Below are 113,535 nucleotides of genomic sequence, written 5' to 3' on the forward strand. Positions count from 1 at the left end.
TTCCTTGCGGGCATTCTCCTGGATTTCCATCAGCTTCATGATGTCCTGCTTGGTCACCTGCGTCGCCGCAAATTCGGCAATGTTGCTTTCAATCAGCTGGCGAGCCTGGAGCAGCTCAAACGGACCGTAGCTGGCGAATTCCAGACTTTCGTCCGCGACGGGAGAGTGTTTCGGCAGATTGGAAATGACGTGAATGCCGGAGCCTTTGCGTACCTCAACGTAGCCTTCGACTTCCAGCATGATGATCGCTTCACGCACCACGGTGCGGCTGACGCTTTTTTCATCCGCGATAAAGCGCTCGGCGGGCAGTTTATCACCGACAAGATAGACACCTTGCTCGATGCGATCTTTCAGCTCCGCAGCAAGTTGTTGATATAAACGACGTGGTTCGGTGATTTCCATATGCGCTCCAGACAGGGTACGGCAGATGATTTGTTATACCACTTTTACGTGCCACTCTCCAGATTTTGCCATTAAAAAAGCCACTACTGAGTGGCCTTTAAATGCCCGGCGGCGCTTCGCTTGCACGGGCCTACGGGTTTTGTAGGCCGGGTAAGCGTAGCGCCACCCGGCACAGCAATGCTAACTCTGCGTGGCCGGTTTCCCGAGTGACTCTTTTGCCAGCTCCTCTGCCGATTTGCTTTTCAGCACCGTCCAGATCACCACCGCGCCCAGCAGGTCGAAGACCGCCAGTACCGCAAACAGCGGGCTGAAGCCGATGGTATCCGCCAGCGCGCCGACGACCAGCGCGAACATCGTACTCGCGGTCCAGGCGGCCATCCCGGTCAGGCCGTTGGCGGTGGCCACTTCGTTGCGACCGAAGACGTCAGACGAGAGCGTAATCAGCGCGCCGGACAGGGACTGGTGCGCAAAACCACCGATGCACAGCAGGGCGATGGCCACGTACGGGCTGGTGAACAGGCCGATCATGCCCGGGCCAATCATCAGCAGTGCGCCCATGGTGACCACCATCTTACGGGAAACGATCAGGTTCACGCCAAACCAGCGCTGGAACAGCGGTGGCAGGTAGCCGCCCACGATACAGCCCAGGTCAGCGAACAGCATCGGCATCCAGGCGAACATCGCGATCTCTTTCAGGTTAAAGCCGTAGACTTTAAACATGAACAGTGGGATCCACGCGTTGAAGGTCCCCCAGGCCGGTTCCGCCAGGAAACGCGGCAGGGCGATACCCCAGAACTGACGGGTGCCCAGGATCTGCCAGACGGTCATTTTTTTGCCGTTATTGGTCTGATGCTGCGCTTCCTGACCACCAATGATGTACTCGCGTTCTTCTTCGGAGAGTTTTTTCTGATCGCGCGGGTGCTTATAGAAAACCAGCCACGCGATTGCCCAGGCGAAGCTCAGCACGCCGGAAATGATGAAAGCCATCTGCCAGCTGTGCATCACGATAGCCCACACCACCAGCGGCGGCGCAATCATCGCCCCGATGGACGAACCCACGTTGAAGTAGCCGACAGCAATAGAGCGCTCTTTTGCCGGGAACCACTCGGAACTGGCCTTCAGTCCCGCCGGGATCATCGCGGCTTCTGCCGCACCGACCGCACCGCGCGCCAGCGCCAGGCCGCCCCAGCTGCCCGCCAGCGCGGTGGCTCCGCAGAACACCGCCCAGGCGATGGCGAAGAAGGCATAGCCGATTTTGGTACCGAGGATATCCAGCACGTAGCCTGCAACAGGCTGCATGATGGTGTACGCCGCGGAATAGGCAGCAATGATGTAGGAGTATTGCTGCGTGGAGATATGCAGCTCTTCCATTAACGTCGGCGCTGCGGCTGCGACGGTGTTACGCGTCAGGTAGCCCAGCACGGTGCCTAACGTCACCAGTGCGATCATGTACCAACGTAACCCTTTAATTTTACGCATGTAAAACCTCATCGTTATAGTATTGCCGTGCCGGGACACGGTAACCGCTCGACCGTTGCCGGGAGCCGTTCAGTAACGGGAGGGGCGTAACCGGGAAATGTCCCGGAACGGCCCGAACCTTGCCAAAAGTCATCTGCATAAGTCGGTTTCCGTACCGTTAAATCTGGTGTAACTGACACCAGGAATGCATTCCGTCGGCTTATAGTTTGCGACGGCGAAAAGATAACTTGTCATACAGCTTTAAAAGGTGAGTGACATCACAAATGTATGATTCTTTGTGGGGACATTATTCGTGTCGCTTCAAGCCAGTACTGGCGCGGCTTGTAGAAGGATTTACCCCAATTTGGGTAATGTATTTGTCTGCGTTTATTGATCTCACTCACGAAAAAAACGTCGGATGGTGGAAATTGGTGTGATAACTTTGCAGCATATGAACATACGCTTTCTGACGCTCCCGTAATGAGGAAGACGATAATGACGCCGTTTATGACCGACGATTTTCTGTTAGATACCGAATTTGCTCGCCGCCTGTACCACGACTATGCAAAAGATCAGCCGATTTTCGACTACCACTGCCATTTGCCGCCGCAGCAGGTTGCCGAAAATTACCGTTTCAAAAACCTGTATGACATCTGGCTGAAGGGTGACCATTACAAATGGCGTGCGATGCGCACCAACGGCGTGGCTGAGCGCCTTTGCACCGGCGATGCGACCGATCGCGAGAAGTTTGACGCTTGGGCGGCGACCGTCCCGCACACCATCGGTAACCCGCTCTATCACTGGACGCACCTTGAGCTGCGTCGCCCGTTTGGCATCACCGGCAAACTGCTCTCTCCAACGACCGCCGATGAAATCTGGGACCAGTGCAATGCGCTCCTGGCGCAGGAGAACTTCTCCGCGCGCGGCATCATGAAGCAGATGAACGTGAAGATGGTCGGCACCACCGACGATCCGATTGACTCCCTGGAGCATCATGCCGTTGTCGCCAAAGACACCTCTTTTGATATCAAAGTGCTGCCAAGCTGGCGCCCGGACAAAGCCTTCAACATTGAGCAGGCCACGTTCAACGACTACATGGCGAAGCTGGCGGAAGTGTCCGATACCGACATCCGTCGTTTCGCCGATCTGCAAACCGCGCTGACCAAACGTCTGGATCACTTCGCGGCGCACGGCTGTAAAGTCTCTGACCACGCGCTGGACGTGGTGCTGTTTGCGGAATCAAACGAGGCCGAGCTGGACGGTATTCTGGCGCGTCGCCTCTCCGGTGAATCGCTTAGCGAGCACGAAGTGGCGCAGTTCAAAACGGCGGTACTGGTGTTCCTCGGTGCCGAATACGCGCGTCGCGGCTGGGTACAGCAGTACCACATCGGTGCGCTGCGCAATAACAACCAGCGCCAGTTTAAACTGCTGGGTGCGGACGTGGGCTTTGACTCCATCAACGACCGTCCGCTGGCGGAAGAGCTGTCAAAACTGCTGAGCAAACAGAACGAACAAAACCTGCTGCCGAAAACCATTCTCTACTGCCTGAACCCGCGCGATAACGAAGTGCTGGGCACGATGATCGGCAACTTCCAGGGCGAAGGGATGCCGGGCAAGATGCAGTTCGGCTCCGGCTGGTGGTTCAACGATCAGAAAGACGGCATGGAGCGTCAGATGACGCAGCTGGCGCAGCTTGGCCTGCTGAGCCGCTTTGTCGGCATGCTGACCGACAGCCGCAGCTTCCTGTCCTATACCCGTCATGAATACTTCCGCCGCATTCTGTGCCAGATGATTGGCCGCTGGGTGCACGCAGGCGAAGCGCCGGCGGATATCCAGCTGCTGGGCGACATGGTGAAAAACATCTGCTTTAACAATGCGCGTGACTACTTCGCCATTGAACTGAACTAGGGCCGTTTGAGGTTGATATGCAATACATCAAAATCCATTCGCTGGATAACGTGGCCGTCGCGCTGGCAGATTTAACCGAAGGGACGGAAGTCACCTTCGACAACCAGTCGGTGACGTTACGCCAGTCCGTTGGACGTGGACATAAGTTTGCCCTGCTCCCCATTGCCAAAGGGGAAAACGTGGTGAAGTACGGTCTGCCCATCGGTCATGCGCTGGCGGATATCGCGCCGGGTGAATACATCCATTCCCACAACGCCCGCACAAATCTGAGCGATCTGGACGAGTACAGCTATCAACCTGATTTACCTGCGGCACAAGAGCAGGCGGCGGATCGTGAGGTGCAGATCTACCGCCGCGCAAACGGCGACGTGGGGATCCGCAACGAGCTGTGGATCCTCCCGACCGTCGGCTGCGTGAACGGGATTGCGCGTCAGATCCAGACGCGCTTCCTGAAAGAGACCAACGATGCCGAAGGCACTGACGGCGTGCATCTGTTCAGCCACACCTACGGCTGCTCCCAGCTGGGTGACGACCACATCAACACCCGAACCATGCTGCAAAACATGGTGCGCCACCCGAACGCGGGCGCGGTGCTGGTGATTGGCCTGGGCTGCGAGAACAATCAGGTGGACGCCTTCCGCGAGACGCTCGGTGAGTTTGACCCTGAGCGCGTGCACTTTATGGTGTGCCAGCATCAGGACGACGAAGTGGAAGCGGGCGTCGAACAGCTTCATCAGCTGTATGAGGTGATGCGCCACGACAGGCGCGAGCCGGGCAAGCTGAGCGAGCTGAAGTTTGGTCTGGAGTGCGGCGGGTCTGATGGCCTGTCCGGTATCACCGCCAACCCGATGCTGGGCCGCTTCTCGGACTATGTGATCGCCAACGGCGGCACGACGGTATTGACCGAGGTGCCGGAGATGTTCGGTGCGGAACGTATTCTGATGAGCCACTGCCGCGACGAAGAGACGTTTGAGAAGACCGTCACCATGGTGAACGACTTCAAGCAGTACTTCATTGCCCACAATCAGCCCATTTACGAGAACCCGTCGCCGGGTAACAAAGCGGGGGGGATCACCACGCTGGAAGAGAAATCCCTCGGCTGCACCCAGAAAGCAGGCGCGAGCCAGGTGGTTGACGTTCTGCGCTACGGCGAGCGCCTGAAAATGCACGGTCTGAACCTGCTGAGCGCGCCCGGTAACGATGCGGTCGCCACCAGCGCGCTGGCGGGAGCCGGCTGCCATATGGTGCTGTTCAGCACCGGTCGCGGCACGCCGTACGGCGGTTTTGTGCCGACGGTGAAAATCGCCACCAACAGCGAGCTGGCGGCGAAGAAAAAACACTGGATTGACTTTGATGCCGGGCAGCTTATCCACGGCAAGGCGATGCCGCAGCTGCTGACGGAATTCGTGGACGCGATTGTGGAAATTGCCAGCGGCAAGCAGACCTGCAACGAGAAGAACGATTTCCGCGAGCTGGCAATCTTTAAGAGCGGTGTGACGCTGTAAGTACTTTGTCGGGTGGCGCTAGCGCTTACCCGACTTACTAAACCCTGTAGGCCCGGTAAGGCGTAGCCGCCACCGGGCTTTTCTTTTTAACTGCGGAGGGCGTTCTTCGCTAAACGCGCGTCTTCCGCCTGACAGGCCGCCGCGGTAAACAGCACGTCGGTAGAGGAGTTCAGCGCGGTTTCGCAGGAGTCCTGCAGCACGCCGATGATAAAGCCGACGGCAACCACCTGCATGGCGATTTCGTTCGGGATACCGAACATATTACACGCCAGCGGGATCAGCAGCAGCGAACCGCCCGCCACGCCGGATGCGCCGCAGGCGCACAGCGATGCCACCACGCTCAGCAGCAGCGCGGTTGGCAGATCCACCGGAATACCCAGCGTATGCACCGCCGCCAGGGTCAGTACAGTGATCGTAATCGCCGCGCCCGCCATGTTCACGGTCGCACCCAGTGGGATCGACACGGAATAGGTATCGCGATCCAGGTTCAGCTTCTCCGCCAGCGCCATGTTCACCGGTATGTTCGCCGCAGAGCTGCGGGTGAAGAAGGCATACACGCCGCTCTCGCGCAGGCAGGTCAGCACCAGCGGATACGGGTTGCGGCGGATCTGCCAGAACACCAGCAGCGGGTTGATCACCAGCGCCACCAGCAGCATACAGCCGACCAGCACAACCAGCAGTTGCGCGTAGCCCCACAGCGCGTCAAAACCGGTGGTTGCCAGCGTGGAGGAGACCAGGCCGAAAATACCGATTGGCGCAAAGCGAATCACCAGCTTCACCATAAAGGTGACAGCGTTGGACAAATCGTTGACCAGGTTTTTCGTGGTCTCGTTGCCGTGACGCAGCGCGAAGCCCAGACCAATCGCCCAGACCAGGATGCCAATGTAGTTTCCGCTCATCAGCGCGGTGATGGGGTTAGAGACCATGCTCATCAGCAGACCGCGAAGGACTTCCACAATCCCGGACGGCGGCGTGATATCACCGGCCGCGCTGGTCAGGTGCAGCGTGGACGGGAACAGGAAGCTAAACACCACGGCCGTTAAGGCTGCAGAGAAGGTTCCCAGAAGATACAGGAACAGAATAGGGCGAATGTTGGTTTTTTGTCCGTGCTGGTGGTTGGCAATCGATGCCATGACCAGCATCAGAACCAGTACCGGCGCGACGGCTTTCAGGGCGCCCACAAACAGCGTCCCGAGCAGCCCCGTGGCCTCCGCAGCAGGTTTTGACACCATGGCCAGCAGAATACCCAGCACCAGTCCTACCAGAATTTGTTTAACCAGACTTCCCTGCGCCAGGCGCGCAAAAAGACCCGTCGATTGTGTGCTCATACATTATTCCTGAGTGAAATTGCGTTCCATTCCGAATGTGCTCTTAGTCACATTTATGTCCGGATGTAAGTAAATGTTTGCCTGGTCGAGTATAGGGAATGCGCGAAAGGAGGGAAGCGTAAAATGCTGGATTTTACGTGTTGCGTCATGTTTTTTAACTATTGATTAACGAAAGTGCCGGGTGGCGCTGCGCTTACCCGGCCTACGGGGTGACGTTGTAGGCCCGGTAAGCGCAGCGCCACCGGGCAAAACGCATTAAGCCTGCTGCTTCTTATCGTGCTGGCGGTTAACCCAGGTATTGATAATCAGCGTCACGATCAGAATGCCAAACACCACGCCGAGCGAAATGGCGATCGGGATATGGTAGAAATCGACGATCAGCATCTTGATACCGATAAACACCAGGATCACCGACAGGCCGTACTTCAGCATGGAGAAGCGCTCCGCCGCGCCCGCCAGCAGGAAGTACATCGCGCGCAGGCCGAGGATGGCGAACAGGTTAGAGGTCAGCACGATGAACGGGTCGGTGGTCACCGCGAAAATGGCCGGAATGCTGTCCACGGCGAAAATCACGTCGCTCAGCTCAACCAGAATCAGCACCAGCAGCAGCGGGGTGGCAAACAGCAGGCCGTTCTTGCGCACGAAGAAGTGCTCGCTCTCGATCTTGTCGGTCATGCGCAGATGGCCGCGGATCCACTTCACCAGCGGACGATCGCCAATCGCGGAGCCGTCCTCTTTTGCCAGCGCCATTTTGACCCCGGTGAACAGCAGGAACGCGCCGAAGACGTACAGCAGCCACTCGAACTGGGTAATCAGCCAGCTGCCAGCGAAGATCATGATGGTACGCAGGATAATTGCGCCCAGCACGCCGTACACCAGCACGCGACGCTGCAGAGCCGCAGGCACGGCGAAGTAGCTGAACAGCATCAGCCAGACGAAGACGTTATCAACCGCCAGGGCTTTTTCAATCAGATATCCGGTGAGGAAGGCGAGCGCCTGAGGATCGGCCACCGCGCGGCCTTCGGTCGAGGCCAGATACCACCAGAAGGCGGCGCAGAAGAGCAGGGAGAGAGTAACCCAGACCAGCGACCAGGCGGCGGCCTGTTTCATGGTCATGCCGTGCGCGCCGCGACGGCCCTGCAAAAAGAGGTCGATCGCCAGCATGATGAGCACGACAACCGCGAATCCGCCCCACAACATTGGAGTGCCGACAGAATGCATACTATTTTCCTTACACATAAAAAACAAAAACGGCCATGGTCAGAAGACGATAGCCGTTAGCTTTTTATGCATAGACCTCGCCTTCCGGCAAGGTCTCACTTACAACCACGAGGGTTGCCCGGCGACCGGATGCGGTATTGCACGCATCGTAATGACGATCCACCGGCGAAGAAGTTACTCCCCTTTGCAGGTAACAAAATATGTCAGACCATCGGTTTCGTCAATGGTCTGCGCCGTTTCATTACACAGCTTTACGCGATAACTTCCGCGCTCACGCCGTCTGCCGGGAATACCACGCCGGTCTGACGGCGGATCTCCGTTTGCAGCTTCGCCGTGGTGCGGCTCACCGCAAGGCCTGGGTGATTCACTTCGTTGTCTTCCACCAGAAGGGCGAAGACCTCTGCCTCATAGAGCATAGTGTTAATATGCTGAGGCTGCGTCAGCTCCTGCGCTTTGCCGCCGCGCGGGACAAAGCTCACCTTCTGGCACTCGGAGATCTTCTCGATAACCAGCGAGCCCGCTTCGCCCTGAATTTCGCTCGGCAGGACAGAATCGCTCACCTTGGAGTGCTGCAGCGTCACGCTGAAATCACCGTAATCCAGCACCGCGACACCGTGCGCATCCACGCCGCTCTCCAGCAGGCTGGCGGTGGCCGTGACGCCGTGCGGCTCGCCCCACAGGGCCACGGCAGAGGCCAGGCAGTAGAAACCGATATCCATAATCGAGCCGTTCGAGAAGGCCGGGTTAAAGGTGTTCGGGTTCTCGCCATCGAGATAGCGCTGGTAGCGCGACGAGTACTGGCAGTAGTTGATAAACGCTTTGCGCACTTTGCCCACCTTCGGCAGGGACTGCTGCAGCAGCAGGAAGTTCGGCAGGCTGGCGGTTTTGAACGCTTCGAACAGCACCACCTGGTTTTCGCGGGCAAGCGCGATGGCGGCTTCCACTTCTTCGATGTTCGACGCCAGCGGCTTCTCGCAAATCACATGCTTTTTATGGCTGAGGAACAGCTTCGTTTGCGGGAAGTGCAGGGCGTTCGGGCTGGCGATATAGACCGCGTCAATGGCGTCGCTTTGCGCCATGTCATCAAGCGAGGTGAAGAGATGCTCGACCAGGTAATCGTTGGCAAAACTCTGCGCCTGCTCAAGGCTGCGGGAATAGACTGCGGTAAGTTTCAGTTTGCCGGTTTCGTGGGCGGCGTCGACGAACTGGCGCGTGATCCAGTTCGTTCCAATGACTGCGAAACGTATCATAAACGTTTACGTACTCCGTAGCGGGGAACTTTTAGCCACTGTAGCACGTCATCATGACAATTCGCGTGCGCTATTCCGCATTACCTTTTAACGATAAATGCGTAAGCCACAGCCGGGTATCAAACTCCAGCTGGTGGTACTGCGGCTCCATATGGCAGCACAGAGAATAGAACGCTTTGTCGTGCTCTTTCTCTTTCAGGTGTGCGAGCTCGTGCACCACAATCATCCGCAGAAAGGCTTCCGGCGCGTTGCGAAAAACCGTCGCGACGCGGATCTCCGCCTTGGCCTTCAGCTTGCCGCCCTGCACGCGGGAGACGGCGGTGTGCAGGCCGAGCGCGTTTTTCAGCACGTGGATCTTGTTGTCGTACATCACCTTGTTGATCGGCGGCGCGCTCTTCAGATACCGGTTTTTCAGATCCTGCGTATACTGCCAGAGGGCTTTATCGGTCGCGAAATCGTGGGTGCCGGGGTAGCGTTTTTCCAGCACCGCGCCGAGCTTCTGCTCGGCAATCAGGCTGCGAACCTGAGAAAGTAAATGCTCCGGGTAGCCCTGGAGATAAGTAAGTTGGTTCATCAACGCCCCAAATCGACAATAAAACGGGTATACTCACGCACCCTTTTCAGGGATACGCCAAATTTTACCATTCAGGAGGGCCGATGAGCCACTTAGACAACGGTTTCCGTTCACTCAACCTTAAACGTTTCCCGGAAACGGACGACGTTAACCCGCTTCAGGCGTGGGAAGCGGCGGATGAATATCTGCTGCAGCAGTTGGATGAGACTGAAATCCGCGGCCCGGTTTTGATCCTGAATGACGCCTTCGGCGCGCTGGGCTGCGCCCTGGCGGAGCACACGCCGTACAGCATCGGCGATTCCTACTTAAGCGAGCTGGCGACGCGTGAAAACCTGCGCCATAACGACATCGACGAATCCAGCGTGAAATTCCTCGACAGCACCGCGGACTACCCGCAGGCGCCGGGCGTGGTGCTCATCAAAGTGCCAAAAACCATGGCGCTGCTGGAGCAGCAGCTGCGCGCGCTGCGTAAGGTCGTCACGCCAGAAACCCGCATCATCGCGGGTGCCAAAGCGCGCGATATTCATACTTCGACGCTGGAGCTGTTCGAGAAAGTCCTTGGCCCGACCACCACCACGCTGGCCTGGAAAAAAGCGCGCCTGATCAACTGTACGTTCGCCGCACCCGAGCTGGCCGACGCGCCGGACACGCTGAGCTGGAAGCTGGAAGGGACAGACTGGACCATCCATAACCACGCGAACGTCTTCTCCCGCACCGGTCTGGATATCGGCGCGCGCTTCTTTATGGAACACCTGCCGGAAAATCTGGAAGGGGAAATTGTCGATCTGGGCTGCGGCAACGGCGTGATTGGCCTGACGCTGCTGGCGAAGAACCCGGAGGCCAGCGTGGTGTTCAGCGACGAATCGCCGATGGCGGTGGCCTCCAGCCGTCTGAACGTGGAAACCAATATGCCGGACGCGCTGGACCGCTGCGAGTTTATGATCAACAACGCGCTGTCGGGCGTAGAGCCGTTCCGCTTCAACGCCGTGTTCTGTAACCCGCCGTTCCACCAGAAGCACGCCCTGACGGATAACGTCGCCTGGGAGATGTTCCACCACGCGCGCCGCTGCCTGAAGATTAACGGCGAGCTGTACATCGTGGCGAACCGCCACCTGGACTACTTCCACAAGCTGAAGAAGATTTTCGGTAACTGCGTCACCATTGCGACGAACAATAAGTTTGTGGTGCTGAAGTCGGTGAAGCTGGGACGTCGTCGGTAAGATTGTTTTGCCCGGTGGCGCTGCGCTTACCGGGCCTACAATGGCCTCGAACCCGTAGGCCGGGCAAGCGAAGCGCCGCCCGGCTATGCCCTAGATCGCCAGAGCTAACTTCGTCCCCTGCGCAATTGCCCGCCGCGCATCCAGCTCCATCGCCACGTCGCACCCGCCGATCAGATGCACCGTTTTACCGGCCTCGCGCAGCGGATCCGCCAGATCCCGCTTCGGCTCCTGCCCGGCACACAAAATCACATGATCCACGCGCAGCAGCTGCGGCTCGCCGCCGATCGTGACGTGCAGCCCGTCGTCGTCGATCTTCTGGTAGCTCACCGCCGGGATCATCTTCACCCCGCGCGAGAGCAGGGTGGCGCGGTGGATCCAGCCGGTGGTTTTCCCCAGCCCTTCGCCCGGTTTGCTGGCTTTACGCTGCAGCATCACGATCTGGCGCGGGCTTTTCGGCAGTTGTGGCCCTTCGGGTCGCAGGCCGCCGGACTGGCTGAGGCTGGTGTCGATACCCCATTCCACGCAGAATTCGGCAATGTTCTGGCTGGTGGCTTCGCCCGGCTGGCTTAAATACATCGCGGTGTCAAAACCGATCCCGCCGCAGCCGATAATCGCCACCTTCTCGCCAACCGGCGCTTTGTCACGCAGCACGTCGAGATAGCTCAGCACTTTTGGATGATCGATACCCTCGATCGCAGGCGTGCGCGGTACGATCCCGCTCGCCAGGATCACCTCATCAAAATCAGTCAGATCCGCCGCGTGGACAAACTGGTTAAGCCGCAGCTCGACGCCCGTCAGCTCGATCATCCGGCGGTAGTAGCGCAGCGTTTCGTAGAACTCCTCTTTGCCGGGGATCTGTTTGGCGATATTAAACTGCCCGCCAATCTCTCCCAACGCATCAAACAGCGTCACGCCGTGCCCGCGCGAGGCGGCATTGACCGCAAACGCCAGGCCTGCCGGGCCAGCACCCACGACGGCCAGGCGTTTTTTATTGACCGCCGAAACGATCGGCATTTTGGTTTCATGGCAGGCGCGTGGGTTAACCAGGCAGGAGGTGACCTTCCCGACGAAGATCTGATCCAGACAGGCCTGATTACAGCCGATGCAAGTGTTGATCTCATCCGCGCGTCCGCTTTGCGCTTTCGACAGCAGCTCGGCATCGGCCAGGAACGGGCGCGCCATCGAGACCATGTCGGCATCGCCGCGTGAAATCACATCGTCCGCCACCTGCGGATCGTTAATGCGGTTGGTGGTGACCAGAGGAACGGACACTTTGCCTTTCAGCCTGCGCGTCACCCAGCTGAACGCCGCGCGCGGCACCGGCGTGGCGATGGTCGGGATGCGCGCCTCGTGCCAGCCGATGCCGGTGTTGATAATGGTGGCCCCCGCGGCTTCAATCGCCTGCGCCAGCTGCAAGGTTTCGTCAAACGTGCCTCCGCCCTCCACCAGATCGAGCATCGACAGGCGGAAGATGATGATAAAGTCCGCGCCCGCACGTTCGCGCACGGCGCGCACGACTTCTACAGCAAAGCGCATCCGGCGGGCATAGTCGCCGCCCCATTCGTCGTCGCGCTGGTTGGTGCGGGCGGCGAGGAACTCGTTAATCAGGTAGCCTTCGGAGCCCATCACCTCAACGCCGTCATAGCCCGCTTCACGCGCCAGCGCGGCGCAGCGGGCGAAGTCGTCAATCAGCGCCAGGATCTCGTCGTGGCTCAGAGCATGCGGAGTGAAGCGGTTAATCGGCGCCTGAATGGCCGATGGCGCAACCAGATTCGGCTGATAGCTGTAGCGTCCGGTGTGCAGAATTTGCAGGGCGATTTTACCGCCCTCGTTGTGTACCGCGTCGGTCACAATGCGGTGATGCGGGAGCTGTGCTGCATCGTTCAGCACCGCACCGCCCTCCATGCCGACGCCGGAAGGGGAAGGGGCCACGCCGCCGGTGACAATCAGCGCCACCCCGTGGCGCGCGCGCGCGGCATAGAAAGCCGCCAGACGCTCGGCCCCGTCCGGATGCTCCTCGAGCCCGGTGTGCATCGAGCCCATCAACACGCGGTTTTTGAGTGTGGTGAACCCCAGATCGAGAGGGGCGAATAACGACGGGTAGCGGCTCATAGTCTCTTCCAGTGTAAAATTATTGTTATGTGGTCGGATGAGTTACTAATTTAGCCAGCGGCAGCGGAAAGGTAAAAGCGGGATCGAATGATTGTGATAGATCTCAAAGAACTTCCCCGGTGGCGCTGCGCTTACCGGGGCTACAAATCCCCAGGACAGATAAGCGTAGCGCCATCCGGCGTTATTTACGGCGCCGCTGCCCGCACCAGCCCCGGCGCCTGCCACATCGACGTGGTCAGTCCGCTGTCCACCAGCCCGAGCTGGTCCGCGTATACCGCCTGCCATTTCTGCATCATGCCGTCGTACAGCTCGCGGTGCGCCGGGTTTGGCGTGAACTCGCGGCTCCATTTCACCAGCCGCTCGCCCGTCGAGGCCATATCCGCAAACAGCCCCGCGCCCGTACCCGCGGCAATCGCGCAGCCCAGCGCCGTGGCTTCTTTCACTTCCGGCACGCGCACCGGCAGGCCCGTGACGTCGCTTAAAATCTGGCTCCACAGGGCACCTTTTGACCCGCCGCCCGCAAACACCAGGCTCTCAAACGTCACGCCGGAAAAGCGTGAAATCTGCGCCAGGTTGCAGGCCGAAACAATCGCCGCGTTCTCTTCCAGGGCGCGGAACAGCGTCGCTTTATTGCATTTTTCCGGGTCAATGGAGAGGTTAATAAACGACGGCGCGGCGTGGTACCACTGCTTGAAATGCATCGCGTCGGAGAAGATCGGCATTACCCCGTGGGAGCCCGCCGGCACCCGGCTGGCCATCTCTTCCAGCAGGGAATAGGTGTCCATCCCCATCCGCTCGGCAATCAGCTTTTCCTCCGCGCAGAAGGCGTCGCGGAACCAGCGCATGGTCAGCCCGGTAAAGAAGCTGATCGACTCCGCCTGCACCATGCCGGGGATAACGTGCGGATTCACGCGGATGTTCATGTCGGGGTCGGTGCGTACCTGCGGCAGATTGACCACCTGCTGCCAGAAGGTGCCGCCCAGCACCGCCGTTTGTCCGGCGCGAACCACGCCCAGCCCCAGACAGCCCAGCTGCACGTCGCCGCCGCCCATCACTACCGGCGTGCCTTCGCGCAGGCCGCTCTGCTGCGCGGCCTCCCGGGTTATAGCACCCAGTACGGTGCCGGTCTCTTTTACCGGAGAGAGAATATCGGCGCGCAGCCCGGCCATGTCGAGAAGCGCCGGACGCCAGTCGCGGGAGAAGAGATCCAGCATGCCGGTGGTGCCCGCGTTCGACGGGTCGACCGCCAGCTCGCCGGAGAGCTTCGCCGCCAGCCAGTCGCTGATCATGGTGATAGTCGCGGCCCTGCGGTAAATATCCGGACGGTGGTGCGCCAGCCACAGCAGGCGCGGCATGGCGCTCAGCGCCAGCGTCTGGCCGGAGACCTCATACACTTCGGATTCAAAACGGTCATCGTGGATCTCTTTGAGTTCGGCCACCTCGCGGCTGGCGCGGGCGTCGACGTTGGCGCAGGCCCAGATGGCCTCGCCGTTACGGTCGTACAGCACGATCCCTTCGCGCATCGAACAGCAGGCGACGGACTGGATATCTGCCGCGCTCAGGCGCGCACGCTCAAGCGCCTGATGAATGCACCGGCAGGCCAGCTGCCAGTTGGTCTCGAGGTCAAACTCCATCGACCCCGGCACGTTCTCCACGCTCAGGTGCTTCCACTCGGCCTGGCCGACGGCAATCTGGTTGCCCTGCAAATCGAAAATCACGGCGCGAACGCTGCCGGTCCCTGCATCTAACGCTAAAAGGTAACTCATGAGCTTGCCTCGCTGTTAGCGCAGGGCGGGCTCTTATTTGGCCAGAGCCAGCACCGCGCGGGCTGTCGTCTCTTCCGTCACCAGGCCATTGATACGGCGACCCTTCAGTGCGGCATAAATCGCATCGGCTTTCTCTTCCCCGCCGGCCACGCCAACGATGGTGGGCAGCTGCGCCAGCTCATCAAGCGAGACGCCGAGTAATTCTTTGTGGATCTCCAGCTCCTCAACGCACTCCCCTTCGGCATTGAGGAAATAGCCGAGAATGTCGCCGACCGCGCCTTTGCGGGCGTACATCAGCTGCTCGCCTTCGCTGATATAGCCGGAGCGCAGGATCGTGGCGTCACGGCGCTGGTTTACTGAACCAATACCAACTACCGCCACGTCGGCTGCGGTGGCGGCGAGGATCACGTCCCGCACGCTGGTCTCGCGTTTTAAGATCCCGGCCACTTCGGCGGAAGACACGCGAAGCGGGGCGGGGATCATGCTGACGCTGCAGGCCGCATCCAGCTGGCCGATACCAGTCATGTACGGCCCGACGCCGCCGGAGAGCGTCACGAGGCGGATCTGCTGCGAGCTGATAAAGCCGCTCAGGTGCTGCAGGCTGCTCATGGTGGTTTCACCGAACCCCACCGCCAGCAGCTGGCCGGGCTCCAGCACGCCCATCAGCGACTGCGCCGCGCCAATGCCTAACCGCACGTTCATCGGCGGCGTATTTAGGGCAGGCATCACGCGCACCAGCTTCAGGCCAAAGCGCTGCTGTAGCTCGGTTTCAAGCGACAGGCAGCCCTCGTAGCGGGAGTTAATCTGCACGCGGATCACCCCGGACTGGCGGCCTTTCTCCAGCAGGCGGGAGATTTTTAATCGCGGCAGCCCGAGGCGTTCGCCGATATCGTTCTGGGTCAGCCCGTCGTGGTAGTAGCACCAGGCCACGCGCGCCACCAGCTCCTCTTCCGCCAGCGCCAGCCCGGCAAACCGTCCTTCTTCCGCAGTGCGTTTATCGCTCATAGTTGAACTCTTATAAAAATTTAGATCATATGTTCGTGATGACGCGGAGGGAAAGTGTGAGCCACGCGACAAAACGGATCATTTCGATCGTTTCTGGTTTATCTGAATCTCAATCGATAAAACTGTGATCCCTGCACGGTTGTAAATATAGTTCACCGTCTACGCTTTTGAACATTATTAAATCTAAAAATCATTTGTTCAATAGCGGAGCGATGATGACCCCACTTCTCGACGCGCGAAGTATCAGCAAGCAGTTCTCAGGCGTGCCGGTTCTAAAAGGCATTGATTTCACGCTGCTTGCGGGCCAGGTGCACGCGCTGATGGGTGGGAACGGCGCGGGAAAATCGACGCTGATGAAGATCATCGCCGGAGTCGAGACGCCGGATGAGGGTGAACTTTCCGTCGAGGGGCAGTCATATGCGCGGCTGACGCCCGTGCAGGCGCACGGGCTCGGCATTTACCTCGTGCCGCAGGAGCCGCTGCTGTTCCCCAACCTGACGGTGCGGGAAAACATCCTGTTCCGCCTGCCGCGCGAGCGCGGTCTGGAAAAGCGGCTGGCGGAGAAACTTGAGCAGCTGCAATGCCGGCTGAACCTCGACGCCGCCGCCAGCACCCTGGAAGTGGCGGATCAGCAGATGGTGGAGATTCTGCGCGGATTAATGCGCAACGCCAGGATCCTGATCCTCGACGAGCCCACGGCCTCCCTCACGCCGGGCGAAACCGAACGGCTGTTTCGTCAGATCCGCGCCCTGCAGGCGCTCGGCGTCGGGATCGTGTTTATCTCGCATAAGCTGCCGGAAATTCGCATGCTGTCGAGCCACGTCTCGGTGATGCGCGACGGCGCGGTGGTGCTCAGCGGTGAAACCGCGCAGTTCGACGATAGCGCCCTGATCGCCGCCATGACGCCGGTAAGCCGCGAGAAATCCCTCAGCGATACGCAAAAGCTGTGGCTGGCGCTGCCGGGCAACCGCCGCACCCAGCCGCAGGACTTTCCGGTGCTCCGGGTGGAGGATCTTACCGGGGAAGGGTTTATCGATCTGAGCCTTGAGATCTACGCCGGGGAGATCGTCGGCCTGGCCGGGTTGGTAGGCTCCGGGCGCACCGAGTTTGCCGAAACGCTCTATGGCCTGCGGCCTGTGCGCGGGGGGCGCGTCTGGCTGGAGAACCAGGACATCACCGCCGCACCGGTAAGTTCACGTCTGGACAAAGGCCTGGTCTACCTGCCGGAAGACAGGCAGGTGTCGGGCCTGTTCCTCGACGCGCCGATCCGCTGGAACACCGTGGCGCTGAACGAGCCGTCGCTCTGGCAGCAGCGGAAAAGAGAGTCCGCGGTGGTGGAGCGCTATCACCGGGCGCTGGGGATCAAGCTCAACCATGCGGATCAAACCCTGCGCACGCTCTCCGGCGGCAACCAGCAGAAGGTGCTGCTGGCACGCTGTCTGGAGGCCAACCCGTTATTGCTGATCGTCGATGAACCGACGCGTGGCGTGGACGTCTCGGCGCGCGCCGATATCTACCAGCTTATCAAAAGCGTGGCGGCGCAGAACGTGGCGGTGCTGATGATCTCAAGCGATCTCGATGAGTTTCCCGGCCTTGCCGATCGCGTGCTGGTGATGCATCAGGGCGTACTCAGCGGCGAACTGCCGCGCCATGCCGTCAGCCTCGATCGCATGATGGCGCTGGCGTTTGGAGGGCAATCATGAAGATCTTACTGAAAAACCGCGAGCTGAGCGCGTTTCTCGCCATTCTGGCGCTGTTCGCCGTGCTGGTGGCGCTGAACCCGTCCTACTTCAGCTTGCAGACACTGGGGATGATCTTCGCCAGCTCGCAGATCCTGATCCTGCTGGCGATCGGCGCGGCGCTGGTGATGCTGACCCGCAATATCGACGTCTCCGTGGGGTCGACCGTTGGGCTGTCCGCCATCGCCGTCGGCGTGGCGCTGAACAGTGGCTACAGCCTGCCCGTTTCCATTCTCTTCGCGCTGTCAGTTGGCGCGCTGGCGGGGGCATTCAACGGTTTTCTGGTGGTGGGATTACGCATCCCGGCGATTGTCGCCACCCTCGGCACGCTGGGGCTGTACCGTGGAGCGATGCTGCTCTGGACGGGCGGAAAGTGGATTGAAGGGCTGCCGCCGGGGTTGAAATCCCTCTCTGAGCCTGCGGCCATCGGCGTGTCGCCCCTTGGCATGGTGGTGTTGATTATCGTGGTCACCGGCGCGTGGACGCTGTCGCGCACCGCGTTCGGGCGTGATTTCTACGCGGTGGGGGATAACCTCGCCGCCGCGCGCCAGCTGGGCGTGGCGGTGAATCGCACCCGCATGATCGCTTTTACCCTCAACGGCATGCTGGCGGCCTGCGCCGGGATTGTCTTTGCCGCACAGATTGGCTTCGTGCCCAACCAGACCGGCAGCGGGCTGGAGATGAAGGCCATCGCCGCCTGCGTACTGGGGGGCATTTCACTGCTGGGCGGCACGGGCACGCTGATCGGCGCGCTGCTCGGTGCGTTCTTCCTCACCCAAATCGACACCGTGCTGGTGCTGTTCAGGCTTCCGGCCTGGTGGAACGACTTTATCGCCGGGCTGGTGCTGCTGGGCGTGCTGGTGCTCGACGGGCGTCTGCGTCAGGCGCTGGCGCGGCATCAGCGGGCGCTGAAGTACGGTCGTTTCCAGGCGGGCAACAGAGGGGGAAAGCACGTCACCCCCTTTCCCAAACGTAAAAAAGAGGTGGCGTAAATGAGGCTTAACTGGGAAAGCGCGCTGCTCATTTTGCTGGTGCTGGAGATCCTGCTTTTCGGGGCCATCAACCCGCGGATGCTCGATATCAACATGCTGCTGTTCAGCACCAGCGACTTCATCTGCATCGGTATTGTGGCGCTGCCGCTGACGCTGGTGATCGTCAGCGGCGGGATCGACATCTCCCTCGGCTCGACCATCGGCCTGTGCGCCATTGCGCTGGGGGTGATGATGCAGGCGGGGTGGCCGATGGCGGTCGCCGTTCCGCTTACACTGCTGCTGGGTCTGCTGTGCGGGCTGGTGAATGCGGCGCTGATCCACTACACCGGCATCAGCCCGCTGGTCATTACCCTCGGCACGCTCTACCTCTACGGCGGCGGCGCGCTGCTGCTCTCCGGCATAGCGGGCGCGACGGGCTACGAGGGCATCGGCGGCTTCCCGGACAGCTTCACGGCGTTCGCTAACCTCACGGTGTTGGGTCTGCCGATCCCATTGGTCTTGTTCGCGGTAATCACCGTCTTCTTCTGGCTCATTACCCACCGCGGGCGCTTTGGCCGTCATCTGTTCCTTATTGGGCAGAACCCGCGCGCGGCGCGCTATGCGGCGCTGCCGGTGAACGGCATGCCCTACGTGCTGTACGGCCTGGTGGGCGTGGCCTCGGCGATTGCCGCGCTGGTGATGGTCTCCTATTTCGGCTCCGCGCGTTCGGATCTGGGGCGCGATCTTTTAATGCCTGCGCTCACCGCCGCCGTGCTCGGCGGAGCCAATATCTACGGCGGGTCAGGTTCGGTTGTCGGTACGGCGCTGGCGGCGCTGCTGGTGGGGTACCTGCAACAGGGTTTACAGATGGTCGGCATCCCCAACCAGGTGTCGAGCGCGCTGTCGGGGGCGCTGCTGGTTGTGGTGGTGATGGGGCGTTCGCTGAGTCTGCACCGCGAATGGGTGCGATCTCTCTTTAGAAAACTATCCGGAGCGTAAGATGAAAACAAAACTGCTCGTCCTGGCAATGGCCCTCAGCTTCGCTTCGGCGCAGGCGGCGGACCGCATTGCCTTTATCCCGAAGCTGGTGGGCGTCGGCTTCTTCACCAGCGGCGGCAACGGTGCGAAAGAGGCGGGGAAAGATCTTGGCGTGGACGTGACCTACGACGGCCCAACCGAGCCGAGCGTCTCCGGCCAGGTGCAGCTCATCAATAACTTCGTCAACCAGGGCTATAACGCCATTATCGTCTCCGCCGTGTCGCCGGATGGGTTGTGTCCGGCGCTGAAGCGCGCGATGCAGCGCGGCGTCAAGGTCCTGACCTGGGATTCCGACACCAAACCGGAGTGCCGCAGCATCTACATCAACCAGGGCACGCCGGAACAGCTGGGCGGCCTGCTGGTGGAGATGGCGGGCAAGCAGGTCACCAAACCGAACGCGAAAGTGGCGTTCTTCTACTCCAGCCCGACCGTTACCGATCAGAACCAGTGGGTGAAAGAGGCGAAGGCCAAAATCGAGAAAGACCATCCCCAGTGGCAGATCGTCACCACCCAGTTTGGCTATAACGACGCCACCAAATCGTTGCAGACCGCCGAAGGGATCTTAAAAGCCTATCCGGATCTGGATGCGGTCATCGCCCCGGACGCCAACGCGCTTCCTGCTGCCGCGCAGGCGGCAGAAAACCTGAAGCGGGAAGGGGTGGCGATTGTCGGGTTCAGCACGCCGAACGTGATGCGCCCGTACGTTGAGCGCGGCACGGTGAAGGCCTTCGGCCTGTGGGACGTGGTGCAACAGGGCAAAATTGCGGTCAATGTCGCCGATCGTTTGCTGAAAAAAGGCGATCTTAACGTTGGCGACAGCGTGGACGTGAAAAATATCGGGACGCTGAAGGTCGAGCCGAACAGCGTGCAGGGCTACCAGTATGAGGCGAAGGGCAACGGCATCGTGCTGCTGCCGGAACGCGTGGTGTTCACCAAAGAGAACATCAGCAAATACGATTTCTGACGGGGGAGCAAATGGCTGATTTAGACGACATCAAAGACGGCAAGGATTTTGGCATCGGCACGCCGCAGCAAAATGTGCCGTTCACCCTGAAGGGCTGCGGCTCGCTGGACTGGGGCATGCAGTCGCGGCTGGCGCGCATCTTCAACCCAAACAGCAACCGCACGGTGATGCTGGCCTTTGACCACGGCTACTTTCAGGGGCCGACTACCGGCCTTGAGCGTATCGACCTCTCTATCGCGCCGCTGTTTGGTGAAACCGACGTGCTGATGTGTACCCGCGGCATCCTCAGGAGCCAGGTGCCCGCCGCGACGAACAAACCGGTGGTGCTGCGCGCCTCCGGCGGTAACTCGATTCTGGGCGAACTTTCCAACGAGTGCGTGGCGGTGGCGATGGAAGACGCCCTGCGCCTGAACGTCTGCGCGGTGGCGGCGCAGGTGTACATCGGAAGCGAGTTTGAGCATCAGTCGATCAACAACATCATCAAGCTTGTCGATGCAGGGGCGCGCTACGGCATGCCGACGCTGGCGGTGACGGGCGTGGGGAAAGAGATGGCGCGTGACGCTCGGTATTTCTCGCTGGCAAGCCGCATTGCCGCCGAAATGGGGGCGCAGTTCGTCAAAACCTACTACGTGGATGAGGGTTTTGAAAAAGTCACCGCCAGCTGCCCGGTGCCGATCGTTATCGCGGGGGGCAAAAAGCTGCCGGAGCACGAGGCGCTGGAGATGTGCTGGCGCGCGATAGACCAGGGCGCGTCCGGCGTGGACATGGGGCGCAACATCTTCCAGTCCAGCGCGCCGCTCGCCATGCTGAAGGCGGTGAAGAAAGTGGTGCACGATAACTGGAATGCCCGTGATGCGTTCCAATTCTGGCAGGAAGAGAAACAGGGAGAAGCACAATGAACGTGACGCTGGTAGAGATCAACATTAAGCCCGAGCGGGTGGACGAGTTTCTGGAGGTGTTTCGCGCCAACCACGAGGGCGCAATCCAGGAGCCGGGGAACCTGCGTTTTGACGTATTGCAGGACCCGAGGGTGAAAACCCGGTTCTTTATCTACGAAGCCTATAAAGACGAAGAGGCGGTGCTGGCGCATAAGCAAACCCCGCACTATCTCGCGTGCGTGGATAAGCTGGAGGAGCTGATGTCGGAGCCGCGCAAAAAACGCAGCTTTGTCGGGTTATTGCCGGAGTAATGGTCTTGCCCGGTGGCGCTGCGCTTACCGGGCTTTTGGGGAAAAGGTGGAATGGTTTTCTAGGCCGGATGAGCGTAGTCCGCCCGGCTTTAGATTTTGCTTTACTGCGCTTTTTTGGCTGCGTCCTGCATCTCTTTCATTTTTTGCGCGGCCGCTTGCTGGCTTTGGCGTAGGTTTTCGCTCGCGGCAACCAGAAACTCAGGATGATTAGCCAGGTAGATAGATATCGCTTCACCCATTTTTTCCGGATGGGCGGTAAAGTAATCCTCGGCGATTTTGCCGATTTCCGTCTTCTGCTCAGCGGTAAACTCAGCGGCCTGGCTCAGCGCCGGTGCGGTCAGTGTGACGAAAACGGTCAGAACGAGGAGGGGGTGCTTTATGAAAAACATGATGGGGACTCATTTCAGATTAAGGATGTTAACCACGGGCGGCATAACCCGGCCATAGTCGTTTATGGTTTGCCAGCGTATTTCGCAGCGAGGCGCCTTCTGGCACTCGTCCATTGTTCGCTGGCTAAAAGGGGCAATGATGCCCGCGTTATCAATGGATTTGTTGTTAATACGCGTCTGGAAGAGCGTCACGTAGTAGGGGGTCGGGTTCTTCACCACGAGCTGGTTTGCTGAATATGACCAGAGGATTTCCCGATACGCGTTTTCTGGATTGCCGTTTAATCCCTCAGGGCGATAGAACACTTTGAAGCTTGAACGTACGGCCATTTGCACGTTGTCGCTGCTGGTCTTACTGGCTGGAATGGTTGAGATGCTGAGGGTGAAAAGCGTTTCACGGTCAGCAGGCAACCCCTCATCGGCACGAAAAATCCTGATGCTATTTTCGCGTCCGCCCTGTAGTGCAAAAAGCGCGGGCGTTGCAACAAGCGCCGAGGTCGCCTGGGGGGCAGAGGTTGCCCCTGGCCAGTTTCCGCCAGCATAAATTTTTGCGCTGACCAGCCAGGGAAGCGTGGATTTATTGCGCACTGAAACGGTAATGGAGTGCTGTTTTTCAGGATAGACGAAGCGTGTCCCCCCTATCACGACGCCTGCATGCGCAAAAGAGATGAACGTTAAGAAGGCTAAAACAGGGATCAGGATGCGCAGTTTCATCACGGTGTTATCAGGCATAAGTCAAAATAAAGGTTGCTGCAGCATTGGCTGTTCCGGGCGATACAGCGCCTCCGTCAGCAAGATAACGGGCATAAAAATCAAGGGTGGCAGTAAGCTGGTTATTTGACAGCGTAAACAGCTGGCTTTCATCGCCCAGCGGTATAAGCGTTTTGTCCGGATTATAAATACCGATAGCCACGCCGCTGGCATAACCCGGACCGCCTGTCAGCGAAAGCAAATCTGCGTTGCCCTGATTGGGCGTGCCTTCAAAATGGGTACTGATGTTATTCAACCCTGCGCCGCAGTTTTCAAGATTGATAGCAAAATGTTCCCATGGCGTATTATTTTTCTGGTTCGTAAATTGCCCTGTGGCGACGTCGCTCATACGAACGATAAGATTTTCCGAATCAGGCGATATGATGCAGGTTTTGCTTTTTACGGTGCCTACAATATAAACGGTCCCGTCGTGCGCCATTGTACTCGCACTGCCCAGGTGCATCAGAATAATGCAGAAGAAAAATAACCGGAGAAACGGTTTCATTCATATTCCTTACTGATAAAGCAGGTCAAAATACATAACGGCAGTCGCATTTCCTGACGTCACAACGGGCAGCGTGGATTTATAGTGCAAATAAAACGTGAGCGTGTTATCCCCCGGCAGCAGCGGATAAAGCGAGGACTCCGTATTATTGATCGGTATTGGGGTGCGATTGGAATCCAGTAGCTCAACGCCGAGGCCCGTTGCCATCCTGCCAGGCGTTCCCTTTCCGTTATCTGAAAGTGCCAGCAATGTCGGGTTGTTCGCATCCACATTCCCGGTAAACCAAACTTTGGTGCCGGTAATGGCGCGGGTGCAACCTTTCAACGTGATATCAAACTTTGTATCCGGCGTTGTGGTGCCAACCGACGGGAAATCATCCGCGGTAAAGTCACCGAGTTCGACCGTCTGCTCAACGCTGCCTGTGTCGACGTTGCAGGACTCCCCCACGATGGTGCCGATAAACTGAACATTGAAACTGTCATTATCTGCTCTGGCGGTCTGTAAGGACAACGCCAGATTTGCCAGCAGAAACAGGAGAAAATTGCGCTTTTTCATCACCCAATCCTTATGCGAAATCAACGCGTAACAAGGCCAGAGCGGTGAACACGCCCAGTTCCGGGGAATTGCCCGTTGTGCTGATAGGATATGCTTTCAGCGTCACGTTGGCCTTGCCCGCCTCATCAGTCGTAAAAGGTGCGCTACTTGAAAAGACATTCGGTTTCAATATGTTGTCTTGCTCACTGGTAACCACGACGGCAACATCAGGATTATCCGATGCCAGCGCTTCCGGGTAGCGAGGGTCCGATGTGCCCATAACGCGCAAGGTTAATTGTGCCGGCGAGTTCACATCAGCATTACATTCAATGGGCACATTGAAGGTTTTGGGTTGAGCGTTGTCCGGCATCTGCCCGGCGCGCGTAAAATCACCGTGATAAAGAGAACCCAGATCCACCGTTACGGTTTGCCCGGCATTAATGACGCAGTTTTGCGGCACGGTAATGACGCCACTGTAGGTAATCTGGTAGACAATATTGGTCAGGCGATCGTTATTCGTCGTGGTGACGTACACATTGAACATCAATTTTGGCGGGATAACCACGGTGCCGATAAAAGGCCTGACAATTTGTAATTTAAAGATCAGGTCATTATCGTTGACCGGGAAAACGCCGCCGGTATCCACTTCATCGTGGCCGCCCATGTGAACGTACTCAATGGGGGGATAAAATTCACCAATGGTTGCGTCATTTATTTTCATGGCGCCAATAATATAATCCGGGTCAAGCTGGAGATATTTCCATTCACCATCCGTTTTGACGACCGGAAAAGGGCTCAAATAGGAGCGATAGGTGCGTTTTTCCCACTCACCCGGTGGACAGGTGGCGTTAACCTGCACATCCTGATTTTTTTCCAGCTCTGTGGAGCCACCTTTAATGTTCTGATTGGTGTTCAGCGTGGTGGTCAAATCATAGTTAACAATCGAGATGCCACCGTTAGCATTTTTACAAATATCGGCTATTCCATAAGGTGAGAATGCCAGCCCGACCACATAAAATAAAATCATCCATAATTTCATTTATATACACTCCGTTTTCAACCGCAGCAGCGGCTGTTTACTTTCAGGTAATTGATACTTCACGCTACATTGCTTGTCTGACCCTTCACCCCACTGAATTTTCAGCGTTCCCGCCGGGCTCAGGCCAGAGAGATAGACCTCTCCGTCTTCACCCACAATCGTATCGCTGCCATTGTCATCACGTGACACCATGGCACCGAAAGGAACGGGTTTGCCCCGATGGGTTAAGGTCATTAACGCACGCGTACCAGGCCGGGCTTTGAAGGTTGCACGCACAACCGCGCCACGGGTTGGGACCACATTGGTTACGGCATCATCGATATCCATATCGTCAGCCAGTGAGTTGATGTCCAGTGCCATGCGGTTGAGATGATACGAGGACGCGTAGGGAACCACGGCATAGCCTCTCCAGTCGGTATGAATACCTGGCTCGTTCTCGACCTTGACGTTACTCGCGCCCGGAGCGGCAATCAGCACGTTGGTATCACCCAGCGGCTGGCTAAGGGTGATGCCATTCCGGTGAGCAATGACGCCGCCGCTCAAACCGTAGTTCACCTGCTGGTAGTCGCCGTTTCCGCTGTAGTTATAGCCCACGTTCGCATTGCCATAGGCGCTATCGTATTCAAGGCTGCTGGAGCCTTGTGATTTGGTCCCCTGGCTTGAATACCCTTCCTGAACGCTGTAGCTCAGGTTGTTATCCTCAAGCAATGTGCCGTTGATCCCGGCATTTTGCGAGGTTTCACCCTTTTTGTCGGTGCTGATGTTGTAGGTGGCATAAGCATAGTTATGCTTCTGGCTGACATCGTTTTGTGGACGCAGCCACAGGCTCAATGGCAGCGACAAATTCAGCGCGTAAATCTCGTCGCTTTTCGACATGCCCGGTGATTTGTTGTAGTTGTAGGACAGGCTGTAGGACACATCTTTAATGGTTCCGCTAAAGCCTACCTGGAGTAGCGTATTTTTTTCATCGGTATGCCAGTAGGTCTGTTGGCTGCCCGTGACAAAGAGCGAACCTGCATGACCAAGCTGCTGAGAGATGTTGAACTGAACCTTTCCTCGCTTGGTGTAGTACAGATTGTAATAATCCATCCAGGGATTTTGCTGTTCGGTATCGTTGTCCTCGTGGTCACCTGTGTAGCCGCGCATTTGCTTATAGGCTGTTTCATCCAGGGAATAGAATCCCGAGGTCGAGTACCGGTAGCCCAGCAGCTGAAAGTTAGTGCCGAGGCCGTTAAGGGATTTTGCATACAGAAAACGGATCGATTGCCCTGAATGCGTGCTGTCATCCGCCAGCGTGCTCTTCGCGTGAGTCACATCCGCAGAGATAGCGCCCAGTTCACCCATATTCAGGCCGGTGCCGAATGCCAGCGAGTGGTAATTGTTGGTTATCTGCGATCCGCTATACAGCGTGAAGCCATGCGAAAGCCCCCAGATTAGAGACCCCTGAACGAAATTAACCTCGTCCTGTTGATCGCTGCTGCTGCGGTATTCGGCCGCTGTTAATGCGTACTTTACGCGGCCTTCACGCTGGAGTACGGGAACGGTGGAATAAGGCACGGAATAGCTGTTGATGCTACCGTCAGATTCTTTTACCTCAACACTGAGGTCACCGCTTGAGGACGTGGGAAACAGGTCGCTAATCGCAAATGCACCCGGTGGAACATAGCTTTGATAAATGGTGTAGCCATTTTGCTTAATGGTTACCTGAGCATTGCTTTTTGCGATACCACGGATCGTGGGCGCGAAACCCTTCAGGCTATCGGGCAGCATATTGTCATCAGAGGCGATTTGCGCACCGCGAAAAGGGAGGCTGTCAAATACGTCTGATGGGGTGTAGCTGTCACCCAGCGTCAGTCTTCCTTTCAGCGGAATGACCGCGCGTTCAACATAGGTATTAATGTGCTGCCAGTTGTCGCTGCGTGAGTCATCGCTGTTGTGATAATTCCAGCTTGAGTAATCCCTTAACCGCCACGGGCCAAGGTTCAACCCGCTGTTAAGCCCGAGGAAATAGCTTTTACTGGTTGAGTTGCTCTCCCCCCGATCGCGGCTACGAGAGCCGGTGAAGTTATAATTCAGCAGGAGGGCATTAATGCCTTCATCCCATTGTTCAGGCGGAATATATCCGCGTGCGCTATTCCTCAGGGCGGCTTGCGGGATACTGATATCCAGCCGCTGATGCTCAAAATCAAAGGTGGTTGATGAGGCGGGAATGATTGACGCAATATCAATACAGCTGTCCGTTTTTTCCGCCGTCAGCGCAGGAAACGCCTGAAGGTTAACGCCCAGGTTTTCCAGCGCTTTTGCTGATAAACAGGCGGTCAGACCGGTATCATCCGCCTGCGGTTGTGCCGTCGACGCCGTATTTCTTGCCGTAAAGGTGATATCGCGAGTCGCCACAAACGCCCCGTTAAGCCAGAGATCGACACGATAAACGCCTGGTGCCTGGCCATTGGTGGAAAACCGCGACAGGTCAGCAACGGCAGAGGGATCGCTAGACAAAAATGCCGGGTTGAAAAAATATTCTGCACTTGCATCTGATGGCGATAGCAATCCTGCTATCGCCATCGCCACTGGCGTAAGGGATGTTAAAGAAAATGTGCTAAAAATCAGTGAAGTATTACGTTTCATCTCTTTTCCCTGCAGTAAATGCTAAGTACTTCCTTCCTTGAAGACAAAATGCAGGTCTGCTATTTCATTTCAGGTTGTTAATGGGAACAAATCTGCGTAGGGGTATTTGCGCCGAAATCATTCACTGTCTGGAATTTCACACTACCGGAACCGCCGCCGGGGATATCCACCGTCAACGTGTTTTTAGGTGCGACCATTGAATTGGGAAGACGGGTTCCCCCAACAAAGAACTGCACCAACGATACGTAATACGGTGATGGATTCGTTATGATGACTTTTCCATTTTCTGTCCGACACGTCAGCGTTTTGGGCGCATCCACGGAAAGGGATGTTAATTTCTTAGGGCGAATGAATAACTTAATCACACTCTGTGTTGCTATTTGCAGCGTATTGCCCTGAAGCTTATTTTTATCGACAGACGGAATAGCCTTGCTGTTCAGATAGAAAACAGTTTCGCGATCGGCAGGAAGGTCGGGGCCGATATACATAATACGCAGCGTGTTCTCTTTCTTAGGGTGGATAACAAACAACGGTGGCGTAAGGATAAAGTCTGGTGACTTGATACCCTCAACGTTGGCTACCCATGATTGTATTAAGAACGTATTGTCTGCCGACGAATTGATCACCGGTAATGAAACCTGTTTATCCCCCTGCGGATAAATGACGCGGGTAGCCCCTAAAGCAATTCCACCTGCAGAGGCATTCGTTGCCAGACCCATTGTCAGCAGTAACGTACCAGCCATCATCAGGCGAGACAAAGACGTAGGTGATGTGTTCATTTGCATTGTTCCCTCAATTCTCATGACGAGGCACTCGGGCCTCTGAGTGTTTTACTGGTAGACGACGTTAAACCATACCTGGGCGTCGGCCGTACCAGCCTGAACGTGCGGTTGTGTGGAGCGGTATTTCGCCATAAAACGCAGAACATTGGCGCCGTTCTGCAAGGGGGCGTACCAGGGCGGGGCTGTATCCGGAATAAGTAGATGGCCGGTTGCGTCAAATATTCCCACACCAATCCCCTGCGCTGCGCCTGCGCCATAACCTGCGCGAAAAATTTGCGGGTCTTTTGCATCGGACTCGCCGCTGAACAGTACGCCCGCACGTTGACTGACGCTGGTATCGCAGTCTTCTAGCGTTATCTGAAAGGCTGTCGGTGCTGCCCAATCGCCCGTTGCGGCAAATTCGTTATTGCGTATTTGGCCCATACGCACAATCTGGTCCTGACTTTCTGCACTGACGGAACAGCCGGTGTTGACGACTTGCCCCTGAAAATGCACGCTTCCGTCGTCAATTGCCGAGGCGGGCAGTGCAACGCACAGCAATACGCTGAAAAACAGCACTGATTGCCTGGTGACCTGTCGCATAGTGACTCCGTTTCGATGGATCGGCAAAACACCCCCGAATCAGATTCCGGGGGTGTTACTGCAGCTAACGAATCAGGAGTAAACCATCTGGAATGTTGCAGTCGAGGATACGTTACCCGGCGTGGCCGCACCGGTAGCGATGTAGTCAACGCTCAGCGGGATGGTGTTCTCGCCATTGATCAGCTTCACGTTGGAGGAGGTATCACCGATATTGAGTACGTTACCATCCGGTCCGAACAGTTGCAGTGCGACGTTAGTTGCTGAGCCAGCTCCCGCTGTGTTAGCCAGTGAACCTGCCAGTGCTGCGTCTTGCTGACCGTTGAAAATCACAGCGGCGTTCTGGCTTACCGTGGTGTCGCAATCTTCCAGAACGATTTTGAAATCTTCTTTCTGGTTCGCCTGCATTCCTTTTGTCGTCAATTTCACAGTACGAACCTGGCTCAGCGTTACAGTCTGATCTACGGAGTCAGCTGCGACCGAACATGCAGCATTAACAACCTGGCCAACGAAGTTAACCGTACCGCCAGAAACCGTGACGGTGTCTGCCTGTGCGTTCATCGCTACGCCACTTACCATTGCCGTTGCAATGACCATTGCTAAAACGTGCTTTTTCATACAAATCCTTTTAAATAAACATCTTTCTGTCAAATTGAAATTGAGTAAAAGCTATATGCTTTCACAGCGTGAACTTGAATAACGTTTAACAAGTTCCGTTATTTAGAATATGCATTTCGCATAATGGACGGGCTTATTGAAAAGCTCTTTTCATCATGTTTATGATGTTCCGCGGCAGGTATTCTAGGAGCCGTGAAATATTATTTCAATGTATGGTGGTATAATATGCCGTTAGTTTTTTTTAGGTATAATATTAGAATTAATTAATATTTTTAAATGATGTAAGCAGTGGTGTTTTTACCGGATTTTAACAATGGGCGCCCTGTTTGCGGTCAAATAGATAAAGGTGGTGTATGGATATCGGTTTGGTTGCAAAAAAAATCATGTAAGAGAAAAGGAACTTTATAATTTTAAAAGTATAAATGTATGTCTGAAATATAATGCTATTATTTCAATTTGTAATATTTATACCAGAAAAATGAAATCCCCCTCGTTTAAGAGGGGGGATTGATCAGATCTCTTCTACGCGCACTCTGAGTGCTGCCAGCGCTTTACGTGCCGCTTTTAGCACCTGCTCACACTGCTCAATGGTCAGCGTAAGCGGCGGTTCAATACGAATGGTTTTTGCGTTATTAAGCGTTCCGGCCACCAGCACTCGCTGCCTGAACATCTCGCTCGCGAAGCTGTAGCCGATTTCGTTATCAACGAACTCAATCGCCATCAGCATCCCTTTGCCGCGCGCCTCCTGCACAAGGTCAGGGTATTCCCGGCCCAGCTGGCGGAAGCCGTCCAGCAGCATGTCGCCTTTTTGCTCCGCCTGCGCAGGCAGGTTTTGCTCCAGCAGCACGTTGATGGTCGCCAGCGCCGCCGCACAGGCCAGCGGGTTACCGCCAAAGGTGGTGGTATGCAGGAACGGATTGTCGAACAGCACCGAGAAAACTTCTTCGGTGGCGACCGTCGCGCCAATCGGCATCACGCCGCCGCCGAGCGCTTTCGCCAGGCACAGAATGTCCGGCTGCACGTTTTCGTGCTCGCAGGCGAACATCTTGCCGGTACGCCCCATGCCGGTCTGGACTTCGTCGAGGATCAGCAGCGCGCCAAACTCGTCGCACAGCTGACGCACGGCAGGCAGATAGCCCTGCGGAGGGAGGATGACGCCGCCTTCACCCTGAATGGGCTCCAGGATCACCGCCGCCACGTCATCGCCGGTTTTACGGCATTCGCTCAGCACGGTGCGCATGGCGTTAATGTCGCCGAACGGCACGTGGCGGAAGCCCGGCAGCAGCGGCATAAACGGTTTACGGAAAGTGGATTTCGCGGTCGCCGACAGTGCGCCGAGGGATTTACCGTGGAACGCGCCGCTGGTGGCGATAAAGGTGAATTTCCCGCGCGGCGACTGGTACGCTTTGGCGAGCTTAATCGCCGCTTCGACCGATTCTGTGCCGCTGTTGCTGAAGAAGCTGTATTTCAGTTTGCCGGGCGTTAAGGCCGCCAGCGTTTTCGCGAGCATGGCGCGAAGCGGGTCGAGCAGTTCCTGGCTATGGAGAGGTTGTTTCGCAAGTTGATTCTGTACGGCGGAAACCACAACTGGATTACGGTGCCCCACGTTGAAAATTCCAAAACCTCCCAGGCAATCGATAAACTCCTGTCCCTGGGTGTCGACAAGCGTGTTGAGACTTCCCGCTTGCCACTCTACGGCTCCGTAATCCCCGCCGGCGGTAACAGATTTGCGATACTCCAGAAACCCTGGATTGACGTGCTCTTTAAAGTAATCGATGACCTCACGGTTAAGTTGTTTCATCTCCTCATGATCAAGCGTTCGCTTCTCAATGAGATTCAGTGCGTGCGCGGTACAGGCAAGAGCCGAGGCGCTGGAAGGTAACCTGTTCAAAATGTGCTCCCGGGGATCGCGTATCACATGATACTGGTTTAAGTATTGCAGGGATTACGCCACTTCAGAGGCCTTAACGAAAATCGGGATAAACGCCAGGTTAAAATAATGTTGCACAATATTTAATCATGCCGAAAGAAGCCAAACGGGATTTAGCGGTACGGGGCAGCAAGTATAAAGAAAGGGGGGAAGAGCGTCGCTGCACTAAAGAGGTGCATACGCTGCAACTTAAGCGGGCATTAACAGGTCATACTTTGTCGGTAATTTCTTTGCGAAAGTATTTGAAATCAATGAATTAAAATATCGTACAAAAAGTATGGTTTAAGTCAAATCTGCGATCTTCATCAAGTTTAACAACTAAAGATAAATTGTTTACCGCCGAAAAAACATTGACCCACAAAATTAACATTCAAATAACCTGCAAGGGATGCTCACGATGTCCTCTCCAACCTATGTCACCCAGAATGAATATCCTCTGGACGATGACACCACCTTAATGTCTACCACAGACGTCCACAGTTACATCACCCACGCCAACGACACCTTTGTGCAGGTGAGCGGCTATCAGCTCGATGAGCTGACGGGCCAGCCGCACAATATGGTGCGCCATCCCGATATGCCAAAAGCTGCGTTTGCCGATATGTGGTACACGCTGCAGCAGGGCGAGCCGTGGAGCGGGATTGTCAAAAACCGGCGCAAAAACGGTGACCACTACTGGGTGCGTGCTAACGCGGTGCCGATGGTGCGCCGCGGGCAGGTGACGGGCTATATGTCGATTCGCACCAGAGCCACAGCGGAAGAGATCGCCGCCGTGGAGCCGCTCTACCGGGCGCTGAACGACGGGCGCTGTAAAAAACGTATTCACAAAGGGCTGGTGGTGGGAAAGGGCTGGCTGGGTAAACTCCCGGCCATGCCGCTGCGCTGGCGCGTGCGCAGCGTGATGGCGGTGCTCTTTGCCGGACTCGCCGCCACGCTGGCCGCCACCTCCGCAGGCTGGTTACCGCTTGCCGCCGCTGCGGTGGTGATGCTGATGGGAACGCTGCTCTTTGAGCAACAGATTGTCCGCCCGATAGAGAATGTGGCGCGACAGGCGCTGAAGGTCGCCACCGGCGAGCGCAACAGCGTGCAGCATCTTAACCGCAGCGATGAGCTGGGCCTGACGCTGCGCGCGGTAGGACAACTTGGCCTGATGTGCCGCTGGTTGATCAATGACGTGTCGAGCCAGGTGGTGAGCGTCCGTGACGGGAGCGACAGGCTGGCGCAGGGAAATGAAGATCTGAACGATCGGACCCGTCAGACCGTGGCGAACGTGCAGCAGACCGTCGCGACAATGAATCAGATGGCCGCGTCCGTTCAGAGTAACTCCGAAACCGCCGCCGAGGTGGACAAACTCTCCGTGGCCGCCAGCAGCGCGGCGACGAAAGGGGGCAACGCGATGCAAACCGTCGTTAAAACGATGGATGACATTGCCGACAGCACGCAGCGCATTGGCTCGATCACCTCCCTGATTAACGATATCGCGTTCCAGACCAATATTCTGGCGCTGAACGCGGCAGTTGAAGCGGCAAGGGCAGGGGAGCAGGGTAAAGGGTTTGCCGTGGTCGCGGGCGAAGTCCGTCATCTCGCCAGCCGCAGCGCCAGTGCCGCTAACGATATTCGTAAACTCATTGATGCCAGCGCCAGCAAGGTGCAGTCCGGCTCTGAGCAGGTTCACGCCGCGGGCCGTACGATGGATGATATCGTTGTGCAGGTGAAAAACGTGACCCAGCTTATCGCCCAGATCAGCCACGCGACCTCCGAGCAGGCAACCGGCTTATCAGAGCTAACCCGCGCGGTAGCTGAACTCGACAGCATCACGCAGAAAAACGCCGATCTGGTCGAGGAGAGCGCGCACATTTCTGCCATGGTGAAGCACCGCGCCGGACGCCTTAAGGATGCGGTGACCGTGCTCCATTGAGTCAGTCATGTTCCAAAAAAGCCGTTTATACCGTAGGGAATAAACGGCTTTTTATTTTTCTGATTGTGACTATTAATGGGGTTTGTTGTTAATTTAATATTAAATAACTAAAGAAAGTGCGTCAGTTATTTATTCCTGCCTAAGTCAGTTCTTCAGAATGCTATTTCGAAAATACCCCGTTTGGCGGTCTGGTAACGATCGATGAGGCCATATTAATAGCCTGCACCTATGTATTGTGAGGATTATGAAATAAAAAAACGATCAAACTCATAAAGTTAGCGAAATCGTTACCGATAACAGCGATCGTCTGAGAAATAATCACATCGATGGAGAAAATATGTTCTTTCATGACGTAAAGATCGGCACGAAATTATTTCTGGCGTTTGGGTTCTTTATTGTCCTGATGGCGATCAGCGCAAGTGTGTCTTTGCTGAGCCTGAACCGGGCAAATAATGGGATGCAGTCCATTGTTACCCATGACTATCCGACCACGGTAAAAGCGAACCAGTTAATTGATAACTTCCAGGAATTTATTAGCACTCAACAGCTGATGCTGCTGGACGAGCAGGGTACCTACACGGGGCAATCTCAGCAGCGCCTGAAAGAGATCAGCGAGCATATCACGGTGATCCTGGGCGAGCTGAACACCGCGTTGCAGGATCAACAGTCTCAGCAGGTGCTGGCGGAGATCCGCAGCGTGCGCCAGCAGTACCTGGATTCACGCTACCGCATTCTGCAGGCGGTGCAGAACAACAACCGTGCGGGCGCCATACAGGAAATGATGACCACCACCCTCGCCGTGCAGCAGGCTTACAAAGCGAAGGTGAAGGAGCTGATCGCCATTCAGAACAGCGAAATGCAGCGTGCGGGCACGCAGGTGGAAGGAGATTTCAGGTCTAACCGTCTGCTGCTGATCCTCCTCACCCTCTTTAGCGTTGGGGCAGGCAGCCTGATTGGCTGGTTTATCGTGCGCGCCATCACCCGCCCGCTCGGTGAGGCGGTGAATTTTGCAAAAGCGATTTCAGAGGGCGATCTCACGGGCAGCATTACGCCACACGGCAAAGACGAAACGGGCCTGCTGCTGCATGCCCTGATGGAGATGAAGACGCGACTGCTGGACATTGTGCAGCAGGTGCAGACCGGCTCGGAGAATATCTCCAGCGCTGCCGCGCAGATTGTCGCCGGGAACCAGGATCTGGCCGCACGCACGGAAGAGCAGGCCAGCTCCGTTGAACAGACTGCCGCCTCGATGGAGCAGATCACCGCCACGGTGAAAAATACCGCCTCGCATACCGGTGAAGCGACCAACCTTTCTGCCGATGCCGCCACGGTGGTCAAAAACAACGGTGAGATGATGAAGCAGGTGACCAGCAAAATGCGCCTGATTAACGAGACCTCCAACCGGATGTCCGACATTATCGACCTGATCGATGCTATTGCGTTCCAGACCAATATTCTGGCGCTGAACGCGGCGGTGGAAGCGGCGCGCGCCGGTGAGCACGGCCGCGGCTTTGCGGTAGTGGCCGGAGAGGTGCGCCAGCTTGCCCAGAAGAGCGCGTCGTCTGCCAGCGAAATCCGCGAGCTGATTGAGAGCTCCACCAGCCAGACCCAGGACGGGATGAACCTGGTCGAAAAAGCGAGTGGGCTGATTAACGGCATGGTTGGCAACGTGGAGGAGATGGATGCGATCCTGCGCGAGATCCGTCAGGCCAGCCATGAGCAGACGGAGGGGATCTCGCAGATCAACAGCGCGATTGGCCTGATTGATGCCACTACCCAGCAAAACTCCGCGCTGGTGGAGGAATCCGTCGCGGCGGCGGCATCGCTTAACGAACAGGCGATGCACCTGAAAGAGCTGGTACGCGTCTTCCGCGTGAGCGAGCACGCACCGGCTTAATCCAGCTGGGAGATCTCCAGCGCCGCGCGGTCGATTACGCCGATAATCTGCTTAAGCTGCGCGTCGCTGAGCTCTCCCTGATTCACCTTCAGGTCTAATACCGCCTTGAAGTTATCCAGCGCCCGCTTCATCTGCGGGTTTTTGCGCAGCTGAAAGCCGACGCTGCGCGCTTTGATACGCACCTGGATCTGTTCCAGCTGTTCCCGATTTTCGTCCAGCCAGTGTTGTCCTTCAGCGGTAATCGCAATGCGCTTACGCCCGTTCTCTTCTTCTGTAATGGTGATAAACGCCTGATCCTGCAAATAATCCAGGGTTGGATAGATGACGCCCGGGCTCGGGGTGTAGTTCCCCTGGGTCAGGTTCTCGATCTCTTTAATCAGCTCATAGCCGTGGCTCGCGTTGCGGGTCAGGATATCCAGAATCACCAGCCGCAAATCGCCGTGGCCGAAAAAACGCGGCCGACGTCCGCCGCCCTCGTGTTCGTGTCGCATAGTATTCCCTTTTTTTTGATATATCTAAACTATATCTAAGATATATTCAGATGCAATCTAAAAGATCTTGCATTTTTCCTTATTAGTAATCATTATCATTTGAAAATTGATTTAGATATATCGTATTCACCAGAAAAGGGTCTAAAAATGGCATCTACTCGTTATCCACAGCGTGTTCGTAATGACCTGCGTTTTCGCGAGCTGACGGTGCTCCGCGTTGAGCGCGCCAGCGCGGGTTTTCAGCGCATTGTGCTAGGCGGCGAGGCGCTGGAGGGCTTTAGCTCCCGCGGTTTCGACGACCATACCAAAGTCTTTTTCCCGGCACCCGGGACAACGTTTACGCCGCCGGTGGTCACCGATGAAGGCATCGACTGGGGCGACGGCGTGCGTCCGCAGGCGCGCGACTATACGCCGCTTTACGATGAAGCCCGTCATGAGCTGATGCTCGATTTCTTCATTCATGACGGCGGCATTGCCAGCAGCTGGGCGGTTGAGGCGAAAGCGGGAGACAAGCTGATCATCGGCGGCCCGCGCGGTTCGCTGGTGGTGCCGGAGGATTACGCCTGGCAGCTTTACGTGTGCGATGAATCCGGCATGCCCGCGCTGCGCCGACGCTTAGAGAGCATTGCTCAACTGCCGGTTCGCCCGGACATACACGCGGTCGTGACGGTTGGGGATGAATCGTACCAGGACTATCTGGCGGACCTGAGCGCGTTCAATATCACGTGGGTGGTGGGCCACAGCGAGCAGGCAGTCGCTGACCATCTGGCGGCGCTGACTGTTCCGGAGGACGATTACTTTATCTGGCTGACCGGGGAAGGGAAGGTGGTGAAACGCCTGAGCCGTCAGTTTGAAACCGACGCGATTGACCCACAGCTGGTGCGTGCCAGCGCATACTGGCACGCCAAATAATCAGGCTGCCGAATCCAGCTGCGCTTCGCTCACCTGATGTTCGAGCGAGGCGCGGACCTCGTGCAGCGCTTTCTCCTGCTGAGCAAAGTACGCTTCCATATTGCTCAACGACGAGACCAGCAGCCAGGACTCCTCTTTCTCCAGCTCCGCCAGCTCGTTCACTAAAATGTCGATTTGCTCGCGAACCTGCGCCATTTTTTTGCGGATACGTTCCAGATCGTTCAGCCTGTCGCTGGCCATCAATGGCTCGAAGCCCTGCTGCAGGCGGGCCACCAGCGAACGAATGGCTTTCACATCGCCGCGCTGCTTCGCCTGGTTAAGCTGTACCATCATGTTGTTGGCTTCTTCTTTCAGATCGTCCGCCACCAGATCCGGGTGGCAGAGCTTGCTCGCCTGCCGCCAGAGACGCTTGAGTTCGTTCTGGTCCTCTTGTGAAAGATGTTTACCTTTGCGCAGCCGCACTTCGGCATCGTGATGCTGTTCGCGATACTTCTCGTACTCTTCGTTGGCCTCGTCGCGAGCCTGACGCGCAGGCTCCTCCTCGCGCGTTAAGCCGCTCTCCAGCTCCAGCGCTTCGGCCAGCAGGTTGGCAATCAGATTGCTTTGCTGCTCCAGATGCTTACGCGCCTCGGCGGCCTGCACGGAGTCCGCCGGGAGATCGCGCCAGCGCTGGGTGAGCGTCGCCAGCACCTCTACCGCCTGTGCCATATAGTGCTGACAGCGACGGTAATCTTCCTCGCGACGACGCGCTTCCGCCTGCTGACGACGCAGGTTCAGCTCCGCCAGCGTTTTACGCAGGGCGAGGATCTGCTGCATCAGCGGCCCGAGGCGGGAGAAATAGAGATCGTTGAACTCATCAAGCTGCTGCACCCGCGCGTTGCGGCGGTCAATCAGATCGCGCAGACGCTCTTCCAGCGCCTTCAGCTCCAGCTTGCTGGCCGCCACCTGCGGATCGCGCCACGGCGTCACGGCGCGCTGGCCCTGCAGCCAGGCGGTTATGGCCGCCATGGCCGCGGTGTAGTTCTTCTCCTCAAGCGCCACGACGATTGCCTGTAGATCATCGTCAAACGCTTCATTTTTCAGGCGTGTCAGCTGGCTCTGGATGATGTCGTCATCTTCCAGTTCAATGGCATTTTTAATGATTTCTAGCCGTTTGATCGGTGTGCTCATGATGCCTTTCGCTTTGGCGCTTAAGTATTTGAGTTAAGGTTAGTTGTTGTAAAAGCTACAGGAAATAATACACACGGATGATGATCGGCGCGATGGGGGATTTCTTTAGTTTTTAGGGTTTGTGAGGGTGAGCGGCAGGCCGGGCTATGTGTGATTGATTCCGTATGTGCTTGCATAGGGTGCAGCAAAAATCAGAGGAGGGATACAGCCTGGCGAATGCTTGGGGGAAAACTCAGGGGACAACGAGGGGGCACCCGTTATTTAGCCAACAAAAAAGCCATTCAATCGAGTGGCTTAATCATATGATTCTACAGCTTAAATTTGGTGTCCCCTGCTGGACTAGAACCCGCGACCTGGCGATTCTGAGCTCCATTTTGAAGATTTATAAAACAATAAGTTAGTTTGTTTTTTTATGGGTTTTTGCATCGAATAATGTCAAATATGAAAGCATAGTGAATAGGTCTGCTGCCATTTTGCTGCCAACGATGCCTATAAAAAATGATAATCGCCATTCAATAGGTAAAGGGCTAAACCAATCATAAAGGAGCCGAACAGCGAAAACACAGTGTTATACCAGTAGAAGTAGATAGGTGTTTCGGATCGGTAGATATAATAGTTTTCATATGTGCCTTTATACCAACCGACGAAGACCCCACTTCTAAGAGCTTTTGCTGAATGAAAAATCATCCACAATCCGCAAAGAAGTACACAGATCAATACTAATAATGTATCCCATTCCATATATTGTCTTCTAAAAACAATGGTTTATAAAATTGTTGGTGGGTTGGGCAATGTCGCTTCGTTCAGGTGGTCAGGTGCAAAGTAAGCGTAGCGCATCGTTACCTTAATATCAGTGTGTCCAGGAATGCGCTGGAGTACAAGGATGTTGCCCCCGCGCATCATAACCACTGCATCCGAAGGGGTTGCATCAACAACTTTCGTACTGGCCCGCTGCTGGCGGGTTTTTTTATGGAACTCCTGCTGCCATTTCGCTGCCAACGGGATTTAAATAAACAAAAAGGCCACTCGCGTGAGTGGCCTAAGTATATGTATGTACTACTAAAATTTGGTGGCCCCTGCTGGACTTGAACCAGCGACCAAGCGATTATGAGAACGATGCACCACTCTTAAAAAACAATAACTTACTGTTAAAACAGAAAGTTACCGCGCGAATGCTGTTGGATGCTGCCGAGCCTTTGAGTCTTAAGGGGACAAAAAGGGGGCATCAAACATATCCTTTTGGAATACGAAGAGTTCTTGTGTTGCGAATAAGAATGTCAGAATATTTATTGTCATAACTATACATAAAGCAAAATAACCAGTAGAGGCGACGTGTTGAAGCATTCGCTTCCATATATGCAAGGAAGAAGCGCTTGTCATCTTCAGGAGACTGATCAAGTATACTCAGAATTTCTCCAGTAATTAAAACCACATCATAATATGGCCTGTTTGTTATAAACCACTCATCTTGTACAAGATTGGTGCTCAAATCAATAACATCACCTGCATCATATTCATCCTGTTTATGTTTCTTTATACTTTCCAAATCGTTGAATAATTGGCGCTCACAGTAGTAAAAATAGGACTCTTCATTTTGCAGCCCCATGTCATAGTAATTAATATCGTTCATCTTTTGTGTTAGCTTATCAAATAGGGAGCAAAAAGTTTCTCTCCTTTGTGCAGTGAGCAGTATTTGAAGTTGTTGATTGTTATATTTCTTTGTTAGAGTTAATGTTATTGATAGGATTATTACGCTTGCAAAGGAAAATATAGCGCTATAAATCCCGCCAAAAAATGAGCCTGCATTTGCCCAGTCTTGATTCTTATTTGAAAAACCATTCTCATGGAATGTTATGTAAAATTTGTATGCTGGATATAGAGATATCACTGTTAATATTATAAAAAAAATAACAAGTAAGACTGTTTTTATTTTCATTTTTTTGCCTCTAATGGGTTTAGTCTTATTGCATCTTCAAGATGGTTAGGTGAGAAATGAGCATAGCGCATAGTCATTTTAATATCTGTATGTCCTAAGATTTCTTTAAGAACCAAAATGTTTCCTCCGTTCATCATAAAATGACTGGCAAAAGTATGGCGTAAAACATGCGAAAGCTGGCCGTCAGGCAGGTTAAGTTCAGCTCGTTCGACTGCTTTGCGAAATGCCGAATAACACGATTTGAAGTAACGCCCTGGCTTTTCCGGTTTTGGTAGTGCGTCATAGAATTCCTGACTGATAGGCACAGTCCTGTTTCTGTTCCCTTTCGTTTTGAAAAAGCTGACTTTCAGATTTTTTATTTGCTTCGTTGTTACAGATTCAGCTTCATCCCACCGTGCGCCAGTTACCAGGCAAAGGCAGGCTACCCAGTATGTGCTGTCATTACGGCTTTTCATGCACTCTTCTAACAGCCGCGTAATTTCTTCATCTTCAAGGTAAGCCAGTTCGGCTTCCTCTGATTTGAAAGCACGGACATTTATTTGCGGATTATCAAGCTTCCAGTGCCCCAGGCGCTTCAACTCATTAAACACCGCGCGGAAGTAGGCCAGCTCAAGATTCATCGTTCTGGGGGAAACTTGTTTGACGCGAGATGTCCGGGATATTTCACCAGAAAGGCGCTTTTTCCGATACAGGGAAAACATGGTTGCGTCGAATTCATGAGCGAGTGGATCACCCATGCTGTCACAGGCAAATTCCATTGTTGATTTACGCTTTTCGCCATCGTCCAGCGTAACGCCGTGTTCATCAAACCACTGGTTTACAAGGTCGCGCAATTTACGACGTTCCTCTTTTCCGTACAGCCAGGGTTTAACGTGGATGTTTTCCATGATGTGGTTTTGCTAGGCAAGAGTCTCACCTTTAGTGGAGTATGTCCTGCGGATGCGTTTGCTGGCTTTACCTCGTGGTTTTCCTTTCGGGTAAAAGCCCAGCAACCATTTCCCATTGACTTGTTTTCGAATACACATATCAACTACTACTCTTTGTCATCATCTTCCTTAGATAGTGTAACTTTTGGCATGTGGACAAATAATCGTTGGTTTTCATCATCCCGAATTAATTCATTAAGGGATGCGCGCGCAGCGATATTTTCAAGAATGGCGTCATTTAAACTTTCATTATTGGAATTATAAAAAGAACGCCAGCTTGTTTTTGATTTTTGCATCCTCTCCATTCTTGACATTTTTTCATCAAGTTGTTTTATCATGCTAAATATCAATGAATCCTGTTGATTTAGCTGAACTTTGTCAATCTGAGCAGGCTGGATTTTTAGCAATTTAACTATGGAATTGACATCATCATCAGGGGCTTTATCTGTTTCATCAAGCATGGCTGAAATTTCATCAATATCACTCTTAACACTATCAACACGTAAAGAATGATCATATTTTACATATCTAAAACCAGCTATATCGAATGGCGTGTTGGTTTTGCCATCTGTAATAAGTATTGTTTTCTTATTAAATGCCTGTCGAAGTCCTAATTCATAAAAGACATTTGCATTCTTAGAACTTAAGTCACAAATAGCCATGTCGCATTCAACGATGTTTTTCAGAATGTCAAACATGATCATATGTGATGCTTTGGCATCATCAGCCCTGACCACTTTAAAACCCGCTCTTTCACATGCGGGTTTGATTAGATGCTCATACACCCGACCAAAATGGCCATTATCATAATCTGGATGATCGGCGATAGGCATAATGGCAAAGCATTTTTTTTCTTTAATAGATTCTTCTTCACTAGCTGCTGAGTTTACTTCAGTGGTGTTTTGCTTTGTGGCACTCATTTCAATTTCCTTCCGAGATAATCAAAACTACACGGCCTAATACATTAATATCTTCTAGATCACAATCAAATGCCATGCCTACTCCGCTTACTCGAACCTTTTTTACCGGGATGCGTGTCAGCGTTCTTATGCTGGATTTTCCTTCGACATTTACCAACCATTCGCCATCAAATACTTCTGCGAATTTCTGATCGAGGATGTATTGAGCCTTTTCATCCTGCACACAGATGGGGTCTGAGGGGAGTGGGTTTCCAGCTTTAAAGAAAACCTTGTCAAACATGACAAAGCCGGAATTATAAAGCTGACCATCTACAAGTTTCTTTTTTGTAAACTTCATGATGTCTAACTGCTCGTCATCGAACTTTTTATCCTGCCCAGTGGCCAGCCATTCGAGTGATACGCCAGTTTCAGCACAGCACTGGACAAGCATATCCGCAGGGAAGTTGTCACGGCGGTACCTTCCAGAAAGGCTGCTGGATGCCATTTTGAAATGGTCTGCTAACGCTAGTTTGGAGCCGAACCCGTAAGCATCAATTATGAGATCCAGTACCTCAGCACTGCTTCCGGATTGTGTAAAAGGAAACTTTGACATGATTTAGTCTCTCGCTTTTTGCGACTTTTGTATTGTGAAGTTCTTTTTTGCGAGGTGACATTCATCTCAATGTGGCTTTTAACGAATGTTGTTGAATGTTGCCGCATTCAACCGAAAACGGGAGTTTGCCTTATGCGTCCTAACATTACAATCACCATCCCCACACCATACCTGCCATTAGATGAGTATTGCCGCCTAACTGGAACAGCCACGAGTATAGCACGGGATATGATCCGTGATGGTCGTCTTCCTATTCGTGGTAAAGGAGATAAGCCACGGGGTCGTGTTGAAATCAACATGGCGGCTCTCACCGTAAAAGCCTTAACCGAATGCAGTATTTCGCTTAATGCGTAATCCCTCCTGCGGATTAGGGGAGAGCTAACAATGTTTGATTATAAGACTTCTAAACATGCTCATTTTGATGCAGCTTCCGCAGTAGCCGCAGTAGCCGCAGTAGCCGCAGTAGCCGCAGTAGCCGCAGTAGCCGCAGTTGTCGAATGGCTGGCGGGTAATGAAATTTGTTTCTGTGTGTAGTTCGCAAAGTATGAACTACACACAGAGATAGGCGTTAAGTAAGATTCTATAGATTCGTTGTTGTCTTGTGGTGATTGATAGGGTATAAGAGCAAGCGTAAGGTTAATATAATAGAGAGGTATCAGATGAATAGTGGTTTCTTTATATCTCGCTCCGACTTCCAAAAAATGTCGGAACGAACCCAAGATGAAATTTTGAGTGCAGTAACAGGCGAGGATAGCTCTCAACAACCAACCCCTGACTATAGCGGTCTGGCTGCTGATCTTTCTTCTTTACAGGCAACCCAATTTGTTAAAGGGTTAAGTGGTAAATCCAGAAGTGTTTTGAAAGCGATACTTGAAATTAAAGGTGTTGAATCAGGGTTTTGGATGTCCACACTCACCGTATCCTTAATGGTTAGCGCTGACTCCTTAACAGGTGTTTGGTCGGGGCTGACTCGCAGAAGCAGGACTGTGACTGGAGATGAAAACGCCTATCTGATTGATTGGGTGTGGCATGAGGCTGAAAGTGATTACTTTGGCACCCTTAACACGGTGACGATCAAGAACCTTAAAAAAGCGATGAATATTCGATGAATATAAATGGTGAAGCCCCGGCTGTTCGAGCAGTCAGGGCTTCGGTTTTGCCAAATCCCCAGCAAGGAATTCAGACATGCACAATGTATCAAAGAAGGAACTGACTTTCCACGAACCCCCCTTGCCGCTATTAATCGGAACGGTCAATTCTGGTTTACATCCTCTGATATAGCAAAAGCATTGGGATACAGCAGCGCTGATTCGGTGAGTCGGATTTACCGGAGGAACATAGACGAATTTTCAGCGGTTATGTCTCAGACGGTCAAATTGACCGCCTCAGGAAATTACCAGAAGACGGCGCGAATATTTACCTTGCACGGCGCATATCTGCTGGCTATGTTAGCCAGAACGCTAGTTGCGAAAGGGTTCCGCCGTTGGGTGCTGGATATTCTTGATCGTGAATGCCATCCGCGAAGACTGCTTATACCGGAAAAATTGACTGCTATTTTTCCGTGCTGTGGAAGGTCAGCAACCATTATTGACAGCAGATACATTACCCGGCATCGCACAGAAATTACTGCGCGGTGTGATCAACCGGATTGTCCAGACCAGCAATTTAAATCTGAGGTTACTTTCTCACATTACATTGAGGAAATGGGTAACGACCAGACTCTGAGGGGCATGATTCATTCGTTATCAATGCATCACAAGCAGACCCTAATCCGAATGCTGTCTGAAACTGCCTGATCCTTGAGGGAACAAAAAGGGGACACTGGCAAATCTGCCAACAAAAAGGCCACTCGCGTGAGTGGCCTAAGTATATGTATGTACTGCTAAAATTTGGTGGCCCCTGCTGGACTTGAACCAGCGACCAAGCGATTATGAGTCGCCTGCTCTAACCACTGAGCTAAGGGGCCGTGGCGGTGAATTATAAAGTAACTCCCCGCAGCAATCCAGCCATTCACACCTGCCTGCTGTTTTTATAAACAACGCATTATCAATCCTTTATACTTCCATAACGATGTATCAGCGGGAGTAAAGATGATCAACGATATTCTGGCCCCTGGCCTGCGGGTGGTGTTCTGCGGAATCAACCCGGGCAAGTCCTCGGCGCACACCGGTTTTCACTTTGCCCATCCGGGCAATCGCTTCTGGAAGGTGATCTACCAGGCCGGGTTTACCGACAGGTTACTCAAGCCCGAAGAGGAGCAGCATCTGCTGGACACGCGCTGCGGAATTACCATGCTGGTCGAGCGGCCGACGGTGCAGGCAAGCGAGGTCAACCTGCATGAGCTGCGCAGCGGCGGGCGGGAGCTGGTGAAGAAGATTGAAGACTACCAGCCGGCCGCACTGGCGATCCTCGGCAAGCAGGCCTACGAGCAGGCATTCAGCCAGCGCGGGGCTAAGTGGGGTAAGCAGAGCATCATGATTGGCGTTACGCAGGTGTGGGTGTTGCCGAACCCGAGCGGGCTCAACAGGGCGACGCTGGATAAGCTGGTGGAGGCCTACAGGGAACTTGATGAGGCGCTGATGGTGCGGGGGCTTTAGCTCCTTTGCGGTCTGATGCCCTCACCCACAGGTCGAGGGAATAAACAAAAAAAAGCTCCCGATTGGGAGCTTTTTCACTGTCAGAACAGATTAGTCGTCCAGGAAGCTACGCAGCACTTCAGAGCGGCTTGGGTGACGCAGCTTACGCAGCGCCTTCGCTTCGATCTGACGGATACGTTCGCGGGTAACGTCGAACTGTTTACCCACTTCTTCCAGCGTGTGGTCGGTGTTCATATCGATACCGAAACGCATACGCAGTACTTTCGCTTCACGGGCGGTCAGGCCAGCCAGAACATCGTGCGTTGCGGCACGCAGGCTCTCGGTGGTGGCAGAGTCAAGCGGCAGCTCGAGGGTGGTATCCTCGATGAAATCACCCAGATGCGAATCTTCATCATCACCAATTGGTGTTTCCATGGAGATTGGCTCTTTGGCGATCTTCAGCACTTTACGGATCTTGTCTTCCGGCATCAGCATGCGCTCGGCCAGCTCTTCCGGCGTCGGCTCGCGACCCATCTCCTGCAGCATCTGGCGGGAAATACGGTTGAGCTTGTTGATGGTCTCAATCATATGCACCGGAATACGGATGGTGCGCGCCTGATCCGCGATAGAGCGGGTGATAGCCTGACGGATCCACCAGGTTGCGTAGGTGGAGAACTTGTAACCACGACGGTATTCAAACTTATCTACCGCTTTCATCAGACCGATGTTGCCTTCCTGAATCAGATCCAGGAACTGCAGACCGCGGTTGGTGTATTTCTTGGCGATAGAGATAACCAGACGCAGGTTCGCTTCAACCATCTCTTTCTTCGCACGGCGGGCTTTCGCTTCACCGATGGACATGCGACGGTTGATATCTTTAACCTGCTCGATGGTCAGGCCGGTCTCTTCTTCAATCTGCTGCAGCTTCTGCAGGCCGCGATACACGTCTTCTTTCACGTCGTGCAGTTTTTCAGACCACGGCTTGTTCATCGCGATAGCCGCGTTGAACCAGGTTTCGCTGGTTTCGTTGCCGGTGAAGAGGGTGATGAAGTTCTTCTTCGGCATTTTGCACTGCTCAACGCACAGCTTCATGATGATGCGTTCCTGGGTACGTACGCGATCCATCATCACGCGCATGCTGTTCACCAGGTAGTCGAACTGTTTTGGCACCAGGCGGAACTGTTTGAACACTTCAGACAGTTTCAGGATCTCTTCCTGAGCGGCTGCGTGGCTGCGGCCTTTCGCTTTGATGGTGTCACGCGTCACTTCGTACTGGGTACGCAGCTCGGCAAACTTCTCGCGCGCCAGTTCCGGGTCGATGCTGTTGTCATCATCGGCGCTGTCGTCGTCGCTCTCTTCCTCATCTTCGTCTTCGTCATCATCCATCTCTTCCTGAGACAGTTCAGAACCGACGTGAGTGGCGGTAGGTGCCATATCTTCTTCAGCGTTCGGGTCGACAAAACCGGTGATCAGGTCAGACAGGCGCGCTTCTTCCGCTTCAACGCGATCGTACTGCTCCAGCAGATAGGTGATCGCTTCCGGGTACTCGGCAACAGAGCACTGAACCTGGTTGATCCCATCTTCGATGCGTTTTGCGATGTCAATTTCGCCTTCGCGGGTCAACAGTTCAACGGTACCCATTTCGCGCATGTACATGCGGACCGGGTCAGTGGTACGCCCGATTTCAGATTCCACGCTGGACAGTACCTGTGCAGCAGCTTCTTCCGCATCTTCGTCAGTGTTGTTGGAGGTTTCAGCCAGCAACAGATCATCGGCATCCGGTGCTTCTTCCATCACCTGAATGCCCATGTCATTGATCATTTGGATGATGTCTTCGATTTGATCTGAATCGACGATATCTTCCGGCAGATGGTCATTGACCTCGGCATAGGTCAGATAGCCTTGCTCCTTACCACGTTGGACAAGAAGTTTCAGCTGTGACTGCGGGTTTTGCTCCATAAGACGGTATCCACACTTAATTCGTTTGATTGGTGTCGGCGATGGGGCTGCCAACCTTTAAAGCGAGGGCGTACTTATATTTTTGCCGCTGCCTCTCAGTGCGGCTGCCGGGGGCTTCCCGATCGATATTCGGCACTTAAGCCGTTAAATTTATTTATTTCTTCGCCAGTTCCTGGTTAATCATCCAGAGCTCCCGGCGTTCTTCGCTGCTCAAACCGTGTGTGCGCTCGCGAGCTATCAACTCTTCCTGGCGCAGCTCAAGCATCGAATCAAACATATGGTTGAGTGAGTCGGTGAACGTTTTTTCTGCAATGTCCTTATCTGCTATATCGTCCCACATCGACAATTTTTCAAGGGTAGCGGCCTCTTTTGTGCCGCGATAATGCTCTAAAAGTTGTCCGGTGGTCAGACCTGGCTGAGACAAACAGGTGTTGACCAGTTCTGAAAATAAGCCAAGCCCGGGCAATTTTTCGTGGTTCAAACCCGCCAGCGACGGCACCTGTGGCGCCAGCTCGGGGTTTTGTACCAGTAACCCTATCAGTATACGCATGGTTGTGCGTTTTAGCTGAGGCGCGGGGCGAACCGCACCGTTTTCAGCCTGTTTAGGCATTAAACGTTCAAGCTGGCTGTCATCCAGAATGCCGAGCTTGTTGCCTAACTCCTGACGTAGGTAGATGCGCAGCGTTTCGCCGGGCACCTGACTGATTAACGGCAGCGCCAGCGTGCTGAGCTGCGCGCGCCCGTCAGGAGTACTCAAATCGACCTGCGGCATCAGGCTGTTAAACAAAAACGTGGAGAGCGGCTGTGCCTGCTCCATCCGCGCTTCAAACGCCGCTTTGCCCTCTTTACGCACCAGCGTATCCGGGTCTTCACCGTCGGGCAGGAACATAAAGCGCAACTGACGCCCGTCGGTCATATAGGGTAGCGCGGTTTCCAGCGCGCGCCAGGCGGCATCGCGTCCGGCGCGGTCTCCGTCGTAACAACAAATCACGTTGTTGGTCACGCGGAACAGCAGCTGGATGTGATCCGCCGTCGTGGACGTTCCTAACGACGCAACCGCGTAGTTAATGTCGTACTGCGCCAGCGCAACGACGTCCATATAGCCTTCGACGACCAGAAGACGCGGAGGTTCCGCGTTATCCTGCTGCGCCTCATAAAGGCCGTAAAGCTGGCGGCCCTTATGGAAAATATCGGTTTCCGGGGAGTTGAGGTACTTCGGCAGGGCATCACCCAGCACGCGACCACCAAAACCAATTACCCGGCCTCGCTTGTCGCGGATTGGGAACATTACCCGTTCGCGGAAGCGGTCGTAGCTTCGTCCCTGGTCGTTGGTGACCAGCATGCCTGCATCGATGAGAGACTTACGATCTTCGCTATTGCCGCCAAAACGCTTTAACACGTTGTCCCAGCCGGGCGGGGCGTAGCCAATAGCGAAACGCGCAATGACATCGTCGCTCAGTCCGCGCTTGTTCAGATACTGACGCGCAGGCTCAGCCGCAGAGTGCTTAAGAGACTGTTGGTAAAACGAATTCAGGCCATCCATCAGTTGATACAGCGTTTGCCGTTGATGGCGCTCGATCTGACTTGGCCCACTGCCAGCTTCATATGGCACTTCAAGGTTATGCATTGCCGCCAGCTCTTCGACGGTTTCAACGAACTCGAGCTTGTCGTAGTTCATTAAAAAATCGACGGCATTACCGTGAGCACCACAGCCGAAGCAATGGTAAAACTGCTTTTCACCGTTTACGGTGAAGGAGGGGGTTTTTTCGTTATGGAACGGACAGCACGCATGGTAATTCTTGCCCTGCTTCTTCAGCTTTACCCGCGCGTCGATGAGATCGACGATGTCGGTTCTGGCGAGCAGGTCATTGATGAAAACGCGTGGGATTCTTCCGGCCATATGCCCCAAAATTTAAGCGACTTATAAACGAAAACAAGCCGCGCATTCCTTCCGGAAGCACGGCCTTACGACTACTACTCTGTCTGTCAATTGAGGGCTGAGGCCCTCAACCAATTAGTACAGACGAGTACGGCGTGCGTTTTCGCGAGCCAGTTTCTTCGCGTGACGTTTCACAGCGGAAGCTTTAGCGCGCTTACGTTCGGTCGTTGGTTTTTCATAAAACTCACGACGACGAACTTCAGCCAGAACACCTGCTTTTTCGCATGAACGTTTGAAGCGACGCAGTGCTACGTCGAACGGCTCGTTTTCACGTACTTTAATTACCGGCATGTAACTCTCACCTTTAATAAATTCGGTTTGCCGCTGGCATCAACGCCAGCTTATTTCAAAATGGTGCGGAATTTTACTGCAAATGCTGCTGCTTTGTAAAGCACCGATGCGATTTTGAAAGGGACTTTAATAAGGGTGAGGAGTATACACGAGCCTTCTTCCTGGGGCGAACAAAGTTTTACATCAACCCGCCCAGGCTCTACACTGCGCGGTATTGAAACGAGGTAAAACAAGTCATGCGTGTACTGGGTATTGAAACATCCTGCGATGAAACCGGCATCGCCATTTACGACGACGAAAAAGGGCTTCTGGCCAACCAACTGTATAGTCAGGTGAAATTGCACGCTGACTACGGCGGCGTCGTGCCTGAACTGGCCTCTCGTGACCACGTGCGTAAAACGGTTCCCCTGATTCAGGCGGCGCTGAAAGAGGCCGGGTTAAGTTCAACCGATATTGATGCCGTAGCCTACACTGCGGGGCCGGGTCTGGTCGGCGCGCTGCTGGTCGGTGCGACCGTTGGTCGTTCGCTGGCCTTCGCGTGGGATGTGCCGGCCATCCCGGTTCACCATATGGAAGGGCACCTTCTGGCGCCGATGCTGGAAGAGAATCCGCCTGAATTCCCGTTTGTGGCGCTGCTGGTCTCCGGCGGCCATACGCAGCTGATTAGCGTCACGGGCATTGGCAAGTACGAGCTGCTGGGCGAGTCAATCGACGACGCTGCCGGTGAAGCGTTCGACAAAACCGCCAAGCTGCTGGGGCTGGATTACCCAGGCGGCCCGATGCTGTCCAAAATGGCGGCGCAGGGAACGGAAGGGCGCTTTGTCTTCCCGCGTCCGATGACCGACCGTCCGGGGCTGGACTTCAGCTTCTCCGGGCTGAAAACCTTCGCGGCCAACACGATCCGCAATAACGACGACAGCGAGCAGACCCGCGCCGATATCGCCCGCGCGTTTGAAGATGCGGTGGTGGATACGCTGATGATCAAGTGCAAGCGCGCGCTGGATCAGACCGGCTTCAAGCGTCTGGTGATGGCGGGCGGCGTCAGCGCCAACCGCACGCTGCGCGCGAAGCTCGCCGAGATGATGCAAAAGCGTCGTGGGGAAGTGTTCTACGCCCGTCCCGAATTCTGTACCGATAACGGGGCGATGATTGCCTACGCCGGTATGGTGCGCCTGAACGCTGGCGCAACGTCTGACCTGAGCGTGTCCGTGCGTCCGCGCTGGCCGCTGGCGGAACTGCCTGAGGCGTGAGTTTTTTTGCCCGGTGGCGCTGCGCTTACCGGGCCTACAAAACCGTAGGCCGGGTCAGGCGAAGCCGCCACCCGGCAATAACCCGCACTACACCCGCAGCATCCCTTTCTCTTCCAGAAACGCAATAATCGTCCCCAGACCGTCTCCCGCTTTCAGATTGGTAAAGGTCCATGGACGCTCGCCACGCATGCGGTTGGTGTCGCGCTCCATCACCTCCAGCGACGCCCCCACGTACGGCGCGAGATCGGTTTTGTTAATCACCAAAAAATCGGACTTGGTGATCCCCGGCCCGCCCTTGCGCGGGATTTTTTCCCCTTCGGCCACGTCGATCACGTAAATGGTCAGATCCGCCAGCTCCGGGCTGAAGGTCGCGCTCAGGTTGTCCCCGCCGCTTTCCACGAAGATCAGATCCAGATTGCCAAACTTCTCGCTGAGCGCTTCCACCGCCGCCAGGTTCATCGAGGCGTCCTCGCGGATGGCGGTATGCGGGCAGCCGCCGGTCTCCACGCCCACGATGCGCTCCGGCGCCAGCGCGCCCGCCTCGGTCAGGATGCGCTGATCCTCTTTGGTGTAGATGTCGTTGGTCACCACTGCCAGGTGATATGTGTCGCGCATTGCCTTGCAGAGCGCTTCCAGCAGCGCGGTTTTGCCCGACCCTACCGGGCCACCCACGCCCACGCGCAGGGGATGTTTGTAATCAGCCATGTTGACTCCTCAGGAACGGAATAGTCGTGAATATTGGGTTTCGTGGCGCGCGGAGGCGATGGCGGACAGCGGCGTAGCGGCCCCCAGCGCGTCGTCGCGACGTAAAAAGGCCTGTTCAAGCCCGGCGGCAAAATGGTCGCTCAGTTCGATAATCAGCTGCTGCGCGGCCTGCTGCCCAAACGGCACCAGCTTAACGCCCGCCATGACCGCGCTCTCAATCCAGCTGTAGCCGAGGCTCAGCGCCAGCTCGCGCACGTCAATGCCCCATCGCACGCCGAGCCACGCCATGCCGCAGAGCTGGCTTTGCCTGCACAGCGCCAGCCATTCTGTCGGGCAGTCCGGCTCCCAGCTTTTGATGAGACGCGTAAAGGCCGCTCCGCGGTTGCGTTCTTCTTCGCGCAGCTCGCGCGTTTCCCGACAGGCGAGCAGGTATGCCGTCCAGCGTCTGGCCGTCGCCAGGTCGTTCCGATTGCAGGCCTGGCAGAGACGGTGAAACAGCGGCAGATCGACGCAGAAAAAACTCTGCTCCATCTGCTGGATCTGCCAGCGTTTAAAGGCGTCGGCGTCCGTGACCCAGCCCGCCTCCACGGCCCACTCCAGCCCCTGCGACCAGGTAAACGACCCGACCGGCAGGCTGCTGCTGGAGAGCTGCATCAGGCGCAGCCACTGGCGGGCGTGCTCCATCAGCTCATCAGCGCCAGCAGGGCGGAGACGATCAGCCCGCCGCCGAAGGTTTTACGCAGCCCGTCGTGACGGCGCAGCAGCAAGCCTGCGGCGAAACTGGCGCACAGCACCGTGGCGCTGGCGAACATAAACCCGCTGGTGAACAGCCAGAAGCTATGGCCGGACATCTCCACGCCGTGCGCCCAGCCGTGGAACATCGCCAGGGCAGGCACCGCGAGCAGCAGACGGTTTTCAGTCTTAAACATCATCACGCCGCTGACCGCCAGCGAGGCGATAATCAGCATCTCCATGCCGCTAAAGCCGCCGAGCAGGCTGCCTGCGATGGCGCCGACAAGCATCATCCCGAGGGTGGCAAACGGCAGCAGGAGCTTGCGGCCGCTCAGCGCCGAGAGCACGCCTGCGCCCGCTAGCATCAGCAGGTGATCGAGCCCGGTCAGCGGATGGAAAAAACCAGCCTGAAAGCTGTTGGCACCGTGGCCGGGATGCGCGAGCGCGGGAACGGAAAAAGCCAGCAGTAACAGGGGGAGTAACTTGCGCATGATGGATCCTTAATGTGAATGGGCGTGAGCGTGGCTATGGCTGTGGGCATCGCTGGCATACGCGCCCGCTTCCGGTTCAAACGGCAGGCTGGCGTAGGTCACCTCCAGCCCAAACTGGCGCAGCATATCGTCGAGAACGTGATCGTGGTGATAGCGCAGCTCGCCGGGCATCACCTGCAGCGGCACGTGGCGGTTGCCCAGGTGGTAGCAGGCGCGGGCCAGCAGGAACGGGTCGGCGCAGCGCACCACGGAGACGGACTCAGCCGCTGCGATCACTTCGATCACCTCACTGCCGTCGTCGGTGGTCAGCAGGTCGCCCCCGCGCAGCAGCAGGCCGCGCGGCAGCATCAGCCCGGCTTCGCGCCCGTCGTTCAGCGCTACGCGGGCGCGGCTTTTCACCCGTACGTCAATCGGCAGCGTGACGCTGGCGGTAATCGGGTGTGCGTGGTCCAGACGTTGGGTCAGATAAATCATCATCACTCCTCAAAACAGGAAATAGCGTTGCGCCATCGGCAGAACGTCAGCCGGTTCGCTGGTAATCAGTTCGCCGTCGACGCGAACCTCGTAGGTTTGCGAATCAACGGTGATGTTCGGTTGCAGAGCGTTGTGGATCATGTCGGCCTTTTTCACCGTCCGGCAGCCTTTCACCACCGCCGTGGCGCTCTGCAGGTTGAGCTGCTGCGGGATGCCGTTCGCGTGGGCCGCCTGAGAAACAAATGTCAGCCGCGTAGAGTGGCGCGCGGCGCCCAGCGATCCAAACATCGGGCGGTAATGCACCGGCTGCGGCGTGGGGATCGAGGCGTTGATGTCGCCCATCGGCGCGCAGGCGATCATCCCGCCCTTGACGATGGTGGCGGGCTTGACGCCGAAGAACGCCGGAGACCAGACCACCAGGTCCGCCAGCTTGCCCGTCTCAATCGAGCCCACTTCATGGGCGATGCCGTGGGTGAGCGCCGGGTTAATGGTGTATTTGGCGACATAGCGCTTCACGCGGAAGTTGTCGTTATCGCCGGTCTCTTCCGGCAGCGCGCCGCGCTGAACCTTCATGCGGTGCGCGACCTGCCAGGTGCGGATAATCACTTCCCCGACGCGGCCCATGGCCTGCGAATCTGACGAGGTGAGCGAAAACGCGCCGATATCGTGCAGCACGTCTTCCGCGGCGATGGTCTCCCGACGAATGCGGGATTCGGCAAACGCCACGTCCTCGGCGATATCCGGATCGAGGTGATGACAAACCATCAGCATGTCGAGATGCTCGTCGATGGTATTGACCGTGTAGGGCAGCGTCGGGTTGGTGGAGGAGGGCAGAATATTCGGGTGCGCGCAGGCGGTGATGATATCCGGCGCGTGGCCACCGCCCGCCCCTTCGGTGTGGAAGGTGTGGATGGTGCGCCCGGCGATAGCCGCCAGCGTGTCTTCGACAAACCCGGACTCGTTCAGCGTGTCGCTGTGCAGCGCCACCTGAATGTCCATCTCTTCGGCCACCTCCAGCGAGCAGTTGATCGCCGCAGGCGTCGCGCCCCAGTCTTCGTGGATCTTCAGCCCGATGGCGCCCGCGGCGATCTGCTCGCGCAGGGCCGCCGGATTGGAGCCGTTCCCCTTGCCGAGCAGGCCAATATTCACCGGCAGCGTATCGGCAGCCTGCAGCATTCGGGCGATATACCACGGCCCCGGCGTACAGGTGGTGGCGTTGGTGCCCGCCGCCGGACCGGTGCCGCCGCCGATCATGGTGGTGACGCCGGAGACCAGCGCCTCTTCCGCCTGCTGCGGGCAGATCCAGTGGATGTGTGTGTCGATCCCGCCTGCGGTAACGATCTTCCCTTCGGCGGCAATCACTTCCGTCGCCGCGCCAATCGGGATCGTCACGCCGGGCTGGATGTCCGGGTTCCCGGCTTTACCGACGGCAAAGATTCGCCCGTTCTTGACGCCAATATCGGCTTTCACGATCCCCCAGTGATCGACGATCAGCGCGTTGGTCAGCACCAGATCCACGCAGTCGTCTGCGGTCATCTGCCCCTGACCCATACCGTCGCGGATCACCTTCCCGCCGCCGAACTTGACCTCTTCGCCGTAGATCGTGAGATCGTCTTCTACTTCAATCCACAGCTCGCTGTCGGCCAGCCGGACCTTATCCCCGGTGGTGGGGCCAAACATATCGGCATAGGCCCGGCGTGAAATGTCAGCCATGTTTCACCTCGCCCATTACCTCGCCGCGAAAGCCGACAATGCGCTGCGCACCCGCGACCTGAACCAGCGTCACTTCCCGCTTCTGGCCGGGCTCAAAGCGCACGGCGGTGCCTGCCGGGATGTTTAACCGGTAGCCTCGGGTCGCCTCACGGTCAAACTTCAGCGCCGGGTTGACCTCGTAAAAGTGATAGTGCGATCCGACCTGGATCGGCCTGTCGCCGTGGTTTTCGACAATCACGGTTTGGGTTTCGCGCCCGACGTTGATCGCAATCGTGCCGGGCTGGATCTGGTATTCGCCTGGGATCATCACGCGCTCCTTAGACGATCGGGTTGTGGACGGTGACGAGCTTGGATCCGTCCGGGAAGGTGGCTTCCACCTGAATGTCCGGGATCATCTCCGGCACGCCCTCCATCACCTGGTCGCGCGTCAGGACGTGGCGGCCCGCCTCCATCAGCGAGGCGACGGTTTCGCCATCGCGCGCGCCTTCCATGATGAAGGCGCTGATCAGCGCGACCGATTCCGGGTAATTGAGCTTTACCCCGCGCGCAAGGCGGCGTTCGGCAACCAGCGCGGCGGTGAACAGCAACAGCTTGTCTTTTTCTCTGGGAGTCAGTTCCATAGCGTTTCTCTTATGTCTGCCAGATGCGCGGCGAACAGGCGGTTTTGGTGGTGAGAAGCGGGCGAAGCGACTGCCAGATATCGCGCATCACCCGCTGGCAAATCAGGTTGTCGTGGGAGAGAAAACGCACCGACAGCAGCTCGTCGGTGAGCGTTGCCCCCGCAAAATGGCCCAGAGGCGCGAGCAGCGCGCGCACCGCGTCGAGATGTTCTTCTCTGGCCGGGTAGAACAGCAGCGTGCCGATCCACGGGTGTCCGGCAACGGGCGTGAGATCGCCGTCGCCGAGGTGCTGGCGCTCAATCAGACGCGGCTCGTCCTCAACCCAGACTTCAAGGCGGCTCTCCAGCGTGCCGTGGCTGAAGGTCTCATTGATTACCGGTCGTCCCAGACAGTACAGCTCCCACGCCAGCAGCGTGCTGGAGGCCTTCAGGTGGAAGACGGAGCGCAGCGCGGCATTTGCCCCGGGGAAGATAATGGTGTCCTGCGGCAGCCACTCCAGCGTGGATCCCTCATCGAGATAAAAATGCTGGCTCAGACGCGCCTGCGGGCCGCTGCTGCGATAAAACTTGCTGGCGCCGGGCATGGTGATAAGCGTGTGGCTTTTGGCGTCCAGCCGAACGGAAATGTCCAGCGTATCGCCGCCCACAACCCCGCCCGGCGGGTGCAGCAGGTAAAGGTGGCAGGTCTCGCCTTCAGGGTAAAACGGACGCTGAACGGTAAGCGGCCCGACGTGATGAGCGGAGTGCAGGAGGGTTTTCTCAGGGGTGTGACAAAACTGCAGGGCAAGCGACGCCTGCCAGCCTTTGTACGAATTATCAGTGACCTGAGCTGCTAACATGCTGCATCCATCTGCTCATCATCGGGTCGTTTCAGTATGCCCTGGCAGAATTGAAGGCTGTCATATGAGTCGCTTATGGATAAAAAAACGGCTCATATGAGCCGGTTTCTAACTTTTGATAATCGCCCGGCGGCGCTACGCTTGCACGGGCCTACAAGAGAATGCGCAATGTAGGCCGGGTAAGCGCAGCGCCACCCGGCAGGAAAGGCTAGCGGTAATCCTCCGCATCCACATCATACCCCGACGGCTCCCAGCGGATCGCCAGCAGCGAGGCCAGGCCGATAAACGGCGCCAGCGCAATCACCCAGAACACGGCAGTGTCAAGCGAGGCGACCAGCAGCGGGAACAGGAACAGCGACAGCGTCGAGCTGCTGCGCATCAGCGTCTGGTTAAGGCCAACGCCGACGCCGCGCAGCGAGGTCGGGTAGCTCAGTGAGGCAAACGTCATGGTATGCGCGCCCGGGCCGAAGCCCTGGCCGAACAGGAAGAGCGCCAGCATCGCCACGGCAAGCACGCCTTCGGTGGCACCTTCCGGGCGACCAATCAGCCCCAGGCCCAGCAGCGCGACCAGCTGGCAGGCGTAACCCGCCAGCGACATCCGCCATGCGCCGAAGCGCGGCACGTAGCGTACCGCCAGCAGTCCGCCGACGAAGGCAAACAGCAGGTTAAGCACCAGAGAAATCAGGATGGTGGTCAGCATCGACTGGACAAAGAAGCTGGAGATGATCACCGGCAGACCAAACGCCACCGCGTTATAGGCGAACGAAGAGACGACGGACAGCAGCGTGGCGAGTGTCGTGCGGCGTAAGTAGACGCCGCGGAACAGGTTCAGATAGTTGGACCATTTCGCTTTATTCACGACGGGAGCTGGCTGGCTGAGCGCATCCTGCGGCACGTGGGCATTGATGTTATAGGACTGACGTAAAATGGACGCCGCCTCCTTCAGGTTGCCCTGATTTGCCGCCCAGACCGGCGATTCGCTCATATAGCGGCTGCGGATGGCGATAATCACCAGCGCGGGTACCGCGCCGAAGCCAAGGATCAGGCGCCACAGCCAGTCGCTGTGGCTTTCCGGCAGCACGGCGTAGAAGAAGAGCACCAGCAGGTAGGAGATACTGATGGCGGCATACCAGGTGGGGCACCACATGGCGACGCTGGAGGCCTTATTGCCGGGGCCTTTTAGCCTGGCGAACTCGCTTAAAAATGCCATCGCTACGGGAAGGTCGATCCCGACGCCAAGCCCCATGACAAAGCGGGCACCCGCCAGCACATATTCGTTCGGGGCCAGCGCACAGGCGATGGCGGCCACCACGAAGAAGAGCATGTCGGCCATAAAGACGCGATAGCGCCCGATTTTATCCGTGAGATAACCCCCTAGCAGCGCCCCGACAATCGCGCCAAACGTAATGGCGGACGCCACCATGCCGGTACCGGCGGGCGTCAGGTTAAATTCGCGGGTGATATCTTTTATGCCGAAGGCCAGCGCGCCCAGATCGTAGGCATCGAGGAAAATCCCGCCCAGCGCGATACCGATCACGATGCGAGCATTGGCCCGGCCCTGAGAACCATCATTAACGAGGCGTGAAACATCCGATGCGCTGCGCACCCACTGGATGTCGCCATCGGAACGTTTTCCTGCCGTTGAAAGGGGAGTTGTTTCTGTGATTTCTGCCATTTTCTTCTTATGTGGTTGTGTTGTGTCCCTAACAGTTACCACAGGCAGAAGGTGACCAAAATCACATTTGGCTATAAGGCATAACTAACCTTACGGAGCGTCTTTTTTCTTCCTCTTGAGCTTCGTCCAGATTTTGGTCTCCTGACGACGCCACAGGCGCTGAATATTGTCGTGATGACGCAGCAGGATAAGGCAGGAGAGCATCGATACCGGGAAGGTGAACTGAGGTTTGAACCACCAGACGTAGAACGGGGCGATCAGCGCGCTGACGATCGCGCCCAGCGACGAATAGCCGCTCAGCAGAATGGTGAGCAGCCAGGTGCCAGCCATCACGCCGGTTAAATCCCAGCCGATAGGCGCAATGGCACCAAAGGCGGTCGCCACACCTTTACCACCTTTAAAACCGAAGAATACGGGCCAGATGTGGCCGACACAGGCAGCAATGGCAATGAGGCCCAGCCAGAACGGCGTGACGCCCAGCGCATACGCGCCCCAGACGGGTAGCATCCCTTTCAGAACATCAAAAATCAAAACCGCTACGGCTGCTCCCTTGCCGCCAATTCGTAGTACGTTGGTCGCTCCCGGATTCCCGGAACCACTTTCACGCGGGTCAGGTAACCCGGCGATGCGGCAGACCAGAATGGCGCTGGAGATTGAGCCGCAAAGATAGGCGAGGAGGATCATTCCAGGCGCGATTGCACTCATAACGCTGTTCCGTTTTGAAAATGTATCTGTATTCTCAGCATCTGTGGATAATACGCATAATTCGCCGGAAGTGGTATCCGGTTTAGCCAAAAAGCAGGCAGGTCGTGATGGATATTGTATTTATAGAGCAACTTTCGGTAATCACCACTATTGGTGTTTACGACTGGGAACAGACCATCGAGCAGAAGCTGGTGTTCGATATCGAAATGGGCTGGGATAACCGCAAATCGGCAAAAAGCGATGACGTGAACGACTGTCTCAGCTACGCCGACATCAGTGAAACGGTCATCGGCCACGTGGAAGGGCAACGTTTTGCGCTGGTCGAACGGGTGGCGGAAGAAGTCGCAGAATTGCTGCTGAAAAAATTCAACTCACCGTGGGTGCGCATCAAGCTGAGCAAACCGGGCGCGGTGGCGCGCGCCGCCAACGTGGGCGTCATTATCGAGCGTGGCACAAATCTGAAAGGAAAGATTTAACGTCATAATTGCTAAACCCTTTTAGGTTATATCGGTCTTAAGGCTGTATCTTTATCGGTTGTCCGTACGGGACACCGTTTTTTTATATCTTTTTAGGGGTTTATAGATGAGCGATATGCACTCGCTGCTGGTGGCGGCAATACTGGGTGTGGTCGAAGGATTGACGGAGTTTTTACCGGTTTCCAGTACCGGCCATATGATTATTGTTGGTCATCTGCTGGGCTTTGAAGGCGATACTGCAAAAACGTTTGAAGTGGTGATCCAGCTGGGGTCTATTCTTGCGGTGGTGGTGATGTTCTGGCGCCGTCTGTTTGGCCTGATCGGTATCCATTTTGGCCGTCCGCCGCAGCACGAAGGGATGAGTAAAGGCCGCCTGTCGCTGATCCATATTCTGCTCGGGATGATCCCGGCGGTGGTGCTGGGCCTGGTTTTCCACGACGCCATCAAATCGCTGTTTAACCCGATTAACGTGATGTACGCGCTGGTGGTGGGCGGCTTCCTGCTGATCGCTGCGGAAGTGCTGAAGCCAAAAACGCCGCGCGCGGAAGGGCTGGACGATATGACGTATCGTCAGGCGTTTATCATTGGCTGCTTCCAGTGTCTGGCGCTGTGGCCGGGCTTTTCCCGTTCAGGCGCAACCATCTCTGGTGGGATGCTGATGGGCGTAAGCCGTTACGCCGCGTCAGAGTTCTCGTTCCTGCTGGCGGTGCCGATGATGATGGGGGCCACCGCGCTTGACCTCTATAAAAGCATCGGTTTCCTCACCACGGGCGACATTCCGATGTTCGCCGTCGGCTTCATCACCGCGTTTATCGTGGCGCTGATTGCCATCAAAACCTTCCTGCAGCTGATTAAGCGTATCTCGTTCATTCCGTTCGCGATCTACCGCTTTATCGTTGCCGCTGCGGTTTACGTGGTCTTCTTCTGACCGACTGCCCTCAGTCTTTTGGCTGAGGGCAATGCTTTTCCTTCCACTCTGATACCGCCTGAATCCGCCGTTTCGTCAGCTCTTCGCGAATGTCCGGGCCTTTGAATCCCGCCTCGACAACGTCCTTCGTCGGCACCGCTTTGGCTACCTCCCAGGCTTTACGCAGTAAACGTCCCTGCGGGTAGTCACAGGCTTCAAACCCGGTACGCCCGCGCACGTCAGCCTCGCTGGTGAGCGCGATCTGCTCCACGCGCTGGGGTTTGCGCCAGGCGTCGATGTTATCGAACAGTTTGACGATGGTGGCCGGTTTCAGGATCGGGAAGGTGTGAATCAGGTCGTGGAACTCGGCCACCAGTTTCGCCAGATCGCGGATTTCGTTCGGCACGCGCAGACGCTGGCACAGCCCTTCGACCAGCTTCACCCCTGCCGGACCGTGCCCGTGGTGCCGCGGCCAGAGCTCTTTTGGCGTTAAGCCTTTGCCGAGATCGTGGCACAGGGTGGAAAAGCGCACGTCCACGTCAGGGCTGAGCATGGCCGCCATGCTCAGGGTCATCAGCGTGTGTACGCCGGTGTCAATCTCCGGATGCCATTTCGCCGGAGCCGGTACGCCAAACAGCGCGTCTATTTCCGGGAACAGCACCTTCAGCGCGCCGCAGTCGCGCAGCACCTGGAAAAAGACCTGCGGGTTACGCGTGGTGAGCGCATTCTCGGTCTCTTTCCAGACGCGCTCTGGCGTCAGGTGTTCAAGCTCGCCCGCCTCGGTCATGGCGGTCATCAGCGCCATGGTCTCATTGGCAATTCGGAAGCTGAGATGGGCGTAACGCGCGGCAAAACGCGCCACGCGCAGCACGCGGAGCGGATCTTCAGAAAACGCCGGGGAGACGTGACGTAAGAGACGGTTGCGCAGATCGTCCTGGCCGCCATAAGCGTCAATAATCTGGCCGTGCTCGTCCTGTGCCAGCGCGTTAATGGTGAGATCGCGACGCAGGAGATCGTCCTCCAGCGTGACGTCCGGCGCGGCGTAGCAGGTAAAGCCAGTGTAGCCCGAACCTGATTTCCGCTCGGTACGCGCCAGGGCGTACTCTTCGCGGCTTTTCGGGTGTAAAAAGACGGGAAAATCGCGGCCTACCTGCTGGTAGCCCGCGTCCAGCATCTCTTCCGGGGTGGCGCCCACCACCACCCAGTCTTTATCTTTGACCGGCAGACCTAACAACGCATCACGTACCGCACCACCGACCAGATAACTCTTCACGCCTGACACTCCCGTTTTCTCTTTTCCAGAATGATACGTAAGTCTGGCAGAGAAGACGAATTAGTTCATCCAGCGATCTTTACGTTTACGGCTTGGGATCAGGTGCGGCAGAACCAGACCCAGCACCAGACCGACGCCCAGCACGCCGCCGCCATACATAAACCACTGCATGATGATGGTGCGCTGTTTGTCATCGAGCTGCAGGTTGGCGGCATTCACTTTCTTTTGCGCGACAATCAGCTCGTTTTTCAGCTTCTGGTTCTCTTCTTTCAGGCCGTTAATCACGCCGTCGCTCTGCGCCACTTTCTGCTGCATCTCGGCGGTACGCTGGTTCCAGGTTCCGTCGATATTGTTCAGCTTGTCGGTCAGGGTTTTCACCTGATTTTCCAGATCCGGTACGCGGGTGCGCAGGCTTGGCACGGTGCTCAGCTCTTTCAGCGGGATCCAGGACGTGCGGCCAGAACTGTCGCGAACCTGACCGTAGTTGGTGTCCGCGTTGGTCTGTAACAGGGTGACTTCCTCGCCGGCATTTACCGTGCCCACGAGGCGATAATTATCTCCGGGGCCACTGCGTACCCAGGTGTTCAGTTCGTCAGAAACGTAACGCTTCTCTTCAGCGTGCACTGCGGTTGCGGCGCTAAAAGCGAGTAAAGTAAGTCCAATCAGGCGTAATTTAAGCATCATTAGTCGTTATTTTCATAAATAGTGGAACGATAGTAGTGGCAACAGTGTCTCTACGCAAAGCATTCATCAGCAATCAGAATCATCTGTGTCACGACTCTACACATTTACGCCCGTCAAATTGCTCATTGCATGGCAATTTGGCGCAAAATACTATGTACTGACAAACAAATGGCGAGGAAGTTCGCCCTCATTGACGCGTCTGTGACGCCCGCAAAAGTACAAGGCTATGGCTCAGGAAATCGAATTAAAATTTATCGTCGAAAAAGACAGCGTTGACGCACTCCGCCAGCATCTGCATACGCTCTCCGGCGAACACCATGCACCGGTACAACTGCTTAATATTTATTACGAAACGCCGGATAACTGGCTACGCCGCCACGATATGGGGCTGCGCATCCGTGGCGCGAGTGGGCGCTACGAGATGACGATGAAAATTGCCGGCCGCGTGGTCGGCGGGTTACATCAGCGTCCGGAATACAATATCGACATCAGTCAGCCAGAACTTGAGCTGGAACGTTTTCCGGCGGAAGTCTGGCCGGAAGGCGAGCTGCCTGCCACGCTGGCGGAGCAGGTGCAGCCGCTGTTCAGCACCGATTTCTGGCGCGAGAAATGGCTGGTGACGGAAGGTAAAAGCCGCATCGAAATCGCCCTCGATCTGGGTGAGGTGAAGGCGGGTGAGTACCAGGAGCCGATCTGCGAACTGGAGCTTGAGCTGCTGGAAGGGGACGCAAATGACGTGCTGAAGCTGGCGCGCAGGCTGGTGAACCAGTCCGGATTGCGCCAGGGGAGCCTGAGCAAAGCCGCGCGGGGTTACCATCTGGCCGCCGGAAATGCGCCGCGCGTGCTGAAAGAGACGACCATTTTGCGCGTTGCGCCGAAAGCCAGCGTTGAGCAGGGGCTGGAAGCCGCACTGGAGCTGGCGCTTTCTCAGTGGCAGTACCATGAAGAGCTGTGGGTACGAAATGTGAAAAACGCCAAATCCCACGTGCTGGCGGCCATTGCCCTGGTGCGCCATACCCTGACGCTCTTCGGCGGTATTGTTCCTCGCAAAGCGAGCGCTCACTTACGTGATCTGCTGACGCAAACCGAAACGCTGATGCTCTCGGACATATCTGCGCAAACGGCGATCTACAGTCCGCAAGCCGCTTCGGCAAAACTGGCGCTGACCGAGTTTCTGGTGACGCGCGGCTGGCGCGCCTTCCTGGATGCGAAAGCTGAGGCCAAAATCGCGGAAAACTTTAAGCGTTTCGCAGACATTCATCTTTCCCGTCATGCCGCTGAACTGAAGAGCACCTTTGCGTATCCGCTCGGTGATAAGTATGGCGATCAGCTTCCCCGTCTTTCGCGCAACATCGACAGCATGCTGCTCCTTTCCGGTGCCTACGACGGGCCACAGGCGCAGGCGTGGCTGGAAAACTGGCAGGGGCTGAAGCATGCCATCGAAACCCGTCAGCATATTGAAATTGAGCATTTCCGTAATGAGGCCATTTCGCAGGAGCCGTACTGGCTGCACAGCGGAAAACGTTAACTCTGGCAAGGAACCCCTAGAATGCCGCTTTCTTCACCGTTACAGCAGCAGTGGCAGACCGTTTGCGAACGTCTGCCTGAGTCATTACCGGCGTCATCGTTAAGCGAGCAGGCGAAAAGCGTGCTCGTCTTCAGTGATTTTGTGCAGGAAAGCATCGCCGTCTACCCGGACTGGCTGGCGGAGCTTGAGAACGCACCGCCGCAGGCGGACGAGTGGCGGCGCTATGCCGGCTGGCTGCAGGCCGCGCTTGAAGACGTCGCGGATGAGGCGACGCTGATGCGCGTCCTGCGTCAGTTCCGCCGTCGTGTGATGGTGCGCATTGCCTGGGCGCAGGCGCTGGAGCTGGTGAGTGAAGAGAGCACGCTGCAGCAGTTAAGCGAGCTGGCGCAGACGTTGATTGTCGCCGCGCGCGACTGGCTCTACGCCGCCTGCTGTAAAGAGTGGGGCACGCCGTGCAGCGAGGAAGGGATTCCTCAGCCGCTGTTGATTCTGGGGATGGGCAAGCTGGGCGGTTGCGAGCTGAACTTCTCCTCCGATATCGACCTGATTTTCGCCTGGCCTGAGAACGGCTCCACGCGCGGCGGCCGTCGCGAGCTGGACAACGCCCAGTTCTTTACCCGCCTCGGCCAGCGTCTGATTAAGGCGCTGGATCAGCCGACGCAGGACGGTTTTGTCTACCGTGTGGACATGCGCCTGCGTCCGTTTGGCGACAGCGGGCCGCTGGTGCTGAGCTTTGCCGCGCTGGAGGATTACTACCAGGAGCAGGGGCGCGACTGGGAGCGTTACGCGATGGTCAAGGCACGGATCATGGGCGACAGCGACGACGCCTACGCCAACGAGCTGCGCGCCATGCTGCGCCCGTTCGTGTTCCGTCGCTATATCGACTTCAGCGTCATCCAGTCCCTGCGCAATATGAAAGGGATGATCGCCCGTGAGGTTCGCCGTCGCGGGCTGAAGGACAACATCAAGCTCGGCGCGGGCGGCATTCGCGAAATCGAATTTATCGTCCAGGTCTTCCAGCTGATTCGCGGCGGACGCGAGCCGTCGCTACAGTCCCGCTCGCTGCTGCCGACGCTGAGCGCCATTGAGCAGCTTCACCTGCTGCCGGACGGCGACGCGCAAACCCTGCGCGAGGCCTATCTTTTCCTGCGCCGTCTGGAAAACCTGCTGCAAAGCATCAACGACGAACAGACCCAGACCCTGCCGGGGGATGACCTTAACCGGGCGCGTCTGGCCTGGGGGATGCGCGTGGATGACTGGTCAACGCTGACCGAACGGCTTGATGCCCATATGGCAGGCGTGCGCCGCATCTTCAACGAGCTGATCGGTGATGACGAAAGCGAATCGCAGGACGATGCCCTTTCCGAGCACTGGCGCGAGCTGTGGCAGGACGCGCTCCAGGAAGATGACACCACGCCGGTGCTGACGCATTTAACCGACGACGCGCGCCATCGCGTGGTGGCGCTGATTGCCGATTTCCGTCTTGAGCTGAACAAGCGCGCCATTGGCCCGCGCGGCCGTCAGGTGCTGGATCACCTGATGCCGCACCTGCTGAGCGAGGTCTGCTCGCGGGCGGATGCGCCGGTGCCGCTGTCGCGCATGATGCCGCTGCTGAGCGGGATCATCACGCGCACCACGTACCTTGAGCTTTTGAGCGAGTTCCCCGGCGCGCTGAAGCACCTGATTACGCTCTGCGCCGCCTCCCCGATGGTGGCCAACAAGCTGGCGCGCTACCCTCTGCTGCTGGATGAACTGCTCGACCCAAACACTCTGTATCAACCCACGGCGACGGATGCCTACCGGGACGAGCTGCGTCAGTATCTGCTGCGCGTGCCGGAAGAGGACGAAGAGCAGCAGCTGGAGGCGCTGCGCCAGTTTAAGCAGGCCCAGATGCTGCGCGTGGCGGCGGCGGACATCGCCGGAACGCTGCCGGTGATGAAAGTGAGCGATCACTTAACCTGGCTCGCGGAGGCGATCATCGACGCGGTCGTGCAGCAGGCGTGGGTGCAGATGGTGTCCCGCTACGGCCAGCCGAAGCACCTTGCTGACCGTGAGGGGCGAGGGTTTGCCGTGGTGGGTTACGGCAAGCTCGGCGGCTGGGAGCTGGGATATAGCTCCGATCTGGATTTGATCTTCCTGCACGACTGCCCGGTTGACGTGATGACCGACGGCGAGCGCGAGATTGACGGGCGTCAGTTCTATCTGCGCCTGGCCCAGCGCATTATGCACCTGTTCAGCACCCGCACTTCGTCGGGCATTTTGTATGAAGTCGATGCGCGCCTGCGTCCGTCCGGTGCGGCGGGTATGCTGGTCACCTCAACGGAGTCCTTCGCCGATTATCAGAAGAATGAAGCCTGGACCTGGGAGCATCAGGCGCTGGTGCGCGCCCGCGTGGTGTATGGCGATCCGCAGCTTAAAACGCAGTTCGATGCCGTCCGTAAGGAGGTCATGACCACCCCGCGCGAGGGCAGTACGCTGCAGACGGAAGTGCGCGAGATGCGCGAGAAAATGCGCGCGCACCTGGGTAATAAACACCGCGATCGCTTTGATATCAAAGCCGACGAGGGCGGGATTACCGATATTGAGTTCATTACCCAGTATCTGGTGCTGCTCCACGCGCACGACAAGCCGAAGCTGACCCGCTGGTCGGATAACGTGCGCATTCTGGAGCTGCTGGCGCAAAACGACATCATGGACGAGCAGGAGGCGCAGGCCTTAACCCGCGCCTACACCACGCTGCGCGACGAGCTGCATCACCTGGCGCTACAGGAGCAGCCGGGGCACGTGGCGCTGGACTGTTTTGTCGCAGAGCGTGCTCAGGTAACGGCCAGCTGGCAGAAGTGGCTGGTGGAACCGTGCGTAACAAATCAAGTGTGATATTATCGCGCGCAAATTGTGAATCTTTCTGGAGTCAGGAATGAAAGTAACACTGCCAGAGTTTGAACGTGCTGGAGTAATGGTTGTTGGGGATGTGATGCTGGATCGCTACTGGTATGGGCCGACCAGCCGCATCTCTCCGGAAGCACCGGTACCGGTGGTTAAGGTCGACACCATTGAAGAGCGTCCCGGCGGCGCGGCAAACGTGGCGATGAACATAGCCTCTCTGGGCGCGCACTCGCGTCTGGTTGGCCTGACCGGTATCGACGATGCGGCGCGCGCGCTGAGCAAGTCGCTGGCGGACGTGAACGTGAAGTGTGACTTCGTTTCTGTTCCGACCCACCCGACCATCACCAAGCTGCGCGTGCTGTCACGTAACCAGCAGCTGATCCGCCTCGACTTTGAAGAAGGGTTCGAAGGCGTTGATCCCGAGCCGCTGCACGAGCGCATTAACCAGGCGTTAGGCAATATCGGCGCTCTGGTACTGTCCGACTACGCGAAAGGCGCGCTGGCCAGCGTGCAGACGATGATCCAGCTGGCGCGTAAGGCCAGCGTACCGGTGCTGATCGATCCTAAGGGCACCGACTTTGAGCGCTATCGCGGCGCAACCCTCCTGACGCCAAACCTCTCCGAGTTTGAAGCGGTGGCGGGCAAATGCAAAACCGAGGAAGAGCTGGTTGAGCGCGGCATGAAGATCATTGCTGACTTCGAATTATCTGCGCTGCTGGTGACCCGCTCCGAGCAGGGGATGACGCTGCTGCAGCCGGGCAAGGCGCCGCTGCATATGCCAACCCAGGCGCAGGAAGTGTATGACGTGACCGGTGCCGGTGATACGGTGATCGGCGTGCTGGCAGCGACGCTGGCGGCGGGGAACTCCCTGGAAGAAGCGTGCTACTTCGCCAACGCCGCGGCAGGTGTGGTCGTCGGTAAACTCGGTACCTCAACCGTTTCCCCAATCGAGCTGGAAAACGCGGTGCGCGGCCGTGCGGACACCGGTTTCGGTGTGATGACCGAAGACGAGCTGAAAGTGGCTGTCGCCGCTGCGCGCAAGCGCGGTGAAAAAGTGGTGATGACTAACGGCGTGTTCGACATCCTGCACGCGGGCCATGTCTCTTATCTGGCGAATGCGCGAAAGCTGGGCGATCGCCTGATTGTGGCGGTGAACAGCGATGCCTCAACCAAACGTCTGAAGGGTGAAACGCGTCCGGTTAACCCGCTTGAGCAGCGTATGATCGTGCTCGGCGCGCTGGAAGCCGTGGACTGGGTGGTGTCGTTTGAAGAAGACACGCCGCAGCGCCTGATTGCCGGTATTCTGCCGGACCTGCTGGTGAAGGGTGGGGATTACAAGCCGGAGCAAATCGCGGGCAGCGAAGAGGTCTGGGCCAACGGCGGTGAGGTGATGGTGCTCAACTTCGAGGATGGGTGTTCCACCACCAACATCATCAAGAAGATCCAGAAAGACAGTCAGTAAAAAACGGGCCTATTGGCCCGTTTTTTTATGTCGGGTGGCGGCTGCGCCTTACCCGACCTACGCGTTCATTCAGGCCCGGTAAGGCGTAGCCGCCACCGGGCTCAACAGGCCGCACTATGCCTGGTCATCCACCGGCGGAATGGCTGGCGCTGGCTTCACTTCTTCCGGCGCATTGCGGTTTTCCAGCTCGGTCAGACGCTGTTCCAGCAGTGCAAGCTTCTCGCGGGTGCGCAGCAGAACCTGGGTCTGCACGTCAAACTCTTCGCGGCTGACGAGATCAAGGCGAACCAACTGCGCCTGCAGCGTCTGGCGGATTTTCTTCTCAACGTCATCACCAAATTCACGAATGCCTTTTGGCATAGACTCGTGAACCTGACGCGCAATTTGCTCAATTTTCTTCGGGTCAATCATTGTCGTTTCCCTTGATGAAAAGGTGTTAGTGTCCATTGTAGCGCGTCATGCCCGGGGTAAACAAAATTGTTTGATGCTTATGCATTGCCCAGGATAATCAATAGCGTTATAGTTATCTCGCTTATTCTCAGGGCGGGGCGAAATTCCCCACCGGCGGTAAATCAGCTTAACGCTGAAAGCCCGCGAGCGCTTTGGGTGAATTCTCAAAGGTCAGCAGATCCGGTGTAATTCCGGGGCCGACGGTTAGAGTCCGGATGGGAGAGAGTAACGATCCAGTCGGGCATGGGCCCGCTCACGTTATCTTTTTGCCGCTTATACGGCGCTCCTAAGACTGCCCTGATTCTGGTAACCATAATGTTAATGAGGTTTTTTTACCATGAATCAGACGCTACTTTCCTCTTTTGGCACTTCAACTCAACGTGTTGAACATGCACTGGATGCACTGCGCGAAGGCCGTGGTGTGATGGTGCTTGACGATGAAAACCGTGAAAACGAAGGCGACATGATTTTCGCCGCCGAAAACATGACCGTTGAACAGATGGCGCTGACCATCCGTCACGGCAGCGGCATCGTATGCCTGTGTATTACCGAAGATCGTCGTAAGCAGCTCGAGCTGCCGATGATGGTCGAAAACAACACCAGCGCCTTTGGTACCGGATTTACCGTGACCATTGAAGCGGCGCATGGCGTGACCACCGGTGTGTCTGCGGCTGACCGTCTGACCACCGTACGTGCCGCGATTGCTGATGATGCGAAGCCATCCGATCTGCATCGTCCAGGCCACGTCTTCCCACTGCGCGCGCAGGCGGGTGGCGTGCTGACCCGCGGCGGTCACACCGAAGCGACGATCGACCTGGTGACGCTGGCTGGCTTCAAACCTGCGGGCGTGCTGTGTGAACTGACCAACGACGACGGCACTATGGCGCGTGCGCCAGAGTGCATCACCTTCGCACGTCTGCACAACATGCCGGTGGTAACGATTGAAGATCTGATCGAGTATCGCCAGGCGCACGAGCGCAAAGCCAGCTGAAATGGCTGATGTGAAAAAGCCGGGGAAACCCGGCTTTTTTGTCTCTAGTGGTAGTTAATTTTGAACAGCACCACCGTTTCGAACGGCCCGGACTGGATCGCTTTTCCTTCGACCGGCGACAGCTCTGCGGTGTATTGCTGCTCATGCTCAAGCGTGCTGCCCGTAAAATCCACGTATTCGTTGTAGTGGTTAAAGGTGTAGGGCTCGGTTCCGTTAAGGATCCTCAGCTTCAGGCCATTGCCTATCAGCAGTGCGGTATCGTTGGCCGTAAGCGCTTCATTTGTATAGAACGACGAGTCCATTTTGAAGCCATCTGAACATTGGGCATCCTGCACTTTCGTCGTCTTCACCGAAAAGGTCCGTTTACGCGTCTGTTGATTCACAATATCGCGTGCGCTAAAGGTGCCGAAATCAATCTCCTGGTTCTCAGGGTAAATACTGAACGTCGCACCGCAGTCCAGAACGGTAATATTTTGCAGCCCGTTGATGTGATATTTGAGGTTTTTCGCATCCGACATCTGGTTCACGCCGCCTTTTCCGTCAAACTGGACAACGATGTAATCGCTCAGCGAGCTGACGTAGCCGTGAGGCGGCATGGCTTTAATTTTTACGTATAAGCGCAGACGAGCAATGAAGGTTCGTGAAGTGTGGATATCATCCGGGTTACCGGAACAGATACGATTTTCCCATCCCATTTGTCGGATCTGCTCGGGGGTATAAATCGTGATGTTTTGGTTGTCCAGACACTGTCGGGTATCGACGCCGTTAGGCTGGCCTTTTGCATCGTAGTCTATCCCTTCATAGGTTACGCCCAGTTCATAATAGGGATCGGAGGTTGAAGGATAAGGATTCACCCAGCCAAAAATATCCTCCGGTTGAAAGCTGCTTGTGACATTGTGGTTGCATGTCACCGGGATTTTGATGTCATCCGATTCCCAAATTTTCTCACCTGCCTGTGCATTACTGGGGATAGCAAACGGCGAGATCGTTTTAGTTTCTTCTACGGGGCCGCCCGAACCGCCCAGGTAGCAGTCGAGCGCCAGCGCTTCTCTTAAAGGCAGCACTGAGAGCAGCACTATGAACAATACGTTAGCGAGATTGCGCATCTTTTTCGATCTTCCGTTCGGTGAGCGAGCACTGCGCCGTTCCCGCGCACTGTACGTCGACCTTTTTCAGCGCGCCGTAATCGTCGATATAACCGATGCTGTAATAGTTACCGTGGTAGTCATCGGTAGAGGTTGTTGCTGTCGCGAAAGGCGCAAGCATCAGGCTGTCGAAGCCCGGCAGCATGGTTTTGGCATTCTTACTGAGCCACGCCAGCGTGATGTAGTACGGCGTCGGGTTATGTATGGTCAGCCCTTTCGCAGTGGCTGAAACTTCCATCCGCATTTCCGCCTGCTCGCCGGGTTTTTTGGTAATCGCTTTAGGGCGCCAGAACAGCTTGATCCTGCTCTGCATCGCCACCTGCATGACGCTGCGTTCATCGCTGGCGCTGGTGCTTTTCGGCGGCACTTCGCGCAGGTTGAAATAAAACAGGGATTCTCTGTCTTTCGGTAACTGACTGGTGGCCGCTTGCTTAACGATCCTGACCTGCGATGCGGAACCCGCTTCAATGCGTTGAATCGGAGGCAGCGCCATGAAATGCCTGTCTTCTTTACGGCCTTTCTCATCTTCAATCCAGGAGAGCGCCAGATAGGGCAGCGCTTTACTCTGGTTTTCAATCTTCAGGCTGCTGGCCTTGTCGCTTTCCGGAAAGACAATGCGCGTGCGGTCCAGGTTTACGGCCGCGTGAGTGGTGAATGCTGTGCCGACCAGCATCAGGCACAGGCTTTTGAGTAAGGTTAATTTCATCATGATTTCTTACTGACATGGCAGTATCAACTGCATACTGTTTTCAAGGTGTGAAGGTAACGTGAAGCGGCACTGCTGATTGTCTCCCCACGTCACGCGAAACTGTTGTTCTGGCTCTACGGCGCCGAGCCAGACGTGGCCGTCATCGGCGACCATAGCAATCTGCCGATCGTCTTCAAGCTGGCGAACAATGGCGCCCAGCGGCGGCGTGCCAGAGGCAGTTCGTAAGATGCCTGCGATATCATTGCCTGCACGCGTCGCAATCTGACGGTACCCGATGGCACCTTCCGTCCAGGTTGAGGTGACGACGCGGGTGTCAACGTCTACGCCATCGGGCAGGTTGTTCATATTGACCTGCACGCTGGAAGGCGAATAGCTGGAGATGGACGGTAAAACGCCAATCCCGAAGCGATTGGTTTCATCCCGCGACATGTTCAGCGGGATGTTGCCTACGCCATCGGTACTGACCATCACGCGCGGCTCGTTACCGTAGCTGCGGCGGTGCAGCGCAGCGCCTTTAGCCGTCGAGGTGAATGAACCGGTCCAACTGGCACTCAGGGAATTGTATTCGTTAGCCTTAACACTCCCGGAGAGATTCAGGTCGCCATAAGGAGAATAATGTTGATAGTTGCCGCTCACCTGCGCGCCGGCATCTGACTTCTCGCTTTCGGTACCTGCCGAAACGCCCCAGGTGTTGTTGCGGTCTGATGTGTCATACCACGATACGTTCTGACTCAGACTGTCGCTGTTGCGCAGGTCGTAATTCAGACGATGATCGGGATCGAGCGGTACGCTCAGTGAGAGATAGAACTGCGTATCGTCGTCTTCGTCTTCATAGTGGGTTTTACTCCATGACACGGTGAGGCCCAGATTTTTCCAGCGACCGATATCAAAGTTATAGCCTGCGGTCACGCTGCCCGTCGTGGAGGAGGAATCGTTCCACCAGGTTTGACGCAGCATGTTCACATAGAGGTTGAGCGATAGCGCCGAAATGTACTGGCTTGCCGTCACGCTGAGCGTCTGTTTTTCTGACTGCCGATCGTTATTGTCATCATCCAGAAAACGGGCGTAGCTGAGAAACTGCGGATCGGAATAGCGATAACTGGCGAGCGTAAGCTGGCTGCCGGTGGTATCGAAACGCTTACTGTAGTTGAAACGGTAGCTGTAACCTGTCTGGCTATTCTGATAGGGCAACTGGCTGGTCGCCTGAGTCACGTCAAAAGAGAGCGCGCCCAGGTACTCCATGTTTTGACCTATTCCTACGGCAACGGACCGGTAGCGATCGCCATCGGCGAGTGTACCGCCGTAGAGGGAGGTTTGTGACAGCATCCCCCAGGAGAATTCGCCGCTCATAAACGCGTTATCTTCAACGTCATGCGAGGCGTCTTTGCGTGCTTTTCCTGCCGCCAGCTTATAGCGAACCTGACCTTTGCGGGTTAAAAAAGGCACCGATTCCGCAGAAACCTGGAAGGTGCTTACGCGCCCATCTTCTTCTGTCACTTTGACGTCCAGCGTACCCTGTACAGACTGGTTTAGATCCTGAATAACAAACGGCCCTGGCGGAACGTTGCTTTGGTAAATGACACGGTCAGCCAGGCTAACCGTTACCGTGGCGTTAGTTTGCGCGAGGCCGGTAATTTGTGGCGCGTAGCCGCGCAGCGACCATGGCAGCATGCGCTCATCGCTAATCAGGGAGGCTCCGGTATAGGTGAAGGCATCAAAAATAGCGGACTGGAAATCCGTTTCACCCAGTGTGAGTTTGGCTCCGAGCGAGGGGAGAGGACGGAACATATAGAGGCGTGAAAAGCGCCCGTCATTCTCTGAACCTGCGTCGGTATGGGTTTGAGTATACTGATAATCACCGCGCAGTCGCCACGCGCCCATATTCGCGCCGGCAGTGCCATAAGTGTTGACGTTATCCGTGCTGCTGCCATCGTTCGGCTGGTAATGACTGGCAAAAAGATTGTAATCCAGTAGTACGCCCGGCACGCCGTTGTCCCAGGTTGAAGGGGGCATCCAGTCTGCGGCACGGTACTGTAACCAGGCCTGAGGTATCGTGACCTTCAGCGTCTGGCTGGATTGCTCAAAATAAAATTTAATATCCGGTTTTGATGCAAAGTCGACGCACCCGTCTTTTTCCGCCAATGCGCTACGGATATTGTCCTGCAGAGCAAATGTATCGGCCAGTTCAGGTGGAATACAGACTTGTACGCTCTTGTCTATCTCCTGCCAGCGGAGCTGCCAGCCATTTGCCAGCGGGATATCATTAATTGAAACGGTAACAAAATAGTCGCCTGGTGTGATCGATATTTGATCTTTAAAAAGAGATAAATCAACGCTGCCACGCTGATCTTTATCGATGGCATTGATGTTAAATTCAGTGGCGGAGGCAAGTTCCGCCATAAACAGGGACGTCATAATAATTATGCATTGTAATTTATATGTCATCGCCCTGTTACTCAAATAAATACATTCAACGCCGGCTGACATTAAATGCCAGCCGGTTTAATTTGAAACATGGCGTAGTTATTTATACGCCAGAATATAGTTGGCTGTAGCTTCCACCTGGCCAGCAGTCGCCGTTTTACCCGTTACCACTTCCATTAATGCTTTGAAGTGCAGCGTTTGAGTCGTTGAACCTGCCAGCAGAGCAACCTCATTAGCAGCACCCAGCGTAATGTTGGCTTCGGCGTTATTCAAAAGACGAACGCCCACGTTCTGTGCACCACTTGCATAGGTATTGGTCATCAGACTGGTGTCGGTCGCGTCTGTCGCTGAGCTGGTAAACGTGACATCGACTTTGGTCACTGGTGTATCAGTCTCGTCGGCCGGATCGTCAAGCTGGCAGTTTTCCAGATTGATATCAACCGGAACTGCGGAAGACTTCTTGTTGGCATTGATCACGGCTGTGGTCACTTCGCCGAGATCGACTTCTTTATCAACGCTGTCTGGTGCAATGCTGCAAGGCGCATCAATAACAACGCCTTTGAATTTGATTTTTCCCGACCCCTGCTCGGCAGAAAAGGCGGAACCCGAAACTGCGGCAGCGATAGTTACAGCTAATAGAATTTTTTTACCCATATACATGAAAATATCCTTTTTCAAACGAATTCATACTCTGAATATAAGTTTCAAAACGCAAATGGAGTATATGGGAGGACGAAGGGGAGATGCGATTACTGCATCTTAAAGCTATTTTAAGATTATATTAATATATAATTAATGTTGATTGTAAGCATCGGCTAACATTCATAATATATGCAGTAACTCAGATAATGGACTGATAAAATTTCATCATTCTATTTCTATAAGCTATATATTTTGCAAGGGCTTTGTTGGCAACAAAATAACGTATCATTTCTATCTATATCTTAACGTTTCGAAAGTCTGCCTCCGTATTATACGGAGGCAGACTAATCCTAACCGATACCTGCAGATTGCAATAACACCAGGCTTAAGCCCATGACTGACATTCCGCACAGCACGCCATAGCTGGGGTTGTTATTGGGATCGATCTCTTTCGCCAGCGGCATTAATTCATCGACGGAAAGCGCCACCATAATCCCGGCAACTGTGGCCATAATGGCGGCCATCACGACAGGGGAGACCAGGCTTCCGAGAATCAACCAGGCCAGGACACCGCCGAGGATTTCAGCCATCCCGGAAATTCCTGCCCAGAATACCGCGGTACGTTTCGAGCCCGTGGCGGCATACACCGGTCCGGCGACCGCCAGTCCTTCAGGAATATTGTGTAAGGCCACCGCCAGCGCGATGCCAAAGCCCATTTCCAGATTGCTGCTGGCCGTCACGTAGGTCGCGACCCCTTCCGGGAAGTTATGCAGGCTAATCCCCAGCGTGAGCAGAACCGCCGTTCGCTTAATATTCCGCGGCACAGGCGTTACGTTTTTCTGCATTAAATCCTGCGGATGCGCGTGGGGCAGCATCCGGTCGAGGGCAAAGTAACCCAGCAGGCCAACGACAAACATGCCGTAGCCCAGCAGGGGAGACATCCCGTCGGTGCCCAGCGCAGCAGGGAGCATCTCCATCAGGGAGATAAGCAGCATGATCCCGGCAGCAAAGCCCAGCGAGAAGGCCAGCACGCGGTTTGACGGCTTCTGACCAAGCACGCCGAGGATTGCGCCGATAAAGGTCGCGGCGCCCGCCAGTATGGTCAGGATCAGAGGGACTGACATGGATTGCTCCTTATGATAATGATTATCATTAATATAAATGATTCATTTCTGGCAAAGCGAGGGGCGAACCCCGGCTTTACACATTCCTTACATTCAAAATTCCTGATGATGATCTTCACGCTTATCAGCGTTCATCTTTTTCCGATTGCGCGTAATGTAGCACCATTAAATTGACACCTTCTGTAAGGATATCATCATGACTTCATCCCGTATGCCAGCCCTGTTTTTAGGCCACGGCAGCCCAATGAACGTTCTGGAAGACAACGTCTATACCCGCGCATGGCGTCATCTGGGCGAGACGCTGCCGCGTCCAAAAGCGATTGTGGTGGTATCTGCGCACTGGTTCACCCGCGGCACGGGCGTGACCGCCATGGAAGCGCCAAAGACCATTCACGATTTTGGCGGCTTCCCGCAGGCGCTGTATGACACGCACTATCCGGCCCCCGGCTCGCCTGAGCTGGCACAAAGGCTGGTGGAACTGCTGGCGCCTGTTCCGGTTGCGCTGGATAAAGAAGCCTGGGGCTTTGACCATGGCTCATGGGGCGTGCTGATAAAAATGTATCCTGATGCGGATATCCCGATGGTGCAGCTGAGCATCGACAGCACCAAACCGGCTGCCTGGCATCTGGAGATGGGGCGCAAGCTGGCGACGCTTCGTGATGAAGGCATCATGCTGGTGGCAAGCGGCAACGTGGTGCACAACCTGCGTACGGCGCGCTGGCATGGCGAAAACACGCCATACCCGTGGGCGACCGCTTTTAACGACTACGTTAAAGCGAACCTGACCTGGCAAGGCCCGGCTGAGGCGCATCCGCTGGTGAACTATCTGGAGCACGAGGGCGGTTCGCTCTCTAACCCGACGCCGGAGCATTTCCTGCCGCTGCTGTACGTGCTTGGCGCATGGGACGGTGAGGAGCCGGTTACGATCCCGGTCGATGGATTAGAGATGGGAAGTCTGAGTATGCTGTCGGTACAGGTAGGGTGAAAATATGCCCGGTGGCGCTACGCTTACCGGGCCTACAAAACCGTAGGCCGGGTCAGGCGAAGCCGCCACCCGGCAGATCTTACTCCACAAAAATATGCGGGTAGAACCGCGACAGATCCTGCGTGATCAGCGCGCGATCTTCGCGAATGCCAATTCCGGCAGGTTGATCGTTAATGAGCCAGCTGCCAATTAGCGTATAGCTGTCGCCAAATTTCGGCAGTTGATAGAACGCCTGGACGATCATCCCTTCCTCGCCGTAAGGCCCTTCAACCGCTTCCAGCGTTTTACCGTTTTCGATGATCGACACGTTAGCGCCTTCGCGGGAGAAGATCGGCTTAACGACGTATTTCTCCATCTGCGGGTAATCATCTTCCGCAAAGTACGCTGGCAGCAGGTTAGGGTGATTCGGGAACATCTCCCACAGCATCGGCAGCAGGGCCTTGTTGGAGATAATGCTCTTCCAGGCCGGTTCCAGCCAGCGCACGCCCGCATCTTCCAGCTTGGTGGAGAACATCTCGCGCAGCATGTACTCCCACGGGTAGAGCTTGAACAGGTTGCTGATGACCTGATCCTGCATGTCCGTAAACTGACCTTTTTCACCCAGGCCGATATCCTCGATATAGAGGAACTCGGTCGCCACCTCCGCTTCGGCGGCGCAGTCCTGCAGATACTGAACCGTGCCACGATCTTCTTCCGTGTCGCGGCAGCAGGCGAGATGCAGCAGGTTGAAGCCAAACTGCTCGCGCAGCTCGGCAAAGCGCTCGATCAGCTTCTCCTGCAGGCTGTTGAACTGGTCGCTGCCTTCCGGCAGGTTTCCGGCGTTCATCTGGTCTTCCAGCCAGATCCACTGGAAGAATGCCGCTTCATAAAGGGAGGTTGGCGTATCGGCGTTGTTTTCTAAAAGCTTCGGTTCACCCACGCCGTCCCACGCCAGATCCAGGCGAGAGTAAAGCGAAGGCTGATTCGTTTTCCACGACTGGCGGACAAAGCTCCAGGTGTGCTTTGGAATGCGAAACTTGGCCATCAGCTCGTCGCTGTCGATGACTTTTTCCACCACCTTGAGGCACATCTGGTGCAGCTCAGCCGTGACCTCTTCCAGCTTCTCAACCTGGGCCAGGGTGAGCTTGTAGTAAGCGTCTTCACACCAGTACGGCTCGCCGTACATGGTGTGGAAGTTAAAGCCGTACTCGGTGGCTTTTTCGCGCCAGTCCGGGCGCTCGGTAATACTGACTCGTTCCATGATTAGCCGCCCATTGAGCGAGTAGAGGTGCCTGATGCACTGCGCTGCATGCTGGTCTGTTTCGCCACAGACTCACCAAACCCGCCGCGGGTGATGGTGCTGGTGGTCGCAGGCTTCGGCGCCATCGCGGTTTTCGGTACGGTTACGGTGCGGCCCGGAGTCGCTGCGCCGTAGCCTTTACCGCTGGCATCGGTATATTGACCGTAAGCCGGGCTGGCCGGGTTTTTCGAGCTAAACAGCGGCTGCTGCTGGTAGCCCGCACCGCCGCCCATAAGACGGCCCATCATGTAGCCTGCCATCAGCGGCATCCAGAAGCTGCCGCTGGACTGCGCCTGTGCCTGATTTTCAGGTGCCGTGCCTGCCTGAGCCGGTGCCTGCTGGCACTGACCTTCACCAAATTCCGCTACGCAGTCTTCGCGTGAGGCATATTTCGGCGCGGTGCGTTCCGCTTCTTTCAGCGCGTTGGTGTAGGCCGTTTTACATTCGGCCGCTTTGCCGGTTGCGGCGGAGCAGTCGTCCGCGTTTTGATACAGCGAAACCGTTTCATCGTTTTTCTCACAGCCTGCCAGCATAAAGACAGCGGTAACCGCCAGCGCAACAGGGGTGAGGTGACGTGCGTTCCAGCTCTTGCGGAACGACGCGTGATTGATCGTTTTTGTCCGTTTCATGTTTGTCTTCCAGGACCCAGTGGTAATAACGCTCAGGATAGAGGATGAGTGGTTGAAAATGAAGCGAAGAGGGGCGGAATCAGGGGGATCTTTACGTTGGCTTACGTTCGAGGGGGATTTTGCGCCGGGTGGCGCTGCGCTTACCCGGCCTACGATTCAGTAGGCCCGATAAGCGAAGCGCCATCGGGCAATGCTTAGTTACGGAACGGATTATTGCCCTTGCTGGCAGGCGCTGTGGTGCGCGCGGCAGCAGGCTGTGCAGCAGGGGTAGTGCTGTTAGCGTTGAAGTTATCAACCGCGGCAACCTGCTCCGGGTTCTCCGGTGCAACGCTGTCCGGAGAGGTGGAGACCGGCTTGCCCAGTGCGCTGTTCAGCATCTGCAGGTCTTGCTCGTTCAGCGTACCCAGAGCCTGCTTAATGTTCAGCTGGTTAATCAGGTACTGATAACGCGCGCTGGAGAGCTGCTGCTTCGCGTTGTACAGCGTGGTGGTCGCGTCGAGCACGTCAACGATAGTACGTGTACCGACCGAGTAACCCGCTTCCATCGCGTCCAGGGAGCTCTGTGCAGACACAACGGCCTGTTTATAGGCGTTGATGCTGCTGATTGAGGCGTTCACGTTGTTGAAGGATGAACGTACGGTCTGCACCACGTTACGATGGGCGCTTTCCAGCTGCTCGCTCGCGCCAACAAAGTTGTACTGCGCCTGTTTCACCTGGGAGTTAACCTGACCGCCCTGATACAGCGGCAGGGAGAAGCTCAGGCCCACCTTGTTCTGGCCCATATTGCTGTCGTCATACTGGGCAGAATTGGTTTTAGAGCCACTGTAGGTGGTGTCAGAAACGCCGGTAGATGCGCTCAGGCTCAGGGTTGGCAGATGGCCGTCCTGCGCCTGACGAATTTGCTCGCGGGCCAGGTCCTGGCTCAGGCGCGCCTGCAGCAACGTCAGGTTGCGGTTTTCCGCCTCTTTCAGCAGGGCGTTAACGGCCTGCGGCTTATCCGTTTTGAAGCTGTCGACGTTCAGGGAGGCCAGCTCAGGATAGTAGTTCCCGGTGACCTGACGCAGGGATTCCAGCGCGTTGTCGAGGTTATTACGCGCGGTCACTTCGTTGGCCAGCACGGTGTCGTACTGTGAACGGGCGTTCTGCACGTCGGTGATCGCCACCAGACCCACGTTGAAGCGCTGGGTGGTTTGATCTAACTGACGGTAAATGGCCTGTTTCTGCGCTTCGGTGTAGGAGAGCGCGTCAATGGCGCTCAGCACGTTGAAGTACGCCGTAGCTGTGTTCAGGATCAGCGTCTGCTGGTCGGTCTGATAAGTCACATCCTGGATGCCCGCGCTCTTTTCCTGCAGGGTCAGGGCACGCCATTTGGACATATCAAACAGCGTCTGTGTTAATTGCAGTGAGGCACTGGTAGCATTGGAATTTACGCCGTTAGCGTCGCGGAAACCGTTGCTGTAGGTATAATCTGCACCTAACCCTAACTGTGGCAGCAAGGGGCTACGCGCTTCGTTAATCTTTTCAAACGCAGCATCACGATCGGCCGCTGATTTACGTAAATCAGGGTTGCCCAGACGTGCCTGCTGGTAGACCTGTAACAGGTTTTCCGCCTGGCTCATTGCACTGAAGCCCGTCAGGCTCAGGCCGATAAGGATGGGGAGCAATTTCTTCATTTGCATTCCTTGTTGTGAAGCAGTATTAGCGCTGATCTAATTAAAAAATAATTGCCGATTCTAACAGAATCATCCACACCAAAAGGTTGGCGTTACGTGCCATCTGGCGGTAATTTGCACCAATCTATCATATAGCCTTACAAACGGCAGCCAAACAGCCTTGAAATTCACAATTTCATCACCATTGCTACCAGGACTCGACTCATGCAAAAACCAGAAAAGTTGCCCGTGACATTCGCCAAAAACGATGTAGAAATTATTGCACGAGAAACGCTTTATAGCGGTTTTTTTTCAATGGATCTTTACCGTTTCAGGCATCGCCTGTTTAACGGTGAAATGAGCGGCGAAATCAGACGCGAAATTTTTGAGCGCGGGCATGCGGCAGTCTTGCTACCCTTTGACCCAGTGCGTGACGAAGTCGTGCTGGTGGAGCAGATCCGCATCGCCGCTTATGACGTCAGTGAGAGCCCGTGGCTGCTGGAAATGGTGGCCGGGATGATCGAAGAAGGCGAGACGGTTGAAGACGTCGCCCGGCGCGAGGCGCTGGAAGAGGCGGGGCTGGTGGTGGGCCGCACCAAACCGGTGTTGAGCTATCTGGCGAGTCCGGGTGGCACCAGCGAACGCTTATCCATTATGGTGGGCGAAGTGGACGCCACGACCGCAGAAGGCATTCACGGTCTGGCTGATGAAAACGAAGATATTCGGGTTCATGTGGTGAGCCGGGAACAGGCTTATCAGTGGGTAGAAGAGGGGAAAATCGACAACGCAGCGTCTGTCATCGCCCTGCAATGGCTGCAGCTGCATTATCAGACATTACGAAACGAGTGGAAAAAATGAAGCGCTATACGCCTGACTTCCCAGAAATGATGCGCCTGTGCGAAACGAATTTTGCACAATTGCGCCGCCTGCTGCCGAGAAACGACGCACCCGGCGAAACGGTAAGCTATCAGGTGAGCAACGCGCAGTATCGATTAACGATAACAGAATCAACGCGCTACACTACGCTGGTGGAGATTGAGCAAACGGCACCCAGCATTAGCTACTGGAGCCTGCCGTCGATGACGGTACGCCTCTATCACGACGCGATGGTCGCTGAAGTGTGTTCAAGCCAGCAGATCTTTCGCTTCAAGGCGCGGTATGATTACCCGAATAAAAAGTTGCATCAACGCGACGAAAAGCATCAAATTAACCAGTTTTTAGCCGACTGGCTAAGGTATTGTTTAGCACATGGAGCAATGGCGATTCCGGTTTGTTAGCGTCATAAACCTACCTAAGGACACCATTTGGAAAGCCTGTTGAACCTGACTGTTGCTGGTGGGGCGCCAGTCAGGATATTACAAATCACCGATACCCACCTTTTTGCCGAAAAGCATGAAACGCTGCTGGGGGTGAATACCTGGGAGAGTTATCAGGCGGTACTGAGCGCCATTCACGCTGAAAACCGTGCATGCGATCTGATTGTCGCAACGGGCGATCTGGCGCAGGACCAATCTTCCGCGGCCTACCAGCATTTTGCTGAAGGCATCGCGAGCTTTAGCGCGCCCTGCGTCTGGCTGCCGGGTAACCACGATTTTCAGCCCGCAATGTACAGTTCTCTCCAGGATGCGGGGATTTCTCCGGCGAAATGTGTTTTTGCGGGTGAACAGTGGCAGATCCTGCTGCTGGACAGCCAAGTGTTCGGCGTCCCGCACGGTGAACTAAGCGAGTTTCAACTCGACTGGCTGGAGACCAAACTGGCGGCTGAACCTGAACGTCACACGCTGCTGTTGCTTCATCATCATCCTCTGCCAGCGGGCTGCAGCTGGCTCGATCAGCACAGCCTGCGCAACTCCGCGGCGCTGGATCGCGTGCTGGCGAAGTTCCCGCGGGTGAAAAATCTGCTGTGTGGGCATATTCACCAGGAGCAGGATCTCGACTGGAACGGACGCCGCATGCTGGCGACGCCGTCGACCTGCGTTCAGTTTAAGCCGCACTGCGCCAACTTTACGCTGGATACCATCGCGCCAGGCTGGCGCTGGCTGGAACTGCATCCCGACGGCACGCTGACCACGGAAGTCTGCCGTTTGACCGGCGCACAGTTCCGCCCGGACACCGCTTCAGAAGGCTATTGATGTCTACGCTCCTTTATCTGCACGGATTTAACAGTTCGCCGCGCTCCGCAAAAGCGACACAGTTTCGCCAGTGGCTGAGCGAGCATCACCCTGACGTTGAGATGATTATCCCACAGCTGCCGCCTTACCCGGCAGAAGCCGCGGAAATGCTGGAATCCATCGTGCTTGCGCACGGCGGCGAAACCTTTGGTGTGGTCGGTTCATCGCTGGGGGGATATTACGCCACCTGGCTCTCGCAATGCTTTATGCTGCCCGCCGTGGTGGTTAATCCGGCGGTACGGCCATTTGAGCTGCTGCGGGACTTTCTTGGCGAAAACGAGAACCCCTACACCGGCCAGCAATATGTGCTAGAGTCACGCCATATTTACGATCTCAAAGTTATGCAGGTCGACCCGCTCGAGGCGCCGGATCTCATCTGGCTGCTGCAGCAGACGGGTGATGAAGTGCTGGATTACCGCCAGGCAGTGGCGTATTACGCCTCCTGCCGCCAGACTATAGAAGAGGGCGGAAACCATGCTTTCACGGGCTTTGAGAATCATTTCACCCAGATTGTCGATTTTCTTGGACTGCACAGCCACTGACAATCAATGCGAATTGCTAGTTTAAATCATGACGCAAACCTATAACGCTGATGCCATTGAGGTCCTCACCGGGCTTGAGCCGGTTCGCCGCCGCCCGGGGATGTACACCGATACGACGCGCCCAAACCATCTGGGCCAGGAAGTTATTGATAACAGTGTGGACGAAGCGCTGGCGGGCCATGCCAAACGCGTTGACGTCATCCTGCATGCCGATCAGTCGCTGGAAGTTATTGACGACGGGCGCGGCATGCCGGTGGATATCCACCCGGAAGAGGGCGTCCCGGCCGTTGAGCTGATCCTCTGTCGTCTGCATGCGGGCGGTAAGTTCTCCAACAAAAACTACCAGTTCTCCGGTGGCCTGCACGGCGTGGGGATTTCCGTCGTCAACGCCCTGTCCAAACGCGTGGAAGTGAACGTCCGTCGCGACGGCCAGGTGTACAACATCGCGTTTGAAAACGGCGAGAAAGTGCAGGATCTGCAGGTTGTCGGCACGTGCGGCAAACGCAACACCGGCACCAGCGTCCACTTCTGGCCTGACGAGAGTTTCTTCGACAGCCCGCGCTTTTCCGTATCCCGCCTGACGCACCTGCTGAAAGCCAAAGCGGTGCTTTGCCCGGGCGTGGAAATCACTTTTAAAGATCACGTTAACAATACCGAGCAGACCTGGTGCTACGCCGATGGCCTGAACGACTACCTGTGCGAAGCGGTAAACGGCCTGCCAACGCTGCCGGAAAAACCGTTCGTCGGCAACTTTAGCGGCGATACCGAAGCGGTGGACTGGGCGCTGCTGTGGCTGCCGGAAGGCGGCGAGCTGCTGACCGAAAGCTACGTTAACCTGATCCCCACCATGCTCGGCGGGACCCACGTCAACGGCCTGCGTCAGGGGCTGCTGGACGCGATGCGCGAATTCTGTGAATACCGTAATATCCTGCCGCGCGGCGTGAAGCTGTCGGCGGAAGATATCTGGGACCGCTGCGCCTACGTGCTCTCCGTGAAAATGCAGGATCCGCAGTTTGCCGGTCAGACCAAAGAACGTCTGTCGTCACGCCAGTGCGCGGCGTTTGTCTCCGGCGTGGTAAAAGATGCGTTTACCCTGTGGCTGAACCAGAACGTTCAGGCGGCAGAAATGCTGGCCGAAATGGCGATCTCCAGCGCCCAGCGTCGTCTGCGCGCCGCGAAGAAAGTGGTGCGTAAAAAGCTGACCAGCGGCCCAGCGCTGCCGGGCAAGCTGGCGGACTGTACCGCGCAGGATCTCAACCGCACCGAGCTGTTCCTGGTGGAAGGGGACTCGGCGGGCGGGTCGGCCAAGCAGGCGCGCGATCGTGAATACCAGGCGATCATGCCGCTCAAGGGTAAGATCCTGAACACCTGGGAAGTGTCTTCAGACGAAGTGCTGGCCTCGCAGGAAGTCCACGATATTTCGGTCGCGATCGGCATCGATCCGGACAGCGACGATCTGAGCCAGCTGCGCTACGGCAAGATCTGCATTCTTGCGGATGCGGACTCCGACGGTCTGCACATCGCCACGCTGCTGTGCGCGCTGTTTGTGAAGCACTTCCGCACGCTGGTGAAAAACGGTCACGTCTACGTGGCGCTGCCGCCGCTGTACCGTATCGACCTCGGCAAAGAGGTTTACTACGCGCTGACGGAAGAAGAAAAAGCGGGCGTGCTGGAACAGCTGAAGCGTAAGAAGGGCAAGCCTAACGTGCAGCGCTTTAAGGGGCTGGGCGAGATGAACCCGATGCAGCTGCGCGAAACGACGCTGGATCCGAACACGCGCCGTCTGGTGCAGCTGACGATCAGCGATGAAGACGAACAGCAGACCAACGCCATGATGGATATGCTCCTTGCCAAGAAACGTTCGGAAGACCGTCGTAACTGGCTGCAGGAGAAAGGTGATATGGCGGATATTGAGGCTTGATGCCCTCACCCTAACCCTCTCCCGCAGGGAGAGGGAATGGATCGTAGGCCCGGTAAGCGCTAGCGCCACCGGGCTTTTTTACATCAAAACTCCATCTTCACCGTAAACTGCACTTCGCGAGGGTCGCCAATCTGGTTGCCCAGGTTGTTGGTCGCAATGGACGAGGTGTAGTAGGTCTTATCAAACAGGTTCTTCACGTTGACCTGCAGCGTCACCGGATACTGCAGCTTCATCTTATAGGCCGCAAAGGCATCCGCCACAAAATAGCCCGGCAGATAATAATCCGCGCCGTTGGTCGCTGAACGACGGCTCACGCCGTGTCCGCCGCCGCCCAACGTCAGGGTATTCCCCGCAAACGCATTATGAATGTCGTACGTCAGGAACAGGGAGCCGGTATGGCGCGGCACGTTCGGCAGCGGTTTGCCCGCGTAGTCCGGGTCTTCCAGCACCTTCGCGTCGGTATAGCCGTAGCTGGCGATAATATTGGTGTTCTCGGTCAGCGATCCGGCAAGATCCACCTCCACGCCCTGGGAGCGCACGCGGCCCGCGGTTTTGGCGATGGTTTCACCTCCCACGCTTTCGTTGTACAGCACGTTGCGTTTGTGGATATCAAACAGCGCGATATTGGCGGTAACGCCGTCGAACAGGTCGAACTTCGCGCCCACTTCGTAGGCGTTTGAGGTTTCCGGCGGCAGGTCGCCAATGTAACTTGCAATGGACGACTGCGGCATAAACGTCTGCGAGTAGTTGGCAAACAGCGAGACGGATGGCGTGAGCTTGTAAACCAGCCCCAGCTTTGGCGTCCACTGTTCGTCGCGGCTGTCGGTGTTGACGTTGAACGGACGACCTTTGCCCGCGTACTGGGTGTAATACTGATAGCGCATCCCGACGACGGCGATCCACTTATCCGTCAGGTACAGGGCATCCTGCGCGTAGGCCGAATAACTCTCCTGCTTGAGCGTCTGGTCGCTGTCTGCGGCGGAGACGGTTGTACACTTGTTGAGTTTGCCGTAAACCGGATGGTAGATGTTGAAACCTTTGACGTTCTTACAGCGCATCATGTCCGTACGCAGCAAATCGTAATTCTCATACGACACGCCGGTCAGGATCTCATTGTAAAAGCCTGCAATATCCACATTCCCCTGCAGGTCCGCGCGGGTGCTGTGCATGCGCTGTGTCGAGCCCTGGGTCGCATCCACCCGGCGGGTCAGGGTGCCGGTTTTTGCATCGTAGGCCATCACGCGGGCCTGGTTGTCGCTGTATTTATCCTGGCTGTAGCTGTAGTCGAACTTCGCGGTCCACTGGCTGTTGAGGCGGTATTCCGCGTTGAGCTGCGCCAGATCGGACTGACCATCGGTCACGTTAAACGGCTCGTCAAAGCGGGTTTTGCGATCGACATCAACGGCCTTTTTGGTGTTGAGATCGAAGATCGTTCCGCGATCGAACGGCGTTTTATAGTCGCGATGCGAATAGAGCACGGTCACGGTGGCATCATCGCCGAACCAGGTGAGGGATGGGGCGATAAAGGTGCTGCGTTCGTTGCCAAAATTACGCCAGTAATCTTCGTCCTGATACTCACCCGTGAGGCGATACGCCAGACGCGTGCCGTCGATCGGGCCGGTCACATCGACCTGTCCGGTGCCGCCGCCAAAGCTGGAGGAGGTGGCGGACAGAGAACCACCGAAGGTTCTCTCCGGGCGTTTGGTGACGACGTTAATCAGGCCGCCCGGATCGAGAATGCCATACAGCGTTGAGGCCGGGCCTTTAAGCACCTCCACGCGCTCGGTGGCGGCGTTAAAGCTGCGCGGCAGGACGGTGCGCAGGCCGTTGGTCATGATCGAGCCGTCCCGGTTCGCGCCAAACCCGCGGCGCACGAAGGCATCCTGCGTACCGCCGAGGGTATTCGTCTGGACCACGTTGCTAACGTTATAGAGCGCCTCATCCAGCGTGGTGGCGTGCTGATCCTCCAGCACTTTATCGCTGACCGTATTCACCACCTGCGGGATATCCAGCATCGGCATGTTGGTCAGTGTTGCGGTGGAGGTGTTCAGCGGCTGGTAGCCGTTGGTGGCTTCCGCCGGCGTATTTGGATCGGCAGTGACGGTAAGCGTTTCGCCGTCTTTAGCCGCGGTGGTGTCCGCCGCCTGGGCCAGCGGCGCCATAAACAGCAGTGAAAAGAGCGCGCGCCCTTTTACCCCAGAGAGTGAAGGTGTGAACGTAGCCATTACATCTGTTATCCCAAAATATCCGTGAATCACCTTCACGGAAGAATGTGTGAGTCATTGCCCTTTTATGCTCTGCTCGTTAGCCAGAACCGGCATCGAACATGTAATTGAGAATCATTCAATCATGCGGGAATGTAGTAGTAAATGAAAAATGATAAAAATCGGCTACATGCATGAAACGCAACGGGAAAGTACAAGGGTAATGAATTATTTAATTGAAAAATAATGATTTGTTAATTTTTTGGTCTGCACGGTAACGCTCCGTTACCCCTGGTTTTTTCAGGGTGTTTCTTCGCTTGACTACTACATGGCGTGGCGTCAAACTCTCAAAAGAGAATGATTTTTATTTATATTTGTTGCGCTTTTTTTATTACGTTGGCGTTCACGTGGCTCACAACACAAAACAACCGGGACTGGTTCTGGAGAACCTCTCTGCGGGCTATCAGAAAAAAATCATCGTTGATGATATCTCCCTTGCCATCCCTCAGCAGAAAATGACGGTGCTGGTAGGGGCGAACGGCTGTGGGAAATCCACGCTGTTGAGCACTATCGCGCGGCTGCTGCAGCCGCTTGGGGGAACCGCGCTGCTGGACGGTAAAGCCATTCACGAGCAGCCAACCAAAGCCGTCGCCCGCCAGCTTGGTATTCTCCCGCAGTCCCCGCTGCTCCCGGAAGGGTTAACCGTTTTTGAGCTGGTCTCGCGCGGCCGCTTTCCCTGGCAAAACGTTATGCGCCAGTGGAGCGACGAGGACGAACTGGCGGTGGAAGAGGCCCTGCGCCTGACCGGCACGGCAGCGTTTGCCCATATGCCGGTGGAAAGCTTATCCGGCGGCCAGCGTCAGCGCTGCTGGATCGCCATGGCGCTGGCGCAGCAAACGCCGTATATCCTGCTGGATGAACCCACCACGTTCCTCGATCTTCGCTACCAGGTGGAGATCCTGGAACTGCTGCACGCCCTGACCCGCCAGCACGGGCGTACCGTCGTGGTGGTGCTGCACGATCTCAACTTTGCCGTGAACTACGGTGATTCCCTGGTCTTTTTACGCCAGGGAAAAGTCGAGGGGGTGTTACATGAAGGCGACGCCTGCACGCCGGAGCTGATCAAAGCGGTGTTTGATGTGGACGTGCATATGTCCATCAACCCCTTGACCGGCAAACCGTTCTTTATGCCGTTTCGCCAGAGCATTCAGAAGCCATGATGCGCATCTCTCTGGCTTTCCTGATTTTCACCCTGCTGTTGGCGATGGGGGCGATTGCTCATCTGGGGATCGGTGCACGCTTTATCGCCCCGCAAACGGTAGTGGAGGCATTCTTTCACTTCGACCCGCGCAATTTCGACCATAACATCATCATCAGACTGCGGCTGCTGCGCCTCTGCGCCGCAATGGTTACCGGCGCCGCGCTCGGCGTGGCGGGCGTGCTGCTGCAGTCCGTGATCCGCAACCCGCTCGGCGAGCCGCATATTCTGGGGCTCAACGCCGGGGCAGCGCTCGCGGTGGTGGTGACCAGCGCGCTTGGGCTTTCGCTGCCGTTTGGTCGTCCGCTGATTGCCGCCGCCGGTGCCGCCGCGCTGTTTCTGCTGGTGCTGATGTTCTCCTCGACCGGTCGCACCGGGCTCACGCCGATGAAGGTCACCCTGTGCGGCGTGGCGATGTCGGCGTTTGCCTCGTCGATTACCGCCGCGGTGTTAATCCTGGATGAACAGACGCTGCTCTCTCTGCGCACCTGGCTGGCGGGTGATATCGCCGGGATCAACGCGCAGATGCTCCAGAGCGCCCTGTGGGCTGCAGCCGCTGGTTTTGTTCTTGCTATCGGGCTGTCGCCCTCGCTCAACATGCTGGCGCTGGGCGACAGAATGGCCCAGGGGCTTGGCGTGTCGCTGCTGAAAACCCGCCTCCTTGCCCTGCTGGCCATTGCGCTGCTCTGCGGCGCGGCCGTCTCCATCGCCGGACCGATTGGCTTTATCGGCCTTGTGGTGCCGCAGCTCATTCGCCGTCTGGTGTCGGTAGATTTACGCGCGATGGTGCCGCTGTCGGCCCTCTGCGGTGCGCTGGTGTTGCTGCTGGCGGATATCGCTGCCCGCACGCTGTTTACCCCCTGGGAGCTGGCAACCGGCATCATGACGGCCCTGGTCGGCGCGCCCGTGTTCATCCTTATGGCCTCGAGGATGTTCAAATGAACCGGGCCGGACTCCGCGCGATCCGTGTTGGCCGCCTGTCGGCGCTGGTTCGCCCGAAGGCGCTGGCGTACCTGTCGCTTTTCGCGCTGATGGCGCTAGGCCTGCTGGGCTTTGGCCTGACGCACGGTTCTCTGCCCATTCCCGCCTCTGCCATCGGGCGCGCGCTGTTTTCGCCTGAAACATTGACGGCGGAGACGCGCTACGTCGTGATGGATATCCGCCTGCCGCGCCTGCTGATGGCGGTGCTGTGCGGCGCGATGCTCGGCATGGCGGGGGCGGCGATGCAGTCCATCACCCGCAACGGACTGGCTGACCCGGGGCTTATCGGCGTGAAGGAGGGCTGTAGCGCGGCGGTACTGCTGCTGATTTTTCAGTTCCCGGCGCTGAGCCTGGCCTGGCGTCCGCTGATTGGCATGACCGGCGGGCTGCTGACCGCGCTGCTGGTGATAGCTCTGGCGCGCGATATCTCGCGCCCGCGGTTTATTTTGATCGGCATCGGCGTGTCGTGGGCGTTTGCCGCGGCAATGGGCGTCTTTATGACCACCGCCGACGTGCGCGACGTGCAGACGGCGATGCTGTGGCTGGCGGGCAGCCTGCACGCGGCAAACTGGACGCTGGTAGGGCTGGCCGCGCTCTGGGCTGCCCCCGCGTTTGCGCTGCTGCTCTTTACCGCGCGGGCAGCGGACGTGGCGCTGCTCGGCAATCAGGCTGCTACGGGCCTTGGCGTGCGCACAACCCGGCTGGCGCTGCTGCGGGTTCTCGCCCCGGTAGTGCTGACGGCGGCCTGCGTCTCCTGCGTGGGCAGTATTGGCTTTGTGGGGCTGATTGCCCCGCATATGGCGCGCCTGCTGCTGCGCGGTGGTCAGACCGCGCTCCTGACGGGAAGCGCCGTGCTGGGCGCGCTGCTGGTGCTGCTGGCGGATAACGTCGGACGTCTGGCATTCCTCCCGCTGCAGCTGCCGGCGGGAATTGTCATTTCATTGATTGGCGGACCGTTTTTCCTGCTGCTGCTCTGGCAGCGTCGGGACAGATTTTAGGGGATTATGATGCGTGTACTGTTTTCGATGCTGTTGCTGGTGGGGTTCGCGGTGAGCGCGGCGGAGCCGACGCAGGTCTTTACCGACGATCTGAACCGAAAGGTGGTGGTGCCGGTGCACCCGAAACGGATTGTCTCCTTACACGATCTGGACATCACCATTCCGCTGATTGAGCTTGGCGTGCCGCCGGTGGCGAGCCATGGCCGTACGCGGCCGGACGGCAGCCATTTTCTGCGATCCAGCGGCATGTTGACCGGCGTCGACTTCGATAATTCCGATATCAAATTTATCGGCACGGCCGATATCGACATTGAAGCCATCGCCGCCGCCAAACCTGACCTGATCGTTACCGAGCCGACCCGCAACACGCCGGTGGAACAATTAGCGAAAATTGCCCCGACGGTGAGCATCGATCATCTCGACGGCGGCGCGCCGGAAATCTACCGCAAGCTGGCTCAACTGACAGGAACGCAGGCGCGGCTCAAGGTTCTGGAGCGGCGATATCAGGAGCAAATCAAGGCGCTGAAGGCGACCATCGACACGCGCAAAATCACCGTATCGGTGATTCAGGCCAATCAGGGGAAAATCAACGCCATGCACAGCTACCACTCGCTGGGCCGCGTTCTGCGCGACGCCGGATTCAAATTCCCGCCACTGATTGAGTCCATCCCGGAAGGGGGGCGCATCGACGTCAGCGCCGAGCGCCTGCCGGAGCTGGATGCCGATTTCGTCTTTGCTACCTGGCGCGGGGATACGGGCGGTAAACCGCAGGACGAGCTGGCCGCGATGGAGGCGGTGATGCCGGGCTGGTGTCAGTTCCTGACTGCCTGCCGAACCGGGCATTATGTGCTGATCTCGCGTGAAGAGGCGATCTCGAATTCGTTCGCGTCTTTAGGGCTGATGGCCGCGCAGGTGCAGTCGCAGATTGCCGGGCGTCCGCTGCCGGAGGCGTCACGGTGATCCGCAAAGAGAAGGGGCGCGTGGATGTCTATGGCGACCGCTTTCGCGCGCGGGCGCATCAGCTGACGCCGCGTCTGCTGCAGGTCGCACGCTATATCCATGACAACCGCGAGGCGGTGATGGAACAAACCGCCATGGAGATTGCCGCCGTAGTGAAAACCTCGGATGCCACGGTGGTCCGCGCCATACAGGCGCTGGGGTTCGCCGGGCTGCGCGATCTCAAGCAGACGCTGGAGCAGTGGTTTGGCCCGGTGGTCACCTCCAGCGAAAAGATGTCCACCACGGTGAACACGCTCGCCAGCGACGTCAACGCGAGCATTGATTTCGTGCTGGAGGGACATCAGCACACCTGCGAGGTGTTATCCGAGCCCCACAACCGCTACGCGATGGCGCAGGCGGTCTCACTGCTGGCGCAGGCAAGGCAGGTTGCCATATTTGGCATTGGCGCCTCTGGCATTCTGGCCGAGTACACCGCCAGGCTGTTCAGCCGTATGGGGTTACCCGCCACGCCGCTCAACCGTACCGGGATCGGGCTTGCCGAACAGCTGATTGCGCTTCAGCGCGGTGACGTGCTGGTGATGCTGGCGCAGAAATCCGCGCACCGGGAAGGGCAAACCACCCTGCGTGAAGCTAAACGTCTGGGCATTCCCACCATCCTGCTGACCAACGCCCTTGATTCGCGTTTCAGTAAGGAGGCCAGCGTGGTGATCCACGTTCCGCGCGGCGGCGAAAAGGGTAAAATCCCGCTCCACGGCACGGTGCTGCTCTGTCTGGAGATGATCATTTTGTCCGTCGCCGCCACCGAGCCGCAGCGCACCATTAAGTCAATGAAGCGCATCAATGAGCTCCATCGCGGGTTAAAACCAGGGAAGAAAAGCAGCTAAAAACAACAAAGCCCGGTGGCGCTAGCGCTTACCGGGCCTACGGTTCAGGTTTTGTTGGCCGGGTAAACGCAGTGCCACCCGGCAAATTCCACGAACTTAAACCCCTTGCTCCAGGATGCGGATGTGGGTTTCCAGCACGTCGCCCTTCACCGCGTCGCTCCACGCTTTCATGTGCGCGGTCTGCAGATGCGCTTCAAGATGCGCGACGGTTTCCCACTGCTCAACCATGATGATCGAGTCCGGCGCGGTCGCCTGGAAGCTGGCATCAGTGGCGGCATCCACCATCGGCGCGTAGCCGTGGCAGCCTTCTTCTTTCAGTACGGTCGGGATGATTTTCGCGAACTGATCCAGCACCGCCTGGCGGTGATGTTGACCTGGACGAGTACGGATTTCTGCGATAACGGTAAGCATGTTTACTACTCCTTTAATTCCAGGCTACCAGTTAAGCAAAAATTTCCGCGAGATGCTTGCGATATTCTGCGATATAGCGCGGGACATCTGGCATTTTAATCACGTCGTTAACGATAAAGGTCGGCAGCGGATCCATGCCCAGGAACTGATTCGCCTTGTGGAACGGCAGATAAGCACCGTCTACGCCCACGCCTTCGAAGAACTGATCTTTCTCGGTGAAGGCTTCCAGCGGCGCGTTCCAGGTCAGTGACAGCATATATTTTTTGCCCTGAATCAGGCCGCCTGAACCGTATTTTTTGGACGCGTCAGAGCGGGTGCGGCCATCGCTGGCATACAGCGAACCGTGACCTTCGGTGAATACGTCGTCCATGTACTTTTTCACGGTCCACGGCGCGCCCATCCACCAGCCTGGCATCTGCCAGATCACCACGTCAGCCCACAGGAAGTTCTGCACTTCGGCTTTCACGTCGTAGTGGCTGTCTGCACGCACGACCTTAACATCATGCCCGGCGTCGCGCAGGAAACCGTCCGCGACCTCGGTCAGGGTGTCATTCAGCTGGCCTTTAGAGTGCGCAAATTCTTTTGCACCGTTAATAATCAGAATGTTGCTCATTTTTTGTCCTCGACGATGAGAGTATGCCGGGTATTCTACGCGCGAGGACGGAGCGGAAAAATGAGCAAAATGTGCAAAGTCTTTTGCTGGAGATGCAATAATCCGCTACCAGCTGACCTTCACCTCAAAGCCGCCTTCCGCCGCATTGCTCAGCGAGACGTGCATCCCGTGCAGCGCGGCAATGCGCCTGACGATAGAAAGCCCCAGCCCGCTGCCCGTGGCGTTCTGGCCCGGTGGACGATAAAAACGCTCGCCGATGCGCGCCAGCACCTCGGGGTCAACGCCGGGACCGTTGTCGCGCACGCTAAAGCTGCGCGCGTCCAGCGTCACGTCCACCACGCTGCCGCGCGGACTGTAGCGGATGGCGTTGTCCAGCAGGTTGCGCACCAGCAGGCTGAGCAGCAGGGGCTGCCCCTGACGTTTGACCTGCGGGGCATGGTTGAAGAGGCGAATATCAATCCCTGCCTGCTGCGCCGGATGCCAGATATCCAGCACCGCCGACTGCAGTAAATCGGCAAGCGTTATCGGGTCGACATCGTCAAGGTTATCCAGCGAGTCCAGACGCGACAGGGTGAGGAGCTGATCCACCAGTCGCGAAGCGCGGTCGATTCCCGCATGCAGCTGTGCCAGCGCTTTTTCCCGCGCCTGCGGATCGTCCTGCGAGAGCTGCGCCACGTCAGTTTGCACCTTCAGGGCCGCCAGCGGGCTGCGCAGCTCGTGGGCGGCATCGGACGTAAAGCGGCGCTCGCGGGTCATCATCTCCTGGGTACGTGCGAAGAGGTGATTCAGCGAGTCGAGCAGGGGGCGCACTTCCGTGGGCACACCCTGAAGCACAAGCGCCTCGGTCGCATCCGGCGAGCGGGAGCGAAGGGTCTGCGCCAGCTTTTTGAGCGGCCTCAGCTCCCGGCTCAAGAGGAGAACCAGCAAGAGCAGCATCACCGGCAGCGCCACCAGCCAGGGCGTGAGCTGCGAGCTGACCACGTCCAGCGCCATATCCTGGCGGTACTCCCACTCCTGACCGACCACCACGCGGTATTTCCCGTCGGGTGAGGTCAGCCACAGGAAACGCCATTCGTCGTTGTCGTCCTGGAGCTGCCCGTTAGCAAACCCGTCGCGGCGATAGTGGTACGGAATATCGCGCCCGTTCTCGCCGTCGTTCAGCAGCATTTTGCCCTCGACGCTGTAAATGGCGAAAGCCAGCGCGTCGTCATCGAGACGGCCATGCTTCACTTTTTTTGGGATCTCGCGCATCCGCTCGGGGGCGCGGATCTCGTCCAGATCCATCGTCAGCAGCCGTTTGGCAAACAGCATCTGCTGCGTGTCAAAGAGCTTATCCAGCTTGTGGGTGGTCTGCTGCCAGGCCACCAGGCTGGCGGCAAACCATGCCGTCAGGGAGAGCGCTAAAAAGAGGAGCGTCAGGCGCAGCTTCAGGCTCAGGCGTTGCGTCAGCTTCATGCGTCACCCAGGGTGTAGCCGATGCCGTGCACGGTGCGGATAAACTCGCTGCCAAGCTTGCGGCGCAGATGATGAACGTGGACTTCTACCGCGTTGCTGGAGACGTCGTCGTCCCAGGTATACAGTTTTTCCTCAATCGTCTTGCGAGGGAGCACGCGGCCTGCATTGCGCATCAGCAGTTCCAGCAGCGCGAACTCTTTCGGCTTCAGCGTCAGCGGTTCACCGTCCAGCGTGGCGACGAGACGGGTCGGATCGAGCGTGACCTTGCCGTGGCGTAGCTCGCTATGCGTCTGGCCGTGGCTGCGGCGGACCAGCGCCTCGAGGCGGGCACCCACTTCAATCAGCGCGAACGGCTTGCAGAGATAATCATCCGCGCCAAGACGCAGCCCTTCCACGCGCTGGTTAAGCGCATCCCGCGCGGTCAGGATCAATACCGGCTCGCTGTGCCCGCTTTCGCGCCACGCGCGCAGGATGTCCAGACCGTCGATTTCCGGCAGCGTCAGATCCAGCACCACGGCATCATAGGGTGCAGACGCGAGCGCGGCCTGACCGGTTTTACCGTCGGTAAACCAGTCCACGCTAAAGCCCATTTTGCTTAAACCCGCCCTGATACCGTCGCCGATTAGCGTGTCGTCTTCTACCAGTAAAATGCGCATGTTCCCTCCTTGATGCCGTCAGTAAACCCTCTGTAAGCGCCTGCTGTACAGCAATAATAAATAAATTTTTCCCTTAAGAAGTTGTTAAGGATTACCCTGTTTAATGGACTGCGAAACCAGATTAAAGGGAGAGTTAATATGAAAAAATTCGCTGCCATTGCCGCCATCATGATGATGGCCACTGCCCCCGTTTTTGCTGCGCAGGGCGGATTTAACGGCCCGTCCGCCACGCAAACCCAGACCCAGACGCAGGCAGGCGGTTTTGTCGATAACGACGCCAACCTCACCACCGCGGTGAAGGTGAAAGAGATGAAGGACGACAGCTGGGTGAAGCTGCGCGGGAACATCACCCAGCGCCTGTCCGATGACCGCTACACCTTCCGCGATGAGACCGGCACGGTGAACGTGGAAATTGACCACAAGCGCTGGAACGGCGTGACCGTCACCCCGCTGGATAAAGTGGAAATCCAGGGCAAGGTCGATAAAGAGTGGAACGATTTTGAAATCGACGTGAAGCAGGTCATTAAGCTGAACAAATAACCCGAAAAGGGCCGCATAAGCGGCCCTTTTTCTTTGTGACTCAACTCGTCAGATAGGGTAGTATCTGCGGCAATATTGCCTGAAACCCTTCGGTTTCTGAGTTGAGGAATCACACGTAATGAGCGATATGGCAGAGCGCCTCGCGCTACATGAATTCACGGAAAACGCCTACCTGAACTACTCCATGTACGTCATCATGGACAGGGCGTTGCCGTTTATCGGGGATGGCCTGAAGCCCGTTCAGCGCCGCATCGTGTATGCGATGTCCGAACTGGGGCTGAATGCCACCGCCAAGTTCAAGAAATCCGCCCGTACCGTCGGTGACGTGCTGGGTAAATACCATCCGCACGGCGACAGCGCCTGTTATGAAGCGATGGTGCTGATGGCGCAGCCGTTCTCTTACCGTTACCCGCTGGTGGATGGTCAAGGGAACTGGGGGGCGCCGGACGACCCGAAATCCTTCGCGGCAATGCGTTATACCGAGTCCCGCCTGTCTAAATATGCCGAAGTGCTGCTGGGCGAGCTGGGCCAGGGGACCGTTGACTGGGTACCGAACTTCGACGGTACGCTGCAGGAGCCGAAGATGCTGCCCGCGCGTCTGCCGAACATCCTGCTGAACGGCACCACCGGGATTGCGGTCGGTATGGCGACGGACATTCCGCCGCACAACCTGCGTGAAGTGGCGAAAGCCGCCATCACCCTGATTGAGCAGCCGAAAACCTCGCTCGACGATCTGCTGGATATCGTGCAGGGCCCGGACTTCCCGACCGAAGCTGAGATCATCACTTCGCGTGCGGAAATCCGCAAAATCTACCAGAACGGTCGCGGCTCCGTGCGCATGCGCGCGGTGTGGAATAAAGAAGACGGCGCCGTGGTGATCACCGCGCTGCCGCATCAGGTTTCCGGTGCCAAAGTGCTGGAGCAGATCGCCTCCCAGATGCGCAATAAAAAGCTGCCGATGGTGGACGACCTGCGTGACGAATCTGACCACGAGAACCCGACCCGTCTGGTGATCGTGCCGCGTTCTAACCGCGTGGACATGGAGCAGGTGATGAACCACCTGTTCGCCACCACCGACCTGGAAAAAAGCTACCGCATTAACCTGAACATGATCGGCCTCGACGGACGCCCGGCGGTGAAAAACCTGCTGGAGATCCTCACCGAATGGCTGACGTTCCGCCGCGATACGGTACGCCGTCGTCTGAACCATCGTCTGGAGAAAGTGCTTAAGCGCCTGCATATCCTCGAAGGTTTGCTGGTGGCGTTCCTCAATATCGACGAGGTGATTGAGATCATCCGTACCGAGGACGAGCCGAAGCCCGCCCTGATGTCGCGCTTTGGCATCAGCGAAACCCAGGCCGAAGCGATCCTCGAGCTGAAGCTGCGCCATCTCGCCAAACTGGAAGAGATGAAGATCCGCGGCGAGCAGAACGAGCTGGAAAAAGAGCGCGATCAGCTGCAGGCGATCCTCGCGTCCGAACGCAAGATGAACACCCTGCTGAAGAAAGAGCTGCAGGCCGATGCCGACGCGTTTGGCGACGACCGTCGTTCTCCGCTGCACGAGCGCGAAGAAGCGAAGGCGATGAACGAGCACGACATGCAGCCGTCCGAGCCGGTGACCATTGTCCTGTCGCAGAGCGGCTGGGTGCGCAGCGCCAAAGGCCACGATATCGACGCGCCGGGGCTCAGCTACAAAGCGGGCGATAGCTTCAAAGCGGCGGTGAAAGGCAAGAGCAACCAGCCGGTAGCGTTTATCGACTCCACCGGGCGCAGCTACGCGATTGACCCGATCACGCTGCCTTCCGCGCGCGGGCAGGGCGAGCCGCTGACCGGCAAGCTGACGCTGCCGCCGGGCGCGACGGTTGACCATATGCTGATGGAAGCCGATGACCAGAAGCTGCTGCTGGCGTCTGATGCGGGCTACGGCTTTATCTGTACCTTCAACGATCTGGTTTCCCGCAACCGTGCCGGTAAGGCGCTGATTAGCCTGCCGGACAACGCTCACGTAATGGCACCGCTGGTGATCGAGAACGAAAGCGACATGCTGCTGGCGATCACCACCGCCGGACGTATGCTGATGTTCCCGGTCAGCGATCTGCCGGAGCTGTCAAAAGGCAAGGGCAACAAGATCATCAACATCCCGTCGGCGGAGGCCGCGAAAGGCGAAGATGGCCTGGCGCACCTCTTCCTGCTGCCGCCGCAGAGCACGCTGACCATTCACGTCGGCAAGCGCAAAATCAAGCTTCGTCCGGAAGAGCTGCAGAAGGTGGTGGGCGAGCGCGGTCGCCGCGGCTCGCTGATGCGCGGCCTGCAGCGTATCGACCGCGTGGAGATTGACTCTCCTGCACGCAGCGCGGCGGGTGACAGCGAAGAGTAATGTCGTGATATCCCCCTCTGTCCGGAGGGGGAATTTCAATAAAATTTCCCGTAAAATCGTTGTTAATTCGTGCGTTGCGATTAACAATACGCGCTCGTAATAAAGTCCTTACCTGGCCACAGGTGAAGTATAATTGTCAGCTGTCAGGGCTTCAGAGGTCGCTATGCTATATATTGTTCGTCTTATTCTTACCGTTATCTACTGTATTCTGGTCTGTATTTTCGGCTCTATTTATTGCCTGTTCAGCCCGCGTAATCCGAAGCATGTCGCCACCTTTGGCCATATGTTCGGGCGTCTTGCGCCGCTGTTTGGTCTGAAAGTTGAAAAACGCCTGCCGGAAGGAGCGGAGAATTTCGGTAACGCCATCTATATCGCCAACCATCAGAACAACTACGATATGGTGACGGCCTCCAATATCGTGCTTCCACCGACCGTGACGGTGGGCAAAAAAAGCCTGCTGTGGATCCCGTTTTTTGGTCAGCTGTACTGGCTTACCGGTAACCTGCTGATTGACCGTAATAACCGTGCAAAAGCGCACGGCACCATTGCAGAAGTGGTGAATCATTTTAAAAAGCGCAGGATCTCAATCTGGATGTTCCCGGAAGGGACGCGCAGCCGCGGCCGCGGCCTGCTGCCGTTTAAAACCGGTGCGTTTCATGCCGCAATTGCGGCAGGTGTTCCAATTATTCCTGTGTGCGTTTCCAATACTTCGAATAAGATTAATCTTAACCGCCTGAATAACGGGCTGGTGATTGTCGAAATGCTGCCACCCGTCGATACCAGCAAATACGGTAAAGATCAGGTGCGCGAGCTGGCAGCGCACTGCCGTGATCTGATGGCTGAGCATATTGCGCTGCTCGACAAAGAAGTCGCAGAGAGAGAAGCCGCCGGTAAGATCTAACCCGGCGTTGAAGGGAAAACGAATTCCCGCGTTGTTAGTCGTTTCAGATGGAGCTTATATGTCACTCAGTCGGCGTCAGTTTATTCAGGCTTCGGGGATCGCCCTTTGTGCGGGTGCGATGCCGCTGACAGCCAGCGCCGCCGGGCAGCAACAGCCGCTGCCTATTCCGCCACTCATTGAATCCCGTCGCGGCCAGCCGCTTTTCCTGACGCTGCAGCGCAGCCACTGGTCCTTTACCCAGGGGACGCGTGCGCCGGTCTGGGGCATTAACGGACGTTACCTTGGGCCGACCATACGCGTGTGGAATGGCGATGACGTAAAGCTCATCTACAGTAACCGTACCCCTGAAAATGTCGCCATGACCATCAGTGGCCTGCAGGTGCCTGGCCCGCTGATTGGCGGCGCGGCGCGCATGATGTCGCCCAGCGCCGACTGGGCGCCCGTTCTGCCGATTCGCCAGAGCGCGGCAACCCTGTGGTATCACGCCAACACCCCTAACCGCACGGCGCAGCAGGTCTATAACGGCCTGGCCGGCATGTGGCTGGTGGAAGATGAAGTCAGCAAATCCCTGCCGATCCCGAACCACTACGGCGTGGATGACTTCCCGATTATCATCCAGGACAAACGTCTGGATAATTTCGGTACGCCGGAATACAGCGAATCGGGGAGCGGTGGCTTCGTTGGCGATACGCTGCTGGTTAACGGCGCGCAGAGCCCGTATGTCGAAGTGTCCCGTGGCTGGGTGCGCCTGCGCCTGCTCAACGCGTCTAACTCGCGCCGCTATCAGCTGCAGATGAGCGATGGCCGTCCGCTGCACGTGATCTCCGGCGATCAGGGTTTTTTACCGGCACCGGTGTCCGTCAAACAGCTGGCGCTCGCGCCGGGTGAGCGTCGCGAAATTCTCATTGATATGACCAACGGGGATGAAGTCTCTGTGACCTGCGGCGAAGCGGCAAGCATTGTTGACCGTATTCGCGGGTTCTTTGAACCGTCGAGCATTCTTGTCTCGACCCTGGTGCTGACCCTGCGTCCAACCGGCCTGCTGCCGCTGGTGACCGATAGCCTGCCCATGCGCCTGCTGCCGCAGGAGATCATGAGCGGCTCCCCGGTGCGCAGCCGTGATATCAGCCTGGGCGACGATCCGGGCATCAACGGTGCGCTGTGGGACGTCAACCGCATCGACATCACCGCGCAACAGGGCACCTGGGAGCGCTGGACGGTGCGTTCAGATATGCCGCAGTCGTTCCATATTGAAGGGGTAAGCTTCCTGATCCGCAACGTTAACGGCGCGATGCCGTTCCCGGAAGATCGCGGCTGGAAAGATACCGTCTGGGTGGACGGTCAGGTTGAACTGCTCGTCTACTACGGCCAGCCTTCGTGGCCGCACTTCCCGTTCCTGTTCCACAGCCAGACGCTGGAGATGATGGACAGGGGGTCCGTAGGGCAAATGCTGATCAACCCCGCGCCATAACCTCTGACATTCCCGGTTCGCCGGGAATGGTTTATGCCCGCCAGAAAAAGCGCGAGAACAGAATCAGCACCGGGTAAATTTCCAGACGCCCTAAGATCATCGCCGCGCACATCAACAGCTTAGCCCCTTCTGTTAACGTGCCGAACGTCGACGCCGTCTCGCCAAATCCCAGCCCCATGTTGTTGATACAGGCGGCGACCGTCGCGAATGACGTAAACAGATCGTAGCCCATCAGATTAAGCGCCCAGACAAAAAAGCCCGTGATCATCACGTAGAGAAAGAAGAAGCTCCAGACCGAGCGCAGGACGCGTTCATTCACCACGCTTTTGCCCACCTTAATGCTCAGCAGCGCGCGCGGATGCGCCAGCTGGTTCATCTCCTGAATACTCTGCTTGAACATAATCAAAAAACGCAGGGCTTTGATGCCGCCGCAGGTCGAGCCTACGCAGCCGCCAAAAAAGCTGGCGCTCAATAGCAGGAAGATGGTGTGGGTGGGCCATTGGGCGTAGTCGGCGGTCGACAGGCCGTTATCGGTCATCATCGAACTGGCAAGGAAGAAGGCGTGCACCAGGCTATCCGTGGGGCTGTACATGCCTGCATGCCAGACCTGCCAGGCGGTGATGAGGATAATCGCCGCAGCGGCGCTCAGGAAGAATTTAACCTCCGGGCTGCGACGAATCGGCTTCAGGGTGCGTCGGACAATGGCGACGTACCAGAGGGTGAAGTTAAACGCGGAGAGCAGCGAAAACGCCCCGGCAACCAGCTCGATTGCGTGGCTGTCATAAAAACCAATGCTCTCGCTGCGGGTGGAGAAGCCGCCCAGTGACACGGTCGAAAGCCCGTGACAGACGGCGTCAAAAAAGGACATTCCCGCCAGCCAGTAGGCCAGAGTGCAGGCCACGCCCAGCGCGAAGTAGGTCACCCACAGCGTGCGCGCGGTATCGGCAAGGCGGGGCGTCAGACGCTCCTCCTTGAACGGCCCCGGCATCTCTGACTGATAAAGCTTCATGCCGCCAATGCCCAGCAGCGGCAGGACCGCGACGGCCAGCACGATGACGCCTAACCCGCCAATGAAATTCAGCTGAGCGCGGTAATACAGGTACGACTTAGGCAGGGCGCTGACGTCCCCGATCACCGTCGCTCCGGTAGTGGTGATCCCGGAAACCCCCTCAAAGAGCGCGTCAGCAAAGGAGAGCTGAAGCCCGTCATCCATCCAGAGCGGCATGGCGCTAATCAATGAAAAAAGCAGCCAGAACAGCACGATAATCACGAAACCGTCGCGGGTGCGCAGCTGGATGCCGGCGTGGCGGGTTGCCCGCCAGGTTAAGCCTCCGAGACTAAAAAAGGTTAAAAAAGTGGTCAGGAAGGCAAAGTAGGTCCGCTCTTTGTTCAGCAGGGCGATAACCATCGGCGGCAGCATGGAAAGGCTGTACAGCAGCACAAGGAAACCGCAGAGGTGCAGGACAACCCGCAGCTGGGAGACATGTAACGAATCGTTGGGCTTCACAACTGAGCTCCGCACAAACACGCATTCCGGGGCAAATCACCGGAAAATAGAGTGAATATTATGATCCAAAATTATCAGGGCGGCGTATTTTAACGACTTCCGTGAATATCTGCCTGCTTCCTGCATCCTTTTCTTCAAATCTGGCAGATGAACAGCGTATAATCCCGCTCCTTTTGTTTATTTTTTCTTCGGAAGCATTATGAGCGCAATTTCCCTGATCCAGCCGGATCGTGACCTCTTCTCCTGGCCCCAGTACTGGGCGGCCTGCTTTGGACCGGCGCCGTTCCTGCCGATGTCCCGGGAAGAGATGGACCAACTGGGCTGGGACAGCTGCGATATCATTCTGGTCACGGGCGATGCCTACGTTGACCACCCGAGCTTCGGCATGGCCATCTGTGGCCGTATGCTCGAAGCGCAGGGCTTCCGCGTGGGGATCATCTCCCAGCCCGACTGGAACAGCAAAGACGACTTCATGCGTTTGGGTAAACCGAACCTGTTCTTCGGCGTGACCGCAGGCAACATGGACTCGATGATCAACCGCTATACCGCTGACCGTAAGCTGCGCCATGACGACGCCTACACGCCGGATAACGTGGCGGGCAAACGTCCGGACCGCGCAACCCTCGTCTACACCCAGCGCTGCAAAGAAGCCTGGAAAGACGTGCCGGTGATCCTGGGCGGCATCGAGGCGAGCCTGCGCCGTACCGCACACTACGACTACTGGTCAGATACCGTGCGCCGCTCGGTGCTGGTGGATTCCAAGGCCGACATGCTGATTTACGGAAACGGCGAGCGTCCGCTGGTGGAAGTGGCGCACCGCCTGTCGCAGGGCGAGCCGGTGAGCAGCATCCGCGACGTGCGCAATACCGCCATTATGGTGAAAGAGGCGCTGCCGGGCTGGCGCGGGGTAGATTCCCGCATCATCGATATGCCGGGCAAAATCGACCCGATCCCACATCCGTACGGCGACGATCTGCCGTGTGCCGATAACAAACCGGTAGAGCCAAAGAAGGCGGAAGCGAAGGCGATCGTCGTGCAGCCGCCGCGTCCGAAGCCGTGGGAAAAGACCTACGTACTGCTGCCCTCCTACGAGAAGGTGAAAGCCGACAAGGTGCTCTACGCGCACGCGTCCCGTATTCTGCACCATGAAACCAACCCGGGCTGCGCCCGCGCGCTGATGCAGAAGCACGGCGAGCGCTTTATCTGGATCAACCCGCCGGCCATCCCGCTCTCCACCGAAGAGATGGACAGCGTCTTTGCGCTGCCGTACAAGCGCGTGCCGCACCCGGCGTACGGCAACGCCCGCATCCCGGCGTATGAGATGATCCGCTTCTCGATCAACATCATGCGCGGCTGCTTCGGTGGCTGTTCCTTCTGCTCCATTACCGAGCACGAAGGGCGCATTATTCAGAGCCGCTCTGAAGATTCAATCATCAATGAGATCGAAGCCATTCGCGACTCCGTGCCGGGCTTTACCGGCGTGATTTCCGATCTTGGCGGCCCAACCGCGAACATGTACATGCTGCGCTGCAAATCACCGCGCGCGGAACAGACCTGTCGTCGCCTCTCCTGCGTCTATCCGAGCATTTGTGAGCACATGGACACCAACCACGAGCCGACGATCAACCTCTACCGCCGCGCGCGCGATCTGAAAGGCATCAAGAAGATCCTCATCGCGTCCGGGGTGCGTTATGACATCGCCGTGGAAGATCCGCGCTACATCAAAGAGCTGGCGACGCACCACGTTGGTGGCTATCTCAAGATTGCGCCGGAGCACACCGAAGAAGGCCCGCTGTCGAAGATGATGAAGCCGGGCATGGGCAGCTACGATCGTTTTAAACAGCTGTTCGACACCTACTCGAAGCAGGCGGGCAAAGAGCAGTATCTGATCCCGTACTTCATCTCCGCCCACCCGGGCACGCGTGATGAGGACATGGTGAACCTGGCGCTGTGGCTGAAGCAGCGCCGCTTCCGCCTGGATCAGGTGCAGAACTTCTATCCGTCACCGCTCGCCAACTCGACGACCATGTACTACACCGGCAAGAACCCGCTGAGTAAGATTGGTTATAAGAGTGAAGACGTGGTGGTGCCGAAAGGGGATAAACAGCGTCGTCTGCACAAAGCGCTGCTGCGCTACCACGATCCGGCCAACTGGCCGCTGATCCGCCAGGCGCTGGAAGAGATGGGCAAAAAGCACCTGATCGGCTCGCGCCGCGACTGTCTGGTACCGGCCCCGACGCTGGAGGAGATGCGCGAAGCGCGTCGCCAGAATCGCAATACGCGCCCGGCGCTGACCAAGCACACGCCGATTGTGCATCAGCGTTCGAACGGTGGAGCGGGAACGAAGAAGACCGTAAAACGTAAGATCGGTTAAACCTGTAACAAAGCCCGGTGGCGCTAGCGCTTACCGGGCCTACTGGCCAGCGCGTAGGCCGGGTAAGGCGCAGCCGCCACCCGGCTTTTTTCTGCATAAGGGTAGGAGGCCCAAAATGAAAATTAGGAAGTTAACAGGAGCGATGCTGATTGGCCTTACGTTATGCGGTTGTGTAATGCACCGCCAGACACAGCCAGAAGTGGAAGGACGTCTAATCGACAGCGCAGGTAAGCCAGTCCCGGGCGCTAAAATAACATTAGAGAGGGAGCAAACGCTTTCTGACGACAACGGTCGTTTTGCTTTTCAGAGCCAGCATGAGTGGATCTTTTTTCTGCCAATAGGTCCGATGGACTGGATTTATCGCACCCCGCTCCAGATAAGCGTCAACGGAAAGGAATATGGTGCAGAGGTAGGCGGCGGTCTCGGTGGACCACATAAATTTGAAGGGAAAGCGTACAACGTTATTTGCACATTGCCTGATCTTCCCGGAGAAGCGAGATGTCAGTCCGGTTTATAAATTAAAACGAGCCCGGCGGAAGACCGGGCTCGTTTTAGGTATTATCCGCCAAACTGATCCGGGTCTGGCCCAAGCCGCTTGCCCTTATCCAGCTTCGCAATTTCCCCCAGCTCATCTTTGTCCAGACGGAAATCCCAGACGTCGAAGTTCTCGGCGATGCGCGATGGCGTGACCGATTTCGGGATCACCACCAGGCCGTTGTCCAGATGCCAGCGAATGACGATCTGCGCCGGGGTTTTGCCGTATTTATCCGCCAGGTCGCGGATAATTTTCTGATCGAATACCCCTTCACCACCCTGAGCCAGCGGGCTCCAGGATTCGGTCTGAATCTTATGCGTGGCGTTCCAGGCGTGAAGCTGGCGCTGCTGCAACAGCGGGTGCAGCTCGATCTGGTTAATCACAGGCGCGACGCCCGTCTCGTCAATCAGTCGCTGCAGGTGATGAACCTGGAAGTTGCAGACGCCGATGCTTTTCACCAGCCCCGCTTTTTGCAGTTCAATCATCCCTTTCCAGGCATCAACGTAATGGTCGATGGCCGGAACCGGCCAGTGCATGAGATACAGGTCGACGAAATCGAGCTGGAGCTTCTCCAGACTCTCCTGCAGGGCTTCGCGGGGACGCTTTTGATCGTCATTCCACAGTTTCGTGGTGATGAATAACTCATCGCGGGGGACACCGGCGCTGACCAGTGCGGTCCCCACGCCGTCCTCGTTTTTGTACGCGGCGGCGGTGTCAATCGACCGGTAGCCGACTTCCAGGGCTTTATGAATGGCGGAGACGACCTCGTCGTTACCGGCTTTCCATACACCTAGCCCCAGCTGGGGCATCACGTTGCCGTCCTGCAGCTTGATTACGGTTTGGTTTGCCATTTTTCCTCCTTCAGGTGCGCATCGCCGGAGGGAGACTCCGGCGATGGGGTGTGCATTAAGTCTGGACGAAATGTCAAAAAACGAAAGTCGGGGGGACAAAAACGCTTAGCGTGCCGCCTCGTAAATACGGCGGCTGACGTCCAGGGTGATGTCGCCGTGCTCGCCCAGATGGGTCATGCCATGCTCTTCGAGTTTCGCCAGCAGGGCTGGGATGGAGCTACCGTCCAGACCGTAGCCAGACAGACGCGTTGGCACGCCCAGACCTTCAAAGAAGCTGCGGGTCGCTTCGATGGCGGCATCAATACGCGCATCGTCAGAACCCTCGGTGATGTTCCACACGCGCTCAGCGTACTGCAGCAGTTTGGCGCGTTTGGTATCACGTTTTTCATTCCACAGCGCAGGCAGCACAACGGCCAGCGTCTGCGCATGATCCAGACCGTGCATCGCCGTCAGTTCGTGGCCCAGCATGTGGGTCGCCCAGTCCTGCGGCACGCCAGCACCGATCAGGCCATTCAGCGCCTGTGTGGCGGCCCACATCACGTTGGCGCGAACGTCATAGTTTTCCGGCTCTTTCAGCGCTTTCGGACCTTCTTCAATCAGCGTCAGCAAAATGCCTTCCGCAAAACGATCCTGAATTTTGGCATTCTCCGGATACGTGACGTACTGCTCAACGGTATGAACAAAGGCATCGACCACGCCGTTCGCGACCTGACGCGCAGGCAGGGTGTAGGTGTAAACCGGGTCCAGGATGGCGAACACGGGCTGAACGTGTTCGTTCATGAAGGCCTGCTTGTCGCCGGTGGTTTTGCGGGAGATCACCGCGCCCTTGTTGGATTCAGAACCGGTGGCCGGGAGGGTCAGCACGGAGCCCATCGGGATAGCGCTTTTGATGTCGCTCCCGCGGGTTTCCAGAATGTGCCACGGATCGATGCCGTCAGCATAGTGCGCTGCCGCCGCGATGAATTTGGTGCCGTCCAGCACGGAGCCGCCGCCGACCGCCAGCAGGAAGGTGATGTTTTCTTCGCGGGCGATTTTCACCGCGTTCATCAGCGTTTCGTAGGACGGGTTTGGCTCAATGCCGCCGAACTCACGCACGTCCAGACCGTCCAGCGCGCTGTAAACCTGATCCAGCACGCCGGTTTTTTTCACGCTGCCGCCACCGTAGGTGATCAGCACGCGGGCGTCAGCAGGGATCTGTGCGCGCAGGTCAGCGATAGCGTCTTTACCAAACAGAATGCGGGTTGGGGTGTGAAGATTAAAGTTGTTCATTGCTCGTTCCCTTTAGTGGGTGAAAAACCGTGGTGCGCAGAGGGCGACCTGATGCTGCTCATTGTGGCCGTCCGGGGCTACGCCCTCAATGCACATTCCTGCCGATGTCTTGCCCATTTCTACAGAGCGCTGGAGAAAGCGCGGAAAACAACGCACACTGTCAACGTCGAAAACCGCACCCGGAGTAACGCAAGATGAACCGTGAGGCTATCTGCCAGCAGCTCACTGCGCAGATTAAGAGATTGATAGATAATGAAAATCGTGCCAGCGATCTGCTGCCGGACATTCGCCTGCTCTACGGCACGCAGCCCGGAACGCGCACGCCGGTCATGTACCAGCCGGGCATCGTTTTTCTCTTTTCAGGCCATAAAATTGGCTATATCAACGAGCGCGTGTTCCGCTACGACACCAATGAATATCTGCTGCTGACAGTACCTTTACCCTTCGAATGTGAAACCTTCGCGACAGAGGCGGTTCCGCTGGCGGGGATCCGCGTCAATGTTGATATCCTCCAGCTGCAGGAGTTGCTGATGGAGATTGGCGAAGACGAACTCTTCCAGCCTTCGATGGCCTCAAGCGGGATCAACTCGGCAACGCTGTCGGAAGAGATCCTCTGCGCCATTGAGCGTCTGCTGGACGTCATGGAGAGGCCGCTGGACGCGCGCATACTGGGCAAGCAGATTATCCGAGAAATTCTGTACCACGTGCTGCTGGGCCCGGGCGGCGGCGCGTTACTTGCCCTGGTGAGCCGACAGACCCACTTCAGCCTGATAAGCCGCGTGCTCAAGCGTATCGAAAGCCAGTACACCGAAAACCTCAGCGTCGACCAGCTGGCGGCGGAAGCCAATATGAGCGTCTCGGCGTTTCACCATAACTTTAAATCGGTGACCAGCACTTCGCCGCTGCAGTACCTCAAAACCTACCGGCTGCATAAGGCGCGGATGCTGATGATCCACGACGGCATGAAGGCCAGCGCGGCGGCGATGCGGGTGGGCTATGAAAGTGCGTCGCAGTTCAGTCGGGAGTTTAAGCGCTATTTCGGCGTCACGCCGGGAGAGGATGCGTCACGTATAAGAACGATGCAGGGAGCCTGACGAAAAACGTCGGCCGGGTAAGCGATAGCGCCACCCGGCTTTGTTGAATTATGCGCTGCAGTACTTCTTCTTAATCACTACCGCGATGGTGCCCACCAGACCCGCCACCAGCAGGAACATCGGCAGCACCATCAGGAAGGTCATCACCTGATCTTCGTGGTGTTTCACGAAGGGGATCATATTCAGCGCGTAGCCGAATGTCGTCACCACGCCAACCCAAAGCAGGGCGCTCAGCCAGTTGAAGAACTGGAAGCGGCGGTTCGACAAACCGGAAATGCCCGCCATCGTCGGCAGAAGGGTGCGAACGAACGCCAGAAAACGTCCGGCCAGCAGCGCAAGCAGGCCGTGTCGGTCAAACATGCAGGTTGCACGCTGATGGTATTTATGGGGTAACTGCGCCAGCCAGCTTTTGACCACGCGCGTGTTACCGAGCCAGCGGCCCTGCAGATAGCTCAGCCAGCAGCCCAGGCTGGCTGCGGAAGTGAGGATAACCATCGTGGGCGTAAAGTCCATGACGCCTTTGCCGATCAACGCCCCGGCAAGCAAAAGCAGACTGTCACCGGGTAAAAACGAGGCTGGCAGTAATCCATTTTCCAGAAACAGCGTTGCGAACATCACGAAATAGACGACGCCTATGACGTGAGGATCCGCCAGGGCGGCAAAATCATGTTGCCAGAGCGCCGCGATAATATCTTGAATAACAGCCATGGACTTTCCTGTGGAACAGCAGATATAGCGCTATTGTACTCCCTAATTCGCCCGACGGGTTTGATCCCGGGCGCAACTCATGCAGACTTTTCTGCTTGCGGTGTCCACAAAAGCGTCCAGAGAGTACATTTTCAGCCAGCACTCTACACGATACGCTCGAACCCTGCTGCTAAATCCGCAATCAGATCGTCAACATTTTCTAAACCGATATGCAGTCGTATTAGGGTACCGCTGAAGTCCACTTCACCGCCGGGGCGCAGGGCCGCGATCTGCTCCGGCTGGTTAGCCAGGATCAGGGATTCAAAACCGCCCCAAGAATAGGCCATGCTGAAGAGGCTAAAATTATCCAGATAGCTTGCCAGCTCGTCATTATTCAGCCGTTTTTTCAGCACAAACGAGAACAAACCGCTGCTGCCCGTAAAGTCACGTTGCCAGAATTCATGCCCCTTACTGCCCGGCAGCGCCGGATGGTTTACGCGCTCAACCTGCGGATGCTGCGCCAGCCATTCGGCCACCTTCAGGCTGCTTTCGTGGTGCTGACGCAGGCGAACGCCCAGCGTGCGGAGTCCGCGGCTGGTCATGTACGCCGTGTCGGCATCCACCATCTGGCCCATCAGATAGGCGTTTTCACGCAGCTGATCCCAGCAGCGCGCGTTGGAAACCGCAGTACCAATCATGCCGTCAGAGTGGCCAATCAGGTATTTCGTCGCCGCCTGGATGGAAATATCAATGTCGAATTCCAGCGCTTTAAACAGCACGCCTGCCGCCCAGGTGTTGTCGATCATAATGATCGCCTCTGGCGCTTTGCTGCGCACGGCCTTGACGATAGCCGGCACGTCGTGAACTTCCATGGTGAGTGACCCCGGCGATTCCAGGAACACAATGCGCGTGTTTGGCTGAATAAGCTCGGCAATACCTTCACCAATCAGCGGGTCGAACCAGCCGGTTGTCACGCCGAGCTTGCTGAGGATTTTGGTACAGAAGTCCTGGCTGGGTTCATAGGCGGTGTTGGTCATCAGGATATGGTCGCCCTGTTCCACAAACGCCAGAATGGTGTTGGCGACCGCCGCCGCGCCGCACGGGAACAGCGCGCAGCCTGCGCCGCCTTCCAGTTCGCACATCGCTTCCTGCAGAGAAAAGTGGGTTAGCGTGCCGCGACGACCATAAAACAGCCCGCCTTTTGCGCGGTTGCGCGTGGCGTTTTTTTTCTCCTCTACGGTGTCAAACACCAGCGAGGAGGCGCGTTGAATCACGCTGTTGACCGATCCCTGAGTATATTTTTTGCTGCGTCCTGCCTGTACCAGCGTGGTATCAAGATGCTTCGTTGTCATGTTCGCTAACCCTGTTTTTATACGTCTGGACGTCCAGACTACCACGATTGGAAAAAACTGCACCCGCAGGCTTATCGAATAAGCAGAAAATATTAGCAAAAAAGCGCATAAGAAATTTTTACTGCGTAAGCGCAAGGAAAGTGAACGAAAATTGCGGCACTATGCAAATACTAATGATAACTACTATCAATTCGACGATGTTTTGATATTATTACGTTCAGATTTTGTGATTTGCGTCCTGGAGATACAGAGTGGGTAATAATTTGATGCAGGCGGATCTCTCCGTTTGGGGCATGTATCAGCATGCTGACATCGTGGTTAAGATTGTGATGATCGGCCTGATTCTGGCGTCCGTTGTCACCTGGGCTATCTTCTTCAGCAAGAGCGCCGAGCTGCTTTCGCAGAAGCGTCGCCTCAAGCGGGAACAGCAGCAGCTGGCTGAAGCTCGCTCTCTGGATCAGGCCTCAGATATGACCTCATCCTTCCACGCGAAAAGCCTGACCACCCTGCTCGTGAATGAAGCACAGAACGAGCTGGAACTCTCCGCGGGCAGTGAAGATAACGAAGGCATAAAAGAGCGTACCGGTTTCCGTCTGGAGCGTCGCGTGGCGGCGGTTGGCCGACACATGGGGCGCGGCAATGGTTATCTGGCCACCATCGGCGCGATTTCGCCGTTCATCGGTCTTTTCGGTACGGTCTGGGGCATCATGAACAGCTTTATCGGTATCGCGCAGACCCAAACCACCAACCTGGCGGTCGTTGCGCCGGGTATCGCCGAAGCGCTGCTGGCAACGGCGATTGGTCTGGTCGCGGCGATTCCGGCGGTGGTTATCTACAACATCTTCGCGCGGATGATTGGCAGCTACAAAGCCACCCTCGGTGACGTTGCCGCGCAGGTTCTGCTGCTGCAGAGCCGCGATCTCGACCTGAATGCCAGCGCCGTTAAGCCGGTGCACGCGGCGTCCAAACTGCGCGTAGGTTGATATTATGGCGATGCGTCTAAACGAAAATCTGGACGATAACGGCGAAATGCATGAGATCAACGTGACGCCGTTTATCGACGTCATGCTGGTTCTGCTGATCATCTTCATGGTGGCCGCGCCGCTGGCGACGGTGGACGTGAAGGTGAATCTGCCAGCCTCGTCCAGCCAGCCGCAGCCGCGCCCGGAAAAGCCTGTCTATCTGTCCGTGAAGGCCGATAAATCGATGTTCCTCGGTAACGACCCGGTAACGGCCGACTCTGTTATCCCGGCGCTGGATCAGCTTACCGGCGGTAAAAAAGACACCACGGTCTTCTTCCGTGCGGATAAAACCGTGGATTATGAAACCATGATGAAGGTAATGGACACGCTGCATCAGGCGGGTTATCTGAAGATTGGGCTGGTCGGCGAAGAGAAAGCGGCCGCGAAGTGATAAAGAAGCTGGCGAAAGCCGGCTTTTTTTATGCCTGTTGGGTTTATGCGTTTTTATTTTCCGTCGGTGCGGTAGAGGGGGTTGCCAGCGCGTCCTCATCAAGCGCAACGCAGGTGACGTTTGAGGTACGGTACTCGCCGTCTGACAGTTTGCGCGTCAGACGCAGGGTGGCGATCTCTCTGGCAAGCAGATACTGGTAGTTGGCCTCAATGCGTCCCAGAAGCTTCTCTTTTAGCTCTGGCCGCTGTTCCATGATGGCGTTCATCACGGCACCGTAAATTTCTTCTTTGACCTGCAGCGGATAAATCTCACGGCGATTCTGCCATTTCAGCCGCACTAGCGTCGCCGGGATCGATACCAGGTCTTGTGTAATGCGCGTCATCTCGTCATTTTTTGTGTTTCGCAGCGCGTCGAGATTTTGCTTTAAGATAAATTCATCACTTTTTTTATCATCCAAAGTCAAATAAACGTCGTTATTTTTAACTTCCTTCACGTTAATCCTCCCCCAGACTATAAAAAATTGGGTTGTTTTTTTCGCGCGTAATTAAGTTAAGCCAAATTTCATTGCCCGCTTCGTTAATTTCTTTGGTTTTTTCGGCCAATATTTGACTTAGTTTCTGGGCATCTATTTCACCTTCGGCCTGCAGATCATTCAGCAGGTGGACAAAGGCTTCAATTTTTATAGCGCGAAATAAGCGGTCTTTTATATGACGATCGTGCTCTTCCAGCAACATATTACGGGATTTGCCGGTACGGGAAACACCAATTAATATATCAGGCTCGAAATCAGAGAGCTTTCTTTTCCCCTGAGTGAAACTGACCTCTTTTTCTGCTTCCGTCGGTTGCTGTTCCACAGGCGTAATGTGGTACTTAGCCGGGACGAGATAGTCGGGCAGCATTTTTAATTTCCTTTAATTTCAACAGGGTGGGGTTGGTAAAGGCGTGAGATTCGTTGACAATATCATGAGGCAAATTTAAAATCAAAAAAAATGGAGCCTACCCATGAACAGCATCTTTTTTACGGTCATCACATTACTATTACTGACCGCTGGTGTGCTTTTATTGATGCAGGAGTTCAATAAAACGAAAGTGTCGAAAGACACCAGTGAACCGCCGCAACCGGAACTCATGACAAAAGAGGAAGGGGAAGACCATTTCTCTGTATTGATGAACTCCGTTACGCCTGTCTGGTACTGGCGGGTGAACCATGAATATATCGACTTTTTACACGCGACAATTAAACGCATGAAAATGTCGGAAATTAATGACACGCCCGGACTGTTTGAAGCACAGCGTCGCTGTAGCGATCTCAATTCAGCCGTGTATAAATATTATGACAATATCAAAAAACGCTGCCTTAACGGCGAGAAGGTCTCTTATTCCGATCTGGACGTATTAAATTTGCGTCAGTGTTTTCGTGAGTTCAGCCTTGAAGCCTACCCGGAGCTGGTGGTGCTGGTCTGGCCGGAATACGCCCGTCCCGAGGTTAACCCCGACAACGTCTGAGTGACCATACTGGTGAGCTATTGCAAACAGTCAGCGCCATTGGGATATACTGGGCGCTGGTTTCTCTTGCAAACAGGACTTTATGGAACGCTTTTTTGAAAATGCCATGTACGCCTCTCGCTGGATACTGGCTCCCGTCTATTTTGGCCTTTCGCTGGCGCTTATCGCGCTGACGATTAAGTTCTTTCAGGAAATCCTGCACGTTCTGCCGAATATCTTTTCCATTGCCGAGGCGGATTTGATTCTGGTTCTGCTGTCGCTGGTGGATATGACCCTGGTGGGCGGGCTGCTGGTAATGGTGATGTTCTCCGGCTACGAGAATTTCGTCTCTCAGCTGGATATCGACGAGCGAAAAGAGAAGCTCAGCTGGTTGGGCAAAATGGATGCCTCGTCGCTGAAGAATAAAGTGGCCGCGTCGATTGTGGCGATCTCTTCTATCCACCTGCTACGCGTGTTTATGGACGCGAAGAACGTGCCGGATAACAAACTGATGTGGTACGTCATTATCCATCTGACGTTTGTGCTGTCTGCGTTTGTGATGGGGTATCTGGATAAGATCAGTAAGAAGTAAAGTACGCCTTACCCCTCACCCTAACCCTCTCCCCAAAGGGGAGAGGGGACTGCTCGGTGCGGTCTTATTTATCGGACGACGCCTGCCACAGATTCAACTCCCCATCCGCAACATGCTGGTCAATCCGCTTGAGTTCGTCCTCACTGAAGTACACGTTATCCAGCGCCCGAACGTTCTCCTCAATCTGTTCCGGGCGGCTTGCGCCAATCAGCACTGACGTCACGCGCGCGTCTTTCAGCAGCCAGCTCAACGCCATCTGCGCCATAGTCTGACCCCGCGCCTGCGCCATTTCACTCAGCAAACGCAGGCTGTTCAGGTTGGCTTCGGTCAGCATTTTTTCGTTCAGACCGCGGACTTTCTTGCCTTCACGCTGCATGCGTGAATCTTCAGGAATACCGTTCAGGTATTTTCCGGTCAGCAGCCCCTGCGCCAGCGGGGTAAAGGCGATGCACCCGGTACCGTTTGCCGCCAGCGCATCCAGCAAACCGGTCTTATCGACCCAGCGGTTGAGCAGGTTATAGGACGGCTGGTGGATCAGCAGGGGGATCTTCCACTCGCGCAGCAGCTCGGCCATTTTTTGCGTGCGCTCGGTTGAGTAGGAGGAAATGCCCACGTACAGCGCCTTGCCGCTCTGAACAGCCTGCGCCAGCGCAGAG

108 protein-coding genes, 1 tRNA gene, 2 pseudogenes and 1 riboswitch (2 of these 112 only partly in view) are annotated in these 113,535 nt (G+C 56.5%); of the genes and pseudogenes, 46 read left to right on the plus strand and 65 right to left on the minus strand.

Going from position 1 to position 113,535, the window contains the following annotated elements; translation table 11 throughout:
* Nucleotides 1-402: the 5' portion of a transcriptional regulator ExuR gene (exuR, locus tag ACOTXI_RS11900; RefSeq protein ID WP_008503145.1), read on the minus strand. It extends 375 nt beyond the left edge of the window; the window shows 402 of its 777 coding nt (coding positions 1-402); the start codon lies at nt 400-402; its stop codon lies off the left edge, out of view.
* 180 nt (nt 403-582) lie between these two features.
* Nucleotides 583-1,881 carry an MFS transporter gene (locus ACOTXI_RS11905; protein ID WP_008503146.1) on the minus strand — a complete coding sequence of 433 codons (1,299 nt, stop codon included), beginning with the start codon at nt 1,879-1,881 and terminating at the stop codon, nt 583-585.
* A gap of 474 nt (nt 1,882-2,355) precedes the next feature.
* Between ACOTXI_RS11905 and uxaC the strand changes: the two genes are divergently transcribed.
* Together uxaC and ACOTXI_RS11915 are read left to right on the plus strand one after the other, a co-directional pair.
* Complete coding sequence (gene uxaC / locus ACOTXI_RS11910) at nt 2,356-3,768, plus strand: glucuronate isomerase (RefSeq protein WP_045407019.1); 1,413 nt, start codon at nt 2,356-2,358, stop codon at nt 3,766-3,768.
* Nucleotides 3,769-3,785: 17 nt separating this feature from the next.
* Nucleotides 3,786-5,273, plus strand: coding sequence for a UxaA family hydrolase (locus tag ACOTXI_RS11915; protein WP_058655028.1), 1,488 nt, complete (start codon nt 3,786-3,788; stop codon nt 5,271-5,273).
* An 86-nt stretch (nt 5,274-5,359) separates the two neighbouring features.
* Here ACOTXI_RS11915 and sstT read toward each other — a convergent pair whose 3' ends face one another.
* The 4 genes from sstT to ACOTXI_RS11935 all read right to left on the minus strand — a co-directional run bounded on the left by sstT (nt 5,360) and on the right by ACOTXI_RS11935 (nt 9,646).
* Nucleotides 5,360-6,601: a serine/threonine transporter SstT gene (gene sstT / locus ACOTXI_RS11920; protein WP_008503149.1), complete on the minus strand. Its 1,242-nt coding sequence runs from the start codon at nt 6,599-6,601 to the stop codon at nt 5,360-5,362.
* A gap of 255 nt (nt 6,602-6,856) precedes the next feature.
* Nucleotides 6,857-7,822, minus strand: coding sequence for a TerC family protein (locus ACOTXI_RS11925; protein WP_021242367.1), 966 nt, complete (start codon nt 7,820-7,822; stop codon nt 6,857-6,859).
* Between the two features lie 251 nt (nt 7,823-8,073).
* Nucleotides 8,074-9,072: a Gfo/Idh/MocA family protein gene (locus ACOTXI_RS11930; RefSeq protein WP_058655029.1), complete on the minus strand. Its 999-nt coding sequence runs from the start codon at nt 9,070-9,072 to the stop codon at nt 8,074-8,076.
* Nucleotides 9,073-9,142: 70 nt separating this feature from the next.
* Nucleotides 9,143-9,646, minus strand: a complete 504-nt coding sequence (locus tag ACOTXI_RS11935; RefSeq protein ID WP_008503152.1) for a YgjP-like metallopeptidase domain-containing protein — start codon at nt 9,644-9,646, stop codon at nt 9,143-9,145.
* Nucleotides 9,647-9,729: 83 nt separating this feature from the next.
* Between ACOTXI_RS11935 and rlmG the strand changes: the two genes are divergently transcribed.
* On the plus strand, nt 9,730-10,866 hold the full coding sequence (rlmG, locus tag ACOTXI_RS11940; protein ID WP_008503153.1) for a 23S rRNA (guanine(1835)-N(2))-methyltransferase RlmG: 1,137 nt from the start codon (nt 9,730-9,732) through the stop codon (nt 10,864-10,866).
* Between the two features lie 90 nt (nt 10,867-10,956).
* Here rlmG and ACOTXI_RS11945 read toward each other — a convergent pair whose 3' ends face one another.
* The 3 genes from ACOTXI_RS11945 to lsrR all read right to left on the minus strand — a co-directional run bounded on the left by ACOTXI_RS11945 (nt 10,957) and on the right by lsrR (nt 15,749).
* Nucleotides 10,957-12,978 (minus strand): NADPH-dependent 2,4-dienoyl-CoA reductase, encoded by a 2,022-nt coding sequence (locus ACOTXI_RS11945; protein WP_008503154.1) that lies wholly within the window; start codon nt 12,976-12,978, stop codon nt 10,957-10,959.
* 185 nt (nt 12,979-13,163) lie between these two features.
* Nucleotides 13,164-14,744, minus strand: coding sequence for an autoinducer-2 kinase (gene lsrK, locus ACOTXI_RS11950; protein WP_008503155.1), 1,581 nt, complete (start codon nt 14,742-14,744; stop codon nt 13,164-13,166).
* Nucleotides 14,745-14,777: 33 nt separating this feature from the next.
* Complete coding sequence (gene lsrR, locus ACOTXI_RS11955; protein WP_008503156.1) at nt 14,778-15,749, minus strand: transcriptional regulator LsrR; 972 nt, start codon at nt 15,747-15,749, stop codon at nt 14,778-14,780.
* Between the two features lie 215 nt (nt 15,750-15,964).
* On the opposite strand from lsrR, the gene lsrA reads away from it, so the two are divergent.
* From lsrA to lsrG, 6 genes are read left to right on the plus strand one after another with little or no spacing between them, the layout of a single operon-like run.
* The gene (lsrA, locus tag ACOTXI_RS11960) at nt 15,965-17,452 is read left to right on the plus strand and encodes an autoinducer 2 ABC transporter ATP-binding protein LsrA (protein ID WP_008503157.1); all 1,488 of its coding nucleotides are present in this window, start codon (nt 15,965-15,967) and stop codon (nt 17,450-17,452) included.
* Nucleotides 17,449-18,480, plus strand: a complete 1,032-nt coding sequence (lsrC, locus tag ACOTXI_RS11965; RefSeq protein WP_008503158.1) for an autoinducer 2 ABC transporter permease LsrC — start codon at nt 17,449-17,451, stop codon at nt 18,478-18,480. Before lsrA ends, lsrC begins: the two co-directional genes overlap by 4 nt.
* Nucleotides 18,481-19,458: an autoinducer 2 ABC transporter permease LsrD gene (gene lsrD, locus ACOTXI_RS11970; RefSeq protein WP_058655031.1), complete on the plus strand. Its 978-nt coding sequence runs from the start codon at nt 18,481-18,483 to the stop codon at nt 19,456-19,458. It abuts the gene before it with no gap.
* Between the two features lies 1 nt (nt 19,459).
* Nucleotides 19,460-20,461 carry an autoinducer 2 ABC transporter substrate-binding protein LsrB gene (lsrB, locus tag ACOTXI_RS11975; protein ID WP_025912529.1) on the plus strand — a complete coding sequence of 334 codons (1,002 nt, stop codon included), beginning with the start codon at nt 19,460-19,462 and terminating at the stop codon, nt 20,459-20,461.
* An 11-nt stretch (nt 20,462-20,472) separates the two neighbouring features.
* The gene (lsrF, locus tag ACOTXI_RS11980; protein ID WP_058655033.1) at nt 20,473-21,360 is read left to right on the plus strand and encodes a 3-hydroxy-5-phosphonooxypentane-2,4-dione thiolase; all 888 of its coding nucleotides are present in this window, start codon (nt 20,473-20,475) and stop codon (nt 21,358-21,360) included.
* The gene (gene lsrG, locus ACOTXI_RS11985; RefSeq protein WP_008503162.1) at nt 21,357-21,650 is read left to right on the plus strand and encodes a (4S)-4-hydroxy-5-phosphonooxypentane-2,3-dione isomerase; all 294 of its coding nucleotides are present in this window, start codon (nt 21,357-21,359) and stop codon (nt 21,648-21,650) included. The genes lsrF and lsrG overlap by 4 nt, the downstream gene beginning before the upstream one ends.
* A 101-nt stretch (nt 21,651-21,751) precedes the next feature.
* Here lsrG and ACOTXI_RS11990 read toward each other — a convergent pair whose 3' ends face one another.
* From ACOTXI_RS11990 to ygjG, 10 genes are all read right to left on the minus strand, one after another.
* Nucleotides 21,752-22,039 carry a hypothetical protein gene (locus ACOTXI_RS11990; RefSeq protein ID WP_045351630.1) on the minus strand — a complete coding sequence of 96 codons (288 nt, stop codon included), beginning with the start codon at nt 22,037-22,039 and terminating at the stop codon, nt 21,752-21,754.
* 9 nt (nt 22,040-22,048) lie between these two features.
* Nucleotides 22,049-22,750: a fimbria/pilus periplasmic chaperone gene (locus ACOTXI_RS11995; RefSeq protein WP_045351725.1), complete on the minus strand. Its 702-nt coding sequence runs from the start codon at nt 22,748-22,750 to the stop codon at nt 22,049-22,051.
* 10 nt (nt 22,751-22,760) lie between these two features.
* Nucleotides 22,761-23,291, minus strand: a complete 531-nt coding sequence (locus ACOTXI_RS12000; RefSeq protein ID WP_023294617.1) for a fimbrial protein — start codon at nt 23,289-23,291, stop codon at nt 22,761-22,763.
* 9 nt (nt 23,292-23,300) lie between these two features.
* Nucleotides 23,301-23,846 (minus strand): fimbrial protein, encoded by a 546-nt coding sequence (locus ACOTXI_RS12005; RefSeq protein WP_008503166.1) that lies wholly within the window; start codon nt 23,844-23,846, stop codon nt 23,301-23,303.
* A gap of 10 nt (nt 23,847-23,856) precedes the next feature.
* The gene (locus ACOTXI_RS12010; RefSeq protein WP_008503167.1) at nt 23,857-24,864 is read right to left on the minus strand and encodes a fimbrial protein; all 1,008 of its coding nucleotides are present in this window, start codon (nt 24,862-24,864) and stop codon (nt 23,857-23,859) included.
* Entirely contained in the window at nt 24,865-27,492 is a 2,628-nt protein-coding gene (locus ACOTXI_RS12015) for a fimbrial biogenesis usher protein (protein WP_023294615.1), read from the minus strand.
* Nucleotides 27,493-27,569: 77 nt separating this feature from the next.
* A complete protein-coding gene (locus ACOTXI_RS12020) occupies nt 27,570-28,277 on the minus strand; it encodes a fimbria/pilus periplasmic chaperone (RefSeq protein ID WP_008503169.1) in 708 nt (235 codons plus the stop codon).
* A gap of 45 nt (nt 28,278-28,322) precedes the next feature.
* Nucleotides 28,323-28,856: a fimbrial protein gene (locus ACOTXI_RS12025; protein WP_021242352.1), complete on the minus strand. Its 534-nt coding sequence runs from the start codon at nt 28,854-28,856 to the stop codon at nt 28,323-28,325.
* A gap of 72 nt (nt 28,857-28,928) precedes the next feature.
* On the minus strand, nt 28,929-29,471 hold the full coding sequence (locus ACOTXI_RS12030; RefSeq protein ID WP_008503171.1) for a fimbrial protein BcfA: 543 nt from the start codon (nt 29,469-29,471) through the stop codon (nt 28,929-28,931).
* A gap of 511 nt (nt 29,472-29,982) precedes the next feature.
* The gene (gene ygjG, locus ACOTXI_RS12035) at nt 29,983-31,362 is read right to left on the minus strand and encodes a putrescine aminotransferase (RefSeq protein WP_008503172.1); all 1,380 of its coding nucleotides are present in this window, start codon (nt 31,360-31,362) and stop codon (nt 29,983-29,985) included.
* A 436-nt stretch (nt 31,363-31,798) separates the two neighbouring features.
* Here ygjG and ACOTXI_RS12040 point away from each other — a divergent pair, with 436 nt between their 5' ends.
* Both ACOTXI_RS12040 and ACOTXI_RS12045 read left to right on the plus strand, forming a co-directional pair.
* Nucleotides 31,799-33,319 (plus strand): methyl-accepting chemotaxis protein, encoded by a 1,521-nt coding sequence (locus ACOTXI_RS12040; RefSeq protein WP_008503173.1) that lies wholly within the window; start codon nt 31,799-31,801, stop codon nt 33,317-33,319.
* A gap of 337 nt (nt 33,320-33,656) precedes the next feature.
* Nucleotides 33,657-35,216, plus strand: coding sequence for a methyl-accepting chemotaxis protein (locus tag ACOTXI_RS12045; protein WP_039024806.1), 1,560 nt, complete (start codon nt 33,657-33,659; stop codon nt 35,214-35,216).
* Here the strand turns inward: ACOTXI_RS12045 and ACOTXI_RS12050 are convergent.
* Entirely contained in the window at nt 35,213-35,707 is a 495-nt protein-coding gene (locus tag ACOTXI_RS12050; RefSeq protein ID WP_021242349.1) for a PadR family transcriptional regulator, read from the minus strand. The two genes, ACOTXI_RS12045 and ACOTXI_RS12050, sit on opposite strands and share 4 nt — an antisense overlap.
* Before the next feature lie 147 nt (nt 35,708-35,854).
* On the opposite strand from ACOTXI_RS12050, the gene ACOTXI_RS12055 reads away from it, so the two are divergent.
* Nucleotides 35,855-36,619 (plus strand): siderophore-interacting protein, encoded by a 765-nt coding sequence (locus ACOTXI_RS12055; protein WP_087855182.1) that lies wholly within the window; start codon nt 35,855-35,857, stop codon nt 36,617-36,619.
* On the opposite strand, the gene ACOTXI_RS12060 is transcribed toward ACOTXI_RS12055, so the two are convergent.
* From ACOTXI_RS12060 to ACOTXI_RS12090, 7 genes and pseudogenes are all read right to left on the minus strand, one after another.
* Nucleotides 36,620-37,789 carry a molecular chaperone DnaJ gene (locus tag ACOTXI_RS12060; protein WP_023326128.1) on the minus strand — a complete coding sequence of 390 codons (1,170 nt, stop codon included), beginning with the start codon at nt 37,787-37,789 and terminating at the stop codon, nt 36,620-36,622. It lies immediately after the preceding gene.
* Nucleotides 37,790-38,278: 489 nt separating this feature from the next.
* Nucleotides 38,279-38,530: a DUF2542 family protein gene (locus tag ACOTXI_RS12065; RefSeq protein WP_110915166.1), complete on the minus strand. Its 252-nt coding sequence runs from the start codon at nt 38,528-38,530 to the stop codon at nt 38,279-38,281.
* A 24-nt stretch (nt 38,531-38,554) separates the two neighbouring features.
* Nucleotides 38,555-38,692, minus strand: a pseudogene (locus tag ACOTXI_RS12070) (site-specific integrase); the annotation flags it as partial.
* A gap of 322 nt (nt 38,693-39,014) precedes the next feature.
* The gene (locus ACOTXI_RS12075; RefSeq protein ID WP_058653842.1) at nt 39,015-39,725 is read right to left on the minus strand and encodes a hypothetical protein; all 711 of its coding nucleotides are present in this window, start codon (nt 39,723-39,725) and stop codon (nt 39,015-39,017) included.
* Nucleotides 39,722-40,750 (minus strand): annotated as a pseudogene (locus ACOTXI_RS12080) (phage integrase). The gene ACOTXI_RS12075 and the pseudogene ACOTXI_RS12080 overlap by 4 nt, the downstream one beginning before the upstream one ends.
* Nucleotides 40,751-40,758: 8 nt before the next feature.
* Nucleotides 40,759-41,571: a hypothetical protein gene (locus ACOTXI_RS12085; RefSeq protein WP_058653843.1), complete on the minus strand. Its 813-nt coding sequence runs from the start codon at nt 41,569-41,571 to the stop codon at nt 40,759-40,761.
* 1 nt (nt 41,572) lies between these two features.
* Nucleotides 41,573-42,163: a phage repressor protein CI gene (locus ACOTXI_RS12090; RefSeq protein WP_058653844.1), complete on the minus strand. Its 591-nt coding sequence runs from the start codon at nt 42,161-42,163 to the stop codon at nt 41,573-41,575.
* Between the two features lie 132 nt (nt 42,164-42,295).
* Between ACOTXI_RS12090 and ACOTXI_RS12095 the strand changes: the two genes are divergently transcribed.
* From ACOTXI_RS12095 to ACOTXI_RS12110, 4 genes are all read left to right on the plus strand, one after another.
* Nucleotides 42,296-42,517, plus strand: a complete 222-nt coding sequence (locus ACOTXI_RS12095; protein WP_058653845.1) for a hypothetical protein — start codon at nt 42,296-42,298, stop codon at nt 42,515-42,517.
* 30 nt (nt 42,518-42,547) lie between these two features.
* Nucleotides 42,548-42,697, plus strand: a complete 150-nt coding sequence (locus ACOTXI_RS12100) for a hypothetical protein (protein ID WP_187298279.1) — start codon at nt 42,548-42,550, stop codon at nt 42,695-42,697.
* Between the two features lie 125 nt (nt 42,698-42,822).
* Nucleotides 42,823-43,272, plus strand: a complete 450-nt coding sequence (locus ACOTXI_RS12105) for a hypothetical protein (protein ID WP_058653846.1) — start codon at nt 42,823-42,825, stop codon at nt 43,270-43,272.
* 6 nt (nt 43,273-43,278) lie between these two features.
* Nucleotides 43,279-43,959 (plus strand): BRO-N domain-containing protein, encoded by a 681-nt coding sequence (locus ACOTXI_RS12110; protein ID WP_058653847.1) that lies wholly within the window; start codon nt 43,279-43,281, stop codon nt 43,957-43,959.
* Between the two features lie 94 nt (nt 43,960-44,053).
* Here the strand turns inward: ACOTXI_RS12110 and ACOTXI_RS12115 are convergent.
* Nucleotides 44,054-44,129: transfer RNA gene (locus tag ACOTXI_RS12115), tRNA-Ile, on the minus strand.
* A gap of 124 nt (nt 44,130-44,253) precedes the next feature.
* Here ACOTXI_RS12115 and mug point away from each other — a divergent pair.
* Nucleotides 44,254-44,760: a G/U mismatch-specific DNA glycosylase gene (gene mug, locus ACOTXI_RS12120; RefSeq protein ID WP_008503183.1), complete on the plus strand. Its 507-nt coding sequence runs from the start codon at nt 44,254-44,256 to the stop codon at nt 44,758-44,760.
* Nucleotides 44,761-44,850: 90 nt separating this feature from the next.
* Here mug and rpoD read toward each other — a convergent pair whose 3' ends face one another.
* The 3 genes from rpoD to rpsU all read right to left on the minus strand — a co-directional run bounded on the left by rpoD (nt 44,851) and on the right by rpsU (nt 48,928).
* On the minus strand, nt 44,851-46,698 hold the full coding sequence (gene rpoD, locus ACOTXI_RS12125; RefSeq protein WP_008503184.1) for an RNA polymerase sigma factor RpoD: 1,848 nt from the start codon (nt 46,696-46,698) through the stop codon (nt 44,851-44,853).
* Between the two features lie 154 nt (nt 46,699-46,852).
* Complete coding sequence (gene dnaG, locus ACOTXI_RS12130) at nt 46,853-48,598, minus strand: DNA primase (RefSeq protein WP_023294585.1); 1,746 nt, start codon at nt 48,596-48,598, stop codon at nt 46,853-46,855.
* Between the two features lie 114 nt (nt 48,599-48,712).
* Nucleotides 48,713-48,928, minus strand: a complete 216-nt coding sequence (gene rpsU / locus ACOTXI_RS12135) for a 30S ribosomal protein S21 (protein ID WP_001144069.1) — start codon at nt 48,926-48,928, stop codon at nt 48,713-48,715.
* A 236-nt stretch (nt 48,929-49,164) separates the two neighbouring features.
* Between rpsU and tsaD the strand changes: the two genes are divergently transcribed.
* Nucleotides 49,165-50,178 (plus strand): tRNA (adenosine(37)-N6)-threonylcarbamoyltransferase complex transferase subunit TsaD, encoded by a 1,014-nt coding sequence (gene tsaD, locus ACOTXI_RS12140; protein ID WP_008503186.1) that lies wholly within the window; start codon nt 49,165-49,167, stop codon nt 50,176-50,178.
* 87 nt (nt 50,179-50,265) lie between these two features.
* Here tsaD and ureG read toward each other — a convergent pair whose 3' ends face one another.
* The 10 genes from ureG to plsY form a co-directional block, all read right to left on the minus strand.
* A complete protein-coding gene (gene ureG / locus ACOTXI_RS12145; protein WP_008503187.1) occupies nt 50,266-50,883 on the minus strand; it encodes an urease accessory protein UreG in 618 nt (205 codons plus the stop codon).
* Nucleotides 50,884-50,892: 9 nt separating this feature from the next.
* A complete protein-coding gene (locus ACOTXI_RS12150) occupies nt 50,893-51,567 on the minus strand; it encodes an urease accessory protein UreF (protein WP_058653849.1) in 675 nt (224 codons plus the stop codon).
* Nucleotides 51,567-52,106, minus strand: a complete 540-nt coding sequence (locus tag ACOTXI_RS12155) for a HupE/UreJ family protein (RefSeq protein WP_058653850.1) — start codon at nt 52,104-52,106, stop codon at nt 51,567-51,569. Before ACOTXI_RS12155 ends, ACOTXI_RS12150 begins: the two co-directional genes overlap by 1 nt.
* Nucleotides 52,107-52,115: 9 nt before the next feature.
* Nucleotides 52,116-52,580, minus strand: coding sequence for an urease accessory protein UreE (gene ureE, locus ACOTXI_RS12160; protein WP_023344943.1), 465 nt, complete (start codon nt 52,578-52,580; stop codon nt 52,116-52,118).
* Between the two features lie 9 nt (nt 52,581-52,589).
* Entirely contained in the window at nt 52,590-54,293 is a 1,704-nt protein-coding gene (gene ureC, locus ACOTXI_RS12165) for an urease subunit alpha (protein ID WP_087855183.1), read from the minus strand.
* The gene (locus ACOTXI_RS12170) at nt 54,286-54,600 is read right to left on the minus strand and encodes an urease subunit beta (RefSeq protein ID WP_021242322.1); all 315 of its coding nucleotides are present in this window, start codon (nt 54,598-54,600) and stop codon (nt 54,286-54,288) included. The genes ureC and ACOTXI_RS12170 overlap by 8 nt, the downstream gene beginning before the upstream one ends.
* A gap of 10 nt (nt 54,601-54,610) precedes the next feature.
* Nucleotides 54,611-54,913, minus strand: coding sequence for an urease subunit gamma (locus tag ACOTXI_RS12175; protein WP_003862556.1), 303 nt, complete (start codon nt 54,911-54,913; stop codon nt 54,611-54,613).
* A gap of 10 nt (nt 54,914-54,923) precedes the next feature.
* A complete protein-coding gene (locus tag ACOTXI_RS12180; protein ID WP_058653852.1) occupies nt 54,924-55,751 on the minus strand; it encodes an urease accessory protein UreD in 828 nt (275 codons plus the stop codon).
* A 208-nt stretch (nt 55,752-55,959) separates the two neighbouring features.
* Nucleotides 55,960-57,426 carry an MFS transporter gene (locus tag ACOTXI_RS12185; RefSeq protein WP_032653467.1) on the minus strand — a complete coding sequence of 489 codons (1,467 nt, stop codon included), beginning with the start codon at nt 57,424-57,426 and terminating at the stop codon, nt 55,960-55,962.
* A gap of 90 nt (nt 57,427-57,516) precedes the next feature.
* Nucleotides 57,517-58,131: a glycerol-3-phosphate 1-O-acyltransferase PlsY gene (gene plsY, locus ACOTXI_RS12190; RefSeq protein WP_008502955.1), complete on the minus strand. Its 615-nt coding sequence runs from the start codon at nt 58,129-58,131 to the stop codon at nt 57,517-57,519.
* Between the two features lie 107 nt (nt 58,132-58,238).
* On the opposite strand from plsY, the gene folB reads away from it, so the two are divergent.
* Nucleotides 58,239-58,607, plus strand: a complete 369-nt coding sequence (gene folB / locus ACOTXI_RS12195) for a bifunctional dihydroneopterin aldolase/7,8-dihydroneopterin epimerase (RefSeq protein ID WP_008502956.1) — start codon at nt 58,239-58,241, stop codon at nt 58,605-58,607.
* A gap of 106 nt (nt 58,608-58,713) precedes the next feature.
* Nucleotides 58,714-59,535 (plus strand): undecaprenyl-diphosphate phosphatase, encoded by an 822-nt coding sequence (gene bacA / locus ACOTXI_RS12200; RefSeq protein ID WP_008502957.1) that lies wholly within the window; start codon nt 58,714-58,716, stop codon nt 59,533-59,535.
* 10 nt (nt 59,536-59,545) lie between these two features.
* Here bacA and ACOTXI_RS12205 read toward each other — a convergent pair whose 3' ends face one another.
* Entirely contained in the window at nt 59,546-60,787 is a 1,242-nt protein-coding gene (locus ACOTXI_RS12205; protein WP_058653876.1) for a multifunctional CCA addition/repair protein, read from the minus strand.
* Nucleotides 60,788-60,847: 60 nt separating this feature from the next.
* Nucleotides 60,848-61,468, minus strand: a complete 621-nt coding sequence (locus tag ACOTXI_RS12210) for a TIGR04211 family SH3 domain-containing protein (protein ID WP_025912514.1) — start codon at nt 61,466-61,468, stop codon at nt 60,848-60,850.
* A 229-nt stretch (nt 61,469-61,697) separates the two neighbouring features.
* Between ACOTXI_RS12210 and ACOTXI_RS12215 the strand changes: the two genes are divergently transcribed.
* From ACOTXI_RS12215 to hldE, 3 genes are read left to right on the plus strand one after another with little or no spacing between them, the layout of a single operon-like run.
* Nucleotides 61,698-62,999, plus strand: a complete 1,302-nt coding sequence (locus tag ACOTXI_RS12215) for an inorganic triphosphatase (protein ID WP_058653853.1) — start codon at nt 61,698-61,700, stop codon at nt 62,997-62,999.
* Between the two features lie 21 nt (nt 63,000-63,020).
* Nucleotides 63,021-65,876 carry a bifunctional [glutamate--ammonia ligase]-adenylyl-L-tyrosine phosphorylase/[glutamate--ammonia-ligase] adenylyltransferase gene (glnE, locus tag ACOTXI_RS12220; protein WP_058653854.1) on the plus strand — a complete coding sequence of 952 codons (2,856 nt, stop codon included), beginning with the start codon at nt 63,021-63,023 and terminating at the stop codon, nt 65,874-65,876.
* A gap of 40 nt (nt 65,877-65,916) precedes the next feature.
* Entirely contained in the window at nt 65,917-67,347 is a 1,431-nt protein-coding gene (gene hldE, locus ACOTXI_RS12225) for a bifunctional D-glycero-beta-D-manno-heptose-7-phosphate kinase/D-glycero-beta-D-manno-heptose 1-phosphate adenylyltransferase HldE (protein ID WP_003862540.1), read from the plus strand.
* Between the two features lie 114 nt (nt 67,348-67,461).
* On the opposite strand, the gene ubiK is transcribed toward hldE, so the two are convergent.
* Nucleotides 67,462-67,758: a ubiquinone biosynthesis accessory factor UbiK gene (gene ubiK, locus ACOTXI_RS12230; RefSeq protein ID WP_003862539.1), complete on the minus strand. Its 297-nt coding sequence runs from the start codon at nt 67,756-67,758 to the stop codon at nt 67,462-67,464.
* Between the two features lie 119 nt (nt 67,759-67,877).
* Nucleotides 67,878-68,028: riboswitch (FMN riboswitch) on the plus strand.
* 106 nt (nt 68,029-68,134) lie between these two features.
* On the opposite strand from ubiK, the gene ribB reads away from it, so the two are divergent.
* On the plus strand, nt 68,135-68,788 hold the full coding sequence (ribB, locus tag ACOTXI_RS12235; protein ID WP_008502964.1) for a 3,4-dihydroxy-2-butanone-4-phosphate synthase: 654 nt from the start codon (nt 68,135-68,137) through the stop codon (nt 68,786-68,788).
* Between the two features lie 44 nt (nt 68,789-68,832).
* On the opposite strand, the gene ACOTXI_RS12240 is transcribed toward ribB, so the two are convergent.
* The 5 genes from ACOTXI_RS12240 to zupT all read right to left on the minus strand — a co-directional run bounded on the left by ACOTXI_RS12240 (nt 68,833) and on the right by zupT (nt 74,832).
* Complete coding sequence (locus ACOTXI_RS12240; RefSeq protein WP_021242314.1) at nt 68,833-69,894, minus strand: type 1 fimbrial protein; 1,062 nt, start codon at nt 69,892-69,894, stop codon at nt 68,833-68,835.
* Nucleotides 69,878-70,639 (minus strand): fimbrial biogenesis chaperone, encoded by a 762-nt coding sequence (locus ACOTXI_RS12245; protein ID WP_058653855.1) that lies wholly within the window; start codon nt 70,637-70,639, stop codon nt 69,878-69,880. The genes ACOTXI_RS12240 and ACOTXI_RS12245 overlap by 17 nt, the downstream gene beginning before the upstream one ends.
* A gap of 9 nt (nt 70,640-70,648) precedes the next feature.
* Entirely contained in the window at nt 70,649-73,087 is a 2,439-nt protein-coding gene (locus ACOTXI_RS12250) for a fimbria/pilus outer membrane usher protein (RefSeq protein ID WP_058653856.1), read from the minus strand.
* Between the two features lie 78 nt (nt 73,088-73,165).
* A complete protein-coding gene (locus ACOTXI_RS12255; RefSeq protein ID WP_058653857.1) occupies nt 73,166-73,726 on the minus strand; it encodes a fimbrial protein in 561 nt (186 codons plus the stop codon).
* A gap of 332 nt (nt 73,727-74,058) precedes the next feature.
* A complete protein-coding gene (gene zupT, locus ACOTXI_RS12260) occupies nt 74,059-74,832 on the minus strand; it encodes a zinc transporter ZupT (RefSeq protein WP_008502969.1) in 774 nt (257 codons plus the stop codon).
* Nucleotides 74,833-75,028: 196 nt separating this feature from the next.
* Between zupT and ygiD the strand changes: the two genes are divergently transcribed.
* Nucleotides 75,029-75,817 carry a 4,5-DOPA dioxygenase extradiol gene (gene ygiD / locus ACOTXI_RS12265; protein WP_023294571.1) on the plus strand — a complete coding sequence of 263 codons (789 nt, stop codon included), beginning with the start codon at nt 75,029-75,031 and terminating at the stop codon, nt 75,815-75,817.
* A 79-nt stretch (nt 75,818-75,896) separates the two neighbouring features.
* Here ygiD and ACOTXI_RS12270 read toward each other — a convergent pair whose 3' ends face one another.
* From ACOTXI_RS12270 to tolC, 3 genes are all read right to left on the minus strand, one after another.
* Nucleotides 75,897-77,057, minus strand: coding sequence for a glutathionylspermidine synthase family protein (locus tag ACOTXI_RS12270; RefSeq protein WP_021242309.1), 1,161 nt, complete (start codon nt 77,055-77,057; stop codon nt 75,897-75,899).
* Between the two features lie 2 nt (nt 77,058-77,059).
* The gene (locus ACOTXI_RS12275; protein ID WP_008502972.1) at nt 77,060-77,725 is read right to left on the minus strand and encodes a DUF1190 family protein; all 666 of its coding nucleotides are present in this window, start codon (nt 77,723-77,725) and stop codon (nt 77,060-77,062) included.
* A gap of 194 nt (nt 77,726-77,919) precedes the next feature.
* Complete coding sequence (tolC, locus tag ACOTXI_RS12280) at nt 77,920-79,398, minus strand: outer membrane channel protein TolC (RefSeq protein ID WP_087855185.1); 1,479 nt, start codon at nt 79,396-79,398, stop codon at nt 77,920-77,922.
* Between the two features lie 204 nt (nt 79,399-79,602).
* Here tolC and nudF point away from each other — a divergent pair, with 204 nt between their 5' ends.
* Genes nudF through parE form a run of 5 tightly spaced genes read left to right on the plus strand, consistent with a single transcriptional unit; the run spans nt 79,603 to nt 84,011 of the window.
* Complete coding sequence (gene nudF, locus ACOTXI_RS12285) at nt 79,603-80,235, plus strand: ADP-ribose diphosphatase (RefSeq protein ID WP_008502974.1); 633 nt, start codon at nt 79,603-79,605, stop codon at nt 80,233-80,235.
* Nucleotides 80,232-80,654 (plus strand): DUF1249 family protein, encoded by a 423-nt coding sequence (locus ACOTXI_RS12290; protein WP_003862516.1) that lies wholly within the window; start codon nt 80,232-80,234, stop codon nt 80,652-80,654. The genes nudF and ACOTXI_RS12290 overlap by 4 nt, the downstream gene beginning before the upstream one ends.
* A 27-nt stretch (nt 80,655-80,681) precedes the next feature.
* Nucleotides 80,682-81,509, plus strand: a complete 828-nt coding sequence (gene cpdA, locus ACOTXI_RS12295; protein ID WP_008502975.1) for a 3',5'-cyclic-AMP phosphodiesterase — start codon at nt 80,682-80,684, stop codon at nt 81,507-81,509.
* Nucleotides 81,509-82,090 carry an esterase YqiA gene (gene yqiA / locus ACOTXI_RS12300; RefSeq protein WP_008502976.1) on the plus strand — a complete coding sequence of 194 codons (582 nt, stop codon included), beginning with the start codon at nt 81,509-81,511 and terminating at the stop codon, nt 82,088-82,090. The genes cpdA and yqiA overlap by 1 nt, the downstream gene beginning before the upstream one ends.
* Nucleotides 82,091-82,118: 28 nt before the next feature.
* Complete coding sequence (gene parE, locus ACOTXI_RS12305) at nt 82,119-84,011, plus strand: DNA topoisomerase IV subunit B (protein WP_008502977.1); 1,893 nt, start codon at nt 82,119-82,121, stop codon at nt 84,009-84,011.
* 83 nt (nt 84,012-84,094) lie between these two features.
* On the opposite strand, the gene ACOTXI_RS12310 is transcribed toward parE, so the two are convergent.
* Nucleotides 84,095-86,236, minus strand: coding sequence for a TonB-dependent siderophore receptor (locus ACOTXI_RS12310; protein ID WP_058653859.1), 2,142 nt, complete (start codon nt 86,234-86,236; stop codon nt 84,095-84,097).
* A gap of 386 nt (nt 86,237-86,622) precedes the next feature.
* Here ACOTXI_RS12310 and ACOTXI_RS12315 point away from each other — a divergent pair, with 386 nt between their 5' ends.
* From ACOTXI_RS12315 to ACOTXI_RS12335, 5 genes are read left to right on the plus strand one after another with little or no spacing between them, the layout of a single operon-like run.
* Entirely contained in the window at nt 86,623-87,435 is an 813-nt protein-coding gene (locus ACOTXI_RS12315) for an ABC transporter ATP-binding protein (RefSeq protein ID WP_008502979.1), read from the plus strand.
* A complete protein-coding gene (locus ACOTXI_RS12320) occupies nt 87,432-88,415 on the plus strand; it encodes a FecCD family ABC transporter permease (RefSeq protein ID WP_058653860.1) in 984 nt (327 codons plus the stop codon). The genes ACOTXI_RS12315 and ACOTXI_RS12320 overlap by 4 nt, the downstream gene beginning before the upstream one ends.
* Nucleotides 88,412-89,452: a FecCD family ABC transporter permease gene (locus ACOTXI_RS12325; RefSeq protein WP_058653861.1), complete on the plus strand. Its 1,041-nt coding sequence runs from the start codon at nt 88,412-88,414 to the stop codon at nt 89,450-89,452. The genes ACOTXI_RS12320 and ACOTXI_RS12325 overlap by 4 nt, the downstream gene beginning before the upstream one ends.
* 9 nt (nt 89,453-89,461) lie before the next feature.
* Nucleotides 89,462-90,412, plus strand: coding sequence for an iron-siderophore ABC transporter substrate-binding protein (locus ACOTXI_RS12330; RefSeq protein ID WP_025912500.1), 951 nt, complete (start codon nt 89,462-89,464; stop codon nt 90,410-90,412).
* Complete coding sequence (locus ACOTXI_RS12335) at nt 90,409-91,296, plus strand: MurR/RpiR family transcriptional regulator (RefSeq protein WP_058653862.1); 888 nt, start codon at nt 90,409-90,411, stop codon at nt 91,294-91,296. The genes ACOTXI_RS12330 and ACOTXI_RS12335 overlap by 4 nt, the downstream gene beginning before the upstream one ends.
* A gap of 96 nt (nt 91,297-91,392) precedes the next feature.
* Here ACOTXI_RS12335 and ACOTXI_RS12340 read toward each other — a convergent pair whose 3' ends face one another.
* The 4 genes from ACOTXI_RS12340 to qseB all read right to left on the minus strand — a co-directional run bounded on the left by ACOTXI_RS12340 (nt 91,393) and on the right by qseB (nt 94,431).
* Complete coding sequence (locus ACOTXI_RS12340) at nt 91,393-91,707, minus strand: putative quinol monooxygenase (RefSeq protein WP_008502984.1); 315 nt, start codon at nt 91,705-91,707, stop codon at nt 91,393-91,395.
* Between the two features lie 31 nt (nt 91,708-91,738).
* Entirely contained in the window at nt 91,739-92,320 is a 582-nt protein-coding gene (locus ACOTXI_RS12345) for an NAD(P)H-dependent oxidoreductase (protein WP_014833281.1), read from the minus strand.
* 105 nt (nt 92,321-92,425) lie between these two features.
* Nucleotides 92,426-93,775: a quorum sensing histidine kinase QseC gene (qseC, locus tag ACOTXI_RS12350; protein ID WP_023326079.1), complete on the minus strand. Its 1,350-nt coding sequence runs from the start codon at nt 93,773-93,775 to the stop codon at nt 92,426-92,428.
* On the minus strand, nt 93,772-94,431 hold the full coding sequence (gene qseB / locus ACOTXI_RS12355; RefSeq protein ID WP_023294563.1) for a quorum sensing response regulator transcription factor QseB: 660 nt from the start codon (nt 94,429-94,431) through the stop codon (nt 93,772-93,774). The genes qseC and qseB overlap by 4 nt, the downstream gene beginning before the upstream one ends.
* 138 nt (nt 94,432-94,569) lie before the next feature.
* Between qseB and ACOTXI_RS12360 the strand changes: the two genes are divergently transcribed.
* The 4 genes from ACOTXI_RS12360 (at nt 94,570) to ftsP (ending at nt 99,720) form a co-directional block, all read left to right on the plus strand.
* Nucleotides 94,570-94,971 carry a YgiW/YdeI family stress tolerance OB fold protein gene (locus tag ACOTXI_RS12360; RefSeq protein ID WP_058653863.1) on the plus strand — a complete coding sequence of 134 codons (402 nt, stop codon included), beginning with the start codon at nt 94,570-94,572 and terminating at the stop codon, nt 94,969-94,971.
* Between the two features lie 118 nt (nt 94,972-95,089).
* Nucleotides 95,090-97,348 (plus strand): DNA topoisomerase IV subunit A, encoded by a 2,259-nt coding sequence (gene parC, locus ACOTXI_RS12365; RefSeq protein WP_008502989.1) that lies wholly within the window; start codon nt 95,090-95,092, stop codon nt 97,346-97,348.
* Between the two features lie 163 nt (nt 97,349-97,511).
* On the plus strand, nt 97,512-98,249 hold the full coding sequence (gene plsC, locus ACOTXI_RS12370) for a 1-acylglycerol-3-phosphate O-acyltransferase (RefSeq protein ID WP_008502990.1): 738 nt from the start codon (nt 97,512-97,514) through the stop codon (nt 98,247-98,249).
* 58 nt (nt 98,250-98,307) lie between these two features.
* The gene (gene ftsP / locus ACOTXI_RS12375) at nt 98,308-99,720 is read left to right on the plus strand and encodes a cell division protein FtsP (RefSeq protein WP_058653864.1); all 1,413 of its coding nucleotides are present in this window, start codon (nt 98,308-98,310) and stop codon (nt 99,718-99,720) included.
* Between the two features lie 31 nt (nt 99,721-99,751).
* On the opposite strand, the gene ACOTXI_RS12380 is transcribed toward ftsP, so the two are convergent.
* Nucleotides 99,752-101,227 (minus strand): TrkH family potassium uptake protein, encoded by a 1,476-nt coding sequence (locus ACOTXI_RS12380; protein ID WP_008502992.1) that lies wholly within the window; start codon nt 101,225-101,227, stop codon nt 99,752-99,754.
* Nucleotides 101,228-101,426: 199 nt separating this feature from the next.
* On the opposite strand from ACOTXI_RS12380, the gene ACOTXI_RS12385 reads away from it, so the two are divergent.
* Complete coding sequence (locus ACOTXI_RS12385; RefSeq protein ID WP_023344923.1) at nt 101,427-103,601, plus strand: YgiQ family radical SAM protein; 2,175 nt, start codon at nt 101,427-101,429, stop codon at nt 103,599-103,601.
* A 115-nt stretch (nt 103,602-103,716) separates the two neighbouring features.
* Complete coding sequence (locus ACOTXI_RS12390; protein WP_058653865.1) at nt 103,717-104,118, plus strand: carboxypeptidase-like regulatory domain-containing protein; 402 nt, start codon at nt 103,717-103,719, stop codon at nt 104,116-104,118.
* 41 nt (nt 104,119-104,159) lie between these two features.
* Here the strand turns inward: ACOTXI_RS12390 and dkgA are convergent, their stop codons facing one another.
* On the minus strand, nt 104,160-104,987 hold the full coding sequence (gene dkgA, locus ACOTXI_RS12395; protein WP_032675499.1) for a 2,5-didehydrogluconate reductase DkgA: 828 nt from the start codon (nt 104,985-104,987) through the stop codon (nt 104,160-104,162).
* A 105-nt stretch (nt 104,988-105,092) separates the two neighbouring features.
* A complete protein-coding gene (gene yqhD / locus ACOTXI_RS12400) occupies nt 105,093-106,256 on the minus strand; it encodes an alcohol dehydrogenase (protein ID WP_058653866.1) in 1,164 nt (387 codons plus the stop codon).
* 194 nt (nt 106,257-106,450) lie between these two features.
* Here yqhD and ACOTXI_RS12405 point away from each other — a divergent pair, with 194 nt between their 5' ends.
* A complete protein-coding gene (locus tag ACOTXI_RS12405) occupies nt 106,451-107,350 on the plus strand; it encodes an AraC family transcriptional regulator (RefSeq protein WP_008502996.1) in 900 nt (299 codons plus the stop codon).
* Between the two features lie 48 nt (nt 107,351-107,398).
* Here the strand turns inward: ACOTXI_RS12405 and yghB are convergent, their stop codons facing one another.
* Nucleotides 107,399-108,058, minus strand: coding sequence for a DedA family general envelope maintenance protein YghB (gene yghB / locus ACOTXI_RS12410; RefSeq protein WP_008499812.1), 660 nt, complete (start codon nt 108,056-108,058; stop codon nt 107,399-107,401).
* Between the two features lie 143 nt (nt 108,059-108,201).
* Nucleotides 108,202-109,389, minus strand: a complete 1,188-nt coding sequence (gene metC, locus ACOTXI_RS12415) for a cystathionine beta-lyase (RefSeq protein ID WP_008499811.1) — start codon at nt 109,387-109,389, stop codon at nt 108,202-108,204.
* Between the two features lie 251 nt (nt 109,390-109,640).
* On the opposite strand from metC, the gene exbB reads away from it, so the two are divergent.
* The gene (gene exbB / locus ACOTXI_RS12420) at nt 109,641-110,372 is read left to right on the plus strand and encodes a tol-pal system-associated acyl-CoA thioesterase (RefSeq protein WP_021242115.1); all 732 of its coding nucleotides are present in this window, start codon (nt 109,641-109,643) and stop codon (nt 110,370-110,372) included.
* 4 nt (nt 110,373-110,376) lie between these two features.
* Nucleotides 110,377-110,802, plus strand: coding sequence for a TonB system transport protein ExbD (exbD, locus tag ACOTXI_RS12425; protein WP_008499809.1), 426 nt, complete (start codon nt 110,377-110,379; stop codon nt 110,800-110,802).
* A gap of 43 nt (nt 110,803-110,845) precedes the next feature.
* Here exbD and ACOTXI_RS12430 read toward each other — a convergent pair whose 3' ends face one another.
* Together ACOTXI_RS12430 and ACOTXI_RS12435 are read right to left on the minus strand one after the other, a co-directional pair.
* Nucleotides 110,846-111,295, minus strand: a complete 450-nt coding sequence (locus ACOTXI_RS12430) for a hypothetical protein (RefSeq protein WP_058653867.1) — start codon at nt 111,293-111,295, stop codon at nt 110,846-110,848.
* A gap of 1 nt (nt 111,296) precedes the next feature.
* Nucleotides 111,297-111,701: a hypothetical protein gene (locus ACOTXI_RS12435; RefSeq protein ID WP_008499807.1), complete on the minus strand. Its 405-nt coding sequence runs from the start codon at nt 111,699-111,701 to the stop codon at nt 111,297-111,299.
* 103 nt (nt 111,702-111,804) lie between these two features.
* On the opposite strand from ACOTXI_RS12435, the gene ACOTXI_RS12440 reads away from it, so the two are divergent.
* Nucleotides 111,805-112,308 carry an ESA_00282 family adhesion-associated protein gene (locus tag ACOTXI_RS12440; protein WP_008499806.1) on the plus strand — a complete coding sequence of 168 codons (504 nt, stop codon included), beginning with the start codon at nt 111,805-111,807 and terminating at the stop codon, nt 112,306-112,308.
* Between the two features lie 82 nt (nt 112,309-112,390).
* Nucleotides 112,391-112,879: a TIGR00645 family protein gene (locus ACOTXI_RS12445; RefSeq protein ID WP_008499805.1), complete on the plus strand. Its 489-nt coding sequence runs from the start codon at nt 112,391-112,393 to the stop codon at nt 112,877-112,879.
* Nucleotides 112,880-112,943: 64 nt separating this feature from the next.
* On the opposite strand, the gene ACOTXI_RS12450 is transcribed toward ACOTXI_RS12445, so the two are convergent.
* Nucleotides 112,944-113,535, minus strand: the 3' portion of a protein-coding gene (locus tag ACOTXI_RS12450) for an aldo/keto reductase (RefSeq protein ID WP_058653868.1). Its footprint extends 449 nt past the window's final position; only the last 592 of its 1,041 coding nucleotides appear in the window; its start codon lies beyond the right edge, outside the window; the stop codon is at nt 112,944-112,946.

Origin of the sequence: Enterobacter cloacae complex sp. BZL2005, from assembly GCF_049238885.1 — a bacterium.
In the GTDB taxonomy this organism is placed as follows: Bacteria; Pseudomonadota; Gammaproteobacteria; order Enterobacterales; family Enterobacteriaceae; genus Enterobacter; species Enterobacter roggenkampii.

Bases quoted from the DNA above. Each gene is read 5' to 3' on its own strand.
- lsrF (WP_058655033.1), top strand. From the start codon at position 20,473: ATGGCTGATTTAGACGACATCAAAGACGGCAAGGATTTTGGCATCGGC.
- ACOTXI_RS12090 (WP_058653844.1), bottom strand. From the start codon at position 42,163: ATGTCAAAGTTTCCTTTTACACAATCCGGAAGCAGTGCTGAGGTACTG.
- ACOTXI_RS12000 (WP_023294617.1), bottom strand. From the start codon at position 23,291: ATGAAACCGTTTCTCCGGTTATTTTTCTTCTGCATTATTCTGATGCAC.
- ACOTXI_RS11905 (WP_008503146.1), bottom strand. From the start codon at position 1,881: ATGCGTAAAATTAAAGGGTTACGTTGGTACATGATCGCACTGGTGACG.
- ACOTXI_RS12345 (WP_014833281.1), bottom strand. From the start codon at position 92,320: ATGAGCAACATTCTGATTATTAACGGTGCAAAAGAATTTGCGCACTCT.
- ACOTXI_RS12175 (WP_003862556.1), bottom strand. From the start codon at position 54,913: ATGGAACTGACTCCCAGAGAAAAAGACAAGCTGTTGCTGTTCACCGCC.
- rlmG (WP_008503153.1), top strand. From the start codon at position 9,730: ATGAGCCACTTAGACAACGGTTTCCGTTCACTCAACCTTAAACGTTTC.
- ACOTXI_RS12005 (WP_008503166.1), bottom strand. From the start codon at position 23,846: ATGAAAAAGCGCAATTTTCTCCTGTTTCTGCTGGCAAATCTGGCGTTG.
- ACOTXI_RS12440 (WP_008499806.1), top strand. From the start codon at position 111,805: ATGAACAGCATCTTTTTTACGGTCATCACATTACTATTACTGACCGCT.
- ACOTXI_RS12110 (WP_058653847.1), top strand. From the start codon at position 43,279: ATGGTGAAGCCCCGGCTGTTCGAGCAGTCAGGGCTTCGGTTTTGCCAA.
- ACOTXI_RS11945 (WP_008503154.1), bottom strand. From the start codon at position 12,978: ATGAGCCGCTACCCGTCGTTATTCGCCCCTCTCGATCTGGGGTTCACC.
- ACOTXI_RS12100 (WP_187298279.1), top strand. From the start codon at position 42,548: ATGTTTGATTATAAGACTTCTAAACATGCTCATTTTGATGCAGCTTCC.
- ureE (WP_023344943.1), bottom strand. From the start codon at position 52,580: ATGATTTATCTGACCCAACGTCTGGACCACGCACACCCGATTACCGCC.
- ureG (WP_008503187.1), bottom strand. From the start codon at position 50,883: ATGGCTGATTACAAACATCCCCTGCGCGTGGGCGTGGGTGGCCCGGTA.
- folB (WP_008502956.1), top strand. From the start codon at position 58,239: ATGGATATTGTATTTATAGAGCAACTTTCGGTAATCACCACTATTGGT.
- yqhD (WP_058653866.1), bottom strand. From the start codon at position 106,256: ATGAACAACTTTAATCTTCACACCCCAACCCGCATTCTGTTTGGTAAA.
- ACOTXI_RS12240 (WP_021242314.1), bottom strand. From the start codon at position 69,894: ATGCGCAATCTCGCTAACGTATTGTTCATAGTGCTGCTCTCAGTGCTG.
- ACOTXI_RS12075 (WP_058653842.1), bottom strand. From the start codon at position 39,725: ATGAAAATAAAAACAGTCTTACTTGTTATTTTTTTTATAATATTAACA.
- mug (WP_008503183.1), top strand. From the start codon at position 44,254: ATGATCAACGATATTCTGGCCCCTGGCCTGCGGGTGGTGTTCTGCGGA.
- lsrB (WP_025912529.1), top strand. From the start codon at position 19,460: ATGAAAACAAAACTGCTCGTCCTGGCAATGGCCCTCAGCTTCGCTTCG.
- ACOTXI_RS12020 (WP_008503169.1), bottom strand. From the start codon at position 28,277: ATGCAAATGAACACATCACCTACGTCTTTGTCTCGCCTGATGATGGCT.
- ACOTXI_RS12435 (WP_008499807.1), bottom strand. From the start codon at position 111,701: ATGCTGCCCGACTATCTCGTCCCGGCTAAGTACCACATTACGCCTGTG.
- yqiA (WP_008502976.1), top strand. From the start codon at position 81,509: ATGTCTACGCTCCTTTATCTGCACGGATTTAACAGTTCGCCGCGCTCC.
- ACOTXI_RS12170 (WP_021242322.1), bottom strand. From the start codon at position 54,600: ATGATCCCAGGCGAATACCAGATCCAGCCCGGCACGATTGCGATCAAC.
- zupT (WP_008502969.1), bottom strand. From the start codon at position 74,832: ATGTCAGTCCCTCTGATCCTGACCATACTGGCGGGCGCCGCGACCTTT.
- ACOTXI_RS12330 (WP_025912500.1), top strand. From the start codon at position 89,462: ATGCGTGTACTGTTTTCGATGCTGTTGCTGGTGGGGTTCGCGGTGAGC.
- lsrA (WP_008503157.1), top strand. From the start codon at position 15,965: ATGACCCCACTTCTCGACGCGCGAAGTATCAGCAAGCAGTTCTCAGGC.
- ACOTXI_RS12055 (WP_087855182.1), top strand. From the start codon at position 35,855: ATGGCATCTACTCGTTATCCACAGCGTGTTCGTAATGACCTGCGTTTT.
- ACOTXI_RS12050 (WP_021242349.1), bottom strand. From the start codon at position 35,707: ATGCGACACGAACACGAGGGCGGCGGACGTCGGCCGCGTTTTTTCGGC.
- ACOTXI_RS12065 (WP_110915166.1), bottom strand. From the start codon at position 38,530: ATGGAATGGGATACATTATTAGTATTGATCTGTGTACTTCTTTGCGGA.
- rpoD (WP_008503184.1), bottom strand. From the start codon at position 46,698: ATGGAGCAAAACCCGCAGTCACAGCTGAAACTTCTTGTCCAACGTGGT.
- sstT (WP_008503149.1), bottom strand. From the start codon at position 6,601: ATGAGCACACAATCGACGGGTCTTTTTGCGCGCCTGGCGCAGGGAAGT.
- ACOTXI_RS11915 (WP_058655028.1), top strand. From the start codon at position 3,786: ATGCAATACATCAAAATCCATTCGCTGGATAACGTGGCCGTCGCGCTG.
- ACOTXI_RS12385 (WP_023344923.1), top strand. From the start codon at position 101,427: ATGAGCGCAATTTCCCTGATCCAGCCGGATCGTGACCTCTTCTCCTGG.
- ACOTXI_RS12040 (WP_008503173.1), top strand. From the start codon at position 31,799: ATGTCCTCTCCAACCTATGTCACCCAGAATGAATATCCTCTGGACGAT.
- tsaD (WP_008503186.1), top strand. From the start codon at position 49,165: ATGCGTGTACTGGGTATTGAAACATCCTGCGATGAAACCGGCATCGCC.
- ureC (WP_087855183.1), bottom strand. From the start codon at position 54,293: ATGGCTGACATTTCACGCCGGGCCTATGCCGATATGTTTGGCCCCACC.
- ACOTXI_RS12025 (WP_021242352.1), bottom strand. From the start codon at position 28,856: ATGCGACAGGTCACCAGGCAATCAGTGCTGTTTTTCAGCGTATTGCTG.
- ACOTXI_RS12210 (WP_025912514.1), bottom strand. From the start codon at position 61,468: ATGCTTAAATTACGCCTGATTGGACTTACTTTACTCGCTTTTAGCGCC.
- ACOTXI_RS12010 (WP_008503167.1), bottom strand. From the start codon at position 24,864: ATGAAATTATGGATGATTTTATTTTATGTGGTCGGGCTGGCATTCTCA.
- lsrG (WP_008503162.1), top strand. From the start codon at position 21,357: ATGAACGTGACGCTGGTAGAGATCAACATTAAGCCCGAGCGGGTGGAC.
- ygiD (WP_023294571.1), top strand. From the start codon at position 75,029: ATGACTTCATCCCGTATGCCAGCCCTGTTTTTAGGCCACGGCAGCCCA.
- ACOTXI_RS12030 (WP_008503171.1), bottom strand. From the start codon at position 29,471: ATGAAAAAGCACGTTTTAGCAATGGTCATTGCAACGGCAATGGTAAGT.
- ACOTXI_RS12270 (WP_021242309.1), bottom strand. From the start codon at position 77,057: ATGGAACGAGTCAGTATTACCGAGCGCCCGGACTGGCGCGAAAAAGCC.
- ubiK (WP_003862539.1), bottom strand. From the start codon at position 67,758: ATGATTGACCCGAAGAAAATTGAGCAAATTGCGCGTCAGGTTCACGAG.
- rpsU (WP_001144069.1), bottom strand. From the start codon at position 48,928: ATGCCGGTAATTAAAGTACGTGAAAACGAGCCGTTCGACGTAGCACTG.
- bacA (WP_008502957.1), top strand. From the start codon at position 58,714: ATGAGCGATATGCACTCGCTGCTGGTGGCGGCAATACTGGGTGTGGTC.
- ribB (WP_008502964.1), top strand. From the start codon at position 68,135: ATGAATCAGACGCTACTTTCCTCTTTTGGCACTTCAACTCAACGTGTT.
- ACOTXI_RS12015 (WP_023294615.1), bottom strand. From the start codon at position 27,492: ATGAAACGTAATACTTCACTGATTTTTAGCACATTTTCTTTAACATCC.
- lsrC (WP_008503158.1), top strand. From the start codon at position 17,449: ATGAAGATCTTACTGAAAAACCGCGAGCTGAGCGCGTTTCTCGCCATT.
- hldE (WP_003862540.1), top strand. From the start codon at position 65,917: ATGAAAGTAACACTGCCAGAGTTTGAACGTGCTGGAGTAATGGTTGTT.
- plsC (WP_008502990.1), top strand. From the start codon at position 97,512: ATGCTATATATTGTTCGTCTTATTCTTACCGTTATCTACTGTATTCTG.
- ACOTXI_RS12105 (WP_058653846.1), top strand. From the start codon at position 42,823: ATGAATAGTGGTTTCTTTATATCTCGCTCCGACTTCCAAAAAATGTCG.
- ACOTXI_RS12405 (WP_008502996.1), top strand. From the start codon at position 106,451: ATGAACCGTGAGGCTATCTGCCAGCAGCTCACTGCGCAGATTAAGAGA.
- tolC (WP_087855185.1), bottom strand. From the start codon at position 79,398: ATGAAGAAATTGCTCCCCATCCTTATCGGCCTGAGCCTGACGGGCTTC.
- glnE (WP_058653854.1), top strand. From the start codon at position 63,021: ATGCCGCTTTCTTCACCGTTACAGCAGCAGTGGCAGACCGTTTGCGAA.
- ACOTXI_RS12310 (WP_058653859.1), bottom strand. From the start codon at position 86,236: ATGGCTACGTTCACACCTTCACTCTCTGGGGTAAAAGGGCGCGCGCTC.
- uxaC (WP_045407019.1), top strand. From the start codon at position 2,356: ATGACGCCGTTTATGACCGACGATTTTCTGTTAGATACCGAATTTGCT.
- ACOTXI_RS12250 (WP_058653856.1), bottom strand. From the start codon at position 73,087: ATGACATATAAATTACAATGCATAATTATTATGACGTCCCTGTTTATG.
- parE (WP_008502977.1), top strand. From the start codon at position 82,119: ATGACGCAAACCTATAACGCTGATGCCATTGAGGTCCTCACCGGGCTT.
- ACOTXI_RS11935 (WP_008503152.1), bottom strand. From the start codon at position 9,646: ATGAACCAACTTACTTATCTCCAGGGCTACCCGGAGCATTTACTTTCT.
- ACOTXI_RS12325 (WP_058653861.1), top strand. From the start codon at position 88,412: ATGAACCGGGCCGGACTCCGCGCGATCCGTGTTGGCCGCCTGTCGGCG.
- ACOTXI_RS12340 (WP_008502984.1), bottom strand. From the start codon at position 91,707: ATGCTTACCGTTATCGCAGAAATCCGTACTCGTCCAGGTCAACATCAC.
- ACOTXI_RS11995 (WP_045351725.1), bottom strand. From the start codon at position 22,750: ATGAAACTGCGCATCCTGATCCCTGTTTTAGCCTTCTTAACGTTCATC.
- ACOTXI_RS12215 (WP_058653853.1), top strand. From the start codon at position 61,698: ATGGCTCAGGAAATCGAATTAAAATTTATCGTCGAAAAAGACAGCGTT.
- ACOTXI_RS12060 (WP_023326128.1), bottom strand. From the start codon at position 37,789: ATGAGCACACCGATCAAACGGCTAGAAATCATTAAAAATGCCATTGAA.
- ACOTXI_RS11990 (WP_045351630.1), bottom strand. From the start codon at position 22,039: ATGTTTTTCATAAAGCACCCCCTCCTCGTTCTGACCGTTTTCGTCACA.
- ACOTXI_RS12445 (WP_008499805.1), top strand. From the start codon at position 112,391: ATGGAACGCTTTTTTGAAAATGCCATGTACGCCTCTCGCTGGATACTG.
- lsrD (WP_058655031.1), top strand. From the start codon at position 18,481: ATGAGGCTTAACTGGGAAAGCGCGCTGCTCATTTTGCTGGTGCTGGAG.
- plsY (WP_008502955.1), bottom strand. From the start codon at position 58,131: ATGAGTGCAATCGCGCCTGGAATGATCCTCCTCGCCTATCTTTGCGGC.
- nudF (WP_008502974.1), top strand. From the start codon at position 79,603: ATGCAAAAACCAGAAAAGTTGCCCGTGACATTCGCCAAAAACGATGTA.
- ACOTXI_RS12390 (WP_058653865.1), top strand. From the start codon at position 103,717: ATGAAAATTAGGAAGTTAACAGGAGCGATGCTGATTGGCCTTACGTTA.
- ACOTXI_RS12180 (WP_058653852.1), bottom strand. From the start codon at position 55,751: ATGTTAGCAGCTCAGGTCACTGATAATTCGTACAAAGGCTGGCAGGCG.
- ACOTXI_RS12320 (WP_058653860.1), top strand. From the start codon at position 87,432: ATGATGCGCATCTCTCTGGCTTTCCTGATTTTCACCCTGCTGTTGGCG.
- ACOTXI_RS12275 (WP_008502972.1), bottom strand. From the start codon at position 77,725: ATGAAACGGACAAAAACGATCAATCACGCGTCGTTCCGCAAGAGCTGG.
- ACOTXI_RS12150 (WP_058653849.1), bottom strand. From the start codon at position 51,567: ATGGAGCACGCCCGCCAGTGGCTGCGCCTGATGCAGCTCTCCAGCAGC.
- ftsP (WP_058653864.1), top strand. From the start codon at position 98,308: ATGTCACTCAGTCGGCGTCAGTTTATTCAGGCTTCGGGGATCGCCCTT.
- exbD (WP_008499809.1), top strand. From the start codon at position 110,377: ATGGCGATGCGTCTAAACGAAAATCTGGACGATAACGGCGAAATGCAT.
- lsrR (WP_008503156.1), bottom strand. From the start codon at position 15,749: ATGAGCGATAAACGCACTGCGGAAGAAGGACGGTTTGCCGGGCTGGCG.
- ACOTXI_RS12085 (WP_058653843.1), bottom strand. From the start codon at position 41,571: ATGAGTGCCACAAAGCAAAACACCACTGAAGTAAACTCAGCAGCTAGT.
- ACOTXI_RS11930 (WP_058655029.1), bottom strand. From the start codon at position 9,072: ATGATACGTTTCGCAGTCATTGGAACGAACTGGATCACGCGCCAGTTC.
- yghB (WP_008499812.1), bottom strand. From the start codon at position 108,058: ATGGCTGTTATTCAAGATATTATCGCGGCGCTCTGGCAACATGATTTT.
- dkgA (WP_032675499.1), bottom strand. From the start codon at position 104,987: ATGGCAAACCAAACCGTAATCAAGCTGCAGGACGGCAACGTGATGCCC.
- ACOTXI_RS12185 (WP_032653467.1), bottom strand. From the start codon at position 57,426: ATGGCAGAAATCACAGAAACAACTCCCCTTTCAACGGCAGGAAAACGT.
- lsrK (WP_008503155.1), bottom strand. From the start codon at position 14,744: ATGAGTTACCTTTTAGCGTTAGATGCAGGGACCGGCAGCGTTCGCGCC.
- ACOTXI_RS12290 (WP_003862516.1), top strand. From the start codon at position 80,232: ATGAAGCGCTATACGCCTGACTTCCCAGAAATGATGCGCCTGTGCGAA.
- ACOTXI_RS12255 (WP_058653857.1), bottom strand. From the start codon at position 73,726: ATGTATATGGGTAAAAAAATTCTATTAGCTGTAACTATCGCTGCCGCA.
- qseB (WP_023294563.1), bottom strand. From the start codon at position 94,431: ATGCGCATTTTACTGGTAGAAGACGACACGCTAATCGGCGACGGTATC.
- dnaG (WP_023294585.1), bottom strand. From the start codon at position 48,598: ATGGCCGGAAGAATCCCACGCGTTTTCATCAATGACCTGCTCGCCAGA.
- qseC (WP_023326079.1), bottom strand. From the start codon at position 93,775: ATGAAGCTGACGCAACGCCTGAGCCTGAAGCTGCGCCTGACGCTCCTC.
- ACOTXI_RS12155 (WP_058653850.1), bottom strand. From the start codon at position 52,106: ATGCGCAAGTTACTCCCCCTGTTACTGCTGGCTTTTTCCGTTCCCGCG.
- ACOTXI_RS12360 (WP_058653863.1), top strand. From the start codon at position 94,570: ATGAAAAAATTCGCTGCCATTGCCGCCATCATGATGATGGCCACTGCC.
- parC (WP_008502989.1), top strand. From the start codon at position 95,090: ATGAGCGATATGGCAGAGCGCCTCGCGCTACATGAATTCACGGAAAAC.
- metC (WP_008499811.1), bottom strand. From the start codon at position 109,389: ATGACAACGAAGCATCTTGATACCACGCTGGTACAGGCAGGACGCAGC.
- ACOTXI_RS11925 (WP_021242367.1), bottom strand. From the start codon at position 7,822: ATGCATTCTGTCGGCACTCCAATGTTGTGGGGCGGATTCGCGGTTGTC.
- ACOTXI_RS12245 (WP_058653855.1), bottom strand. From the start codon at position 70,639: ATGAAATTAACCTTACTCAAAAGCCTGTGCCTGATGCTGGTCGGCACA.
- ACOTXI_RS12045 (WP_039024806.1), top strand. From the start codon at position 33,657: ATGTTCTTTCATGACGTAAAGATCGGCACGAAATTATTTCTGGCGTTT.
- ACOTXI_RS12095 (WP_058653845.1), top strand. From the start codon at position 42,296: ATGCGTCCTAACATTACAATCACCATCCCCACACCATACCTGCCATTA.